Source organism: Endobacterium panacihumi (assembly GCF_050847465.1).
Lineage (GTDB): Bacteria > Pseudomonadota > Alphaproteobacteria > Rhizobiales > Rhizobiaceae > Neorhizobium > Neorhizobium panacihumi.
The window spans coordinates 1-110,002 of the sequence record NZ_JBOZRA010000006.1 but is presented as its reverse complement, the minus strand read 5'-3'; the positions used below and the strand labels follow the sequence as shown (position 1 = coordinate 110,002).

The window sequence follows — 110,002 nt, the reverse complement described above, 5'->3', positions numbered from 1 at the left end:
GAAGGCATTGGCGATGATGCGCTGGGCGGGTTTGACCGGCGAGGTATCGTCGGCATCGACCTCGATGGTGAGCGTCAGAAACTCCTCGTTCCAGCCGCGCAGCATGGCGAGCGCACGGTGGCCGGGGGCGGTGGCCCAGCGTTCGGTATGCTCGAAATAATCGGCAAATTTTGCGCCGGCCTCCTGCTTGCCATCAACGACGCGCGCCTTCAGCTGCGCACCGTCGCGCATGTGATTGCGAAGTTTTCCCAGAAGCTCGGCATTTTCCGAAATGGTTTCGGCAACGATATCGCGGGCACCTTCCAGCGCCACCTTCAGGTCAGTCACTTCGCCGGTGATATAGGCTTCGGCAAGCTTGGCAGGGTCGGCTGTACGGTCAGCCCAGATCGCTTCAGCCAATGGCCCGAGGCCCCGTTCGCGGGCGATTTCGGCGCGGGTGCGACGCTTGGGCTTGTAGGGAAGATAAAGATCTTCCAGCTCCGCCTTGGTGACGGCCTTGGCGAGTTTGACCGCCAGTTCGTCGGTCATCTTGCCTTGGGTGTTGATGCTGTCGACGATCGAGGTGCGGCGCGCTTCCAGTTCACGCAGGTAAACAAGGCGTTCGGCGAGGTTGCGCAGCTGCGTATCATCGAGGCCGCCGGTCACCTCCTTGCGGTAACGGGCGATGAAGGGCACCGTCGCACCTTCATCCAGAAGCCCGATTGCGGCGACGGCCTGATCCGGTCTTGCGCTGATTTCTGCGGCGATGGTGACGGCAAGGGAACGGATATCAGCGGCCATGGTGTTCTCGGTTTGGAATTCGGAGCGGCGACCATAGTCGAACTTTGTGGCATGACAACGCCGTGGTGGGGCAGCAAAAAGGGGGTCCACAGCTTTACCGCCCGTCTGCTCCGTTCCGGCACAAAGCGTTACCGTATCCTAACCATATTGGCAGCCATGCTAAATGACAGGTTCTCATATTGGGGCGCCTTCCTATACTTCCTCCCTGTCGCATGATGCGACATGACCAGTGGAGATGTTCATGCCAAAGAAGGTTGCCAGGATTCTTGCAGCCGACGACGCCGTCGGCACAGAGGAACTGGAGGCAGTTATCCATTACCTCAACAATAAGTTGCACTTAGCAAAAATCAACTGCGAACCCGTTCCCTTCCTGACCTATCGAAATCGACGGATTTTCGAAGCGACACTCAGGATAAGGACCGACCCGTTTGCGCCATAATGACGCCTCTCCGGCCGCCCCACGGCCGGGGATTCCCCAAGAATTCCAGGGGGGCGAAATCTGAGGGTAAGGTGGCAAGTTTGCCCCCGTGAGTTAACTGGCTCTTGACCTTTCCCGCCCCCCGAATTAACCGCCCCTTAGCTACATTTCTGGGCTAAAACTCTGACGAAAAGAAGAGGCGGAATATGAAAGTTCTCCTGATCGGTTCCGGTGGCCGCGAACATGCGCTGGCCTGGAAACTGGCCCAGTCGCCCCGCCTCACCCAACTTTTCGTTGCACCGGGCAATCCCGGCATGGCCGACAGCGCCACGCTGGTTGATATCGGCGTCGATGACCACGCCGCCATTCTCGACTTCTGCAAGTCGAAGGCGATCGATTTTGTCGTCGTCGGTCCGGAAGGCCCACTCGTGGCCGGCATCGCCGATTTCCTGCGCGCCGAAGGTTTTGTCGTTTTCGGCCCGTCCATGGCGGCTGCCCAGCTGGAAGGCTCCAAGGGTTTTACCAAGGATATCTGCGCCCGCTACGACATTCCGACCGGCGCCTACAAACGCTTCACCGATGGTGAGGCGGCCAAGGCCTATGTGATCGAACAGGGCGCGCCGATCGTGGTGAAGGCCGACGGACTTGCCGCCGGCAAGGGCGTGACCGTTGCCATGACCATCGAGGAAGCGCTGGCCGCCATCACCGACTGTTTTGACGGCGCATTCGGTGCCGCCGGCGCGGAAGTGGTTGTCGAGGCCTATCTCGACGGCGAGGAAGTGAGCTTCTTCTGCCTGTCCGACGGCAAGACAGCCCTGGCGCTGGCAACGGCGCAGGACCACAAGCGCGTCGGCGATGCCGATACCGGCCCGAACACGGGCGGCATGGGCGCATATTCCCCTGCTCCGGTGATGACGCCCGACATGGTGGAACGCACCATGAAGGAAATCATCGAGCCGACCATTCGCGGCATGGCGGAAAGCGGTTATCCGTTTACCGGCGTGTTTTTTGCCGGCCTGATGATTACTCAGAAGGGCCCGGAGCTGATCGAATACAATGTGCGCTTCGGCGACCCGGAAACCCAGGTCCTGCTGATGCGGCTGAAAAGCGATCTTCTCGATCTGCTTTACGCCGCCTCCACCGGCACGCTGGATCAGGTTTCCGCCGAATGGAGCGACGATGAGGCGCTGACCGTGGTGATGGCCTCCAAGGGTTATCCCGGTGCTTACGACAAAAACACGCCGATCGCGGCCCTGCCGCACACGGTCGATGGCGAAAAGGTCTTTCACGCCGGCACGGCGCTGAAGGACGGCCAGCTTGTCGCGACCGGCGGCCGCGTGCTGAACGTAACGGCGACGGGCGGCAGCGTGGCCGAGGCGCAGGCGCGCGCCTATGCGCTTGTGGAAGGCGTGGAGTGGGAAAACGGCTTCTGCCGCCGCGACATCGGCTGGCGGGCGGTGGCGCGCGAACAGGGCTGATCCTGCTGCAAGTCTTAACAGACTGTCCCATCTCGATATTCGTTCAAAATTTACCAAGTCTCGTGACCGGATGGCAAGGAAACCGGGTTTAAGCTTGCGGACAGCAAAATTGCGTCCGGCCGCGAATGCGCGGCAGCAAAGCGGAGACTTGTCATGCGTCATCTTGTTCTGACTGCGGCGATCCTTTCGATCGGCAGCCCGGCATTCGCGTCCTCCATCAGCAAACTGGTGGAGACCGGCCGCACGACCAGCATCGTCGAACATCTGTGCTCGGTCTGCGACCAAAGCGCGCCCGTGAAGCCGGTGGATGGTCCCGGCGTCTACCACGTGCCGTCGCTTGGCTCAGACATCCAGAAAACCGAAATCCGCAATATCGACGGCCAGGAGAAGCTGGTGCGCACGGAAGAATGGTGGGGTGGCTCGCCGGTCACCTTCATCACCAACGTGCCGGGCTGGATGACGACGCCGGAGCAGAAGGCAGACGCGACGCAACCGATGCGCAGCGGCCCGGTCAATACGGCGCGGATCATACCGCTGTCGGCGCCCGATGGCGTCGATGCCGACGCTACCACCGCCGCCGTTGGCGAGCAGCCCGGCGAGCGAGCCGGAGAGACCATCGCCCAACCGGACGATTTCAAGGGTTTTGAATTGCGCGGCGAATGATCCAGAAGACTAGAGTGGTTCGTATCCATTCAGAAAAGGCGTCACCGATGGTGGCGCCTCTTTCTTTTCCGGTTCAGTACGTCACCCATGAAATTACCAAGCGATCAAATCGAGTAAAAATCCAGATAAAAACCTATTACTCAAGATCATCTCCACAAAAATACTCGGCTCTCCGCATATCTTGATTGATTTTTTTGATTTTATTCCTGTCGCGACCCATCATTACGCGAGCAGGAATCGTAATTAAATATTTATTTAATTATCCCGTATAAATGCAGGGGTGTGCGATGCAGCATAATCCCGGCGCAGGATGCGCTTTTCTTACCGATACAGAAACGTGTCGAGGCTGCATCCGTTGTGGCCCGATCCTCGAGGGCTCCATGAAGAACCTGAAGATTTCCCATCAGCTCGTGCTGCTTGTCCTGACCCTGATGGTCGGATTTGCCGTCGGCACCTATTTCATTCTCCAGGCTTCAACCCAGGCCATCTATGCCGAGCGCTACGCCATGCTGCGCACGCAGGTGGAATCGGGCATCGGCATCATGAAGTCCTTCCAGGCCCGTGAGGCCAAGGGCGAGATGAGCCGCGAGGAAGCCCAGAAACAGGCTTTTGCCGCCATCGCCTCCATGACCTTCCAGCCGGACGGTTATCTCTACGCCTATGACTACGACATCACCATGCGCCTGCATCCGGACCCAAAACGTCTGGGCCAGAATTTCAAGGGCAAGCCTGATGTGACCGGTTTCATGTATCGCGACGAACTGGTGAAGATCGGCCGCAATGGCGGCGGCACCGCCGATTTCCTTGGCCCAAAACCCGGCCAACAGGGCGACGGTTTCCGCAAGAGCTCCTATGCACTGTCCTTCGAGCCGTGGCAGCTGGTTCTTGTAACCGGGGTTTACGTAGACGATCTGGAAGCGCAGATCCGTGGCGAGACCTACAAGGCGGTCGGCATCGGCGCCGTCATTCTCGTGCTCGGCTCGCTGCTGGCTTTCGTCGTCATCCGCAACATTTCCAGCCCGCTTGGTGATATCCGCTCGGCGCTGAACGCCGTTGCCGACGAAAATGTCGATCTTGCCATCCCGCATACGGGCATGAAGAACGAAGTGGGCCTTATGGCCCGCGCCACGCAGGCGCTGCAGCAAAAGGTGCGCGAGCGCCACGCCATGGAAGAACGCCAGCAGCGCCAACAGGAGGAACTTGACGGCGAACGCCAGCAAAACCTCGACAACCAGCGCTCGGAAGCGGAGCTTCAGGCCCGTGTCGTTTCCACCATCGGCACCTCGCTCGCGGCACTCGCTCAGGGTGACCTGACCGTTCGTTGCGGCGATCTCGGCTCGCGTTACGCCGACCTGCGCGACAATTTCAACGAGGCACTCACGCATCTCGAAGCTGCCATGGCCAAGGTCAATGCCAAGGGCGTCGATATCGGCGGCTCCAAGGAAGAAATCCGCCGCGCCTCCAACGAACTGTCGCAGCGCACCGAGCGGCAGGCGGCAAATCTCGAGGAAACCTCTGCGGCGCTGGACGAACTGGCCGTTGCCGTTCGCCAGACCGCATCGGGTGCCAAGGAAGCCTCGCAGCGTGTCACCTCGGTCAGCAGTGAAGCGACCCGCAGCGATGCAGTCGTGGCGCAGGCGATCGACGCGATGAGCGGCATCGAACAGTCTTCCGACGAGATCACCAAGATCATTTCCGTCATCGACGAAATCGCCTTCCAGACCAACCTTCTGGCGCTCAATGCCGGTGTCGAGGCAGCACGTGCCGGCGAAAGCGGCAAGGGTTTTGCCGTCGTCGCACAGGAAGTGCGCGAACTGGCACAACGCTCCGCCGCCGCCGCCAAGGAAATCAAGGACCAGATTTCCCGCTCCTCCGGCCAGGTGCAGAACGGCGTTCGCCTTGTGGGTGAAGCCGGCGAGGCGCTCAAGCGGATTTCCGATCAGGTGAAGGCGGCAAGCGACGAAGTCAGCAAGATCGCCCATTCGGCGGCCGAACAGGACACGACGCTGCGTTCGATCACCTCCTCGCTCAACCAGCTGGATGCAGCGACGCAGCGCAATGCCGCCATGGCCGAGGAAACGACGGCATCGGCGGAAACACTGGCGGCCGATACCGACGAGCTGCTGGGCCTGATCCGAGGCTTCAAGGTGGGCAATGCCGGCGCTGGTGCAGACCTACGCCACATGGCCGGCCAGATGCGCAGGGCGAGCTAAACCGCCTTATTACGAGCTACGCGGGGGACGCGGGGTGGGAAAGCCGTCAGTGCCGAAAGGTGCTGGCGGTTTTCTCGTTTCAGGTGCCGAGCGCTGCGCCCAGTTCCTCGATCTGGCGATCGGAATAGACCGCGATGCCGGCGCGCGCCATCAATGCGGCGGTGACGCCATTGCCGGCGAGCTTTTTGCCCGCAAACGAACCGTCGTAGATGAAGCCGGAACCACAGGATGGGCTGCCATCGATCAAAAGCACGTGGGCGCAGTCGTTGGCCTTGGCAAAGGCGACGGCCTTTTCAGCGCCGGCAATAAATTCGGCGGTGACATCGCCACCGGTGATTTCCATCACCCTTGCGCGACCGGCCAGCACATCCTCTCCGGTCAAACCGTTTTCGATTTCCGCCGGTGGCCGCGGCACCGGCATGCCGGCCGCCATTTCCGGGCAGATGGTCACCACCCTGCCCTCTTGTCTCCACTGCTCCAGAAGCGGATGCGCAAGCGGCTTTCCCTTGCCGTCATAACGAACGGCATGGCCGAGCAGGCAGGCACTGACTAGGATTTTGGAGCGAGTCATTTTGGGTCTTGGAGGTGGCGGCGGATATCCACCTTTTCGTGGAGAATGCGCACGACTTCAACGGAGCCATCTGCTTTGACGATATAGAATATCAAATGCGATCCTGACCGCCGACTGCGATAATCAGTACGAACACCGCCGAGTGGTCTTCCAGACAAGGGGTGCTCACCGATCCGTCTTATGGTCTGCAGGAGCGTTTGAAGGTAAATCTGCGCTTGCTGTTCCGACCATTTTTCGCGCGTATAGTCGCCAATTTCGACAAAGTCTCTTTCGGCACTAGGGCGGAGCCGGACATTAGCCACGGCGTTGCCAAGACGCGCGGACGGAAGCCATAAGCGCTTCGGGATCGAAAGGAACAGTCTCTCCGCTGTTTTCTCCCTCGATCAACAATTCGCGCAGCCGCTCGACCTGTGCCTGCTCTTCCTCAAGCATTCTGAGACCGGCTTCCACGACTTCATCAGCAGTGCCGAAGCGTCCGCTTTCCAGTTCGCGCGCGACAAAGCTTGCGGCATGTTCACTGACAGTCACTTGCACAGGCTTGTTCATGACGGCTCCGGGGCTTGGGTGCGGCGGTAGATTAACACGTGCCGGAGACGCTGTCAGGCGGGCATTCTGCACACCACCGTCATGCTCGGGCCTGTCCCGAGCATCTGCTGCGGCTCATTTTGCGGGCGTGGTCAGATCCTAGGAACAAGCCCTAGGATGACGTCGAGAGGGAGGCGCCTCGCGCCTCACCCACTAATTTTGGAGAAATCCGCAACCGTGCCGGTCGCCTCGCGGATGGCTTTCAGCAGAGCCAGGCGGTTGGCGCGGATGGCGTTGTCCTCGTCATTGACCAGAACATCCTCGAAGAATTTATCCACTGGCGCGCGCAGCTTGGAGAGCGCTTCCATGGCGGCGATAAAGTCTTCCCTGGCGACGGCTTCGGAAGCTTCCTTCGAAGCGCCGGTGATGGCCGCCCAGAGCGCCTTTTCGGCATCGAGCGTCAGCAGCGTTTCCGACACGCTTGTCGCAACCACGGTGCCCTTCTTTTCTTCGGCGGCGAGAAGCTGGGTGGCGCGCTTGGTGCCGGCCAGCAGGTTCTTGCCGTCTTCCGACGTCACGAACGCGGTTAGCGCCTCGGCGCGGCGGGCGACGAGCAGAAGATCGTCGGCTTCAGGCGTCAGCACGGCATCGATGATGTCGTGGCGGGCACCCATATCGCGCAGATACACTTTCAGGCGGTCGTGGAAGAAGGAGAGGAGATCGGCAGGTCGCTCCTTTACATTTCTCAGAAACTCACCACCATCATCAGGAACATCGGTAAACTTAAGATACTCGCCATATATTCTCGAGACCTCTTCACCACGCTTAGCATCTGTCCAATCGCCTTTTTCTGAATAAGCGATGTCAAAATACTTCTGAACAGGAAACCGCACCTCGCGAGCTCTGCTTTCGACATCCATCATGGTCAAGACCATAGGAATTCGAATTGCTTGGCTGAGCGGCAACCTTACCTTCCGCTCCAGAATGATGCGCACCACGCCCAGCGCCGCGCGGCGCAGCGCATAGGGATCCTTCGAGCCGGTCGGCTTTTCGTCGATGGCCCAGAAGCCGGTCAGCGTGTCCAGCTTGTCGGCCAGCGCCACCGTCAGGCCAACCTTGTCTTCCGGCAGACGGTCGGACGGGCCGTTCGGCTTCCAGTGGTCTTCGATCGCGGCGGCAACGGAGGCATCCTCGCCCTGCAGCAGCGCGTAACGGCGACCCATCAGACCCTGAAGTTCGGGGAATTCGCCGACGGCTTCGGTGCGCAGGTCGGCTTTTGCCAGAACCACGGCGCGATCCACCAGCGCGGCATCGGCACCGGTGATCGGCGCGAGCTGTTTCGCCAGTTCGCGGATACGGGCAACACGTTCGCCCTGCGTGCCCAGCTTGGCGTGGAAGGTGACGTTCAGCGCATCGAGTTTGGCCATGCGCTGGTCGAGCGGCTTTTTCAGATCGAGGCCGAACTTTTCGGCCGATGCCTTCAGCGTCTCGAGATCCGGCAGGTCGCCCTGGTCGCGCGTCCAGAAATGTTTGGCGTCGGACAGGCGCGCGCGCACGACCTTGCCATTGCCGTGCATGATTTCCTTGCCGCCATCCTTGGCGTCGATGTTGGAAATCAGGATGAAGCGGTTCGAAAGACCCTCTTCGGCACCTTGGCGACGCGTGACAAAGCACTTCTGGTTGGTCTTGATGGTCAGGCGGATGATTTCCGCCGGGATCTGGAGGTAATCCTCCTCAAACGTGCCCATCAGTACATGCGGCCACTCGACGAGACCCGACACTTCTTCCAGCAGGCCTTCGTCCTCGACAAGTTCAAGTCCGTTGGCGAAAGCGATGTCGCGGGCGTCGTGCAGGATCATGTCCTTGCGACGGTCGGCATCGAGCATGACGTGAGCCTTTTCCAGGCTCGAGACGTAATCGTCGAACCGGCGCACGGTGATGGCTTCCGGTGCGTGAAAACGGTGGCCGTAGGTGACGTTGCCGGCAACGATGCCGTCGATCTCGAACGGAATGACCTGGGTTTCGTCATGCTCGGGGCCAAAGAGGCAGACGATGGATTGCAGCGGGCGCACCCAGCGCAGGCTTTCAGACCCCTTGCCGTCGATGCCGCCATAGACCATGCCCTTGGGCATGGAAGCGTAACCGGAGCGCATCGATTTCGGCCACGGGAAGGTGCGGATGATGCCGGGCATCACGTCGGAAATGATCTCTTCCGCCGCACGGCCGGGTTTTGAAACGACAGCGACGTAAAAATCGCCCTTTTTCGGATCGGACACGATCTGTGCCTCGGACACATCCGACAGGCCTGCCTTGCGCAGAAAACCGGCGATCGCCTGTTCCGGTGCCTTGGTCGAAGGACCCTTGATCTCCTCGCGCTGATCGGCGGAACGGGCGGTGAGGCCACGGATATCCAGCGTCAGGCGACGCGGCGTCCAGTATTCGCGCGCACCTTCATAGGTGAGACCCGCATCCACCAGCGCGTCGGTGACGAGCTTTTTCAGATCGCCCGCCGCTTTACGCTGCATACGTGCGGGGATTTCTTCCGAGCGAAGTTCGAGCAGGAGATCGGGCATGGTGATGTCTTTGCGCTTAAGAATGGTTGTGGCGGACTTATCAAGCCGGGGAAGAAAAGTCACCACTTCGATTGGGAAAGAAGCCGCCCCGACACGCAATGTTCACGGCCGTGTCGGGCCACGCAAAAGACGGAGACGACCACCGGCCTCCCCGTCCGTAACCGGAAAGGATCAATCCTTGATGGAAACACCGAGAGAAGACAGGACATCCCAATATTCCGGGAAGGTTTTGCCCACGCAATCCGGATCGAGAATGGTGATGCCGCCGATCTTCAGGCCCGCCAGCGCAAAGCTCATGGCGATGCGGTGATCGGCAAAGGTGTCGATCGATGCCGGCAAGGTCTGACCGGCCAGCGACGGATCGGAGGCGACGATGAGATCGTCACCCTCTTCGGTGGCAAGCCCCTCACGGATATTATTGAGCCCGGTCGAGACGGCACGGATACGGTCGCATTCCTTGACGCGCAGGTTGGCGATGCCGACAAAACGCACCGGCGTTTCGTTGAAGGCGGCAAGTACCGCGATGGTGGGCACTGCATCCTGCATCTGCGAGCCGTCGATTTCGGCCGGCAGGTTCGGGAACTGGCGGATCACGTCGAAAGCCTTGGCGTCGGGCTGGGTGAATTCTTCATTTGCAACGCCGAGATCGATCTTTCCCTTTGTGAGCACTTCGGCGGCCCAGAGATAGGTGGCGGCGGACGCATCCGGCTCGACAACGAAATCGGTAGCGATGTAACCGGTCGGCTCGATCACCCACGAGGATGGCGTCGGCTGCGAAACCTTGGCACCAAAGGCACGCATGGCGGCAAGCGTCAGGTCGATATAACCGCGCGCGCCGATATCGGCACCGGCAAGCTCGATGGTGAAAGGTTCGGAACCGCAGGCGGCAGCCATCTGCAGGGCCGAGACATACTGGCTGGACAGGCCGGCATCGATGACGACCTTGTTGCTGGCAAACGTGCCGTTGGCATCGATGGTGACCGGCGGGCAGCCGGTGGGGGCGTCGATCGTGACGCCCAGCGATTTCAGCGCATCGACCAGCGGCTTGATGGGGCGCTTGCGCATATGTTCGTCGCCATCGACCACATACCGGCCATGGCCGAGCGCAAGGGCGGCAGTCAAAAAGCGGGTGGCGGTGCCGGCATTGCCGAGGAAGAGCGGGTCGGACGGTGCCTTCAGTTCGCCATTGCCGGTGACGACAAAAGTGGTTGCATCCGGTTCCTCCACCGTCACGCCCATGGCGCGCAGGGCGTCCGCCATATAGCGCGTGTCATCGCTTTTCAGCGCGCCGGTGAGCCGGCTGGTGCCCTTGGCGAGACCTGCCAGCAGCAGTGCGCGGTTGGTGATCGATTTTGATCCGGGCGGCACGGCACGGCCGGACAGCGGCGCCGGATGGGGGATGATGGTCAGCTTTTCCTTGGGCATTTTTATCAAGTCTCTCGCCGGTCTTCCGCCAATCCGGCGGCAGGGCTTTCAGGCCAACAAAATCATGTCGGCAGCGTCTTAAACCGTCGTTGTCGAAAGGGGAAGCACCGGGGACCACCGGGATGGAACTTGGCACCGGGAATGGCAGGCATCGGTGACGCCCGTGTCGATTATGCGGATACTCCCCCCGATCCTGAAGATATGTCCACGGCACTCAGCGCGTTATTGAACATTTATCTGCCGACACTGCTAGCGCCTGACATGATATTGAAAATCCGTATCCGATCAGATACAGAACAATGAACAGCTTTGAAAAATCGACGCAGTTCGATGATTGGCTGCGATCACTGAAGGACCGGACGGGAAAACTGCGGATCCTTGCCCGACTGACCGCTGCCGAACAGGGCAGTTTCGGCGATTGCGAACCGGTGGGCGGCGGTGTTTTTGAAATGCGCATCCATTCCGGGCCCGGCTACCGCATTTATGATACGGGCCGGGATCAGAGCATCTACCTGCTGCTGATCGGCGGCGACAAATCTACGCAGAAACGTGACATCCGGCGAGCAATAGAGCTTGCAGGAATACTCGGGAAAACCCGGCCATGAACGAGACAAACCCTTTCGATATTGCCGATTATCTCGACAGCCCGGACGAGATGCTGGAATATCTCGAACTGGCGATGGAGGATGAAAACCCGGACGTGTTCATCGCCGCGCTCGGCCATGTGGCCAAGGCGCGCGGCATGACGCAGGTAGCCGAGCTTTCCGGCCTTGGCCGCGAGAGCCTCTACAAGGCCCTGAAATCGGGATCGAAGCTGCGTTATGAGACCGTGCAGAAGGTCGTGCAGGCTCTCGGGTTTCGCCTGTCTCTGGAAAAGAACGACGCGGCCTGAATGGAAAAAGGCAGCCTTAAGCCGCCTTCTCGCCCAGGTTCGCACCACCGGCATCCGTCAGCAAAAACGCCTCGCCGCAAGCCTTCGCCAATGTACGAACGCGCAAAATATAGCTCTGGCGCTCGGTGACCGAAATCACGCCGCGTGCATCCAACAGGTTGAAGACGTGGGATGCCTTGATGCACTGGTCATAGGCCGGGAAGACGCATTTATGCAGCATCTGGTTGGCATTTTCGACCGGCGCGCCGGCGGAGAGCAGTGCCAGGCATTCCTTTTCTGCATCGATGAAATGGCGATGCAGCATTTCGGTATTGGCGAACTCGAAATTGTGACGGGAATATTCCTGCTCGGCCTGCAAAAAGACGTCGCCGTAGGAAATCTTCTCTTCGCCTTCGCGACCGTTGAAGTTGAGGTCGTAGACATTGTCGACGCCCTGCACATACATGGCGAGGCGCTCCAGACCATAGGTCAGTTCACCGGCGACGGGCGAGCATTCGATGCCGCAAACCTGCTGAAAATAGGTGAACTGCGAGACTTCCATGCCGTCGCACCAGCATTCCCAGCCGAGACCCCAGGCGCCGAGCGTCGGGCTTTCCCAGTCGTCCTCGACGAAGCGCACATCGTGCAGAAGCGGATCGAGGCCGATCGCCTTCAGGGAGCCGAGATAAAGCTCCTGCAGGTTGGACGGGTTCGGCTTCAGGATGACCTGATACTGGTAATAATGCTGCAACCGGTTGGGGTTTTCGCCATAACGGCCATCCGACGGGCGGCGCGACGGCTGCACATAAGCGGCCTTCCAGGGCTTGGGCCCAAGGGCGCGCAAAGTGGTGGCCGGGTGAAAGGTACCGGCGCCGACTTCCATGTCGTAAGGCTGCAGAACGGCGCAACCCTTATCGGCCCAATAGTTATGGAGCGTCAGGATGAGCGCCTGAAAGGAGCGCTTGGGGTCCATGTGTTCGGGCAGATCGGTCATGGGCATATCGGCATCGTTTGATTGAGGATGCGGACGAGTGCCACGCAAGGCGGCGGGGGTCAAGGTTTTATCAGGCGGGCGGTCAACGGAAGGGGTTCTGGATCGTCAGGGTGGTATCGATGATGAGGCCATCATCATCGCTCATTGGCTTCGTCACGATCAAACTTCCAGCCTTCGGGAAGCTTCCACTTCGTAGAGCGGATACGTTCAAGCGCTTGTTGGCGCTCCTCTTCGGAAATTCGAGGCTTAGTCCTTGCGGACACCAAGGATATTTCCACCTCATCGCCCTCCTTCAAATCGAGCGATTTGGCAACGTCGTCAGGGATCTGGACGGCAAGCGCATCATTCCATCGGGTTACGCGCATGGGAGTTCTCCAAACTGGATACCGCCATTTATATCACCGGCCGCCACACGGTGAAGGATCGCTGTTAAAACGCCGCCACACCGGGTATTCTGCAAACATTCCGGAGCCACCGCCATGACCATCAAGAACACCATCACCCTGTCGGACCGCTATATGCGTTATGCCGAACAGCAGGTCGAAGACGGGCAGTTTCCATCCGTGGAAAAGGTCGTCGAGGCCGGACTGGATGAGTTGATGCGGACGGAGAATGAGCTGGCGCAGGAGCAGCTTGATTCCGTCATGGCCATGGCCGATATCATCCGGGAGCGGCTGGATGGTCCCGATGACCAATGGATCTCGATGGACGAGGATAATCTTTTCGACCGCCTCAGAGCCCGGATTTCGGAAAAACGTCAGGCCAGATAATGACACCGTATCGGCTGGAATATCATGATGCAGCCGTTGCCGAACTTGATGAAGTTCACGCGTTCATCGCCGCTTATGCAGGTGATGCCGTGGCTGACCGAAAGATTTCCGAGATCGAAGCGACTGTTTACCGGCTGGCGGAGCAGTCGAAAATCAGCACGCCCCGCTATGACATGAGGCCCGGTTTGCGCACCCTCGTGGCGGCGGAAAAGGCGGTAATCTGCTTTCTCGTCAATGACGAGACGGCGACGGTGCGGATTGTATGTTTCTCCTACGCCGGCGCCGACTGGCATCCCGCATCAAGGACCGCAGCTGAACCCTATTCCTCTTCCTCGCGCTTGACCCGGTATTCCCCCGTCACCGGGTCCTTTTCCAGCGTGCCCATGGCGCCGGTCTGGCGTTCGCGCTCGGCCTTTTTCGAGCGCGCGGTCAGCTTTTCCGCGTCGCCGACGAATTTTTTGTAGATTATCCAGCCGCCCACCACGAGGATAGCCAGGAATATGATTTGCGCCATTGTCCCCTCAGACGTCCCTTATCATCAAAGCCCGTAACGGCTCCACATCGCCTTGTCTTCAAGCGTCGCCGCCAGCCCCGAGGCCGCACCTGCCACCATCTCAGCCGCACCTGATTGCGACACCACGCCCGGCACCTTTCGGCCGAACAGGTTGCGGCTGCCGCCGATCAGTTCCAGCTTGGCATCCGGGCCATAGCGGCGTTTCAGCGTTTCGCGCATCTCTCCGACGCCGTCAACAAGGCCGAGATCGACGCCGCGAAGGCCGGTCCAGAACAGGCCGGAGAATATCGTGTCTTCGTCTGCCAGACGTTCGCCGCGGCGCATCTTTACCATGTCGATAAAGACCTTGTGGATCTCCAGCTGCAGGGTTTTGAGATATTCGATATCGCCTTCCTTTTCCGGCTGGAAAGGATCGAGGATGACCTTGTTTTCACCGGCCGTATAAACGCGGCGCTCGACACCGATCTTCTTCAACATCTCGGGGAAGCCGAAACCACCCGACACGACGCCGATCGAACCGACGATCGAGGTCGGATCGACAAAAATTTCGTCACCCGCGAGCGCGATCATGTAACCGCCCGACGCTGCGACATCCTCCACGAACATCAGGACGCGCTTGTCCTTTTCTTCCGCCAGCGAGCGGATGCGCTGGAAGATCAGGCGCGACTGCACGGGCGAACCGCCCGGCGAATTGATGGAGATGGCGACAACCGGCGCATCCTTTTTTGCAAACGCCTTTTCCAGAAGCGGCGCCACGGTTGCGATGTTGAGCGCCGGCCGGAACTGGCTGCCACCTGCCATGATCGTGCCGTGCAGGCGCACGACAGGGATCGAAACGCCTTTCTTGCGCAGGCGCTTCGGCAGCAGGCGTGTCAGAAATCCGGCCATGTCTTTTCCTTCCAAATCGAACAGCTGTTCATGTAGGGATTTGAACGGCAAGCGCAATCACTGCGTTCCATAGGCATGTCAAATTACCGTCACACGTGCCCGACACGGGCCTGCCGGCTGATCCGCCGTTGGTAAGCGGTGCGGCCATTGTTGAGATCGTCGGCACGTTCAAGGAAGGCATGCCCGTCCTCGCCATGCAGGAAAAGCGGTGCGCGAAAGATGAGGCGCGCCTTCGATCCCTTGATGGCGGTGAGGAGAATGCGCGTTGCATCCGCATCCGGGCGCGGATGGACGAGCGTCATCTCGATGCCGCCAAAGCGTTTACCGCAGGCGGCGATGATTTCTGCAACCGATTCCGGCCGGGCGATCAGCGACAATTGTCCGCCGGGCATCATGATCGCGCCGGCGGTGCGGATCCACGCTTCGAACAGGCCGTCGGTCATGGCATGCGCCTCGGCCTTCAGTCTGTCAGGGGTGGTGCGGTCATCGGCATTGTTGAAGGGCGGGTTCATGATGACGTGGCGAAAACTGTCATCGGCCAGACCGGCGGCAACGCGCGCCCGGCCGGTCAGGGTCACGTCGGTTTCGATCACCGATACGCGGCCTGCCATGTGGGTATTTTCGGCAAGCGCCACACTGCGGCGGGCATAGTCCGCCATCAAAGGTGACCGTTCCACCAGCGTCACGTCAGCATTCGGCAAACGCGAGGCCACCGCCATGCCGGCCGCACCAGCACCGGCGCCGAGATCGGCGACCGTGATCGGTCCTTCTTCCGCAACCAGCGAGGCAAGCAGCATGGCATCCACGCCGGAGCGATGCCCCTCGCCCTTTGGCTGCAGCACATGGAAAGCGCCGCGGTGAAAGGCGTCAAGCGTTTCGGTCTTGGGCGCAGGTTTCTCGCTGCTCACTTCTTTTCGTCCCGCAATTCCGCTTCCAGCCCGGCATCTATGAGGAGACGGCGCGCCTCTTCGGCCAATTCCTCCGCCACCAGCAGGCGTTTGGGCAAAAGACCGAGCGAACCTTCCAGCACGCTCATCGACTGATCGGCGATCATGCAGGGAATTTCGGCGTCCCGCATCAGGCTCTCGGCGAAGGACAAGAGTACGACATCGTTGGTGCGGATCAGTTCTTTCATCACAATTCCCTCAAAATCACCGGTACGGAGCCTTTTGCCCCTTGCCGGTTCACCCCGCCCTTTCTATGGTCCCCGGCAAAATTTGAACAGGAGTACGCATTCTTGGGCGTCGTCATTCCGCTCGAAGAGAGCAAGAACAAACAGGCTTCGGTCAAGCCCCTCGTTGATCTGACCAAGGGCGACATGGAGCGTGTCAACCAGTTGATCCTGTCGAAGGCCGGCTCCGACGTACAGATGATCCCGGAGGTTGCCAACCACCTGATCTCGTCCGGTGGCAAGCGCTTGCGGCCGATGCTGACGCTCGCCTCCGCCGCCATGTTCGGCTACGAGGGCGAAGGCCATGTAAAGCTCGCCACCTCGGTCGAGTTCATGCACACGGCCACGCTTCTGCATGACGACGTGGTGGACGAAAGCGATCTGCGCCGCGGCAAATCCACCGCCCGCACCATCTGGGGCAACCAGGCAAGCGTTCTGGTCGGTGACTTCCTGCTCGGCCAGGCCTTCAAGATGATGGTCGAAGTCGGCTCCATGGAAGCGCTCGACGTGCTCGCCACCGCCGCCTCTGTCATTGCCGAGGGCGAGGTGCTGCAGCTTTCCGTCGCCAAGAACATGGAAACCACCGAGGACGACTATCTTTCGGTCATCCGCGCCAAGACGGCGGCCCTGTTTGCCGCTGCCGCCGAAGTGGGCCCGATCATTGCCGCCACCGACAAGGCGTCCCGCAGCGCGCTGCGTTCCTATGGCATGAACCTCGGCCTTGCCTTCCAGCTGGTCGATGATGCGCTCGATTACGGCGGCAAGGCTGCCGAACTCGGCAAGAATGTCGGCGACGATTTCCGCGAGGGCAAGATCACCCTTCCGGTGATCCTTTCCTATCGTCGCGGCACGACCGAGGAACGCGCCTTCTGGCGTCAGGCGATCGAAAACGGCGAGAGCACCGAGGAAAACCTCGAGAAAGCACTGGCCCTGATCACCAAATATAACGGCCTCAAGGACACGATTGCGCGAGCGAAGCACTATGGCACGATTGCCAGCGATGCGCTGGCCCCCCTGCCTGATTCCGCTTACAAATCAGCGCTTCTGGAAGTCATCGACTTCTGCATCGACCGGGTGAACTGATCCCTTTCGACGCATTGGACGGATAAGGCAGGTTCCGCGATATTCTTGCGGACCTGCTTCAAAAAAGCCATTCTATCGTGAATCATCGGTACATGTACCTTCGGCGGCCATTCTGTCGCCCTGCGCTTTTCATGAGAGGCACTTTTATGCGGCAGCAATTCGCCCTTCGTCTGCTTTCCGGCGCGGCTTTCGCCGCAGCCCTCATGCTGGGTAGTCAGGCGCTTGCCGCTGCCGGCACTGAAAAGCCGGCGACCGAAGAGGCCCAGGCGTTTGATGCCGGCAAGGTCAACACCTTTTCCGGCGCATTCCTGGCCGCACGCACGGCCGATGTGGACCACGATTATCCGAACGCCATCACGCTCTATCGCAAGGCGCTGGAACTGGAGCCGGCCAATACGGAAATCCGCGAGCGGCTGATGCTGTCGCTTCTGATGAGCGGCGATTTCGATGGCGCACTGCCGATTGCACAGGATTTGAAGGCCGATGAGGCGGTGGAGCGCATCACCACCATCGTGCGCGGGCTGGACGATATCCGCAAGGGTAAGTTCACCGAGGCCGAAAAGCTTCTCACCTATAAGGGATCCAACGATCTCGACCGCATCACCCATACGCTGCTGGCAGCCTGGGCACGCGTCGGCGCCGGCAAGGGCAAGGAAGCCCTGACGCTGGTGCGTGGCATGAAGGGTCCGGCCTGGTTCAAGGTGTTTACCGATTATCATCTCGGCGCCATGGCGCTGGTTTCCGGAGACATCAATACCGCCCGCTCCAGCCTGACGGCGGCGATCACCAACGATGATGGCGTCGCCACCACGCCCGACACGTTCATGCGCGCGATCATGGCCTTGGCGCGACTTGAAGCCAGCCAGGGCAACAAGCAGAAGGCGCTCGACACGATTGCCGTCGGCGACCGCCTGATTAGCAATTACGCGCCGCTCAAGGCCCTGCGCCAGAGCATCGAGGGCGGCGACAAGCCTGCCCAGCAGGTAACGACCGCCACCGAAGGTGCTGCTGCCGTGCTGTTTTCCGTCGGCGGCGCGCTGAACCGCCAGGGCGCGGAAGAAATGGTCTCGCTCTACCTGCACATGTCGCATGCGCTGGACCCGAAAAGCGCCGACACGCTGATCATGCTCGGCGGTATTGCCGAAAAGCTGGAACAGCCGAAACAGGCAATCGAACTCTATGGCAAGGTGCCGGCGGATTCGCCGATGCGCCGCATTTCCGAGCTGCAGCTTGGCCTCACCCTTGCCCAGACCGGCAAGGTGGACGAAGCCCGCGAGCATCTCAAGAACCTGATCGCTTCCGATCCGACCGATCTGCGCAGCTATCTCGCCTATGGCAGCGTTCTTTCCGACGCCAAGGATTTCAAGGCCATGGCGGAGAATTACGACAAGGCTGTCGAAGTCGTCGGCCCGATCGCACGCCCGGCAGACTGGACGATCTTTTTCCAGCAGGGCATTGCCTATGAGCGCCTGAAGCAGTGGGACAAGGCCGAACCCGCCTTCCGCAAATCGCTGGAGCTCAACCCGGAACAGCCACAGGTTCTGAACTATCTCGGTTATTCCTTCGTCGACATGAACCGCAATCTCGATGAGGGCATGACGATGATCCGCAAGGCCGTCGATGCACGGCCGGATGACGGTTATATCGTCGATTCGCTCGGCTGGGCCTATTATCGTCTCGGCCAGTTCGATGAGGCGGTGACGGAACTGGAGCGCGCCGTGCAGCTGCGCGCCGGCGATGCCGCCATCAACGACCATCTGGGCGACGCCTATTGGCGCGTGGGCCGCAAGCTGGAAGCCAATTACCAGTGGAAGCGCGCGCTGACCATGGAGCCGGAAGAAGCGGAAATTCCAAAAATCAAGGCGAAGATCGACAACGGCCTGCCGCCTGCCGAGCCGATCAAGCGCGCCGAAACCACGGTGACGGAACCGGCAAAAACCGAAACGCAGACCGCCATGGTGACGCCGCCAAATCCGGCACCGGCCACGCCTTCAACGGCCGAGACGCCGGCGGCCGATGCCGCGCCGAAGGCAAACAGCTATACGGTGAATGCGGGCGACACGCTGTGGAAGATCGCCAATGACGCATTGGGCGATGGCGACCGCGTGATGGAGCTGATCCGTGCCAACCCGGCACTGCGCCGCAACCCGAACCGGATCTTTCCGGGCATGGTTCTCGACCTGCCGGGTGAAGCACCGGCAGCCACGCCAGCCGCCACTCCCCCCGCCACTGGCAACTGACGCGGCAGGCGAGGCATGACCGTAATACCCACGGTGACGCAGGCGAGCGAACTGGCGCGTGCGAAAATCAATCTGGCGCTGCATGTCACCGGCCGGCGTGCCGATGGTTATCACCTGCTCGACAGTCTCGTGACCTTTTGCGATACCGGCGACCGGCTGGACATCTCCGCTGCCGCCGAGGACCGGTTTTCCATCTCAGGCCGGTTTGCCGCAGCCCTTGGTGACCCGTCCGACAACCTCGTGCTGAAGGCGCGTGACGGGTTGCGTCAGCGCCTCGCCGCTGCCGGTATCATCACCGGCCCCGTTGCCATTCATCTGGACAAGAACCTGCCCGTCGCGTCCGGTATCGGCGGCGGCTCTGCCGATGCCGCCGCCGCCCTGCACGGCCTGATGCGCGTCTGGAACGCCGATCTGGAGCCGCAGGAGGGACAGGCCCTGCTCCTCTCCCTCGGCGCCGATGTGCCGATGTGTTTTTCCGGCAGGCCGCTTGCGGCACGCGGCATCGGCGATCAGATAAGCGTGTTGCCGCAGATGCCGGCCATGGCGCTTGTCCTCGGTAATCCGTTGATCGGCGTCTCGACGCCCGCCATCTTCAAGGCACTGGAACGGCGCGACAACTCACCTGTGAGTGCGCTGCCCGCCGCCACCGACCTTGGGGACTGGATCGACTGTCTGGCCGCGTTGCGCAACGATATGGAACCGGCAGCAACGATGCTGGTGCCGGAGATCGCCACACTGCGCGCCATGCTCGATGCCGAGGGCGCGCTGCTGTCGCGTATGTCCGGTTCGGGCGCCACCTGTTTCGGTATTTTCGAGAATGGGGAAAAGGCCCAGACTGCCGCAGCGGCATTAAGCAGCGCGCGTCCCGACTGGTATTTTTGCGCGACATCCACCGTGCCGGGCGGGGTCGGATAAGGCCCGTCAGCGCGCGGCTATTTGCGCGCCGCCCAGGCCGGCACCATCTCGCTGATCAGCATGAACGTCTTCTGTCTCTGCACCAGCTGCTCCAGCGGCATGCCCGATTTGGCGATTGCCATCGCCTGTGATTTCGGCAGAACGAAACCATATTCCAGAGGCGGAACACGACGGCTCAACCGCTTGAAGAAGGATGGCAGATGATTGCGTGACGGCGAAAATTTCGCCGCCTGCCTGTTCATCGCCAGATGTTCGCCCAGCTCGTCGATCCAGCCCATCTGCGGGCGCGCACCCGGCTCCATCAGAAGCAGCCATTCGCCGCGCACGGAACGCAGGATGTCCTTGATATCCCAATGGTTATGGAAACGGCATCCGGCCGCGTCCGCCACCCGCGCGCTGCCATCGCGAGAGCCGTGATCGAGGATCACCACATCGCTCACAAGCCCCTCCACGGCGCCCGCCACAAGCACAGACAGGGTCTGCGCCAGTTCCGTTTCCTGATCGCGGCATTCCATGATGACAGTCAGCATTTGTGACAGTTAGCCCATAAAGGCACGAAACGCCACTCGCAGGATCTCGCATTTTTGTTCTTGCAATGTTCCGTTTTCTTCGATAGGAATTTTGTCATTGCAGCGGCGCATCGCCGCCTGCGGGAGATTCCGATGAACGAGCTGTCAGATTTGAGGCAGGGTGCGCTTGCACCTGGCCATACGGCAGATATTGCCAACGCACTGGTGAACGCTTCCGGTCTTCGGATCGAGATCGACCGCCGGCGCGGACGCGGCGCGGGCATCAACCCGAGCGGCCGTTTCGAGGAACAGCGCCGCGAGACGTTTGACGACGGCTGGCAGTCGCTGGAAGAACTGGAACCGTTCCGCACCGAAGTGCAGGTGGAAAAGCCGCGTACGGCAATCACCCGCAACGACAGCCCGGATATCGGCTTCGACCGTTCCATCAATCCCTATCGCGGCTGCGAGCATGGCTGCATCTATTGTTTTGCGCGCCCGACGCACAGCTATATGGGCCTCTCTGCCGGGCTCGATTTCGAGGCAAAACTGTTTGCCAAGCCGGATGCGCCGCGCCTGCTGGAACGCGAACTCAGCCGCCCGGATTACAAGGTGCGGCCGATCGCGATCGGCACCAATACCGATCCCTATCAGCCGATAGAGAAGGAATGGCGCATCATGCGGCAGATCCTCGAAGTGCTGCAGAAGGCCGGGCATCCGGTTCTGATCGTCACAAAAGGATCGTTGATCACGCGTGACATCGACATTCTCTCCGACATGGCGGCCAAGGGTCTGGCCAAGGTCGGCATTTCGGTGACGACGCTCGACCGCAAGCTGGCGCGCAGCATGGAGCCGCGCGCTGCTACGCCGTCGCGTCGTCTGGAAACCATCAAGGCGCTGACCGAAGCCGGCATCCCGACAGCGGTGATGATGTCGCCGGTCATCCCGGCGCTCAACGACCACGAGATCGAACGCGTGCTGGAGGCAGGCCATGCGAGCGGCGCGCGCGAGGCGAGTTATGTGCTTCTGCGCCTGCCGCTGGAGGTGAGCCCGCTGTTTCGCGACTGGCTCTTGCAAAACTATCCGGACCGCTACCGGCATGTGATGAACCTCGTGCGCTCGATGCGCGGCGGCAAGGATTACGACGCCGATTTCACCAAGCGCATGAAGGGCGCCGGCCCCTATGCCTGGCAGATCGGCCGCCGTTTCGAGATGGCGACCAAACGGCTCGGTATGGCACGGCGCGGCATGTCTCTGCGTGACGATCTGTTCGTGCGGCCTGATGGAGGCGGCGTGCAGCTGTCGCTGCTGTAAAGACGCATTTCAAGAATTTCGACACGGTCCACCGCCGCTTTCCGTGTCGAATTGCCCCGGCCCCGCTCTCCCCCTTGCGGGAAACGTTGCCGCCGTTATGCCGGGGCTTGCAGGAGATCGGGTCGGCGTGCGATTTTCGCCGCCATGAAAAAAAGCACGCCGCCCGATTCTCCCAAACTCTTTGATCCTCTGCCGCTGAAACCCGATTTCAGCATAGAGGAGGCCGCCCGCGCGGAAGGCCTGTGGCCGGTCGCCGGCACCGACGAGGCCGGACGCGGACCTTTGGCCGGACCGGTCGTTGCCGCTGCCGTCATTCTCGACCCTGAAAACATTCCGGCGGGACTGAACGACAGTAAAAAGCTCAGCCTGAAACAGCGTGAAAAACTGTTCGACGCGATCATCGCCACGGCGCAGGTGTCGATTGCCTCATCCGGCCCACAACGCATCGACGACATGAATATTTTGCGCGCCAGCCTGGATGCCATGCGCCGCGCCGTGGCGGGGCTGGAAACGCCCCCTGCCCTCGTTTTATCCGACGGTCGCGACGTCGTGCCCGGCATCACCTGCACCGGCCGCGCCGTCATCAAGGGCGATGCCCGCTCCGTCTCGATCGCCGCCGCCTCTATCGTCGCCAAGGTGACGCGTGACCGCATGATGGCGCGCGCCGGCGCTGTGTGGCCCGCCTATGGGTTTGAGGGGCATGCCGGCTATGGCACGGCGCAGCACCGTGGCGCCATCATCGAGCATGGCCCGTGTGTGTTGCACCGGATGAGTTTTCGGCCACTGAAGAAGGATGGAGTGGTGCTGGATTAGATTCACCCGGCTAGGCCCCTGGTTTACCAATCATCCGTGCGACGAGTTCAGGCTTCCACTCCACATACTCAACCAACATCCCGTCCGGATGTCGGATATAGTTGAACACGCCGGTCTCCACGGCAGTTGATGGCAGCACGACCACAGCGCCGGCCATGACCAAAGCGTCCGTTGTTTGCTGGAGATCATCCACGATCACCGGTCCGGCTGCCTTGCGCGCCAATGCAAGCGAATTCTCGTCGCCAGCGATGACCAGAAAATCGCCGATGGCGGCCTGTTCGACATCTGCCAGGTCCGAATGCGGTTTTGCGCCGTCTCCTGCAATTGACTGGAGCAATTTGGGGTCGTCTGACCAGAAGCGGAGGTCCGCCGGGCGGCCGACTAGTTTTTCAAGGAAAGGCAAGGCATCATCAAGCGAGCGAACAAATAGCCTCGCGTATGTTTTCAAAATCATAGAGGTCCCTTTCTGTTGAAGTCCCCAATATCAAGCTGCAGCGAACCATCCGCCAGTACGCACTTTAAGGTGCCCGGTGTGGAGACGGGGGCGAGCGCGCCTCATTCCGAGGAAAATCAGGGCGATAGCGACAATACGTTACGCGCCCGGCAAATGCTCTCGTTGTCTGCCGCCAAGTGGTCATTGCCTGTCCTCGAGGCGATTGAGGAGGGCACACTTCGCTTCAATGCGCTCCAGCGCAAGATCGACGGCATCAGCCATCGACTGCTGACCGTCACGCTGCGCAGATTGATCGCGGAAGGGCTTTTGCTGCGTCACGAATATGACGAATCCATTCTGCATGTGGAGTATAATCTGACCCCTGCGGGTCGTGATCTGCTGGAAACGGCACATCAGTTCTGCACATGGACGTCACTTCATCCGCCCAGATGAGGTGATAGTGCGGCACCCGATCCATCCATGGATAACAGGACTGCCAACAAGGCATCGGCCGATCCCAAAATCGGCCGGAAATCATGGCGTGGGCATCGCAGTACGGCTTTGAAACCGAGCAAAGACGACACGATCCCCACAAAGCACAAAAAAGCCGGGCGTCACCACCCGGCTTTTCAAATTTTTACTCTGATCGGATCGATCAGTTCAGACGCGTCTTCACCTGGGCGACGGCGTCCGAAAACAGCGCGTTGCGGGTGGCGGCGTCGGTCTTGGCGGCGATCACCTGTTCGGCGGCGGCGACTGCGAGGTCGACGGCAGCGGCGCGGACGGACCCGATCGCGTCGGCTTCGGCCTGGCGGATCTTCTGTTCCGAAAGCGCGTTGCGGCGGGCGACGAATTCTTCCGTCTTCTGCTTTGCTTCTGCGGTCAGGGCTGCTGCTTCGCGTTCGGCAGCGGCAACGATGCCGGCTGCTTCTTCTTCGGCTTCCTTACGCTTCTTCTGGTATTCAGCCAGCAGCGCCTGGGCTTCTTCGCGAAGACGCTTGGCTTCGTCGAGTTCTTCGCGGATGTTGTCGGCGCGCTTGTCGAGCGAGTGGCCCATCTTGCCCGGAACCTTGAGATAGGCAACGAGCGCGAGGAAAAGGATCAGGCCGACGAGAGCGTAAAATGTTGCATCAAAAGCCATGGATCACGCTCCCTGCTTGGCGGCAGCAACCGCGGTCTTGATGTCGGCATCCGTGGCCTTGGCGCCGATCAGCTGATCAACAATGGCGGAAGCGGTGTCCGACGCGATGTCGCCAACGTTGGCAAAAGCCTTTGCCTTGATCTCGCCAATGCTGGCTTCGGCGGCTGCGAGCTTTTCGGACAGTTCCGCTTCGATGGCGGCGCGGTCGCTCGCTGCCTTGGTCTTGGCGGCTTCGCGGGCAGCATCGGCAATGCCGGCGCCCTTGGCGCGCGCAGCGGCCAGCTCCTTTTCGTAGGTCTCGACGGCTGCGTCGGCTTCGGCCTGCAGACGGTTTGCCTCGGAAAGGTCGGCGGCGATGCGGTCATGGCGATCCGACAGGATGCCAGCCAGACGGGGGCCGAGAACCTTCTGGATCAGAAGGAAAAATACGCCGAAAGTGATGACGAGCCACAGAAGCTGCGAAGCAAAATGGGCGCTGTCAAAGGGCGGGAATACGCCGCTTGCATGAGCGTCATCATGAGCAACACCAGTTTCGGTATGCACTTCGCCCGCGGGAGCGGCGCCCGGTGCAGCCGGCGTCTGTGTGGCTTCCGGCGCGGTCTGCGCATGTGCCGGTGTCACGAACATCATCACCTCCAGGTGGAATTCGAATATCGAAGATGGCGGCCACCCTCAAAGGAGCCGCCGCCATCCGTATGCATCAATTCGCCGCGAATTAGACTGCGAAAAGCAGCAGGAGAGCGATGAGCAGCGAGAAGATGCCCAGAGCTTCCGTAACGGCGAAGCCGAATACCAGACGGCCGAACTGGCTGTCAGCGGCAGACGGGTTGCGCAGGGCGCCCGACAGGTAGCTGCCGAAGATGTTGCCGAGGCCGAGGGCCGTGCCGGCCATACCAAAGCAAGCGAGACCTGCGCCGATGAACTTTGCTGCTTCCGCTTCCATGATGATCTCCTTAGAATGGGTGTTGCGGCTGATGACTGACGCCTTCAGGACGCCAATGGGTAGTTATCCTTAGTGCCCGCCGGGGTGAACTGCGTCGTTGAGGTACATGCAAGTCAGTACCGCGAAGACATAGGCCTGGAGGAAGGCGACGAGGAATTCGAGACCGGTGATGGCAACGGTCATGATGAGGGGCAGGATTGCGCCGCCGATACCGATCGGGCCGAGAGCCGCGAGCGAAACGATGAAGCCTGCGAAAACCTTGAGCGTGATGTGACCTGCGAGCATGTTCGCGAAAAGACGAACGGAGAGCGAGATCGGACGCGACAGGAAGGAAATGATTTCGATGAGCACGACCAGCGGCAGAAGAATGCCCGGAATGCCCGACGGCACGAACACTTTCAGGAAGTGCAGGCCGTGCTTGTAGAAGCCGTAACCGACGACCGTGCCGATCACGAGAACGGCGAGCGCGAAGGTGACGATGATCTGGCTGGTGATCGTGTAGAAATACGGGAACAGGCCGAGCAGGTTCGCGGTCAGAACGAACATGAACAGCGAGAAGACCAGCGGGAAGAATTTCATGCCGTGGCTGCCCGCGCCTTCGCGCAGCATGTTGGCGATGAATTCATAGGACATTTCGGCAACCGACTGCGCACGGCCCGGGATCAGGCTCTTGGAGGCGGAAGCGAAATACAGAAAGCCGGTTGCGACCGCGACGGTGGCGACCATGAACAGCGATGCATTGGTGAACGACAGGTCGACGCCGCCGATCTCGATCGGAACGATCTTGGAGATCTGGAACTGATGGATCGGATCGTTTGCCACCGCTTACCCTCTTCCTTCGCCGCGCATATCGCGCTTTGTATTCTCTATTACAACGAAACGGCTTGGCACCGCGTCATTCAGTCTCAATTGGCATCATCCTTGCCGGAAAACGGTGACGGCGCCACCATTCCGACCGAACGAAGTACATTCAGCACACCTGCACAGAAACCAAGAAGGAGCAGGATAATCAGCCCCCACGGCTTCGACGCCGGCCAAACCAGCCCAAGGACGTAGCCCAGCATAGCGCCAACCGCGATCGCAGCTATGAATTCGGAGGATATTTTCAGTCCGAGGGCCATGCCTTTGCGGCTCGCCTCCGACTGCTCTTCCCTCACCACCCCTGCCGCGTCGTCCGCACGCTTTTCCGCAAGTTCCGCGGTCAAGCGCTTTCGGCGCTGCTCCAGACCTTCGTCCCGGTCATCCGTCATTCGCGTCATCCTCTCCCCATCACCATCCCGGCAAGCCGGTCCAGAGATGCCTGAGCCAAGGAAATCGCGCCTGAAGGCCCGTTTTGAAGTCGCCGCAACATAGTTTTGCACGCCCGCATAGTCAAGGCGTTGCAAGTGCTTCATCCAGTACAAATTAACCGATGGAAATCAGATGCTTAGATGTTTTCACAAGACTCGGCGCCAATCTGGCGGGAGAATCGGTGACACCTCAGCTCCAGCCGCCGCCATAGGTGCGGTAGAAGACATGCAGGCCGATGCGGCCTACCTTCTGCATGGAACGGGCCCAGCCCGGGCGCACATAAACGGCATGATAATGGGTGGCGGAACCGACTTCGGTCAGCCAGATCTTGCCGGCAGTCACGGCCATGGCAACCTCGCGCGCCATCTTCCAGTGTTCTTCCGAGCGGACGCGATCCTTGATGTTGTCGCAGGCAAAGGAGAACTGGCAGCGGTTGCGCCAATCCTCGTTCTGGTAAACCACGCCGCAGATCGTGTCGGGGTAGGCCGGGTTGCGGACGCGGTTGAGAATGACCTGCGCGACCGCCGCCTGCCCTTTCACCGATTCCCCACGCGCTTCGAAATAGATGCCGGAGGCGAGGCACTGCTGTTCCTTCGGCGTAAAAGCGGCCGCCGGAAGTGCCGTTGCCGCCCAGGCGTGATCCTTGGGGCCGATCTCGGGCACGAAACGACCGGCATTCGGTCCGGATTTCGAAGGATCGGTCAGGATGGCATCGAATGGCGACTGGCGGGAATAATCCGGCTTGGCCGGCGCATAGGCGGTGGCGAGAATATCCGGGTTGGTATTGGTGACCAGTTTGGCGATCATCGGGTCCATGCCGCCCTCGATCAGCTTGTCTTCCTTCTTGCGGAAATAGAAGGCCGCAAGCTCGACACTCTTTTCGCCCTTCTTCGGCTTCACGAAGGCAACCTTTTCCGTGCCTTTTTCCGGCTTGCTGAACAGATAGCTGGTGCGCTGCAGAACGGAGCCGGCGGTAAATGCCTTGGGCGGCAGCATGCGCTCCACCGCCATCACACGGCCCTTCTTGGCACCACGATTGACGCGCTCCTCGTCGGTCGTGCCGTCGCCGGGATTGTCCTTTTCCGTGTTCGGCTTGCCATTGCCGACAAAGGCGACCTTGCGGCCATCCGGCAGTTGCATGCCGGCGTCGCGGGCATTTGGAAACGCCAGTTCGGCATCATGGGTGGAGCCGGCGGGCGAATTGGTCATGACCATGCGCCACTGGGCGCCGTCACGCTCGAAGCCAGACAGAAGATCGGTGAGATCGCCATTCGACGGAACGGCTGGGAAGACGAGCCAGGCGGCGAGGCCGAAGACGGCGGGGGATGTCCACCCTTCCATACGGAACGAGGACTTGCGACGCAAAACGCTGATCGAACGCAAAACCGGGTACTCCACAAGGCAGGCCGCTGGCAAAACACAAAGCAGGCGAAGGCAAATCGATGCCCTGAAGATGAATCATTAACCTTGATGAGCGGTTAACGCCTCCGGGCTCAAGCCCTGCAAACCATGGCGTTTTAGCGTTTTCACACAAACGTCAGCGCGACGTGACCTTTTGGCCACGCCGCATAAGAGACAAAAATGTGAAGAAAAACCGTGCGGTTATCGGCTCGGAGATGTCCCGCCGGGGCCGTTACAGCCAGCCCTTCCAGCGGAAGAAGAAAAACGGGATGACGGCGGACAGAACCATGGCGAACAAAGCCAGAGGGTAACCGATCGTCCAGCTGAGTTCCGGCATGTGTTCGAAATTCATACCGTAGATGGAGGCGACCAGCGTCGGCGGCAGGAAAACGACGGAGGCGATCGAAAAGATCTTGATGATGGAATTCTGCTCGACGCTGATCAGGCCGAGCGAGGCATCAAGCAGGAAACCGATATTGCTGGACACGAAACCGGCATGTTCCGAGAGGGTGGCAATATCGTGCTCAACCGTCTTGCACAGGTCCTCGATTTCCGGGTGGTGATGGATCTGCGGCACGTTCAGCAGAAAGGTCAGCATGCGTGACAGCGAACCGAGACTGTCGCGCACCTTGCTGATCAGCCGGTGATGGGCGGCGATATCGGCAAGCTTGTTTTCGAGAAACTGCGGCGGCCGGCGCGTGGCGCGCGGGCGAAAAATTTCCTTCGAAAGCTCGTCGATATGCACGACAGCGGTCTCGAGGATTTCCGCCGTGCGGTCAGCAATGGTTTCCAGCAGGCGGGCGAGCAGCATCTTGCCCACCCATGGCGCCTCTGCGGGCTTGCGGCACAATTCGGCGGTGAACAGCTTGAACGATTTCGGATCGGCATAACGCACCGTCACCAGCTTGCCGGCCGTGAGGATGAAGGCGATGTCGGTGATCTCGGGCGTTTCCGAATCCGCTTTCCAGACCAGCGAGGCGGTCATGAACACCGCGTTCTTTTCGATATAAAGCCGGCTGGAGGGCTCGAAATCCTTCAGTTCGGCGCGCGTCGGGATCTCTATGCCGAGAAGCTGCTCGACATGCCGATCCTCCTCCGGGGTCGGGTCGAGCAGATCGAGCCAGACGATATCGTCGGCAAGTGCGGACGGATTTGCTTCAACGCCAAGCGCCGTGACCGAACCGTGAGAATGATAGGCATTGATCAAGACAGTTTCTCCACGGCGTCACCGGCATATACGATGGCAAAGAACGACGAAGACGGGCGACGGTTCCCGCCCTCTCCTTGACCGCCGTTATTCGAAGACGATTGCCGGAGCCTTGCGCTGGGGCCGACCCGAGACCTGCGCCCAGACGGCAGCGGCGATATCGCGGTAGATGACAGCCGACGGACCATCCGGCACGGCAGCGACAACCGGTGTGCCGGCATCGGAGCGCTCGCGGATTTCCATGGTCAGCGGCACTTCGCCAAGGAAGGGCACGCCGATGCGGGTCGCTTCGGCTTTTGCGCCGCCATGGCCAAAAATGTCGTAACGGTTGCCGGTATCGGGCGCGAGGAAATAGCTCATGTTCTCGACGATGCCGAGAAGCGGGATTTCCACCTTGCGGAACATGTTGACGGCCTTGCGGGCATCGATCAGCGCCAGGTCCTGCGGCGTCGAGACGATGACGGCACCGGCGAGCGGCACCTGCTGCGCCATGGTCAGCTGCACGTCACCGGTGCCTGGCGGCATGTCGACGACGAGAACATCGAGATCGCCCCATGCGACTTCGCGCAGCATCTGCAACAGCGCCGACTGCACCATCGGTCCACGCCAGATCATCGCGGTTTCCTCGTCGACGAGAAAACCCATCGACATGGCTTTCAGCCCGTAATTCTCCATCGGCTTGATGTATTTGCCATCGATCTGTTCGGGGCGTCCCGAAATTTTCAGAAGGCGCGGCACCGAGGGGCCATAGATATCGGCATCGAGCAGGCCGACACGCAGGCCGTTTGCCTGCAGGCCAAGCGCCAGATTGACGGCAGTGGTGGACTTGCCGACCCCGCCCTTGCCGGATGCGACCGCAATGATGGCGCCGACACCGGGTACGCCGGATTTTGCGGGCCGCGGCTGGCCGCCGGCTGGCGGGTGCGGGTGGCCGCCCGCAGGGGCCGATGGCTGCGGGCGCGGTGGCGGGGCGGAGCCGGCCTTGCGATCGGCGGTCAGCGTGGCCAGCACGCCCTTCACACCGGGAATGGCCTTGACGATCCGCTCGGCAGCGGCACGCAGCGGTTCCAGTTCATTGGCGCGTTCGGCTGGCACGCTGACGGAAAAATAGACCTTTGCATCGGAAATGAAGACATCCGAGACCATGCCGAGCGAAACAATATCGCCTTCGAGATCCGGGCCGCGCACCTTCGAAAGGGTTTCGAGAACCTGCTCTTTGGTGACTTCTGCCATGATCGACGACCTCTTCATCCATTCCAAAACGCAACGATGCGCTGCGCCGCTATACAGTGAGGCTTATAGGTCGTGATTGCCATGAAGCAAATAAAGGAGAACGGCCAAATAAACAGGGAGACAAAAAAGAACCGCCGCCGGTTACCGTGCAAGGCCATGAAAGGCGCACTGGCAACCGACGACGGTTCTTTTCTTCTGTCGCGCCTCTTGGTGCGCTTCCAGTCCCCTCTGGACCTGCAGACAATAATGCAGGGATCGTGCCAGTTTGTTCAATAGCAAAAATAACGTTGTAAATCAGAAAGTTAATTCCGGCACCGCGAAATATATTCCGCATTGCGAATATTGCACCGCGGGATGCGTCTGTTTTTTAAGCAGAATGATACCAATATTGCAGTGCAATAGGTGGTTATTTGATCAGTCCTACGCGTAGCGCTTTTGCCACAGCCTGCGTGCGATTGACGGTATCCAGTTTCTTGGTGGCGCGGTTGAGGTAATGATTGACCGTGTGTTCGGAGAGGCCGAGGATTCCGGCTATCTCGCTGCTGGTCTTGCCGGCGGCTGTCCAGTTGAGGCAATCGAGTTCGCGGTCACTCAGTTGTTCAGTCACCTTGACATCGAGACTGCGGATATCGGACAGGCGCTCGAACACGTGGATGGAGACATACATCAGCTCCATCATCTGCTGTTTCGAAAAGGCCGGGCCGTCCCCGATGATCGAGACGACGCCGCGATTTCCAGAAATGTCATGCACCGGAAAATACCCGCCCCGCACCAGATTGAAGCGGTCGAACATGCTTTTGGCGACAGCATTGCCGCTGCCCTTGATGACCTGATCGAGGTCATAGGCGAACGGTGCCGATGTGCGCCGCAGTTTGCGCAGCAGCGTGCTGTTGGCCAGCATCTTCGCCTGATCGAACGCGGTTAAAAGTTCGGCAGGCCAATTGGTGATGATGGTATTGCCGGCCAGTTCAGTGGCTGTGGCGGAAGGCAGGTTCATCACCATGAATGCCCGCTGTCGATAGGTCTCCGTCAGCCGCTTCATGAAGCGGAAGACATCAAACTGTGTTTTCAGCGCAGGAATTTCGGCAATATCGACACCCCCGGCTGCGGCTGCGCCTAGATTTTCCATATCGACTTGTCTCATTTTTCGTCTTTTCGCCTTCGCATGGCCAGATAAAAACTCCGGCCAGACCCCAAGCGCCCCCATTCGACTTTCGGTCAGCTCGTCACGAAACGATAATCACTCTCTTCGCAATACGAGCGACAATGATGATACATGATTAGATTTGCAAACATTACTTACAGTTTCTCCGTAAAATTACGGGGAATTTACTGCGCATGCCCGTGCCTCGGCCCCAGTCCCGCGCCAACATCGCGCGCGATCGCTTCCGCCGCCTTGAGAAGCGGGACCGACCAGGCGTCCAGAATGCCGTCGCCCACACGGTAAGCCGGCGCGGTGACGGAGAGACCGGCAAGAATGTCCTGTTCAGGCACGTGGATCGAGGCAGCCACACAGCGGATGCCCTGTTGATGCTCCTCCAGATCATAGGCAAAACCGCGCTCTCTTATCCTGCCGAGATCGACAAGCAGAGACGTGAGACTGGCGTGGGTGGTGTCGGTGAAGCGTTCGAACGAGACGCCTTCAAGACGCCCCCGTACCTGTTCATCCGCAAGCATGGCAAGCGCCGCCTTGCCGACGCCGGTGCAATAGGCCGGCGAGGCATTGCCGATCAGCGAATGCATGCGCACCGCCTGTCGCGCCTCGACCTTGTCGAGATAGATCACATCGGCACCGCGCAACAGCGCCAGATGCACGGTTTCACCGGTGGCGTCATGCAGCACCTGCAGATGCGGTGCCGCCAGCTGCCGGAATTCGTTGCGCGACCAGGCCCGCGCGGCAAACCGAAGCAGGCGCAGGCCCGGCACATAGGCACCGTCATGATCGAGCTCGATCAGCCCCTCTTCCACCAGATGCCGCAACTGGCGGTGCAGCGTGCCGCGTGGCTGTGCGGAAGCGTTGAGAATATCGGTGAAGCGCAAGGGCTCAGGCGCATCCGCCACCATCTCGACAAGCGACATCGCCTTGCCGAGCGTGCCTGTATCGCGTGCCGAAGCTGCATTTTCGTGAGTTTGCCCCGCCATGTCGTGCCGCTTTGTCGCCCCTTGCCGCCTTGACAATTTTCCCTGCATAGCGAAGTTATTCCAAATAATCAAACACTGTTCCATATATCGGAACAATCATATCGATGTGCTCTGTGGAGGAGACAGTGCCGGCAGTGTCCGCCCATCACCCCGATCTTGCCGGCCGCGGCGTGCTGATCACCGGCGGAGGCACCGGCATCGGTGCGGCACTGACTTCGGCCTTTGCCGCGCAGGGTTCTCGCGTGGCCTTCATCGACATTGCCGTGGCGGAAAGCCGGGCGCTGGCGGAGAAACTGTCGGCGACGTCGCAGCATCCGGTGAATTTCATTGAGGCCGATCTGTCTGACGTGGCAGCGGCGCAGACTGCGGTGAACGAGGCGGCAAACCTGCTCGGGCGGCTGGATGTGCTGATCAACAATGCCGCGCGCGACGACCGGCAGGATCTGGATACGGTCAGCGATGCCGACTGGGATGACAGCCTGGCGGTGAACCTGAAGCCGGTCTTCTTCGTGTCTCAGGCGGCAGTGCCTTATCTGCGCCAGCAGGGCGGCGGCGCGATCGTCAACTTTTCGTCGATCGCCTTCATGCTCAACATGGGTGAACTGCCCGCCTATGCGACCGCCAAGGCCGGCATTCTGGGTCTGACCAAAAGCCTTGCCGGAAAGCTGGGGCCTGACAATATCCGCGTCAACGCCATCCTGCCCGGCATGATCGTGACGGAAAGACAGAAGCGGCTGTGGCTGACGGACCAGTCGATTGCCGCAATGATCGAGCGGCAGTGCCTGAAGCGCATGCTGGTGGCCGACGATCTGGCGGGACCAACCCTGTTTCTGGCGTCATCGGCATCGGCTGCCATGACCGCCCAGTGGATTATTGTTGACGGAGGAATTTTGTGACGACATCTCCCGCTTATGCCGCAGTGGACTGGGGCACCAGCAGTTTTCGCCTGTGGCTGATCGATGCCGAGGGCAATATACTTGGCGAACGCCGCAGCGGCGAAGGCATGACCACGGCTGCAAAAACCGGCTTTTCCGATATCCTGGAAGGCCATCTCGACGCTCTTGTCGCGCCCGAAAATCTGCCGGTGATCATCTGCGGCATGGCCGGTGCGCGGCAGGGCTGGGTGGAAGCAGGATATGTCGATGTGCCGGCCGCCCTGCCGGACGTGCTGACGGCGGCGGCCATCGTGCCCGATCAGAAGCGCGATATCCGCATCCTTCCCGGCATCGCCCAGCGCGGTGGCGCACCGGATGTGATGCGCGGCGAGGAAACCCAGTTGCTGGGTGCCCGCGATGAAAGCGTGACCAGTGAGCAGCTTTTCTGCATGCCCGGCACGCATTCGAAATGGGTGCGGTTGAGTGGCGAGACCGTCACCGGCTTTGCCAGTTTCATGACCGGCGAACTTTTTGACGTGATCTCGAAAAACTCGATCCTGAGCCACGCGGTGAAGGATGCCGGAGATTTCGACGGCAGCCACCCGGTGTTTCTGGCGGCGATCAAAACGGCATTCGACCACCCGGCGCGCGCCACCAATCTGGTCTTTACCGTGCGTTCCGGCCAGTTGCTGGACGGGCTGGATGCGACCGGTGCAGCGGCCCGCCTCTCCGGCACACTGATCGGCGCGGAAATCGCCGGCGGCATGGCGGATGGCTGGCAGCGCAAGACGCTCGACGCACCGATCCGGCTGATCGCTTCCGGCCGCCTGCTAAACCTTTACGAGGCAGCCTTCGATGCGCTGAACCTTCCCTACAACACGATCGATGCCGACGAGGCGGTGCGCCGCGGCCTTTCACAGGCGGCGAGAACCGTTTTTGGCGGCAACAGTTAAGGACATGACCATGACCCGTATTCCCTTCCCGCACATGCAGCGCCCGCTGGTGGCAATCCTGCGCGGCCTGAAACCGACCGAAGCGGTGGCCGTTGTCGGCACGCTGATCGAGACCGGTTTTACCGCCATCGAAATCCCGCTCAATTCCCCTGATCCGTTCCGCTCCATCGAGATGGCAGCGAAAATTGCACCGGCAGATGTGCTGATCGGCGCCGGAACCGTGCTGACAGTAGAGCAGGTGAATTCGCTTGAAGCGGCGGGTGGCAGGCTGATGGTGAGCCCGAATGTGGAGCCGGCCGTGATCGAAACCGCAGCCGCCAAGGGCATGGTGACCCTGCCCGGCGTCTTCACCGCGACGGAAGCGCTGGCCGCAGCCCGCGCCGGTGCCACGGGGCTGAAATTTTTCCCCGCAAGCGTTCTCGGTCCGTCCGGCATCAACGCCATCCGCGCGGTGCTGCCGCCGGAACTGGTGATCGCGGCCGTGGGCGGCGTATCCGACGCCAATTTCGGCGAATATGTCGATGCCGGCATTCTGGCCTTCGGCCTCGGTTCCAGCCTCTACAAGCCGGGCATGACGGCGGAAGAGGTGGGCGAACGCGCCCGCCTGACCATCACCGCCTACGATGCGGCCATCGCGGCGAAAAAGGGAGGCTGAGGCATGACGGCGCAAAACATCCCTTTCAAGGGTTCGGTGCTTTCCTCCGCCACCAGCGAGCTTGGCGAAGGGCCGACCTTCGATCCTCATACGGGAAAAGCCTGGTGGTTCAACATCGTCGGCCAGGAACTGCATGAGCTGGACACGGCCAGCGGCGAGACCCGCGTTCACCTCCTGCCCTTCATGGGCAGCGTTCTCGCCCGTATCGATGCCGGACGACAGTTGATCGCCTCCGACAAGGGCCTGTTCATTCGCGATACGGTGAGCGGCGAGTTTGCGCATTATGTGGATCTGGAGGCCGACAAACCGGGCAACCGTTCCAATGACGGCCGCGTCCATCAATCCGGCGCGTTGTGGATCGGCACGATGGGCCGCAAGGCGGAAGACGGCGCAGGCGCGATCTACCATGTCGCCAGGGGCAAGGTGACAAAGCTGTTCGACAGGATCAGCATCACCAATGCCATCTGCTTTTCGCCGGATGGCGCGACCGGTTATTTCGTCGATACGAAGGTCAACCGGCTGATGCAGGTGGCACTCGATGCCGCAACCGGCCTGCCGACCGGCGAGCCTTCCGTGCTGATAGACAACAATGGCAAGCCCGGCGGCATGGATGGCGCGGTCTGCGATGCCGAAGGAAAGATCTGGAATGCGCGGTGGGGTTCGGGCGTTGTGGACAGCTATGCGCCGGATGGCACCCTGCTTGCCCGCTACGAGGTGCCGGTCAAACAGCCGAGCTGCCCGGCCTTTTTCGGTCAGAATGCCGACCGTCTGCTGACCACATCCGCATGGCAGGGCATGGACGAAAATGCGCGCAGGACAGACCTGAAGGCAGGCAATCTCGTCGACCTCGGCATCAGCGTCAAAGGCCGTTTCGAGCCGGATTATCTACTTTAGAGACCTCTACTTAAAGTAGATACGATCGAAGGTACCGAACTTGCGGAGTGATGAATTGTTCCGCAATTTTTCGCCTATTTTTTAGTCATTAAAATCGGAACCAATCCTGCTCTCCGGCCATTCTCCTGTCGATCCGGCAAGGCGATTTCATCAGATGCGCCTCGCCACCCAAGAGAGAAAGGCAGGTTTGATATGAGCAAGATCCTAAGCACGATGGCAGCCGCAGCCCTGATGGCATCCACCGCGATTGCTCCGGCATTCGCCCAGACCACGGCACCGGCACCGGCAGCTCCCGCCGAACAGTCGGCACCGGCCGACACGATGGCAAAGCCGGCAATGCCTTCCGGCACTTCGGCTGATGCGGGTGCCGCTTCCGGCACCTATCTGACTGAACAGGCTGCCACCCAGGTCGCCGCCAGCGATTACATGGGCAAGTCAATTTATAACGCCGAAGACAAGAGCATCGGCGATGTGAACGACCTGATCCTGGAAGAAAACGGCGGTGTTGTCGCAGCCGTGGTTGGTGTCGGCGGCTTCCTCGGCATCGGCGAAAAGAATGTCGCCATTCCGATGGACAAGCTGACGGTGACGCGTGAGGAAAACAGCGTACGCCTGACCACGACCGAAACAGCCGAAGCGCTTCAATCGGCCCCGAAATTCATGACGCTGGCCGAACAGCAGAGCGCAGCACAGTCGGGCACGGATGCGACGACCACGTCGTCGACGACGGCTCCGGCAACCCCGGCGGCTCCGGGCGCAGCTCCGGCCGATGACGCCACTACCCCGGCAACGCCCGCCAAGCCGTAATGGCTTGATCGGCTGGACCGAGGGACCCGTCATAGGTCCAATTCAAAGGGCGTTGCTTCGGCATCGCCCTTTTTTCGGCTTCCCACTCCATCCATGTTCGAGCGTGGCGATTTGAAAACGTGGGCACCCTGTCTCCGTCATTCCTGTGCTCGTCACAGGAATCCAGCCGACGCGCGTCTGCGCGGCGAGGGACTCCTTTCAGCCCAAGGACTTGGGCTGGCTGGATCCCGGCTCAAGGCCGGGATGACGCTGGAGAGGTTTTCCTGCATCCACCCTGACAGCGGACGACGCATGGCGACACGAGCCACGCCCCTCACAGCAACGAGCACATCCGCAACGCATCGTAGATTGCTGCATGAATATTGCGGCTCGACACAGCGTCACCGATACGGATCAGGTCGAACCCCGCCTCCGGCACGGTCTGAGGTAATGGTGCGCGCCGTTCGATCAGCGCCGGATAATCGACCGCGCCGAGATTGCGCGACAGCGGTTTCAGCGCCCGGTAAAGTTCGTCATTGGCCATGGTGCCGTGTTCGGCGACCACCTGCGCCACGCGCCGCTCCACCCGAACAGCGGGCGCAAAATCCGACGACAGCACCGCCACCAGCACATTGCCGTCGCGCCGCACCGCATGAAGCCGGGTGTTGATCGTCACCCGCACGTTCTTTTCTGCAAAGATACGAGCATAAGGCACATGGTTCATGCCGCCCATTTCCGGCGCAAAAAACCGTTCGGGCGACACCACTTCCAGCTCCGAACCGGCACGAGCAATCACTTCCGCAGCACTCATGCCCTGATGGCCGCCATTGTCATCGAACAGAAGCACGGTTTCGGCCGGTTTGACGGCACCGGCGAGAATGTCCCAGCTGGAGGTCAAAAGCTCTTCGCCCGCCTCGATCTCCGGGAACTGCGCCATGCCGCCGGTTGCGACAATGATAAGATCGGCCCCGAGCGCCAACACATCCTCGGCCTCGGCATAGGTATCGTAAGCGATGGTCACGCCCAGCCGCTCCAATTCGGCAAGCCGCCAGTCGATGATGCCGACCATTTCGCGACGGCGCGGGTTGCGGGTCAACAGATTGACCTGACCACCCGCCTCTCCCGTCGCCTCCAGCACGGTGACGGCATGGCCACGTTCGGCGAGAACGCGGGCCGCCTCCAGCCCGGCCGGACCGGCGCCGATGACCACGGCCTTTCGCTGCTTCGCCGCCTTGTCGATCCGGTGCGGCATGATTGCCTCGCGACCGGTGGCGGCATTGTGGATACAGAGCGCCTCGCCACCCTCATAAATCCGATCGAGACAGTAGGTGGCGCCGACACAGGGGCGGATGCGGCTTTCCTCTCCCGCCATCACCTTGGCGACGATATGCGGATCGGCGATATGGGCGCGGGTCATGCCGACCATGTCGAGTTTTCCCTCGGCAATGGCATGGCGGGCGGTGGCGACATCGGCGATGCGGGCGGCGTGAAAGACGGGGAATTTTGTGGCGGCCCGCACCTCGCCGGCAAAATCCAGATGCGGCGAGGCCGGCATGCCCTGAATGGGAATGACCTCGTTCAGCGCCGCATCGTGTTCCAAATGTCCACGGATGAGATTGAGGAAATCGATCTTTCCCGTGTCCACAAGACATCGGGCGATTGCCAAACCTTCTTCCTTGGAAAGACCCTTGTCCCAGTCCTCATCGGCCACCATGCGGATGCCGACGATGAAATCCGGGCCGACCACCTTGCGCACCGCATCGATGATCAGGTGCGTAAAGCGCAGCCGGTTTTCCAATGAGCCGCCATATTCGTCCTCCCGCCTGTTGGTGGCCGGAGACCAGAAATGGTCGGTGAGGTGGCCATAGGCTTCCAGTTCGATGCCATCGAGACCCGCTGCCTGCATGCGTTGTGCCGCATCGGCATAGTCGGAGACGATACGGGCAATATCCCAGTCTTCGATCTCCTTCGGGAAGGATCGATGCGCCGGTTCGCGGATAGGTGACGGGGCGAGCACCGGCAGCCAGTCGCCCTTGTTCCAGTTGGTGCGGCGGCCGAGGTGGGTGAGTTGGATCATCACGGCGGTGCCGAACTCATGACAGTCGTCGGCGAGTTTCTTCATCCACGGCACGATCTCGTCGCGATAGGCATGCAGATTGCCGAAGGCGGGCGGGCTGTCGCGCGAGACGATGGCGGAACCGGCGGTCATGGTGAGCGCGATGCCGCCCTTGGCCTTTTCGCGGTGATAAAGCCGATACCGATCGGTCGGCATGCCGCCTTCGGAATAGGCCGGCTCATGGGCGGTGGACATGACCCGGTTCCGGAGGGTCAGATGTTTCAGCTGAAAGGGTTGAAGCAGCGGATCGTTGGACACGAATTTGGACAAGGCCATGCCATTCTCCCCTCACCGTCACGGATCAAGGGATAATCACGGACAGGCGTGGATATGGCGAGCGTCACCAGCGGCGCGCACTGTTCTCACAGCGTCAGATTGTGATGGAAGGGCAAAACGTTGATCATCGCTGGACGATTGCACGCCGATTGTTATCCGTCAGATGATCGATACCGGCAGTTATCGGCCGTCGATCAGTTCACGCTGAATGCGAAGCAACAACCTCTCCACATCCTCTGCATAGTCAACAGCACTGCGGTTCGCGGGAACATCGACCGGGAAAACTTCCGCCAAATCGCCGTCAGCCCTGACCGCATCTATCCAATCCTGCATGACCTCGACATAGGATTCCAGTGCCGTCACCGGATTGGGAGAACAATCCGCCCCAGGAAATTCCGGCGGCATTCCTGTCCAGAGATAGGCGTGCGGCAAACCGGCATATGTTGCATTGGCAACCGCGCTTGTATCCACTTTCTGATCGTTCCATTTGGGATAAGGCCATTTCTGACCCACCACGATCCAATGATACTCCGGGATTTGATTATAGGGTTCGATGCGAAAGAGGAAAACGCCGCAGAGACCTCCAACGGTCAGGCCATGCCAGCATCCACGATGCGTTTTCATCCATCTAAGGGAGTTCGTGTAATCGTAAGCAATAGGCAGAAGACGACCTTCCTCGGAGCCATCCTCAAGAAGACTGCTCCATTCGCCAATCTCGCGAACGCTCTCGAACCCTATTTCAGACGGCTTAGTCATTCGGTGGCTTCACTGAAATTTTGGGCGCACCGAAGGAAAACATTATTGGACATTGCCCCCATATGATTGCCCTTGGACCGTATCAGGCGGTGATGCGTTCGATGCGGGCGAATTCGCGGTAATGCGCTTCGAGATATCTGAGCGTCGCCATGCTGTCGGCCGGTTTGCCGTAATAATAACCCTGCCCCATGCCGCAGCCGAGGCCTTTCAGTTTTTCCGCCTCGGTCAGTTCCTCGATGCCTTCCGCCACAACCTGCAGATCCAACCCATCACACATGGCGACGATCGCCTTGATGATGTGTTCGGAGGCGCGATCGGTGGTGATGCGCGACACGAAGGCGCGATCGATCTTGACCTTGTCGAAGGTGAAATCGCGAAGGCGGCCGAGGCTGGACTGGCCGGTGCCGAAATCGTCGAGCGAGATGCGCACGCCGGCCTGTCTAAGCTCGGTGATGATGCGATGTGCGGTATCGGCCGAGGTCATCACCGCCGTCTCGGTGATTTCCAGTTCGACGCGGTTGGGATCGAGACCGACGCGGGCAAGGGTCTGCAGCATGGTCTGCGCCGTGCCGGGGTCCATCAGCTGCGCCGAGGACAGATTGAAGGAGAGAAACAGTTCGCGCGGCCATGACAGGGCCGCTTCCGCCGCCTTGCGCAGCAGCGTTTCCGACAGCGCATCGATGAAACCGCGCTCTTCTGCGAGCGGCACGAAGGCGGCCGGAGAGACGAAACCGAGATCGGGATCGATCCAGCGGGCGAGCGCCTCGAAACCGAGGACAGCACCATCGCGCAGGCGTACGATCGGCTGGAAATGGACATCCACCGCATCGGCGATGATGGCATTGCGCAGCGCCTGTTCCAGCTGCGTTGCGCGCTTCATCTCCTGGGCGATTTCCTGGGAATAGACAGTGATCTGGCCACGGCCGCGACGTTTGGAGCGGTAAAGCGCGGTTTCGGCGCTTTTCAAAAGGTCCTCGAACTCCTCGCCGGCAAAGGGATAAACGGCAAAACCGAAGGAGGAGGACAGGCGCACATTGCGGTCGCCGAGATCGTAAGGGGCTGACAGCACATCCTTGATCATCTGGCCGATGCGCTCGGCACCATTCTTTTCGAACACAAGCGGGAAAACGAAAGCGAATTCGTCGCCGTCATGGCGGGTGACGGTGGCGCCATCGGGAATACAGGCTTTCAGGCGATGGCCGACCTGACAGAGGATCTCGTCGCCCGCCTCGGCACCGAACAGATCGTTGATCGGTTTGAAACCGTCAAGATTGGCAATGCAGATGGCAAAGGGGGCGGGATCGTCGGCACGTTCAGCCGCCAGCATGCGCACCTTGTCGCGCAGCCGGTAGCGGTTACCAAGCCCCGTCAGCGGATCGCTATAGGCCATGGCCTGCAGTTCATTCTGGCTGACCTGAGGCAACTGGGCGCCTGCCAATTTCATTTCATGATCCCGTATCACCTTTAGGCAGACACGAGGATGAAACGAAAAGATTAAGAAAACTTCAGCGTGCGATTGCACACGTGATCAAAGAGACAGGATCTTCGACTTTTCCTGGTCGCAACCCAGACCGAACGCCCTGAAAACGGTTTCGACGGCATCGCTGCTGACCGGCTTGATGATGACGGCATCCATGCCGGCCTGCTGGCACTGTTCACGATCGTTTTCGAATGCCGGTTGCAATACGCCGATAATGGCGGTGTCACCGGTTTCGCCTTCCAGCTCACGGATGCGGCGGGTGGCGTCCAGACCGTTCAGTTTCGGCAGCGTGATATCCATCAATACAGCGCGTGGACGCTGTTCCTGCCAGATACGCACCGCCTCCTCGCCATCGACGGCAATCGCGTAACGATGGCCAAGCCCTTCGAGGATCTGCGAAAAGACGATCTGGTTGACGGCATTGTCCTCGGCCACCAGAACATCGATCTGCGGTTTGTCGGAAATCTGCCAGTCACCGGCTTCCGGCAGCGGCTCTTGCTGCAGTTCGATGTCGCGCGCCGCCTGTTTTTCGCCGAGATGGCGCTCGATGGCACCGATCATGTCGCCGCGGATCTGGAAAGGTTCGAGCGCCAGAACGTCGATATCATACCGGCCGGCGGTCTCGATGCAGCGGATGTCCATGGCGCTGTCGACCAGCACGAGATCGATGCCGACCTTGGCCTCGGCGGCGATATCAAGAAAGATGTCCAGCTCCGCCGGGTTCGCCACCTGCGAACAATCGACACCCGCCTCGAGCAGGCTCGCCAGCGCGAAAGCGGCCAGTTCGTCATTGCCGGTCGCGACCAGGATCTTGGCATTGTCGGGGAGGTGCACAACGGCCGGCGGCGAACGACGGCCGCTGGCATAGGATGAAATCACACCCGCTTCGGAGAAATCGAGGCTGGGTGCGGCTTCTGTCGGCGGCGGCGAAAACTCCGCTTCGGCCAGCGCCGAAATATCCTGAATGACAGCCACGACAAAATACCGGCCCGGCTTGCCTATGCGGTAACGGCTGGTGACGATCGATGCCTCGCGGCCATCGGCGCGGATCATCTGTTCCGGCGTGACGATGGCTATGCCGGTTTCCATCACCTGGCGGGCGGTATCGTCCAGCCGTTCAACGAGATCGGATTTGTGCAGATCCGACAGGCGGCGGCCGAGAATGGCGGCGGCCGGCAGGCCGTAAAGATCGCAGGCCGCCTTGTTGACGGCGACGAACTGGAAATTGCGGTCCTTGACAAGAATCGGCACCGGCAGATTGTCGAGAATATCCTCGGTGACCTGCACGCGTTCCATATCGGCGCGCCACTGGTCCTCGCGTTTCTTGGTTTCCGAAACGTCGCGGATGATGCAGACGCCATAACCGGAAGACAGGCGGCGTTTGGTATAGGAAATCCAGCGTTCCGGCCCGAAGCGTTCCAGCGTTTCGGATCGCTCCTTCCACAGCGCGGCGATCTGCTCGGCGACCCAGTCGTCGCGGCGCAGTGGCGACCGGTGCGGCCTTGCCAGCCCGTCGCGGCCGGAAAGCCTGCCGGCGTCGTGGATCAGGCCGAAAAAATCGCGCATGCGGCTGCGCGGTGCCGGCATGATGGAGGGGAAAAAATTGCGCAGTTGCGGGCTGGCGAAAACGATCAGGTCGTCGCGGTCATACACCAGGAACGCCCCCGAAATGGCTTCGGAAACGACATCCAACATGGCGGATTGAATGTTTGCGTCCTCGGACGTCAAATCATTCATCAAACGACTCCTGCACCCCACATGGCGACCCGGCGAAAACCGGACCGCGGAACCTGTCGATCGTCTCACACCTTGTCTTGACGCCCGGCAATCACGATCTTAGACGATCGGTGATCGGCGTTTCCGGCTTGGCACCCGATGGCTCAACAGGCCATGGGGAAGAGATCGGCAGGTTTGATTACCCGCCGCAGATGTAGCGCTTTTGTCTTAAAGTCGAATTAATCGTCGCAATCAGGCCAGCGCGGTCTGCTTGCCCCTATGCAGCCACCAGCGAATCCGGGAAAATGGCGCCATGCCAGTCAAACTTCTTTCAGAAACGCTGATCAACCAGATCGCCGCCGGCGAGGTGATCGAACGTCCCGCCAGTGCCGCCAAGGAGCTGATCGAAAACGCCATCGACGCCGGCGCCACCCGCATCGAGATCGCCACCGCCGGTGGCGGCAAGAGCCTGATGCGCATCACCGACAACGGGTCCGGCATGAATGCGGCCGATCTGGAACTGGCCGTGCGCCGTCACTGCACCTCCAAGATCGACGTTCATCTCGACGATATCCGCACGCTCGGTTTTCGCGGCGAGGCGCTGCCGTCGATCGGTTCGGTGGCACGGCTGACGATTACCAGCCGCCAGCAGGGGGCGTCGGAAGGGTATGAGGTCAGCGTTGTCGGCGGCAAGACATCCGCCGTCAAACCGGCAGCGGCCAATGCCGGCACGGTGGTCGAGGTGCGCGACATCTTTTTCGCCACCCCTGCCCGCCTGAAGTTTCTCAAAACCGAAAAGGCCGAGGCCGGCGCGATCACCGAAGTGGTCAAACGCATGGCGATTGCCTTCCCCAAGGTGCGGTTTGTACTCTCCGGTCCCGACCGCTCAACGCTGGAACTGCCGGCCACCGGGGACGATCATCTGGCCCGCATGGCGCAGATTTTGGGCGCAGAGTTCAAGGACAATGCGATCGAGATCGATGCGGCGCGCGAAGATGTGACGCTGACCGGTTTTGCCGGCGTGCCGACCTTCAACCGCGGCAATTCCGGCCACCAATACATGTTCGTCAACGGCCGCCCGGTGCAGGACAAGCTGCTTTTATCCGCCATCCGTGGCGCCTATGCCGAAACCATTCCGTCCGGGCGTTATCCGATCGCGGTGCTCTCCATCGGGCTCGACCCGGCGCTGGTGGATGTCAATGTGCATCCGGCCAAGTCCGACGTGCGCTTTCGCGATCCGGGCCTTGTGCGCGGGCTGATCGTCGGGGCGATAAGGCAGGCCTTGGCAAGGGAAGGTGACCGGGCGGCAACGACAGGGGCAAGCGGATTGCTCAGAGCATTCCGGCCGGAAACGCCGGGTGGCTATCAGCCGCAAGGTTTTACGGGGCAAACGGACGGCGGTTCCGCCGGCCATGGTGGCTCCGCTATGGGCACCTCTGGCATGAGTGGCTCCGGCAGTGGTTTCGGCGGCGGCTGGTCAGCCTCGCGGCATGCCTCCGCGCCCAGTCAGCCCTGGAATGCTGCCACCTCGCCGTCACGGCCGTTCCAGCAGACAGGGTTTGCCGAAAGGCAGACCGGTTTCGAGACGATGACCATGCCGAGCGCGCGGGCCGAACGGTTTGATGCGGCCGTAGTGGCGGATGAACCGGTGCGGCATCGCCTTGGTGCGGCGCGGGCGCAGTTGCATGAAAATTATATCGTCGCACAGACGGAAAATGGCCTCGTCATCGTCGACCAGCACGCGGCACATGAACGGCTGGTCTTCGAGGCAATGCGCAAGGCGCTGGATGCCGACCGCCTGCCCTCGCAGGTTCTGTTGATTCCCGAGATCATCGACCTGCAGGAGGAGGATTGCGACCGGCTGATGGTGCATGCCGATGCGCTCGACCGGCTGGGGCTTGCCATTGAGCGATTCGGCCCCGGTGCGATCGCCGTGCGCGAAACGCCGGCCATGCTGGGCGAGGTCGATGCCTCCGACCTGATCCGCGACCTTGCCGACGAGGTGGCGGAATGGAACACGGCGGGTGGGCTGAAGGGCCGGCTGGAACATGTGGCGGCGACCATGGCCTGCCATGGCTCGGTGCGCTCGGGCAGAAGGCTGAAGCCGGAGGAGATGAATGCGCTGTTGCGGGAAATGGAAGCGACACCGGGATCGGGCCAGTGCAACCATGGCCGCCCGACCTATATTGAACTGAAGCTGACGGATATCGAAAGGTTGTTCGGGCGCAGTTGAACTGGCTTGAAAGCGAAGGTCAGCGCGTGCCGGCTTCACCATCCCGCGGATTCATGCCTGCGCTTTCGACAATTTGCAGCAGGCGTCGATGCAGTTCGATGTCGCTGTCATATTCCCGAATGATCAGCTCGCTTCCTATTTCGAAGAGGTAGATCGGCTCCATCGCGGAATTGTCGATGATGACGGCTTCATCGGCAAGTTTCAGTGCCACCGGCAAATTTTGCAGGGAATTTTCATATCTCCTGACAACATCGGTATCTGGAATGTGGTGGCCGCCTGTCCTCACCCGGAAGTGCACTCGATCAAGATTGCGTTGCCAGGTATCAAGGATCACATAAATCAGGCCCACAGCAAAACCGGCTTGCCGGGCACGCCGCATGACACGAAGCGAATGCTGGCTGCTCAATGTCGTTTCGAATGCAAAATCGCGCCTTGCCGTAATATGCCGATTGACCTGTTCGATAGCCATACGGCCAGCCTTGACCCGATAGCTGGAAGTATCGAGGGTCGCCACGTCATGGGATCTGAGATTTAAGGCGATCTGGTCGGCATTGATGAACACACCAGGAACATCATTTTGCATCTTGTCGTAGATGGCGGATTTACCCGACCCGTTTGGCCCCGCGAAGATGGTGCATTGGGGCTTTCGCATGGCGCACTAGATTTTCCGTTTGGCGCGAACATTGCCCGATTGCAGATCATGACCGGAATTTTTGTTGTCGTCAGTGCCACGCATAACCTGCTCAGCATGGCCATGTTGTCGCTTGTCATCAGCCCAGGACGGATCCAAGCCGATCTGCCGACCTTTTTCGACAGCGTCTCGTCCGATTTCCCTGATCGCGTCCCTGTTCTTTCGGAATTGATCGAGCAACATGTGAGCCTCCGGCAATGAACTGCCATTGATCAACTTGGGTATCCCTCGTCATCTATACCAGTCCAGCTTGTTTACGGCGAGGTTCGATGCTGCGAAAAAATGGTCCATTTCCACGACCTGCGACGATGGCATCAACACTCCCCTTCCCATCCCCTCACCTTCGCGGTAATCACCACACATGATTTTCGGATCAAAGATTTTCGGCAGGAGACCCAGGATGAACCGTTTTGAAGGCGCGAGCTTCCGCGAGGCAAAACTTCGCTATCTCGACGGCGACTACCAGATCGTCACCTCCGGTTCCTTCGTGATCTGCGCCATGACCGGCGCCAATATCCCGCTCGACGAGTTGCGTTACTGGAGCGTGGCGCGGCAGGAACCCTATGCCGATTGCGCGGCCTCGCTGGAAGCCGACAAACGTGCCGGCATTCTGCCCAACCAGAAACGCGCCTGATCTTCTGATCTTTCTTATTTCGCCTTCAGCAGACGCTGGCGGCAATTGGCAATCGCCGCATCGATGATGTGATCCGGCGCATGTGGATCGTCGAACACCATGTCGATCTCCACCACCGTGGTCTTTTCCGCCAGTTCCTGCGCCTTGCCGGGATGACCGGCCAGCCGCACCGCATCCTTGGAGGTGGTGACCGGCAGCAGATCCTGTTTCGCCGCATCTTTCAGAAGATCGTCGATCTCGTCCTCGGTAAAATAATGATGATCCGGGAAGGCGCGACGCTCGACGATGGCGGCACCGAGGCTTGTCAGTGTGCGGTAGAATTTTTCCGGATCGGCAATGCCGACATAGGCGAACACATGCCGGTTGACCAATGACGGATCGGGACGCGGCACCACCGAGGCGACGTGGATCTGCTTGCCGGCGCGTGCCGCCTGCCGGACCAGCGCATCGGCGGCCGGCCCATTGCCGACCTTGAGGATGGCGGACAGTTGATGCATCTGTTCGGAGATCGGCGCACGCACCGGGCCTCCGGGCACGAGATGGCCGTTGCCGATGCCGCGATTGCTGTCGATGACGACAAGCGCGAAATCCAGCTCCAGCCGCGCACTCTGGAAACCGTCATCCATGATGATCAGGTCGGCGCCTTCCGAGACCAGCCTTTTCGCGCCATCCACACGGCGGCGGGAAATCACCGTCATCGCCTCGCGGGCCAGAAGCAGTGCCTCGTCGCCGACCGCATCGGCGCGGTGATGATGCGGATCAACGACCGTCACCACATCGAGCGAGCCGCCATATCCACGGCTGAGGAAACCGGGTTTCAGGCCACGGGCGATGGCCGCGCGGGCAATGGCGATGGCGGTCGGGGTCTTTCCGGCGCCGCCAACAGTGAAATTGCCGATGCAGATGACCGGAATGGGAACGTGGCCGCGTTTCGCCTTGCGCATGCGGCTACCGGCAATGCGGCCGTAAAGGAAGGAAATCGGGGACAGCCCCCAGGCGCGCCAGTCGGCCTTTGTCCACCAGAAGGGCGGCGCTTCGGAAACCATTTTCGTCTCTGCTCTTGTCTATCTGCGGCTAAAAACGGCAGAACAGCCGAAAAGGCAAGGTATTACGGCAAAAGACCTTCAATCAGGGTAATATCCGCAAGCACAAGATCGGCGAGCGGCGACAAGGTTTCCGCCGTGCCGGTGCCGGTCAGCACCGCGATCTTGAGGCCCGCGCCTGCAGAAATGCCGACATGCATATCATGTTTGTTGTCGCCGACCATGGCGACCTCACTCGGCTGCACGCCGACCGAACGGGCGAAGGCAAGCAGCATGCCCGGCTCGGGCTTGACGCCGTGGCCCGTGTCATAACCGGTGACAAAATCGAGATGCCTTGCGAAATCGAAACGCTCGGCCGTGGCGCGAATGGCGGCCTCGTTGTCGCTCGAGGCGACGCCGAGCTTCAAACCTCGTGCCTTCAGCCGACCGAAATAACCGGCAAGATCGGCGGCCGGCACGGAATAATCGGCGGCGCGCAGGAAAAGCGCGTCGAGTTTTTGCGTCAGGTCTTCCGCATCGAGCGGCGAGCCGGCGGCAACGAGGCCACGGGCGATATCGGCGGCGCTGCCGGCCGCAAACAGGCTGTCGGCGCGGGTGTGGCCGGACACATCATCCATGCCACCGACATCAAGCAGGCGGGCTTCGAGTGCGGCATTGCCATTGGCAGCGATGCGGGCCGCCTCGCGGTTGACCGGCCCCCAGCTCTCATCATAACGCAGAAGCGTGCCGTCCTTGTCGAACAGGATGGCCTTGATCGCTGAAAAATCGGGATCGACCATTATTGGGCTGCGGTTTTGGGATGCAGCGCCGCGGAAACCGCCAGCGGGTTGATATAGGGCTCCAGCGCCTTGACGGTGGCCGACAGCGCCCCGCGCATGTCCTGAATAGCTTCCTGGCCGGCATCAATCATGTTGCGGCGGGCAATATCGTTGGTCAAAAGGTAATGCACGGCCTTGGCCAGCATTTCGGTATCGCGGATCATGCGCGCACCACCCTTGCGGATGAGCTGCTGATAGGTTTCCCGGAAATTCTGGACATTGCTGCCGGAGAGAACCGCGCAGCCCAGCATGGCTGACTCGATCGGGTTCTGGCCGCCTTCGGCCGTCAATGAGCGGCCGACGAAGGAGACTTCTGTGAGGCGCAGATACATGCCCATCTCGCCGATGCTGTCGCCGAGAAAAATATCGGTATCCGGCGTGACGACGTCATTGCGCGAGCGGCGGGCGACCTTCAGCCCCTGCTCGACAAGCATGGCTTCAATCTCATCGCCACGCTCGGGATGGCGCGGCACGATGATGGTCAGCTGGTTGTTGCGCGGCTTGAGCGCCCGGTGAACGGTGGCGGCGGCCGTTTCCTCGCCGGCGAAGGTGCAGATGGCGGCCCAGGTCTTGCGATTGCCGATCTGCGCCAGATAGGCATCAACGACAGCCGGATCGGCCGGCGGCGGATCGGTATCGCCCTTCAGATTGCCGGAAACCGTGACCGGCCAGGCGCCGAGATCGCGGAACCGTTCCGCATCGACATCCGAACGGGCAACAACAAGCGCCATCTTGCCGAACAGCTGCTCGGCAATGCCGCCAAAGCCCTTCCAGCGATCGAAGGAGCGATCGGAAATGCGGGCATTGACGCGGATCTGCGGGATGTGACGACGATTGAGTTCGGCGATCGTGGTCGGCCAGATTTCGGATTCAGCGGTAATGGCCACATCCGGACGCCAGTAATTGACGAAACGCTTGACGGCGAACTTGACGTCGAGCGGCACATATTGATGGATGACCTCGTTGCCGAGGCGGTTTTCAACGAGCGCTGCTGATGTAACGGTGCCGGTGGTGAGCAGAACATGGATGCCGCGCCGGCCGAATTCGCGGATCAGCGGAATGACGGCGAGCGTTTCGCCCACACTTGCGGCATGAACCCACACAAGCGGGCCGAACGGACGCGGCTGGCTGGCATAACCGAAACGTTCCAGACGGCGCTGGCGGTCTTCCTTGCCCTTGACAGTGCGGTAGGCGAGATAACCGCCGGTAAATGGATATGCAAGAATACCAACAACGCGGTATCCGGTCAAAGCAACGCGCGCCAAGCCTTTGCTCATCGCATCATCCCCTGATCCTTCACCATCGATGTCAATAGCCCTACCCCTAGCATATATTGCTTATAGCGTCCGCGTTCTGCTTCACAAATACGTCAAAAAAAGGGGTAGCTGCCGTATGCGAACCGATAACCACAAGGCCCGGTTCCCGCGACAACGGCAACCTTTAGAGACCCGTTGCCTTCGGATCGAGCAGGCGGTGCATATGCACGATGAAATAACGCATATGCGCATTATCGACGGTCTGCTGCGCCTTGGACTTCCAGGCCGTGAGGGCAGAGGCATAATCCGGGAAGATGCCGACGATATCGAGTTCCGACAGATCGCGGAACTGCACGTCGGTCAGGTCGGACAGTTCACCTCCGAAAACGAGGTGCAGAAGCTGTTTCTTTTCGGTGGTTCCGGTCATGTCAATCTCTCAAGGACGTGTGGGGCAACAGGCCTGCCTTATTTGGCTGTCATTGAGGGATTCCCCCCCAAAGGTCAACCCGAATGGGCTTGACGCAGCAGGCTTTTGATAACTGATTCGCCGCCGGCAAAGAGCGTTGCATGCTTCACGGTTTCGCGATTGTAAACGAGACGCGCACCATCGGTTTCCACAAGGCTGCCACCTGCCCGAGAAAGGATCAGGTCGGCTGCGGCCAGATCCCAGTCATGCGAGTTGCGCGCCACCAGCGTTCCATCAATGCGGCCATCCGCGACCATGGCCAGCCGGTAGGCCAGCGACGGAACATGTTTTACACGGCTCAGGAGCTTGCGGTATTCCGGCTCGAACTTGTTGACCATCTCGGCGGAGGCGGCAATGTTCAGGACATCATCCGGGCGGTGATCGGCGACCGATATGACCTCGCCATTTTTCAGTGCCGGACCATCGATGACGGCAAAAAATTCTTCAGCCAGCGCCGGGGCGAACAATACGCCCGCCACCGGAGAGCCGCGATGCACCACCGCGACGCTGACACACCAGTTGGTGGCGCCGTTGATGAAACCGCGCGTGCCATCGATGGGATCGACCACGAAGACGGTCTCGGCGGCAAGGCGTGCCGGATCATCGTCGTTTTCCTCCGACAGCCAACCGTAGTCGGGCCGGGCTGTCCTCAATAGGCTCAGCAGGCGATCATTGGCGGCAAAATCTGCGGCGCTGACGGGCGACTGGCCCTCGTTCTTCCACCAGACTTCCGGCGACTGGCCGAAGAAACCGAGCGCGACCTCTCCCGCCTGCCTTGCGGCATCACGGATGAGATCGAGGTCCTTTTGCCAGCGGTCGCTTTCCATCATCTCAGCGTCCAGCCAGCGTCATGCCCTCGATGGCGATGGTCGGCGAAGCGGTACCGAACTTGCGGTCGATATCGTTTGCCGGCGTCAGCCGCATGAACATGTCTTTGAGATTGGAGGCGATGGTGACTTCCGAGACGGCGAAGGTCAGCTCGCCATTCTCGATCCAGAAACCGGTGGCGCCGCGCGAATATTCGCCGGTGATCATGTTGACACCCTGGCCGATCAGTTCGGTGACGTAAAAACCGTTGCCGATCTGGCGGATGAGGTCTTGCGGCGCAATATCGCCCGGCTCCAGCGCCAGATTGGTGGAGGCAGGCGACACCGATGTTCCGCCGCGCACGCCACGGCCATTGGTGGGCAGGCCCAGTTCGCGACCGGTGGAGGTGGAGAGGAACCAGTGTTTCAGCACACCATCCTCGATCATCACCATACGCTCGCCCTTCACCCCTTCGCCATCGAAGGGACGCGAGGAGCCGCCGCGCACGATCAGCGGATCGTCGGTGATGTTGAGGCCGGATTTCAGAACTTGGCTGCCCATCTTGTCGCGCAAAAAGCTGGTCTTGCGGGCAACCGAGGCACCGTTGATCGCGCCGGCAATGGTGCCGACGAAACCGCGGGCGATGCGCGGATCGAAGACGACGGTGACGTTGCTGCCGGTATCGACCTGGCGCGGATTGATGCGCTTGACCACCCGCTCACCGGCACGGCGGCCGATCAGCGCGGCATCGTCGAGATCGGCGTAATAGAGGCGGCTGTCGAAATCGTAGTCACGCTCCATCTTCGTGCCTTCGCCGGCAATGACGCTGACGGAATGGCCGAAACGGCTGCCCATATAGGAGCCGGAAAAGCCGTGCGAGGTGACGAGGACAAGCCCGCCCGCACCGGCGGATGCACCCGCACCCGAAGAATTGGTGACGCCCGGCACCTCAAGCGCTGCCTGTTCGGCGGCAAGGGCGGCATCACGCAGCTGGTCGGTCGATACTTCGGTCGGATCGTAGAGCTCAAGATCCGGATAGGAATGCGCCAGATTGGCTTCATCGGCCAGGCAGGCAAACGGATCTTCCGGAGAGACCTTGGCCATGGACACGGCGCGATCGGCCAAAACCTTGATATCGAAACCGGGATTGGCCGAAACGCTCGCCACCTTGTTGCCGACAAAAACACGCAGCGCGAAATCATCGCTTTCGGACGATTCTGTCCCTTCCACCTTACCCAGACGGACACTGACGGAGCGCGAACGCGAACGGACAATCACGGCATCGGCCTTGTCCGCACCCGCCTTGATGGCGAGGTCGATCAGTTCGGAGGCGCGGGAGAGAAGAGTTTCGGAATCGATTTCAGCGGACATGTGCAGGCCTTTCGTTCCGAATCCATTTATTGTGCACTACATGACGCATCAAGGGCGTACCAGCGATTCTTGGACTTCGCCTGATTCACTCCTGCATGATGAGCTTGTCCAATGGCAGCGCCCGAGACGCTTTTTACCGAAACCCTCCTTCTGCTCGGCGGCGCCGTGCTGGCGGCTCCACTTTTCCGCAAGCTGGGTCTCGGCACCGTTCTCGGTTATCTGGCGGCAGGCGTCGTCATCGGTCCGATCCTGCACACCATCACCGATGCCGGCGAGGTTCTGCATGTGTCGGAACTGGGCGTGGTGTTCCTGCTGTTCATCATCGGGCTGGAACTGAAGCCGTCGCGCCTGTGGCAGATGCGCGGCGACGTCTTTGTGCTCGGCACGGCGCAGGTGGTCATCACCGGGCTTGTTCTGTCCGCGCTTGCCTATCTCACCGGCATGGCCGGCTGGCGCGGCGGGCTGATCGCCGGTTTCGGACTGGCGCTGTCTTCCACCGCCTTCGCGCTGCAGATCCTGGCTGACAATAGCGACAGCAATACCCGTTATGGCCAGCGCGCCTTCTCCATTCTTCTGTTTCAGGATCTGGCCATCGTGCCGCTTCTGGCGCTGGTCACCATTTTGGGTTCCGGTCCGGGCGAAGACACAACGCCTCTTGCGCAGGATTTCGCCGTGGCAATCGGCGCGATCGGCGCCGTCATTCTGGCCGGCCGATACCTGCTGACCCCGATGTTCCAGATCATTGCCCGCACGGGCGCCCGCGAGGTGATGATCGCGGCCGCCCTCCTCGTCGTGCTCGGATCGGCGGCGGCCATGCAGGCGGTCGGCCTATCCATGGCGATGGGTGCGTTTCTGGCCGGCGTCATGCTGTCGGAATCCTCCTACCGGCACGAGCTGGAAGCGGATGTGGAGCCGTTTCGTGGTCTGCTGCTGGCGCTGTTCTTCATGGCTGTCGGCCTGTCGCTCGACCTGTCGGCGATTGCCGACAATCTGATGATCATCCTGCCGGCCGTGCCGTTGTTCATGCTGGTGAAGGCGGCGGTTCTCTACAGCATTTCGCGGCTGTGGGGCTCCTCCCATGCGGATGCCGTGCGCATCGCCTTCCTGCTGCCACAGGGCGGCGAGTTCGGTTTCGTGCTGTTTACCACCGCCACCGCCGCCGGCCTTCTGTCGCAAAGCGCCACCTCGCTTCTGATCGCCAGCGTGACGATTTCGATGGCGCTGACGCCGCTTGGCTCGCTGCTGGCAAAAAGGCTGATCGGCAAGGAGGAGGGACAGCGTGAGGAACTGGAAGAGGATTTTGAAGGTGCCGGCGCCGATGTGCTGATCATCGGCTTTTCACGTTTCGGCCAGATCGCCTCGCAGATCCTGCTGGCCGGCGGCCGATCGGTGACCGTCATCGACGACAGTCCGGACCGCATCCGTCAGGCGGCGCTGTTCGGTTTCCGCATCTATTTCGGCGACGGCACGCGCCGCGACGTGCTGCAATCGGCCGGCATCGAAAAGGCAAAGATCGTTGCCGTCCTGACCCAAAAACGCGAAACCACCGACCGCATCGTCGATCTGATCGCCAAGGAATTCCCCAATACCCGCCTGTTCGTGCGCTCCTATGACCGCATTCACACGATCGAGCTGCGCGGCAAGGGCGTAGAATACGAGCTGCGCGAAACGCTGGAATCCGGCCTGTTGTTCGGCCGCCGCACGCTGGAAGCGCTGGGCATGCCGGAAGCGGATGCAGAGGCGATCGGCGACGATATCCGCAAACGCGACGAACAGCGCTTGCAGCTACAGGCCGTCGAAGGCATCGCGGCCGGACGCGACATGCTGCACAACCAGCCGGTCAAACCGGAGCCGCTGATGAAGCCGAAACGTGGCAGCGTGGGGGAAGAGGTATCCGCGGATGAGGCGAAGAAGGTGGCGATCGGGAAGTGGTGAGAGATCAGCGGCGGGGTGGGATCGAGGACGTTGCCGGAATTCTGTCGCTATCGGTCAAACCAACACCGAAATAAGAAGCAGCCTCGTTGAGTATCTGCACCACGGTTTCCATTGCCGCACCGAGTTCGGCCTGATCTGCCTTTGCCGGAAGACGACCGGCATCTTTCGGGTAGCGATACGTCGTGGCGTAAATCGTCAGGAACAGAACGCTCGAAAAACGCTGCTTGAACGGATTGGCATCGGGTAGAAGACCTTGCAGCACATCCAGCCGGTGCGCGTCTTTCCGATCAGCGCGAATCCCTTCAGAAGTCAGGAGGGCGATGAGGATTTTCTCGGCCGCCTGTTGGGTGTGATAGGCATCATTGCGGTTTCCGATTGCCGAAAGCGCGCGGGCGGCTTCGATATCCTCATGGGCCAATCTCAACGCGTTTGCGATGTGAAGATCAGCGGACATCGAGAACGATACCGTCATCAGCGATATGACTTGCAGCCGAGTTCGCGACACCCAGGTCCGCACGGAAATCGGACAGCCGCGTACAGGACACATCAGCGTGGACACCAGACCCCTGCTGAACACGCCAGCCAAGCATGGGCGAGAACAGGCGTTCCGGCGCATCGTCGGGAACAATGACCTTCAGGTCCCAGTCGCTTTGGGCCGTCGCCTCGCCGCGCGCCTGGCTGCCGTAAAGGACGACATCGACCGGGTCATATTCCTTCCGGATGCGCGCAAGCAATATCGCCAGTTCCGGATAACGATCCGGCGCCGCAACAGGCCTTTTCAATATGTCTGCAACAATACTCATCGCAGCTCCAGATTATACGCGTTCGCCGCCAATATAGCCTGTCCAAGGCATGCATTCCAGAACGTTTGCGGGGTCAGCCCCTACCCGCTCGCCGCCACCTTCCAAAGCGCATCCACCGAGCGCTTCAGCTCGTCCTTGATCTCCAGCGATTCATCCAGAATCTCGTCCACCTTGTGGAAATCGAGAATGCCGAAACGGTGGACGCGGGGGCGCAGAAAGATGTGGGGCGGATGCAGCTTCAGTTTCAGTGCGATACAGCCCTGCATCATCAGCTGGCTGGAGCCGAACAGGCTGTCGATGCGGTTGGGCATATGCGTGCCATCACCTTCCGGACCGCCGACGACATCGACGCCGATGACGATATCGGCGAGATCAAGGAGGTGATCATAAGGGATGGGGTTCAGAATACCGCCATCGACCATGATGCGGCCATTGACGCGCACCGGCATGAACAGGGCGGGAATGGCGGCGGAGGCCGCAATCGCCGGCAGCAGTTCGCCCTCTTCGAGAATGACTTCCTTCTGGCCGTAATAATCCGTCGCCGTGACCTTTAGCGGGATATGCAGCGCATCGAAATTTTCAGGGACTGCGGCGGGCAGAAAAGCACCGAGGATCGGCTCGAGATTGAAGTGACCGAGGCGAAAACCACCGATCCGGTCGCGCATGCTGGCGGGACCGAGACTCCAGAGGCGATTGGCGATGAGGCGGCGGTTGCCGACGGTTGCGCGCGTGTAATCGCGGATTTCGCGGCCGCGCATGCCCGCGGCCATGGCAGCGCCCATGATGGCGCCGATCGAGGACCCGGCAATCGCTACCGGGCGGATACCAAGTTCATCCAGCGCCTCGATGATCTGGATATGCGAGATGCCGCGCGCACCGCCACCGCCGAAGGCGATTGCCACCCTCGGCTCTCCCCCTCTTCGGCCACCCGCCTGAAATGCGTCGGCATGCGGGATGGAGAGGCGGGTGTTCATCGACGAAAGATCCTCAGGCCGGCTGGTAACGGAAGAAGTCTATCCGCGTATCGCCAAACGAACGGCTTTCGAGCGGCTTGAAACAGGCGTCGACCGTGACCTTTACATCGGCACGCTCTTCCAGGATTGCAAGCGCGCCGGGCGCGATCCAGCCGCCTTCATGGGCGGATAGAAGGGCTGCCTCGCCCAGGCCCTTGCCATAGGGCGGATCGGCGAAAACGAACTGGAAGGGCTCGATATTGTTGGCCGTGCCGAGTTTTGTCGCATCGCGCCGCAGGATGCGGGCGCGGCCATGCAGGCCGAGGCTCTCGATATTTTCCCAGAGCAGGCCACGACCTTCGACGCCGTTCTCGACAAACAGCGCTGCACGGCATCCGCGCGACAGGGCTTCAAGCCCCACCGCGCCGGTGCCGGCAAACAGGTCGAGAACACGGCATTGATCGACGGCCTCGGGATAGACGTGGCCGATGATGTTGAACAGGCTTTCGCGCGTCCGGTCGATGGTCGGCCGGATATCGTTCGATTTCGGAGCGGCCAATGCGCGGCCGCGGAATTCACCACCTACGATCCGCACCTGGCCTTACCCTCTCGGCGTGCGCGGTTTGCCGCCGCCCGGACGACCACCGGAGCGCGGTGCGCCACCCGGCTTTCCGCCACTGGGCTTGCCACCAAAGGATTTTCCACCACCGGGTTTGCCACGGCCACCGGACGGCTTTCCGCCGAAACCGGGCTTGCCGCCGCCAAAGCCACCGGGCTTGCCTCCGCGGGGACGATCACCCTGCGGGCGATCACCATAGGAGCGATCACCGGCCGGACGTTCCGAACGGCCCTCGCCACCAAAGGCGCGTGCCGGACGATCGCCACGATCCGGGCGATCACCACGGGGGCGGTCGCTGAACGGGCGGTCACCACGAGGGCGGTCGCCCTCTTCACGGGGTTTGCGGTCGAAACGCGGCTTGTCGCCGAAACTGCGTTCACCACGCGGTTTGTCGCCATAAGGACGATCACCGCGCGGGCGGTCACCCTCTTCACGCGGCTTACGGTCGAAACGCGGCTTGTCACCAAGGGAGCGTTCGCCGCCGCGAGCCGGGCGGTCGCCATATGGACGGTCACCACGGGGGCGATCTCCGGCAGGGCGCTCACCGCGCGGACGATCGCCGTCTTCACGCGGCTTGCGGTCAAAGCGGGGCTTGTCGCCGAAGGAACGTTCGCCGCGGGGCTTGTCGCCAAAACCACGGTCACCCCGTTCCGCGCGATCACCGCGTGGTCGGTCACCAAAACCGCCGCGGCGGTCGCCGCGTTCCGGTTCCGGCGGGCTGTCGGCGCGGATCCAGTCGCTGTCGCCTTCGACGCGGTTCACCACCACGCGACGGTCATTTTCCGGTCCCGGTTTCTTGAACAGCTGTTCGGCTTCAGCGCGGGCAGAGGTCTTGCGGCCCTTGTCATCGGTGGTCGGGCGGGCGCCGGGCGCCATCCAGACATTGGCGGTGCGGCTGGTGCCGAGTGCCGGGCGCTTCTTCGGACGCTCGTCGCCTTCACCATCACGGCCGCGATCGGCAAAGCCGCCCCGGGCCGGACCCTTGGCGCCAAAACCCTTCGGGCCACGATCACCACCGGCCTTGGGGCCACGCGGCTTGTCGCCAAAACGGTCACCCGAGCGGCTATCGTCGGGGCGGGTATCGAGACGGCCGAGCGCCTGTTCGCGACGGTCGCCCTGCTTGTCACGGCCCCAGTCGCCACGATCGGAACGTTCGCCACGCTCCGGGCGCTCGCCACGTGCGGGCTTGGCGGCGGGTGCTGCCTCTTCCGCATCGGCGGCATTGCCGTAGATCGGCGCGTCGAAATTGGCCTTGGAATCGGCGATCAGGCGCGGGCCGAGCTGGTCGCGCAGCATGCGGCCCTTGACCTCGATAACGCGGCCTTCTTCCAGATCTCCCAGCTGGAAAGGGCCGTAGGAAATGCGGATCAGGCGGTTGACGTCGAGACCCAGCGCGCCGAGCACGTTCTTGATTTCGCGGTTCTTGCCTTCGCGCAGACCCATGGTGATCCACACGTTGCGGCCCTGTGTGCGGTCCAGCGTCGCATCGATCGAGCCATACAGCACGCCATCGACGGCGATGCCGTCCTTCAGCGTATCAAGCTTGGCCTGATCGACTTCGCCATGGGCGCGCACGCGGTAACGGCGCAGCCAGCCGGTGGTCGGCAGTTCGAGAACACGCGACAGGCCACCGTCATTGGTCAGCAGCAACAGGCCTTCTGTGTTGATATCCAGACGACCGATCGAAAGAACGCGCGGCAAATCCTCCGGCAGGTTTTCGAAAACCGTCGGGCGGCCTTCCGGATCGGAATTGGTGGTCACGAGGCCAGCCGGCTTGTGGTAAAGCCACAGGCGGGTGCGCTCGATGCCGCGGATTGGCACGCCGTCCACCTCGATCTTGTCTTCCAGCGTGACGTTGACGACCGGGGTTTCCAGCAGCTTGCCGTTCAGCGTGACGCGGCCTTCCATGATCATGCGCTCGATATCGCGGCGCGAAGCCACGCCAACGCGCGCGAGAATCTTGGAAATGCGTTCGGGCTTGCCCTCGGCTTCCACCGTGGCCGGTGCCGCCGGCAGCTTGCGGGGGGCTTTTTTCACCGGTGTTTCCTTGGCCGCGACCGGCTTCGGGTTGGACCGGGGCTTGATTTCGCGCTCGAAGGGTTTTGGCCCGCCGCGCTTCGGCTTGTCTTTAAAGCTCATTTGTTGTTTGCCTGAAGCGTGATGTATCTCCGGCTTGTGACCGGACAGATCATGTTGAGTTTAGTTCGCATCCTGCCCGTTGTTTTGTGCTTCGGGCGACGCAGGTTGAACCCGTCCTACCAGTTCGTGCGGATCGGGTTAAGAGGAAATCGCCCAATGACCGGGACAAATCGTTTCATGGACGCGGCTTTGACAGAGGCAAAAGCCGCCGCAGAGCGCGGCGAAGTGCCGATCGGCGCCGTTGTGGTTCTGGACGGGCGTATCGTTTCACGCGGCGGAAACCGCACCCGCGAACTGAATGACGTCACCGCACATGCGGAAATCGTCGCCATTCGCATGGCCTGCGAGGAGCTCGGCCAGGAGCGGCTGACCGGCGCCGACCTCTATGTGACGCTGGAACCCTGCACCATGTGCGCGGCCGCCATTTCCTTCGCCCGTATCCGCCGGCTGTATTTTGGCGCGCTTGACCCGAAGGGTGGCGCGGTGGAAAGCGGCGTGCAGTTTTACGCGGCCCCGACCTGCCACCATGCGCCGGATGTTTATGCGGGCTTGAGCGAAACCGCATCGGCCGAAATTCTGACGGAGTTTTTTAAGGCAAGGCGGGATTGAGCGGACACGGAAGGGCCGGACGCCAACCCACCGGACAGAGCTGAGGCATGGCCTCAAGCCCACATATGCGCTAATGTGGGTATGTGGTAGTTAACGGGACAATCGCATGAGCCGCCTGACCATCGACATAACAGATCAGCAGCACCAGAGCCTTAAGGCGCTCGCGGCTCTGCAAGGCAAGACGATCAAGCAATACGCGCTTGAACGGCTTTTCCCTGGCGACACCGATGCTGATCAGGCGTGGCATGAACTGAAAAACCTGCTTGGCGACCGGGTCGAAGCCGGGTTGTCCGGCAAGGTGTCGGAGAAAAGCATCGACCAGATTGTTGATGAAGAACTGGCCGAGGATGGCCGCTCTTGAACTACGTCCTGACCGACGACGCGGAAGCTGACTTGCGCGGTATCGTCCGCCACACCCGCAAGGAATGGGGCGCAAAGCAGGTGCGTAACTATGTGTCGAAGCTGAAAACGGGCATTGCCTGCGTCGCGGCCGGACAGGGTGCATTCAAGGAGCTGGACGCGCTCTATCCTAAGCTGCGCATGGCCCGCTGCGAACATCACTACGTGTTTTGCCTGCCGCGCGAGAACGCGCCCGCGCTGATCGTCGCTATCCTCCACGAGCGCATGGACCTGATGGTGCGACTGGTCGGCAGGCTTAACGATTAAGCTGAGAGCCTGCTCGCGACAACTCCTTGAATCTGCACGCAGTAGGCTCTCAAGCCTTTCTGCCGCCATTCGCGGCCCGTCCTGAGCATGACGACGGAGGTATTCTCCACCCTTACCCACGACGGCAAAATGGCCGGAAATCCCGGCCATCATCGTTTTACTGGAACGGCTTCCACCAGGCGGAATTCTGCTTGCCGTTGGCCTGCGCTTCCTTCTTGCGGCGGCGCTCCTTGACGCGTTCCGGTTCGCCGAGATCGTCCATGTTGTCGGCCTGACGGTATTCGGCCGGCGGATCGGTGAGGAACTTGCGTTGGCCGGAACCGACCGTGTTGCCGGCCTTGGCTTCGGCCTTGGCCTGGCGGAAAGCTTCCCATTTCTGACTTTCGGTCATCTGACCGCCCTGCCCCCGGCCGACGGCCAGCGGCGAAACGTAACGCGGATTGTTCTCGTTCGCATCCGCTTCTTCGCGCAGGCGCTTGCGGGTTTCCTCCGGCGATTCCGTCCAGTTCGGATTGTTTTCGCGGTTCGCCATCGATTGCTGCGGCGCCGGCAGATCGCCTGGCCCCCTGCCGGCCACAACCAGACCCGGACGCGGATTGTAGCGCACGTCCTTCTTTTGCTCGCCGCCACCGATCGAAACGGCACTGCCGAGGTCGTCGGCAAGCTGTTCGGCAGCACTCTTGCTGGTTCCGTAGGTCGGGCTCTGGCATCCCGAAAGGCCTGCAAGCACCGCGACGATGGCCGTTACACCAAGGCCGGAACGAAACACCTGTGACGTCTTCATCAAAACCCTTCCAGCCGCGCCCGTCCTCGACGCAAAACTCTACCGTTGTTGGCCTGACGGAAAAATCCGGCCAATTTCAGGCAGGATTAACGGATGATGCGCAGATGCGCAATCATCCGTTATCTTTCAACATCAACCAAGCCGACCGAGCTTGGCCAGTTCATGCAACGCCTCGGCATCACGTGCCGATACATCGGGATAGGTGGCATCCGAGCCGACATCGGTCGTCACACGCCACGAGCGGGCGCATTTTACGCCTTCCGCCAGCTTTGGCTCAACCGCAACGCCCGCCACCTCGGCCAGACGGAATGCATTTTCCGGCCCCTCACCTGCCGTGATCGTGATGGCCGAGGTGATGCAGGTTTCCTCGAATTCGAGACCCTCCAGCGCCTTCAACAATTCGGCATCGGCAACGTAAACGACCGGCGCCGCTTCCAGCGACGAGCCGATACGCTTGTCCTTGCGCTCGATTTCGAGAGCGCCGGTGACAACCGAACGCACCTTGCGGATCTTGGCCCACTTTTCGGCAACGGTCTCGTTTTTCCATTCGGCCGGGATCGTCGGGAACTGTTCGAGGTGAACGGACACCGCATCCGGCTTCAACGACAGCCATGCCTCTTCCGTCGTGAACGGCAGCATCGGCGCAAGCCACGTCACCGTGCATTCGAAGATTTTTCGGATGACGGCGAGTGCTGCGCGGCGACGCAGAGACGACGGCGCGTCGCAATACAGCGCGTCCTTGCGGATGTCGAAATAGAAGGCCGACAGTTCGATATTGCAGAAATCGATCAGCGCGCGGGCGATCTTCTTGAACTCGAACGTGTCATACCCTTCGCGCACAACCTTATCCAGCTCGGACAGGCGGTGCAGCATCAGCTTTTCGAGTTCCGGCAGTTCGGCATAGGCGATCTCTTCGCCTTCGTCGTGCGCCAGCGTGCCGAGCATCCAGCGGATGGTGTTGCGCAGCTTGCGATAGGCATCGACATTGGTCTGGATGATCGTCTTGCCGACGCGCAGGTCTTCGGAATAGTCCGACGTCATGACCCACAAACGCAGGATGTCGGCGCCCGCATCCTTCATCACGTCCTGCGGGGCCACGACATTGCCGACCGATTTCGACATCTTCTGGCCCTTTTCATCCATGGTGAAACCATGGGTGACGACCGTGTCGTAAGGCGCACGGCCACGTGTGGCAGCCGATTCCAGCAGCGAGGAATGGAACCAGCCGCGATGCTGGTCAGACCCTTCGAGATAGACGTCGGCCGGCCATTTCAGGTCCGGGCGGTCTTCCAGCGTGAACGTGTGCGTGGAGCCACTGTCGAACCAGACATCGAGGATGTCCATCACCTGTGTCCACTTGGCATGATCGTGACCATTGCCGAGGAAACGATCCTTGGCACCGGCGGCAAACCATGCGTCGGCACCTTCGGCATCGAAGGCTTCGAGGATGCGGGTATTGACGGCCTCGTCCTGCAGGACATTGCCGTCTTCATCGGCAAACACGCAGATCGGAACACCCCATGCGCGCTGACGCGACAGAACCCAGTCCGGGCGCTGCTCGATCATGGCGCGCAGACGGTTCTGGCCGCTCGGCGGCACGAAACGAGTGTCGTCGATCGCCTTCAGCGCGCGGGTGCGCAGCGTCGTGCCGTCTTTCAGGTCCTTGTCCATATAGACGAACCATTGCGGCGTGTTGCGGAATATGATCGGCTTTTTGGAACGCCAGGAATGCGGATACTGGTGTTTCAGGCGACCACGGGCAAACAGCGCGTTGCGTTCGATCAGCGCCTTGATGACGCGATCATTGGCATCGCCCTTCTTGCCGTTGTCATCCATGACGCGGCCACCCTCGAAACCGGGGGCGTCGGCAGTGTAGGTGCCGCTGTCGTCAACCGGGAACGGGATGCGGGTGTCGATGCCCATGGCTTCGATCGCCTTGGCGGACGACATCCAGGCGTCAAAGTCTTCGCGACCGTGCGACGGCGCAGTGTGGACGAAACCGGTACCGGCATCGTCGGTGACGTGATCGCCAGCGAGAAGCGGGACGGCGAAATCGTAGCCACCGCCAAGGCCCTTGAGGGGATGAGCGAGCGTCAGGGCAGCCATCTCTTCGGCCGAAACACCGCGCAGTTTCTTGAAGGAGAGCTTTGCCTTCGTGGCGGACTCTTCCGCAAGCGCATCGGCAAAGATCAGCTTTTCACCCGGCTGCGGACCAAACTCGTTGACGGCTTCCGTCACTTCGTAAAGGCCGTAAGCGACCTTCGGCGAATAGGCAACAGCGCGGTTGCCTGGGATCGTCCACGGCGTGGTGGTCCAGATGACGACGTGCGCGCCCTCGAGTTCGTTGCGATCATTGACCACAGGCATTTTGCCGCCAGTGTCAGATAGCCACTCAGCCTTTGCAGCACCGGCAACGGTAACAACCGGGAACTTCACCCAGATCGTGTCGCTCTCGTAGTCATGATATTCGACCTCGGCCTCCGCCAACGCCGTGCGCTCGACCACCGACCACATGATCGGCTTGGAACCACGATACAGCTGGCCGCTCATGGCGATTTTCAGCAGTTCGCCGGCGATGCGGCTTTCGGCGTGAAAATTCATCGTCAGATACGGGTTGTCGAAATCACCGACGATGCCGAGGCGCTTGAACTCTTCCGCCTGGATCTTGATCCACTTTTCAGCGTAAGCGCGGCATTCCTTGCGGAATTCTATCATCGCGTCCGGCTGCTTCAGGTCCGGCTTGGCCTTGCCCTTGGCGCGGTAGTTTTCTTCCTCGATCTTCCACTCGATCGGCAGACCGTGGCAATCCCAGCCCGGAACGTAGTTCGAGTCATATCCACGCATCTGGAAGGAGCGAGTGATGACGTCCTTGAGGATCTTGTTGAGCGCGTGGCCGATATGGATGTTGCCGTTGGCATAGGGAGGGCCATCGTGCAGCACGAATTTTTCGCGGCCAGCGGCGGAAGCGCGCAGCTTCTTGTAAAGGTCCATCTCGCGCCAGCGGGCAACGGTTTCCGGCTCCTTCTGCGGCAGGCCGGCGCGCATCGGGAATTCGGTCTCGGGCAGATAGAGGGTTTTGGAGTAGTCGAGCTTTTCGGTGCTATCGGTCATCTGGACAATCGTCTCTCGGCGCCGGCGGAAGGGCGCAATGCGGATTGAAAATTCGGTGGCGGAGGCGCGTTTCGAACAAGCGCCAAAATCCCGGACCTTCCCGCAGCTTCATCAAGCAGCGCGGAAAGCCGGGCCGATAATTCGTATGATCATCGCGGCGATGATCTGGGCCGACCGGAAATCTGTCATGGTCGCGGTTCTTACGGCGTTTTGGCCCGGAAAGGAAGGGGGAATTGGGACAGACAAGACGAGATGATTGCCTCGCGACAGCAGCCGCGTATAATCTTGAAATTGATCGCACCAAAACAATGTCTGGGTCATGGTTATGAAAAGAACGTTTTTCGTCCGGGCCATCTGGGACGATGAAGCGAAAGTCTTCTATTCCGAAAGCGATATTGACGGGCTGCATATCGAGGCACCGACAGTTGACGCTTTCGAAGAAGTCATGTTCGACGCAGCAGCCGATCTGATCGTCGCCAACCACATGTCCGCCGCCGATCTTGCTGACACGCCGATCAGGGACCTTATTCCCGCAATCCTCTGGGAAAGACCCGTCATTGTTCCGGCTGCCGCCTGATGGTCGACGGTTTTTACAAAACCGTCCGCGGCATCATTTAGGAATTAGGCTATGAATACCTGACCAACGCAAAAGGCTCGCACGAGAAATGGCGGTCTCGTGAAACAGGAAAAATCATACTGCTTCCGCGCCATCTTTTAAGCCGTCACACAGCCAACACCATTCTGAAAGATGCCGGCTCAGACAAGCGCCTTTGAGAGGCAAGCTCGCCCTCAACCCTTCGGGTTTTCCGCCATCACTGCCCGCAACGCATCATTGATGCGATCCTGCCAGCCGGGGCCGTCTTCCTGAAAATACTCGATCACCGCGCTGTCGAGTTTCAATGTCACCTGCTCTTTCACAGCCGGTGGCGCGCGCTTTTCAACGGCGGGTGCAGCGACCTTTTTGACCGGCGCGAACAGGGCTTCGGCTGCATCCTTGGGGTTGGTCGGGCGGCGCGGGGTGGTAGCCATAAGGTTATTCTCCGTTTTCCGCAGTCTGTGCGAAAGCGATATCCCTGTCCACCGGACCCAGCGGCTGCACGCCAGCCAGCAGCGCCCTCGCCTCTTCCTCGTCGCGCTTGATCTGCGCGATCAGCGGCTCCAGTCCGTCGAATTTCGCCTCGTCGCGCAGGAAGCCGAAAAAGGACACGGCGCAGACTTCGCCATAAAGATCGCCGGAAAAATCGAAGAGATAGGTTTCGAGAAGCGCGACGCCATTGTCCGTCACCGTCGGGCGGCGACCATAGCTAGCAACACCATCATAAAGTTCGCCATTGGGGCGGCGGAAACGCACGGCGTAAATGCCGTTGCGCAGTTCCGCCTCGCCCGGCAGCGACATGTTGGCGGTCGGAAAGCCGATCTGGCGGCCAAGCTTCTGGCCGTCGATGACTTCAGCCTCGACCGTGTAACGATAACCGAGCAGGCCGGCGGCGCCGACCATATCCCCTTCAGCTATCAGTTCACGGATGCGGCTGGAGGATACGACCTCGGCGTTTTCATCGCGGAATGCGTCGACCAGCGAGACGGAAAAACCGTGGCGTTCGCCCGATGCCATCAGGAAGGCCGGACCACCCTCGCGCCCCTTGCCGAAATGGAAATCGAAACCGGTGACGACGGCGCTCGCGCCCAGCCAGTCGATCAAAATGGTCTGGATGAATTCTTCCGCCGAACGGGCGGCAAATTCCTTGTCGAACGGATATTCGATGACGGCGGAAAAACCCATGGCTTCGAGAATACGAGCCTTCAGCGGTGCGGCCGTTAGACGGCAGACCGGCTGGTCCGGTTTGAACACGGTGCGCGGATGCGGCTCGAACGTCAGAACGAGAGCAGGCACGCCGTTCTTTTCAGCAAGCTCCAGCGCCCGCTCGAGCACGCTGCGATGACCGCGATGCACACCATCAAAATTGCCGATGGCAATGACGCCGCCCTTCAGGTTTTCGGGCAGCGGGTCTTTTTTCTCATTGCGATGGAAAACGGTCATTCCGCAAACATTCCGTTCAGGCCAGCCGTGGCATCCAGAATTTTGGCGTGGCATTTTGAGCGGTGAGCCAGGCCTTCAGGATCGCTTCGTCCGTCTGGCCGCCCACCGTGTATTCGGCAGCATGGATGCCGCCGCTGATATAGAGCAGGTCGAGTTCTTGTGAAAGCGCGCCGCGCACATCGGTCGGCATGCCGTCGCCGATGGCAAGGATTTTCGAGCGCTCGACTGGCCCTCGCACCTCTTCAGCCTGCGCAATCGCCGCTTCGTAGATCGGGTGATGCGGCTTTCCGGCAATCTGGCTCTTGCCACCAAGCTGTTCGTAATAGGCGGCAACGGCGCCGGCACAGGGGATCATCTTGTGGCCGCGCTCGACGATCAGGTCCGGGTTGGCGCAGATGAACGGCAGGTCGCGGGCAACCCATGCCTTCAGCATGTCGGTATAATCTTCCGGCACTTCCTTTTCGTCGTCGAAAAAGCCGGTGCAGACGATGCTTTCCGCCTCTTCCGCCGAGGTGACGGTGACACCGAGATCATCAAGCAGGTTCATGTCGCGCTCGGGGCCGAGCAGAAACACCTTTTTCGGGCCTTCGGCGATCAGTTTGCGGGTGACATCGCCGGATGTGACGATGCGGTCATAGGTCTCGTCGGCAACGTTCAGCGCCCGCATCTGCGTGATGACATCGGCGGAACGGCGCGGCGAATTGGTGATCAGGACGACGGTGGAGCCGGCCTTGCTGGCCGCGGCCAATGCTTCGCAGGACTGCGGAAAGGCTTCGACGCCGTTGTGCACGACACCCCAGACATCGGAGAGAACGACGTCGTAGGCGCCCGTCACGTCGCTCAGGTTCTGGATACGCTGTGTCATGCCTGCCTGTCCGTTCTTTTTAGAAAAATCAGGCGTTCATCTCGCAAAGCACAATGACGATGGCAAGGGCATTTGCTGTTCACCGGCGATATTTCACCCGAGCGTCACATGCAGGGCGCGGATCACGCAAGGCCCGACAGCCGCAGCGCAAGGCCGGCGATAGCGCAGAAACAGAGAACCGGCACAAGACCGAGTTTGAAACGAAACAGCAGCAGCGCGGACACAAAAAAGAGCGCGACGGCTGCGGGATCGATGCTGGAGAGGACCGGCATGGACGCGGTGAAGCCAAGCGAGGGAACGATCGGCAGCTTGATCACTTCCGTGAAGAGGACGTGCAGGCCAAACCACAAAGCCAGATTGAGGATGACGCCAACCACGGCAGCGGTAATCGCCGAGAGCGCCGCCGACATTACGGCATTGCCGCGCAGCCGCTCAATGAACGGCGCACCGGCGAAGATAAAAATGAAGCTTGGCACGAAGGTGGCCCATGCCACCAGCACCGCGCCCAAGGCGCCGCCAGCAATGACACCGAGCCCGGATGCCTCGCGAAAGCCGACGAGGAAACCGACGAAGGAGAGAACGAGAACCAGCGGACCCGGTGTGGTTTCGGCCAGCGCCAGACCATCCACCATCTCGCCGGGGCGCAGCCAGCCGTAATCCTCCACCGCCACCTGCGCCACATAAGCGAGCACAGCATAGGCCCCGCCAAAGGTGACCAGCGCCATGCGCGAAAAGAACGAAAACATCGCAGCGAGGCTTTCGGGCGCATGGAGCGCCCAGAGCAAAAACAGCGGTGCCTGCCAGACGGCGATCCATAAAAGCAACGAAGCGATCGCGCGCAACGGACGGCTCTTCTTTGGCAGGTCGGTCGTTTGGGCGAGCGGCAGGTTGGGAGTGTCGCCCATTTTCGCGGCAATAAAACCGGCAAGGCCGGCACCCAGCACGACCAGCGGAAACGGCAGGCCGAAAAAAAACAAAGCGACAAAAGCCAGAGCGGCAATGACGCGCAAAAATCCAGTCTTCAGTGTTTTGCGGCCAAGCCGGATCACCGCCTCGACGACGATCACCAGCACCGCAGCCTTCAGGCCGAAAAACAGGCCATCCAGCCATGTCGTTTCCTGCCACAGCGCGTAGGCCGCCGAGAGGCCGATCATCACGAACAGGCCCGGCAGGATGAACAGCAGGCCGGCAATGATGCCGCCTCTTATGCCACCGACCAGCCAGCCGATATAGGTGGCAAGCTGCTGCGCCTCCGGCCCCGGCAAAAGCATGCAGTAATTCAGCGCATGCAGAAAACGCTCTTCAGAGATCCAGCGTTTTTCTTCCACCAGACTGCGATGCATCATGCCGATCTGCCCGGCGGGACCGCCGAAACTCAAGACACCGATGCGGGCGAACACGCCGGTCAGCTCTGAAAGAGTGGGTCGCGTGCCATCCTGCCTGTCCGCACCGTCAATTGCCGTCATGTGTTCCTCTTGCCCTGCGACATTATGGCCGCAAGGCGTTCCCTAAAAACGTCATGTAAAGGCCATATGACGAAGCTTACGGGTTGTGACCCTGCCACGGCTACACTTCCTAGCCTCTGTTCAGACACAAGCGTTACGGTCATATAACCAGTATTGTTAGCTTCAAAACACATTCGGATAAGAACAAATATGCGCATATCTGCAAAAGCAGCATTGAGTTTCTCACTTTTCCTCGCGCTCGGGGCAGCACAAGCACATGCGCAATCCGGCTTCTGCACGGAGAAAGTTCGCGACCTCAAGCTTGACCCGGCGATTGTGGGCGAAGGTTTTACCGTTGATCCCATGGACGACGGCTCTGCGCAGATCATATGCGCCGACTGCGCGGATACGCGCACGATAGCGATTTTTCTGGGCGCGAACGACGACCGGGAACAAGGCTTGCGAGACGGCACCATAACCGCCGCCACCCTGACCGAGAAATGCCTGAAAACCGGCCCGAATTGCAGCGCAAAGACGTTTGTCGAAGGACCATCCGTCGGTTACACGCTCGAAAACAAGTTTGGCGAAAAGGTCCAGCGCCGTTACGCCCTGTATAACGGCGGCAAGGTGTTGACCGTGCGAGGCACTGCTCCTCTGGCCGACCGGGAAAAGATTTCGGCCAACACCGAGGCTGTTTTCCGCTCGCTTCTGCCGCAACTGCATTGCGGCGCATAAGCAGCAGGGCGTGGCGTTAAATTCTCGCCACACAACGCCGTTAACGTTGTTTCGCATGCCCCTTGTGCCCTGTAGCGAAATTTTACGGGGCTTCCTTGACTCAGGGTTGGACCGGTCTTATCTCGGTTGCGCTGGCACTCACATATGGAGAGTGCTAACACCCATCACGCGGGCCTCACCGGCCCGTCCATGTCATTTGATCGAGGGATTAGACAATGGCAAGCACAACTTTCCGCCCCCTGCACGATCGCGTTGTCGTCAAGCGCGTTGAGTCCGAAGAAAAGACCAAGGGTGGCATCATCATCCCTGACACCGCCAAGGAAAAGCCGGCTGAAGGCGAAATCATCGCTGTTGGCCCGGGCGCTCGCGACGACAAGGGCACGCTCAACGCTCTCGACGTCAAGGTTGGCGACCGCGTTCTGTTCGGCAAGTGGTCGGGCACCGAAGTCAAGCTCGATGGCGTCGACCTTCTGATCATGAAGGAATCCGACATCATGGGCATCATCGGCTGATTTTAGCCGATCTTCTCCATCCGACAATCAGAAATCACCATTGAGCTGAAGCTCTAGGAGTTCTCAAAATGGCAGCTAAAGAAGTAAAGTTCGGCCGCTCTGCGCGCGAAAAGATGCTGCGCGGCGTCGACATCCTCGCTGACGCAGTGCAGGTCACCCTCGGCCCGAAGGGTCGTAACGTCGTTATCGACAAGTCCTTCGGCGCTCCGCGCATCACCAAGGACGGTGTATCGGTCGCCAAGGAAATCGAACTGGAAGACAAGTTCGAAAACATGGGCGCCCAGATGGTCCGCGAAGTTGCTTCGAAGACCAACGACATCGCCGGCGACGGCACCACGACGGCAACCGTTCTGGCCCGCGCGATCGTTCGCGAAGGCGCCAAGGCTGTTGCTGCCGGCATGAACCCGATGGACCTGAAGCGCGGTATCGACCTCGCCGTTCTGGAAGTCGTCAAGGACCTGCAGGCCAAGGCAAAGAAGATCTCCACCTCGGCTGAAGTTGCCCAGGTCGGCACGATCTCCGCAAACGGCGACACGCAGGTCGGTAACGACATTGCTGAAGCCATGCAGAAGGTTGGCAACGAAGGTGTTATCACCGTCGAAGAAGCCAAGACCGCTGAAACCGAACTCGAAGTCGTCGAAGGCATGCAGTTCGACCGCGGCTACCTGTCGCCTTACTTCGTGACCAACCCGGAAAAGATGATCGCGGACCTCGAAGACGCCTTCATCCTCCTGCACGAAAAGAAGCTCTCGAACCTCCAGGCCATGCTGCCGGTTCTCGAAGCTGTCGTTCAGACCGGCAAGCCGCTCGTCATCATCGCTGAAGACGTTGAAGGCGAAGCTCTTGCGACCCTCGTCGTCAACAAGCTGCGTGGCGGCCTGAAGATTGCTGCCGTCAAGGCTCCGGGCTTCGGCGATCGCCGCAAGGCCATGCTGGAAGACATCGCCATCCTCACGGGCGGCACCGTCATCTCCGAAGACCTCGGCATCAAGCTCGAAAACGTCACCCTCGACATGCTCGGCCGTTCCAAGAAGGTTTCGATCTCCAAGGAAAACACGACGATCGTCGACGGCGCCGGCCAGAAGGCTGACATTGAAGGCCGCGTAGCCCAGATCAAGGCGCAGATCGAAGAAACCACTTCGGACTACGACCGCGAAAAGCTGCAGGAACGTCTTGCCAAGCTCGCTGGCGGCGTTGCCGTCATCCGCGTTGGCGGCTCGACCGAAATCGAAGTCAAGGAACGCAAGGACCGCATCGATGACGCTCTGAACGCAACGCGCGCTGCTGTTCAGGAAGGCATCGTACCGGGCGGCGGCGTTGCCCTGCTGCGTTCGGCTTCCAAGATCACCGTCAAGGGTGCAAACGACGACCAGGAAGCTGGTGTCAACATCGTTCGCCGCGCTCTGCAGTCTCTGGTTCGCCAGATCTCTGAAAACGCTGGTGACGAAGCCTCCATCGTTGTCGGCAAGATCCTCGAGAAGAACGAAGACAACTACGGCTACAACGCCCAGACGTCTGAATATGGCGACATGATCGCCATGGGCATCGTCGACCCGGTCAAGGTTGTTCGCACGGCTCTGCAGAACGCAGCTTCGGTTGCTTCGCTGCTGATCACCACCGAAGCCATGATCGCCGAACTTCCGAAGAAGGAAGCAGCTGGCGGCGGCATGCCTGGCGGCATGGGCGGCATGGGCGGTATGGACATGATGTAAGACCGAAAGGTCTTATGTCTGAGCCAAACGGTTCAGTTACGGAAAGGGCGGTCGCAAGGCCGCCCTTTTTCGTGTTGTCCGGCGACAAGCACCACCATTCCACGTTCTGAACATTGTCCGGCAAAAACAACGCATTAGTTATGCAGTGGGGAAAAGATGACGGGACTTGTTCATGGCCAGCACCGCGACTGCGGATTCATCGGAGAACACGGCGCGCGGACCATTCTGGGTTTCGGTCGCTTCCGTGGCAGCAGCCGTCCTCGGCGTGCATGCCGGACAGATTATCCCGCTCTCCCCGCCCCTGCCGGAAAACACGTGGGAAATGTTTGGCCAGATCGTCTTCAGCTGGCAGAGCTTTTTCTGGTTCCTGTCTACATTTGCGGTCATCATCGGTTTTGAGTGGCTGGCGGCGGGACCAACACATGAAACGCCGGCGCAGTATTTTCGCTGGCATTCTAAGCGGCTTCGTGCTGGCGACAAGATTCCGGCAGGTGCCATCATCATTGCCGCTGCATTGACCTTTCCGATCTGGGCCGCCTTGGGCTTGTCTGCGACAGTTTCACTCCTGCTCGGCTTCCTGCTGATTTTCACCAAATCGCTCCTGCTGAATACCGGCATTGCCGGACGTGTCAGCCTTGTTGTGCTGTGGTTCGCCACAGGCTGGATCGGCTCCGACTATTTCAGTGAAGCCCGAGATGCCTCGCTCCCCTGCAAGCCGACTGCACAAATCAAGCTGACGTCGGGAGGAATGCTAACCTGCGATACGGTTGACGCCTTTCAGCATTACGGCATCCTGCTGTTCCATGCCCCGAACAAATCCACCTATCTTCCCGTCTCGGACGTTGATGAGACATCATTCGTGGAAGCCACGCAGGAGCGGGCAATATTGCTGTTCCCTCTTCGTTAGACCTGACCAGGATTAGCTACCGGTTCCTGAACACCGTACACGGCACCGCTTCCGCCCTGATCGCCGCGCACAGCCTGTTTGCCTCTTCGCGTGTCTCGCGGCCGATCCTTGCGGCATAACGCGGGCGATAACCAAAGTTGCCGCCACGCTGGCGCACGATCAGCGCACGCTCGGCATTGAGCGGTGCCGGCAGTTGCAGGATGGCGCGGGTGAACAGGCGATCGACGACGGCCAGGCGATAATGCCCGGCAAGCTGCACGCCCCAGGGCGCCCAATCGGCAGAACCGGCAAAGACCGGTTCGTTCATCCGCCTTGTATCGGCCAGAACCGTGCAGGCTTTTTGGAACGGCAGGGTGTCGTCCAGTTCCGGCGCTGCCGTTTCAGGCGGCTTGTCCCGCCACATCTCGATCGTGGCGCCGGTGATAGCAAAAACGTAATCGCGGGTTTCGATGGGCAGCCGGTCGTTCGACAGGAAGCGCGCAAGGCCGTTTTCGCCGGCATTATAGGCGGCAGCGGCATAACCGAAATTGCCGAAACGGGTTTTCATCTCGCCAAGATATCTGGCCGATGCATCGAGCGCCTCGATCACGTCAAAACTGTTGGCGAGACCACGCATGCGCGCCGTGCCCGGCATGAACTGGGCGATCCCCTCCGCCCCTTTGGGGCTGACGGCTTCCGGCCGGAACAGGCTTTCCCGCCAGATGAGGCGGGCGAAAAAGGCCGGCGGAACGGCATGCTTTTCGGCAAAATGTTCGATTGTGCGGCAGAGATCGGTGTTGAATGTGTCGCGACGAATGCAGAGCGGATCAGCGCCGCCGGATCGTTCGTAAAGACACGGCTGATTGCCGACTTCCTCTTCGGCTATGGCATCGAGAGACACGCAGACGCTGCCTGCGACCAGCAAAAGAGCGCCGGCCCGGAACAGGGATCGCCGCGGAATGCCCATTGATGCAGCCTCAGGGATTGATCGGTAGCGCGGCGTAATCCTAACAAGCTTTATCTTTCATGCAACGACCGTCGGCAGGCCACCGTGCCAGCCTTTGCCTTTGTCGATACCGCCCATGGCCAACCGCCTCTTCTCGCCTATCTAACGTCAAGAACGGTGTCCCCTCGCACACTGCGCCGCCCTCTTTGCCATCAGGATACCCGCATGAGCTTTTTTGAAAGCCTGCTCATCCTTCTGCTTGTCGCCGTCGTGCTTCTGCAGTTTTCGCGCAGGCTCGGCGTGCCCTACCCTTCCATGCTTGCCATGGCGGGGGCGGCGGTCGCGCTGGTGCCGGGCATGCCTTACATTTCGCTCGATCCGCATGTGGCGCTGGCGCTGTTCATCGCCCCCGCCCTGCTCGATGCCGCCTTCGATTTTCCGGTCGGTACGGCAAAACGTTTCTGGCTGCCGCTTCTGGTGTTTGCGATCGGCGGCGTCATTCTCACCGCTGCAAGCGTCGCATGGATCGGCTGGGCTTTTGCCGGCCTGCCCTTTGCCGCAGCCCTCGTGCTTGGCGCCATCGTGGCGCCGCCGGATGCGGCCGCAGCCACCGCCGTGCTCTCCTCCATGGCCATTCCGCGCGATACCGACACCATCCTGCGCGGCGAAAGCCTGTTCAACGATGCCGCAGCGCTTCTGATCTTCGATGCAGCGCTCGCCATCCAGTCGGCCGGCGGGGTGGATACCGACGTGGCGGTGCATCTGGGTCTTGCCGTGCCGGGCGGCATTCTGCTCGGCCTCGCCGCGGCATGGTTCGTGCGGCGCCTGACCCGTTTCGTGGCCGGCACGCTGGGCGGCATCGTGCTGCAATTCGTGCAGACCTTTCTGCTCTGGATCGTCGCCGAGCGGCTGGAGCTGTCTGCGGTGCTTGCCATCGTCACCTTCGCCATGGCGCTGGCCCGCACCACCGAGGCGCGCGCTTCAGCGCGCATGCGGGTACAATCCTACGCGGTGTGGACCGCCGTCGTCTTCGTACTCAACGTCATGGCCTTCCTGCTGATGGGCATGCAGGTGCGCGACATCGTCCGGCAGATGGAAGCCGGGCATCTGGGGCAGGCCATCGTTTTTGCCGGCGTCGTCATCGCCGTCGTGGTCATCGTGCGGCTCGTCATCTGCGTCGGCTTCAACCGCATCCACGCCTGGTTCGTGGTGCGGCGCGGCGAGCCGGAGCCGGCCACGGTGACGCAATCGCTGCTGGCCGGCTGGTGCGGCATGCGCGGTCTCGTCACGCTGGCCACGGCCTTCGCTTTGCCCACCGATTTTCCGCAACGGGACATCGTGGTGCTGACCGCCTTTGCGGTGGTGCTGGCGACCCTGGTCGTGCAAGGCCTGACGCTGACGCCGCTCATCCGTTGGCTGGGGCTGGACCGGCGGGATGCCGGCCACGGCGAACTGATGCAATTGCGCGGAAAGATCGCCCAGGCGGGGCTTTCGCGGCTGGCAGACATTTCAGGCCCGGAAGCGGAATTGCTGCGCAACAAGTTTTCGATCGAGCGCACCGCGGTGACGGATGAAGACGCGGAAAAATCGCTCGACACCTATCGGAAGCTGGCCTTGAAGGCGATTGCCGCCCAGCGCGAAAAACTGGAATATCTGCGCTCGAAACAACTGATCAATGTCGAGGAATACAATTTTCTTCTGGAAGAGATCGACTGGCGGGAGCTTTCCGTGCTGCCCGCTGATGCCAGGCGGATCGAGGAAAGCTGACCATAAAAAACCGCCCGACCCCTTTGGGAATCGGACGGCCATAGATCTGCCGCTTCAGCGCGGATCAATAATAGCCGCGGCCGTTATGGCTCTTGCGATAGATGTTTTTCGAGGCGCGGTTCTGCATGCGCTCAACCTGACGGCGTTCGCGCGGCGAAACATAACCGTCGCGGGCGGCATGGCGCTTGGCGCGATCGATGCGATGCTGCTGGCGCTGCAGCTGGCGATATTCGCGCGGCGTCAGATCGCCACGACGGGCGCTGCGGTGGATGCGATAATCCTGACGCGATTCACGCGCCTCGCTGCGATAGGTCTGGGCCTGCGCCATCGGCGCGGCGGCAAAGGTGATGGTCAGCAGGGCGAGAGCGCTGATGATGATCTTTTTCATGGGTATCCTCCTGATCGGCGCGATGTCTTCGCTTGGGACATTCTGTTTTCGATAAAAACCAAAGTGGCGCTTCAACCCTGAACCCCGGATGAAGGTTCCGTTCAGGAAGCACATTTTCATGACATTGCACCGTTCATCAATTGACGACAATCCGTCAACTTTCGTTCATCTATCGGACACGAAGAAGATGGCGCACATATGGCTCACCGAAACAAACGCCGCCTGACGGCCGCGATCTGGAGAAACCGAAATGTCCGCCAACACGCAGACCGGCAACGTCATCATTCTGGTTGCCCGTATTCTTTTGTCCTACATCTTCATCACCGCCGGTTTCGGCAAGCTGGTCGATCCTTCCGGCACTGCCGGCATGATCACCGGTGCCGGCCTGCCCGCCGCAACAGCCCTTGCCTATCTCGCCGGCCTGTTTGAATTCGTCACCGGCCTTGCCGTTCTCGTCGGCTTCCAGACCCGTATCGTCGGCTGGGCGCTGGCGCTGTTCTGCGTGTTTACAGGCGTCATGTTCCACTCCGGCACAGTTGCCGTTCCCGGCTGGCCGGATGCCGCACTTGGCTGGATCAATGCGCTCAACGGCATCATGCTGCAGAAGAATTTTACGCTGGCAGGCGCCTATATCCTGCTCGCCACATTCGGCCCGGGTCTGTACTCGATTGATGCCCGCCGTGGTTCTGTCGCAATCGCAGGGTAATATCCCCCCATTCCCTGCCCGAACAGATGAGCCCGCCGGATCGCATCCGGCGGGCATTTGTTTGTTTTCAGGCGCTTCGCCGCCGCGCAAGCCAAACCGTGGCGCCGCCGCATTGCGGGTCCTGCGCCGTGTGGGCGACCAGATCGAAGCGGTTCTTTCCAAGCAACTCGGCATATTCGCGGGCCGGCAGCGAGGCGTGATAGAGCGGTTCGCCGCCGAATTCGCCCATCGCCACGCCTTCGAAATGGCCGGACGTGAACATCAGTGCCGCGCCCGGCGCGGTCATGACCGCAAAACGTCGGAACATTTCCCGTTGGTCATCCGGGTTGAGGTGAAAGAAGCTGTGCCAGGCGATGATCCCGTCGAATTTTGTCGGGATGTAAAACTTGCGCATGTCCTCGTTATACCAGGCGACGCCCGGAAACCGTTCCCGCGCCAGCCCGATCAGCGTCTGGGATGTATCGACGCCGGTGAGGCGGTAACCGTCGCGGATCAGGCTGCCGGCAATCGGTTCGGCACTGCCACAACCGAGATCGAGCACATGGCCGCGCGCAGGAACGAGCGCCCTGAAACGATCCAGCCACGGTTTTTCAAACAGGGTGCGGCCGCGCAACTGGTCGAAACCCAGCGCATGCCGCTCGTAGAGATCGATGATATTGGCGTCTTCGCCCGACATTACACAGACACCATCAGAGAACGGAGCGAACCGCGTCCACGATCGTTTTCACCCGCGCATCCGTCTCGTGCTCGGCCTTGCGGGCGCGAACGAGGCAGGCTTCCGACTTCAGGATCACGCCATCCGACAGGATTTTCAGATGGTTGGCCTTCAGCGTCGAACCGGTGGAGGTGATATCGACGATGATATCCGCCTGCCCCGCTGCCGGTGCGCCTTCGGTGGCCCCTAAGCTTTCGACGATCCGGTACAGCTGAATGCCGTGCTGGGCGGAAAAATGCTGCTGCGTCAGCCGCCAGTATTTGGTGGCGATCTGAAGCCTGCGGCCATGACGGGCGCGAAAATCGGCGGCAACGTCACCCAGATCGGCCATGGTGTCGACATCCAGCCAGATTTCCGGCACGGCGACCACGACATCCGCATGGCCGAAACCGAGGCGGGCAGCGATTTCCATCTTGGCGTCGGCATCGATCAGACCTTCGCGGATCAAATCTTCGCCAGTGACGCCGAAATCCACCGTACCAGCCCCGATCTCGCGGGCAATCTCGGAGGCGGACAGGAAGGCGATCTCGATATCATCGTGACCTTCGATCCTGCCACGATAGGAGCGTTCATTGCCGACGGCGACGATGGGCAGGCCGGCGCGCTCAAAGATGGCGGAAGCATCTTCCTTCATGCGGCCCTTGGAGGGCAGAGCAATGGTAATGATGGACATCAGCGCGCCCTCGCCTGTTCGATCCGGTCGAGCCAGAGCGAGAAGCCCACAGCCGGAATGTCTTCATTGGCGCCCAGCAGCGTCATCAGCCGATCGAAACGGCCGCCACCGGCAAGCACCGCATTATCGCGGCTGACCTCGAAGACGAGGCCGGTATAATAATCGAGCGGACGCCCGAAGGCGGCGCGATAGGTGACCTTGTCGAGATCCATGCCCAGATCTTCCATCGCGGCCGTGCGTGCCTCGAAGGTAACGAGAGCCGCGCCCAGTGCCAGACCCGCCGCATCGGCAAAACCGGCAAGGGCGGACGGCGCCTGCGACAGCGGCATTTCCAGCGACAGGAATTCGGTAAGAAGCGCCAGCGCCGAGCTATCCAACCGCGTCTCCGTCAACGCCTGCTTTTCCTTCAGGCGCGCGGCAATCTCTCCGGGCGAACGGCTGGCATTGGTGGAGTAGCCGGTATCCTGCATCGTCTGGTCGATATGGGCGATCAGTGCCGCATCGTCCTTGGCCAACAAGGCGGAAAGCTCGGGCGACAGGCCGGAGGGTGCTTGCGGGCTTGCCAGTGTCATCAGCAACTGGCGCAGATGTGCATTGTTGCCAAACGACTGGATCAGCCGCTTCTGCCAACCGCCGGGAAGGCCGAGCGCCTTGACCACCGCCTCGAATACCGCCTGATCGCCGAGCGTCACATCCAGCTTGCGACCCGGAATGAGGGCTTCGAGGATCTGCACCGCATCGTTGACGGCGCGGGCATCGGCCGAAGCGATATTGGCTTCGCCGAGGTCTTCGATACCAGCCTGATAAAACTCGTTATCGCCCTCGCGGCGCTGGCGAAACACCTCGCCGAGGTAACCGTAACGGCGCGGCGTGCCGGTGGCACTTTCGATATGGCGCAGGCAGACGGGAATGGTGAATTCAGGGCGCAGGCAGAGGCTCTCGCCGGTTTCGCTTTCGGTGAGGAAAATGCGGCGACGCAAGTCTTCGCCCGCCATGTCGAGAAACGGTGCTGCCGGCTGGATGACGGGCGTATCGATGCGCGCCGTGCCACGGGCGGCAAATTCATCGAGCAGACGTCCGGAAAATTCCGGCATGTTGATCAGAGGCATGGGCATACCTCGCCGGGCTTGGCGTAGCCCGTCATCCGGCTGCCGCCACCTTCTCCCCGTTCAGACGGGGAGAAGGGATATGCCGTACCCTCTCGCCCAGCCATTGATGCCGAGCGGGGTGCGTCCCCTCTCCCCGCCTGCGGGGAGAGGTGGAGCGCAGATTCTGCGCTCTGGGTGAGGGGCAGGCCGCACACATCAATCAAATCAAACATCCTTCGACCGCCTGCGATCTTCCGCCTGTGCGGCGAGAATGTCCTTCACCTTGGCCACCAGTTCGGCCTCGGCAACGGTTTCCTGCGCCACGCGGGCTTCACGCCAAGACGCATTGTCCTCGATCTCGCCGGAAAGACGCTTGCCCTCGATCAGGTCCTTGATCTGCACAACGCTTTCCGCACGCTCGTCGCCGCCCTGAATGATGGCGATCGGGCAGCCACGACGGTCGGCATATTTCAGCTGGTTTCCGAATTTCTTCCAGTTGCCCTGATACATTTCGGCGCGAATGCCTTCGGCGCGCAAAGCCTGCGTAAAACGCTGGTAACGGCCCATGCTCTCGACATCGCCATCCATGACGGTGACGAGAACGGGAGCGACAACGTCATCCTGCCCCAGCTTGCCCAGATTTTTCAGCGCCGTCATAAGACGCGAGACGCCGATGGAAAAGCCTGTGGCCGGAACCGGCTGGCCCATGAAACGCGACACCAGACCATCATAACGGCCACCGCCGCCAACGGATCCGAAAACGACCTTTTCGCCCTTTTCATTGGTGACGTCGAAGGTGAGTTCGGCTTCGAAGACAGGGCCGGTGTAATATTCGAGGCCGCGCACGACGGAGGGATCGATCTTGATGCGCTCCGGGCCGTAGCCTGCGCCGGTCGCCAGCGCGCCGATGGTGTTCAATTCTTCGACGCCTTCGCCACCGTTGGCGGTGCCGGCCACGAGTTCGGCGAGCTGAGCAGCACTTTCGGCGTAATCCTTGATGCCGACGAAGAACAGGACCTTTTCGATCTGCTCTTCATTCAGCCCAGCGCCCTTGGTGAAGTCGCCGGATTCATCCTTGCGGCCTTCGCCGAGCAGAAGCTTCACGCCTTCCGGGCCGAACTTGTCGAGCTTGTCGATGGCCCGCAGCACGTTGAGGCGCTGGCCAGCCTTGTCGTCACCGCCAAGACCGATGGCTTCCATGACGCCATCCAGAACCTTGCGGTTGTTGACACGGATCACATAGTCACCACGCTTGATGCCGAGCGCTTCCATCGTGTCGGCCATCATCATGCACATTTCGGCATCGGCCTGCACGCCCGGTGCGCCAACCGTATCGGCATCGAACTGCATGAACTGGCGGAAACGGCCCGGACCCGGCTTTTCGTTACGGAACACATAACCGGCGCGATAGGTGCGGAAAGGCAGCTGGATCTCGTTGAAGTTTTCCGCGACATGGCGGGCAAGCGGCGCGGTCAGGTCGTAACGCAGCGACATCCACTGGTCGTCATCGTCCTGCAGCGAAAACACACCTTCGTTGGGGCGATCGCTGTCGGGCAGGAATTTGCCGAGCGCATCGGTATATTCGAACAGCGGCGTTTCGACCGGATCGAAACCATAACGCTCGTATACTTCGCGGATCTTGGCCGTCATCTCGTTGGTGGCATGGATATCGGCAGCCGAGCGGTCGACAAAACCGCGCGGCAGGCGGGCCTTGAGTTTCTGGGGCTTCTTCTGTTTGTCGCTCATGATCGGATATCCATTGCTTCGCAGCCTTTGGGAAAGGCCGAATTCTTGTGCGGTTTCTTAGAGGAACACGCCTTGTGCGGCAAGGGCGGCCGCTGGCGAAGAGTGGCGCGCGATGGTATAGAATGGCGACCTTGAAGGGATCATCGCCATGAACAAGCGTGTCACGATCGAAATGCCGGACGAGATGCATCGACTGATCCTACGGTTTGCCGAGGAAGCGGGCACGGATCCCAATGCCTACATGATCGATCTGCTGGAGGAAAAGCTGGAAGACGCTTATTTTCTGAAGCGTGCAGAAGAGGTGATGGCCGCGCGTGAACGCGGTGAAAGCCGGACCTATACGCTTGAAGAAGTGAAAAGCGAACTTGGCCTGGACGATTGAAATCGACGACAAGGCTCGCAAGCAGCTGCGCAAAATAGGAAAGCAGAATGCCGAGCGCATTATTTCCTATCTCGATACGCGTGTCGCACCTCTTGCCAATCCCCGTACTGTCGGCCGCGCCCTTGAAGGGCAGCAATTCAACCATCTCTGGCGATACAAGGTTGGCGACTATCGGATCATCTGCGACATACAGGACAAAAAGCTTGTCGTACTGGTCGTTGAAGTCGGCCATCGCCGGGAAATTTATCGCTAATTCATGCTCCTCGAAACCATTCAATATGCGGCCACCCTCCCCGTCACGCCCAAACCATTCCGACCGTTCATCCTCTACTCCGTCAATCTGTGGTCGCGCGCCGGACGTTGCGCGAAAGATTGGGCGGCACATGAGGCGCAGTGCCAGACTTTTGTGCGCGACACCGTCTCCGGTATGAGAGAGCGCCGCACCGTCGTCGTGCTGGGCTCCGGCCTGTTGCGTGATGTGCCGATGGCGTTTCTTGCGAAAACCTTCGATACGGTCGTGCTGGTCGATCTCGTGCATCTGGCCAGCGTGCGGATGTGGCTGAGCGCCAGACGCATTCGCAATGTGCGTCTGATTTCCCGGGATCTTTCCGGTTTTGACGATGTGCTGGCGGGGCGGGAAACGGAGCCGCTCGCTTTCCTGCGGCAGGTGCCTTGGCTCGATCTGGTCATCTCCGCCAACATCCTGTCGCAGATCGGTGTCGGCGCGACGCGCAGGCTGGAGGCGGACAAAAGCGGCGACACGACCGAGGTCGTGCAAAAACTGATTGCTGCGCATCTGAACGGTCTTGCCGGGCTGCCCTGCAAAGTGGCCCTGCTGACCGATACCCGTTACCGCGTGAGCGGCCGAACCGGCCATGTGCGGGAAGACAGCGACCTCCTCCACGGCATCACGCCACCACCGGCTGCAGCACAATGGTCCTGGCCGGTGGCCCCTCTCGGCGAAGAAAGCCGGGACTATCAGGTCGTGCATGATGTGATCGCCACCGCGGTATTCGGCCGCAGGACTGATTGAGCGCAATTTCACCGCCCACGCGTGGATTGCATTGCCACAATCATCGACTAGCCTCACGACATGTCACGCTTTTCCGCGCCCCTGATGGTCCTTGCCTGTCTGCTCTACGCCGCCACTCCGATGTGGGCGAAGTCGGCTGTCTTGCAACAGGCCTGGCCGGTCGTCGCGGAAAATGCGGTGCATCTTCACGCGCGCCTCGTGTCCACGCCGCCGCCTATCCTTGTGAGCGTTTCGCCTGCGAACGGGCATGCGAAAAACTGCAATGCGTTCCTGAAAAGCTGCCCGGACGCCTGCGAGGATTGCATGGCGGCATTCTGCGCCAGCTGTTTCATGCTGCAACCGGACGCAAGGCGTCACGGCTTCCGGCGACCAGACGTCTCTCACCGTATTCCGCTGTTCAGCCAGATTCTGACGCCGCATGGTCCGGCGGTCGCCGAACCACCTCCCCGATCCCGTTTCCCGGTTATGTCTGCAATCTGAAAATCTGAAAAACCAAGGAAACGACCATGCTTAAAAACGCTATCGGGATCTGCCTGGCCATCGTGCTCATGAGCGCAGGCCCGCTTGCCGCCGACGAACATGATGACCATGCCCATCCAGCCCCCAGCCACGCCAGTGCAGGATGCACCGATGGCATCGACGCCGAAATGCCACTGGGCGATGCCGCAAAAACGCCCTCCTCGCTGGCCTTTGCCGAAGCCAACAACACCATGCACAAGGACATGGCCATCAAGTTCACCGGCAATGCCGACGTGGATTTCGTACGCGGCATGATCCCGCATCACGAAGGCGCGATCGCCATGGCCAAGGTGCAACTGGAACACGGCAAGGACCCGGAAATCCGCAAGCTCGCGGAAGCGGTCATCGCGGCGCAAACAGCCGAGATCGCCGACATGAAGGAATGGCTGAAGGCGCACGCCAGGTAAAACTGCAATATCGTCGGGGCGGAGTTTTCGGATTTCGCCCCGATCTCGGCAAAAATCTTTCTGCCTTGCCGGACATCCTTGCCCTCGGCATAGTCCGGCTGGAGGATTTTTGTCATGACCATGCGCCCGATTACCGCGATCGGCTTCGATGCCGATGACACGCTGTGGCAGAACGAGCAGTTCTTTCGATTGACCGAAAGCCATTTTACCGGCCTGCTCAAGGAGTTTGCCGAGCATGAGGTCGTTTCGGAAAAGCTGCTGGAAGCGGAAAAGCGCAATCTCGATTTCTACGGTTACGGCATCAAGGGTTTCATGCTGTCGATGATCGAGACCGCGATCGAGGTGACCGACGGCAAGGTCGAGGCGCGCACCATCGGCGAAATCCTCGATGTCGGCCGCGAGATGCTGCGGCATCCGGTGGAAACACTGCCCCATGTGCGCGAGACGCTGGAAGCACTGTCCGGCAATTACATGCTCGTCCTGATCACCAAGGGCGACCTGTTCGATCAGGAACGCAAGCTGGCGCAATCCGGGCTCGGCGATTTTTTCGATGCGGTGGAAATCGTTTCAGACAAGACCGCCACCACCTATCGCCGCGTGTTTTCACGCGTGGCGGATGGGCCGGAACGGGCGATGATGATCGGCAACTCGCTGAAATCCGACATCGTGCCGGCCATTGCCGCCGGCGCCTACGGCGTGTTCGTGCCGCACGAACTGACCTGGGTTCTGGAACAGGTGGAGCCGCCCACCGACGCGCCGCGTTTCCGCCAGATCGCCCATCTCGGAGAACTGCCGAAAATTCTCGATCAGATCATGGGCGCTTGAAAGCGGCTCTCAGCCGGTCGATTTCAGGTTGGCAGAAGCAACCGTCGAGGTGGTCGTTGACCATGCCCATGGCCTGCATGAAGGCATAAACGGTGGTCGGGCCGACAAAGGTCCAGCCGCGCTTTTTCAGGTCTTTCGACAGACGCGTGGAAACCGGTGTGGTTGGATTGGCGCGCAGCGTTTCGAGGTCCATGACATCCGGGCGCTCGTGCGCCTGCGGCTCATAACTCCAGAAAAATTTTGCCAGCGAGCCGAATTCTTCCCGCAGGGCGACCGCGCGGCGGGCATTGTTGATGGTGGAGACGATCTTGCCGCGATGGCGGATGATGCCGGCGTCGGCGAGGCAGCGGGCGACATCGTCTTCGCCGAACGTGGCGACCTTGTCGAAATCGAAACCGGCAAAGGCTGCGCGAAAATTTTCGCGCTTGCGCAGAATGGTCAGCCAGGACAATCCGGACTGAAAGCCTTCCAGGCAGATCTTTTCAAACAGGCGAACATCGTCGGTGACGGGACGCCCCCATTCCTCGTCATGGTAACGGCGGTAATCCTCCAGACCGCCATGCCAGGCGCAGCGGAATTTTCCGTCGTCACCTTCGATAATGCCTGCCATGCCGGATCTTCCTACTGTTAACGCGCTGTCCTCACCATTCATAACACGTCAACCACGTCTTCCAACCACCCGGTAACCCTGCTGAAAGCTTTACACAAAGCGAAGTCTTCAACCGACGCCAAATTTACCATTCGCTTGTGAATTCGACCCAAGGTTTCGCCAGGATCAAAACCGGACGCGGATGCCAAACCCCGCAATCGGGCAAGTAAACGTGTTGGAGCCGATGACGATGAAGAACAGCCTGCTTTCCGCAAAAATTCTCGGGTTTCTGGCCCTCGGCGTAACGACGGCTTTGACCGCCGCGCCGGCACGCGCGCAGGATCGTTATCGCGAGCGTCCCCCCGTTATGGTCAGCCCTGACCTGACGGCACCATGGCTGATGCAGCTTGGCGAGGCACCGCGTCAGGCAGCGCCGCGTTACCGCACCGCCGCTCCGCAGCCGCAATATGGCCAGCCGCGCTCTTACCAGCCGCGTCGCAATGCCCAGAACCGCCAGGACCTGTTCCCGCCCGCCCCGTCGCGTGCCGCCCGCCCGGCCCGCCAGTCGCAGGGTGCCCAGCAGGTGGCCATGCGGCGTGCGGACCTGCCGGTCATCCAGGGCAGGCTCGAGCCGCAATTCCTGCCGCAGACCGTTTCCTATCAAACGCAATATCCAGCCGGCACCATCGTCATCGATACCAACAACCGCTTTCTCTATCTCGTCGAAGGCAACGGACAGGCAATGCGCTACGGCGTCGGCGTCGGCAAGCCGGGTTTTGAATGGGCGGGCGAACACAAGGTCACCCGCAAGGCGGAATGGCCGACATGGGTGCCGCCGCAGGAAATGATTTCGCGAGAGGCAGCCAAGGGCCATTACCTGCCGGCACGCATGGAAGGCGGACCGGAAAACCCGCTCGGCGCACGCGCCATGTATCTCGGCTCGACGCTCTACCGCATCCACGGCACCAATGCGCCCTGGACGATCGGCAGCGCCGTGTCCTCCGGCTGCATCCGCATGCGCAACGAAGACGTCACCGATCTTTATGAGCGCGTGAAGGTCGGCACCCGCGTGATCGTCATCTGACCGGCGGATCTGCCTGCCTCATCTGACTGGGCTTATGGTATGCGGTATTTTGCCCGGGCCATTGTGACAAGATAGACACGATGCCCTGCGCATAATGCTGTCCGGTTGCTCACATTTGCCATGCCTCATCTTGCCGTACCCAGCACGCCGGGACATCTTGTCCCGGCTTTTTGTATTGAAGGGGGTCTCGATGAAGTCGAGTAAAATGGTGTTCGCCATCGCCGCGATGGGTTTGAGCATGTCACTGGCGCTGCCGGCCACGCAGGCATCGGCACAGTCGCGCCAGCCGCAGACGACGGCAAGCGATGTCGCGCCGTCGGTGCGCAACAAGCCGGTTCCGGAAAAATTCAAGCGTCGCATGGTCCGCTTCGCCACCAATGAAGCGCCGGGCACCATCATCGTCGATACCAACAACAAGTTCCTTTACCTCGTCGAAGGCGGCAACCGCGCCACCCGTTACGGTATCGGTGTCGGCCGCGAAGGTTTTGGCTGGTCGGGCGAAGTGAAGATCGGCCGCAAGGCGGAATGGCCGACATGGACGCCGCCGGCCGAAATGCGCGCCCGCGAAGCCCGTCGCGGCATCAAGCTGCCGGTGGTCATGAAGGGCGGCCCGGAAAACCCGCTCGGCGCACGCGCCATGTATCTCTACAAGGGCGGCCGCGACACCATTTTCCGCATTCACGGCACCAACCAGCCCTGGTCGATCGGCCTCAACCTGTCATCCGGCTGCATTCGCCTGATGAATAAGGATGTCGAGCATCTTTATGCGCGCGCTGCCGTCGGCGCCAAGGTCGTCGTCATCGGCCCGGGCTCGAAGCCGGGCGACGTGGCCTTCAAGGATCGTGGCGTCGATATTTTCCGAACCATTTTTGGTGGTTAATTCCTGCAATCCGGCAGGGGCAAGTCCCTGCCGGATTGTACAGTTTCGTGCGGACGGCATGAAAACGCCGCGGAACTGTCGCAAATCCATGCAGAATCCGACATTTCTGTCGTATTGAGAACAGAATTTGCCGTATTATCTGGATAAGTGAACAGCTGTGCAAAGCGCCGCTTGACGCAGATTTTCCTGCGATCACAATCAATAGAATGCACAGGAAGAGGCAGTGATTCTCTTTTACCAAAAGAGAATATACTCTCGATTGTGACAGTTAAAGCATGTATTAGCATTGAATCATATAGGAGATTCGCAGAAATTGGGCTTTATCGACCGCGTTACCACCAATGTCCGTCTGATGTTGCAGCGACCGCCGCGGCAGCAATATGCGGCGCTGTGCTATCGCGTCCGCAAAAAGCAGGCGGGTCAACTGGAAATGCTAGTGATGACCAGTCGTGATACCGGCCGCTGGGTGATCCCCAAGGGCTGGCCGATGGAAGGCAAGAAGGCGCATGCGGTTGCCGAACGCGAGGCTTACGAGGAAGCCGGCGTGAAGGGCAAGGTCGCCAAGGAGCCGCTCGGTTATTTCCACTATCGCAAAACATTGTCGAACGGCATGAAAGTGCCGGTGCGCGTGCAGGTGCATGCGCTCGAAGTCGAAGAAATGCTGAAGGCTTTCCCTGAAAAGGGCAGCCGCAAGCTGGAATGGGTCAGCTGCGAAGAAGCGGCCAAACGTGTGAACGAACCGGAACTGAAGGAATTGCTCCTGCGGTTCGGTGGACGGGCGCAGGACGTCGCACCGGAGGGCGTGCAGGCAACCATGGCCGGCTAAGCCGATCCACCGCCCCAGTCCTTTCCGAAAAAGGCGCGCGGCACACTATATCCACAAATCCGTTCTAGAGCGTGCGCCGACCTTGGGCCGACACCCAAAGGGCGCAAGACCCGGCCATTGGCCCGGTCCAACGCGTGATTATCAGGACATCAGGGATGACCGTCAAAAAGCCGCGTCTGGCCAAGCCGACGCTGGACAAGGATCTTGCAAAGATATCCCGCCTCGAGGAAGCAACCCGCTATCTCGGGCGTGGCATTGCGATTCACGGTACGGCACTGATCTTTCTGATCCTGATGGCGGTAATGGCCGGCAGTTTTGTCACCGGCCGGGCCGATGTCGTGCTGATCGTTTGTGCCGCCGCGATTGCCGGTTATATGGCGATGAACATCGGCGCCAATGACGTTACCAACAATATCGGTGCCGCGGTCGGCGCCCGCGCCATGACCATGGGGTTCGGGCTTGCACTGGCCGCCGTGTTCGAGATCGCCGGCGCTGTCATCGGTGGCGGCCATGTGGCAGAAACGATCGCCAACGGCATCATGCGCGAAGGCGTTATCACCGGACCGGAGGTGATGATCTGGGCGATGATGGCCGCCCTCCTGTCGGCAGCGATCTTCATCAACCTCTCCACCTGGCTGGGTTGGCCGATTTCCACCACCCACTCGATCGTCGGCAGCGTGATGGGATCGGGCATGGCCGCAGCCGGGCTTTCGGCCGTGGACTGGGGAACGGTCGGCCGCATTACCGCAAGCTGGATGGTCTCGCCGCTGCTGGGCGCCATCTTCGCCGCCGGTTTTCTCTATCTCATCAAGGAAACCATCATCTACCGCAGCGACAAGATCGCCGGCGCCAAACTCTGGGTGCCGGTGCTGATCGGCATCATGACCGGCGCGTTTTCCGGTTATCTGGCGGTGGTCGGCCTTGGCCAGCTGATCGATGTTTCGGCGTTGACCGCAACGATCATAGCCCTTGTCAGCGGTGTCGTTTCCTGGCGGTTGCTGGCGCCGGTCATCGCCAGACAGGCGGAAGGACTGGAAAACCGCAACCAGTCGCTGCGCAGGCTTTTCCGCATTCCGCTGGTTTTCGCAGCCGCGCTGATGTCGTTCGCGCACGGCGCAAACGATGTATCGAACGCCATCGGTCCGTTGGCGGCCATCGTTTCGGCATCGCAGCACGGGGTGATCGGCCATATCGAGGTGCCGATGTGGGCGCTGGTGATCGGCGGTCTCGGCATTTCGCTCGGCCTGCTTCTATACGGTCCAAAACTGGTCAAGCTCGTCGGTTCCGAAATCACCAAGCTCAATCCGATGCGTGCCTATTGCGTATCGCTCTCGACGGCTCTGACGGTGATCACCGCATCCTGGGTGGGTCTGCCGGTATCCTCCACCCATATTGCCGTGGGCGCCGTGTTCGGCGTCGGTTTCTTTCGCGAATGGTATACCCGCCATTCCCGCCGGCGTTATGAATATGTGCGCGTTCGCGCCGGTGACGAGCTTGATACGGTGGAGCCGTTCGAGCGCAACGATTACGAATTCCGCCACCGATATCTGGTGCGCCGTTCGCATTTCCTCAGCATCATTGCCGCATGGATGATCACTCTTCCTTGCGCAGCCGGCCTTTCCGCCGTTATGAGCCTGATCATGTTCGCGATCTTCCTCTGATCGCCAAAACGGGATTTTGAAATCATGCGCGCCAATTTCCGGATGCAGCGGCTTTTTGTTGAAAGCGACATCGCCTCAGGCACGGCGATCGAGGCGACATCGGAACAGTTCAACTATCTCGTCAACGTTCTGCGCATGGCGGCGGATGCCGACGTGCTGATCTTCAATGGACGCGACGGCGAATGGCGGGCCCGCCTGACCTTTCCCAGCCGCAAGAAACTGCTGCTCGAACCCGTCGAACAGACACGCCCGCAGCCCAAACCCTCCGACCTCCACTATCTGTTCGCGCCCTTGAAGACAGGACGGCTGGATTATCTGGTGCAGAAGGCCGTGGAAATGGGCGCAGGCCTGCTGCAGCCTGTCATGACCCAGCATGTGCAGGGCAAGATCACCAACATGGACCGACTGGCGGCCAACGTGATCGAGGCCGCCGAACAGTGCGGCATATTGTCGATCCCTGAAGTAATGCCCCCTAAAAAACTCGGCGACATTCTGGAAAGCTGGCCGGCGGATCGGCGCATCATCTTCTGCGACGAAGGCGATGAGGGGCAGAACCCGCTGCCGATCCTGTCATCCATCACGGAAACCAAACTGGCGCTGCTGGTCGGCCCGGAAGGCGGGTTTTCCGAGGAGGAGCGGCAGGTTTTGCGCGCCCTTCCCTTCGTCACCGCCATTCCGCTCGGCCCCCGAATCCTGAGGGCAGATACGGCGGCCGTGGCGGCGCTGACAGTGATACAGGCAAGCATCGGCGACTGGCAGTAAAGACACAGCGGCAGATTTGACACACAATTGCCTGATTTTCTGAAGGCTCGTTGAAACAAATTCACTTGCACCGCACATGAAAGCGGTTCAAGCAGCCGGACGTTCGTCAAGAAAAACGGCACTCCAAAAGGTACTTTATATGGCACGTGACACCACCGATCATACGCCCCTCACTTCGGTGTCCGAACTGTCGGCCTATCTGGCCGGTGGCGCCAAGCCCAAGGACAAGTTTCGCCTGGGCACGGAGCATGAAAAATTCGGCTTCTTCACCAGCAATCTCGAGCCCGTTCCCTACGAGGGCGAGGCCAGCATTTCCGCGCTTCTCAAAGGCATGCAGGAAAAGCTCGGCTGGGAACCGATCATCGATGCCGGCAAGATTATCGGCCTTGGCGAAAAGGACGGCATGGGCGCGATTTCGATCGAGCCGGGCGGCCAGTTCGAGCTTTCCGGCGCGCCGCTGAAGACGCTGCATGAAACGCAGGCCGAGACCGAACATCATCTGGCGGTGCTGAAGGACGTGGCAGACCCGATGGGCATCCGTTTCCTCGGCATCGGCGGCAGCCCGAAATGGTCCCTTGCCGAGACCCCGCGCATGCCGAAATCTCGCTATGACATCATGACCCGCTACATGCCGAAGGTCGGCACACGCGGTCTCGACATGATGTACCGCACCTGCACGATCCAGGTGAACCTCGACTTCTCTTCCGAAACCGACATGGCGCGAAAACTGTCGCTGTCGATGAAGCTGCAGCCGCTGGCGACGGCGCTGTTTGCCGCCTCGCCGTTTACCGAAAACCGCCCGAACGGCTTTCTTTCGTGGCGCGGCAACATCTGGGGCGATACCGACAATGCGCGCTCCGGCCTTTTGCGCGCCGCCTTCGAGCCGGGTTTCGGTTTCGACAGTTACGTGGAATGGGCGCTCGACGTGCCGATGTATTTCATCGTCCGTGACGGTCGTTACCGCGACTGTACCGAGATCACCTTCCGTCAGTTCATGGATGGTGCGCTGAAGGGCAAGATCGAGGACTGGGAACCGACGCTGGGCGACTGGACCAACCATCTCTCCACCCTCTTCCCCGACGTGCGCCTGAAGCGTTACCTTGAGATGCGCGGCGCCGATGGCGGCCCGCTGTCGCATATTGCGGCGCTGCCTGCCTTCTGGGTTGGCCTGCTCTACGACGACGCGGCCTTGGCCGCCGCCGAGGCCATGACCGCAAGCTGGACCTTCGAAGAGGTGCAGTCGATGCGTGATGCGGTGCCGACAGTCGGCCTTTCGGCCGAGCTGCGCGGCATGCCGCTCTTTGATGTCGCCCGCGATATTCTCGACATCTCTTCGGCAGGCCTGAAAGCCCGCGATTTCCGCAATGCGGAGGGCTTGGACGAGAGTATCTATCTGGCACTGCTTGATGGAATATTGAAGAACAAGGCAACGCTCGCTCAGGAACTGCTGACGCTTTACAACGGCAGCTGGCTGAACAGCATCGACCCTGTGTTCGAACACTACCAGTACTAAATCTTGCAATAGCTTTTGCGCGATTTCGGAACGAAGCTTCGCGCAAAGTCTTTCCCGACATAATATTTCGCAACGCTTCGAAGATCCTTTCGATTTTCGACCTGCCGATGCGGGAGATCAAAGCCGTGCCTGGCCTCGTTCGAGATAATCGTCGAGACCGCGCGCGGTTTGTTTCCGGGAGGGTTTTTGCAGATGCTGCCGCTGTTCGAGATGATGCTGAAAGCGCAGAACGGTGCCGTGATCGAGGCGCTGGCAAAACAGTTCGGGCTGGCGCAGAGCCAGGCGCAACAGGCGATCGAGGCGTTGATGCCAGCCTTCTCATCCGGCCTCAAACGCACAACCGCCAACCCCTACGATCTCGGCCCACTGATGGCGGCGATGTTTTCGGGCGCTTACGGCAAATATTTCGAGGATATCGGCAAGGCCTTTACCGAACAGGGCAAGGCCGATGGCAATATCGTGCTGGAACGCCTGTTCGGTTCCAAGGAGGCGTCTCGTGCTATCGCCGCCCAAGCCGAGCAGTTGACGGGCATCGGTCAGGACACCTTCAAGCGGATGATGCCGGCCATGGCGGATACGCTGATGGGCGGGCTGTTCAAGCAGGCGACCGGTCAACTGGGCGATACCCACATCTATCCAATGGCGGCGATCAGTCAGCACTGGATGAAGCTGATGGGGTTCGGCACAGCGGCATCAAAAACCGCAACCGACGGCAATGACGCCTTGCCGTCGTCCTTCGACAACCCCTATGCCAAGGCGATGCGCGCCATGTGGGGGCTGGAAAAACCCGAAAAACCGCAACCTTCGGCGTTCGATCCCTTTGCCGACAACGGTTTTGCCAAAAGCTTTCAGGAGATGATGACGGGCGGTTTCGGCAAGACCAGGGAGGTGTCGTCCATGCCGCAAAATCCTCTCGTGGACGCGCTGAACAGCATGTTCGACAGCGGGCTGCACGTGCAGAAAAGCTACCAGAAAAACATGGAAGCCATTTTCGACCGCTATCTCGGGCCGTTGGAAAAGCGATAGAGCGGTTCATTGTTAAATGGAACCAGTTCTAGGCACGAAAAAGCCCGGCACGGGGCGGACCGGGCCGGGCAAGAGGCAGGGCTATTGGCATGACCCTGCGGGGAAAACTCTGGGTTATCTTTCCAGCGACAGCATGTAGGCGCGGCGGCCGCGCTGCCTTGCTGCGGAAAGAAGACGATAAGGATCATCCAGCACGCCGGATTGGGTGAGCGCCCGCTCGACATCGTGGCGTGTCAGGCCGAGGTCGTCCAGCTGCTGGTCATCAAGGTCCAGCAAGGGATTAAGCGCCACGCGATTTTTCAAGGCGCGCCACAGGCCGGCAAAACGCACGTTCAGACGGCCAAAAAACGTGGTGCCGCGGGTTACGCCAACCAGTCCGAGTTCTGTCATCCGTTCATTCGTGCGCATGGCCTTATCCTCTCTTCAGGCACGGGAAAGACCGCTCCGACCCTTTAAATGGGCCAGCCGGCGGTCAGGGAACTTCGCTCTTTCGAAGCGTTGTTGCTCTGGAATTGCGTTTCGTTATGCGAGATGACTATTGATCAGTCCAACGAATGTTTCTAATGGTAACCATCAACCAACCTGATGGATAGCCGCCATGGCCGCACCCCTCGATATCGACCAGTTGCACACCTTCGTCGCCATCGTCGACACCGGCAGCTTCACCAAGGCGGCGGACCGGGTGTTCAAGACCCAATCGGCAGTGTCCATGCAGATGCGCCGACTGGAAGAACGCGTCGGCAAACAACTGTTCATGAAGGACGGGCGCGGCAACAAGCTGACCGCCGAGGGCGACAAGCTTTTGAATTACGCGCGGCGCATCATCCGGCTCAACAACGAGGCCATGGCCGCCTTCGACGACAATAGGCTGGAAGGCATGCTGCGCATCGGCACGCCGGACGATTATGCTGACCGCTACATGCCGGAAATCATCGGCCGGTTTGCCAAGACGCATCCGAATGTCGAGCTTTACATCGTCTGCGAACCCTCGCCGAGCCTTGCCGAAAAGATGGCGCGCGGCGAACTGGATATCGCGCTCGTCACCCACAATCCGCGCCTGCGCGTGTCCGACGTGGTGCGCACCGAGCCGCTCTGCTGGGTGGGGTCCGCCAATCATCCGCTGAAGGACGATGCGCCGGTGCCGCTGGCCGTCGGGCGACGTGACTGCCTGTGGCGGCAGCTGGCCTGTTCGGCGCTCGATGCCGATGGCCGCGATTACCAGGTCCTTTTCACGAGCTGGTCTGCGACCGTGGTTGCCGCCGCCGTGCTCACCGGCATGGCCGTGTCGGTGCTGCCGGAATCGGCGCTGCGTCCGGGGATGAAGGTGCTCAGCGCCGCCGACGGCTTTCCGCCGCTGCCACCGGTGCAGATCGGCCTGATGAAACGCCCCGGCCTGTCGCCTTCGCTGCTCAACGCCATCACCGACCACATCACTGCCTGCCTCGACAACATTTCGCCGGCATCGGTTTCCGACGATGTCGACGGCGACATGAAGACCGTGACACGGCTGGTGCGGCCACGCATGGCGCAGGTGATGCCGGGGTGGTGAGGTGGTCGTTGACTCGGCCTCGCATCGGGTGCAGCGTGAACCTGTAAACGCCGAGGATTATTGGCCGTGGCAACGAAAAAAATGCAGATCGAACTGGATTTGCCGGAAGAACTGATCGAGGTTCTCGACCGCATCGCTGCGGCCGCAAAGAAGGACCGCGCAACGGTGATGCGCTGGGCGCTCGAATATTACGTCGAGCAGGAAGGCGAAATCATTCTCGATGAGGCAGCCGGAATAGCGGATCTGGATGCAGGCCACTACGTCGATTTCGATGAATTCCTCGAGGAAACCAGCGCCATCATCGACGCGGCAGAAGCCAGACGGGCGAAGCGAGCGGGCTGAACATGGCAAAGCGGCATGTCAGACTGTCGCATCATGCTCGGCGTTTTATCGAAAACTATCTTGCCGACCTTGGCGAGCGTAACCCGGCAGCTGCTCGAAAAATCGTACAGCGTTTCAAAGCTCTTCGCCAAAAGATAGCGGATTTCCCAAACATGGCTCAACGCGGTGCATTTACGGACACGCGTCGCGTGGTCATGCGCCCTTTCATTTTAACCATCCGTCTGAATGACGACGTTATAGAAATTGTCGCCGCTCGACACGAGCGTCAGGCGGAGCCGGATCATTTGAAGGATATTGAGCTGGACACCTGACTTTTAAAATCAGCATGACCATTGCCGCCCACCTCTCCATCCGATAACTTTCGCCGCACCCCAAAACAAACGGCAATCGGAAAACCCTATCATGCTGACATTGCGCCAGATGCGCTATTTCGATGCGCTGGCCACCACCCGCCATTTCGGCAAGGCGGCGGCCATGGTCAATGTCAGTCAGCCGGCTCTGTCTGCGCAGATCATGGAGATGGAGGACCACCTTGGAACGCTGCTGGTGGAACGCCACCGCTCTGGTGTGCTTCTGACCCCGAAAGGCGACGTGGTGTTGCAGCGGGTGCGGCGCATTCTCGAAGACGTGGCGGGACTGGAAGAGTTTTCGCGCGATGGCAACGGCGTGCTGCAGGGACTGACACGTATCGGCATCATTCCGACCGTCGCGCCTTATCTCGTGCCGACGCTGGTGCCATACCTGCGCAAGATTCATCCCGATGTGGAGATCGAGTTGCGAGAGGCCGTGACCGACCGGCTGATCGCCGATCTCTCCGAAGGGCGCATCGACGCGGTCATCGCCGCATTGCCGATTGATGGCGACGGGCTGGAGAACCAGTCGCTGTTTGCCGACCGTTTTTTCATGGCCATGGCCAATAATGACAGCGATGTGCTGACCTCTCCCCTGACGGAAACGCAGGTGGATGCCGAACGGCTGCTGCTTTTGGAAGAAGGCCATTGCCTGCGTGATCAGGCGCTGGCCGTCTGCGGCACAGCGGGCAAACGCAGCCTTGTCAATTTCGGTGCGACCTCGATGACGACCTTGTTGCAGATGGTGTCGCACGACATGGGCATGACGCTGATCCCGGAAATGGCGATCGCCACCGAGGCAGCGCGCAACGACCTGCGCATCGTGCCCTTCGCAGAACCGGTACCATCGCGGCAGATCGGCTTGATCTGGCGGAGATCGAGTGGACGGGGGAAAGATATGCAGGCGCTGGCGGAGGCGATTGTGGCGTGCGGACCAGTGCAAAGGTGATTTTTCGGGAAAGAGGGTGAGGCAGTTTCCCTTCTCCCCATCATGATGGGGAGAAGGTGCCGGCAGGCGGATGAGGGGCAAATTTCAAGCTCAGCGTTCGCGACTGCCCCTCATCCCCTCGCTATCGCTCCGGACCTTCTCCCCGCTTGCGGGGAGAAGAGGCAAGCCGTACCGTCCCTGCCCCATCCCGGCTTGGCGCCTTAATGCCCTGCGCCTAAACTCCGCGTTCCCGCAAAGCCTGCCGAGTCTCTCATGACCGATGCCACCACCGGCTCCATCCACTGGAAACGCAACCTGTTCGTCTGCCTTGCCGGTTCGTTCACCACCATCGTGGCGATGACGCTGCTGCTTCCCTTCCTGCCGCTTTATGTCGAGGAACTGGGACTCTCAGACCATGCGCAGATCGTACAATGGTCCGGTATCGCTTATGGCGCCACCTTCTTTGCGGCCGCGATCGTCGCGCCGCTCTGGGGCCGGCTCGGCGACATTTATGGGCGAAAACTGATGCTGGTGCGTGCCGCGATCGGCATGACCATAGCCATCTCGCTGATGGGCATGGCCACCACCGTGTGGCAACTGGTAGCGTTGCGGCTGGTGGTCGGGCTGGCCGGCGGTTATGCCTCCGGCTCCATGGTGCTGGTGGCAGCGCAGACACCAAAAGATCGCTCCGCCTGGGCGCTCGGCACATTGTCGGCCGGCATCATGGCCGGCAATCTGGTCGGGCCGCTGATCGGCGGGGTTCTGCCGCAGCTGATCGGCATCAGGGCAACATTCCTCTGGGCCGGTGCCGCGATCTTTTTCGCTTTTCTCGCAACGCTGTTTCTGATCCGCGAGGAAAGATCGCCGGCGCGCAGGCAGGCGGCGAAACGCGGCGGCGGAGGCCTGTCTTCGCTGCCGGACAAGGGACCGGTTCTGGCCATGCTGTTTACCGGCATGCTGCTGATGTTCGCCAACATGTCGATCGAGCCGATCATCACCGTTTACGTGGCACAGCTGGTAGCCGATCCGGCGCATGTGACGATCACCGCCGGTATCGTCATGTCGGCGGCGGCCCTTGGCAGCGTGCTTTCGGCTTCAAGGCTCGGAAAACTGGCGGACCGCATCGGCTACTGGCGTGTCATCACCGGCACGCTGGCGGTCGCGGCCGTGTTGCTTATCCCGCAGGCCTTTGTCACCGACAGCTGGCAGTTGATCCTGCTGCGGTTCCTGATGGGATTGGCTTTGGGCGGCCTTCTGCCCTGCATCACCGCAGTGATCCGCCACAATGTGCCCGACAGCGCCACCGGCGCCATTCTCGGCCTGTCTATCTCGGCGCAATATGTGGGCCAGGTGGCGGGGCCGGTCTCGGGCGGTTTTGTCGGCGGGCATATCGGCATGCCTGCGGTATTTATCGGCACCGCCGTTCTTCTGGCCGGCGGTGCCCTGTTCTGCCATCTGGTACGGCCGGTGGAGGAGCGTCAGCCCCTCCCCTGACCTCACATCGTCACGCTGCGAGATCGAGCACGATACGGCCGTCGATCTTGCCCTCTTCCATGCGGTGGAAGATGGCGTTGATGTTTTCGAGCTTGTCCCAGGAGAAGGTCGCGGCGACCTTGCCTTCACCGGCAAACACCAGCGATTCCTCCAGATCCTGACGGGTGCCGACGATGGAGCCGCGCACGGTGATACGCTTCAGCACCGTATCGAAGACCGGCAGGGAGATGTAACCCGGCGGCAGGCCGACCAGCGACATCGTGCCCTTGGAGCGCAGGAAACCATAGGCCTGTTCCATGGCCTTGGGCGACACCGCCGTGACAAGCGCACCATGAGTGCCGCCGGTCGCCTTCTGCACCTGTTCGATCGCATCGGCATCGCGACCGTTGACCGTCACGTCCGCACCGAGCTTTTTCGCCAGATCGAGCTTTTCGTCAAAGATGTCGGCAGCAACGACATGCATGCCCATGGCCTTGGCATATTGCACGGCCATGTGGCCCAGCCCGCCGATACCGGAAATCACCACCCACTCGCCGGGGCGCACTTCGGTTTCCTTCAGCCCCTTGTAGACCGTCACACCGGCACACAGAACGGGTGCTGCGGCACCGAATTCGAGATTGTCCGGCAGGCGGCCACAGAAATCCGGATCGGCAAGGCCATATTGCGCAAACGTGCCGTTGACGGAATAACCGGTGTTCTGCTGGCTGCCGCACAGCGTTTCCCAGCCGGTGCGGCAGGGCGAGCAGCATCCGCAGGCGGTATGCAGCCATGGCACGCCGACACGGTCGCCTTCCTTGATGCGGGAGACCCCGGCGCCGAGCTTTGCAACGTAACCGACGCCCTCATGGCCGGGAATGAAGGGGGGATTGGGCTTGACCGGCCAGTCGCCGTTGGCGGCGTGGAGATCGGTATGGCAGACACCCGTCGCTTCATATTTGATCAGCACCTGACCCGGACCGGGATCCGGAATAGCCACCTCCTCGATGACCAAAGGCTTGCCGAATTCCCGCACGACGGCGGCTTTCATAAAGGATGCCATTCCCATTCTCCTCACATGTCATGACATAGGCGGGGCGCATGCCCACCGCGATCGCAATGAACGTGTCGAGGAGAAAAATCGCGTTGACTTATGTCAACGGCGGCGAAATGGCCGCCGCCGTCCGTGTCGCAAGGCTGCGACAGTTTTATCCGGCAAGATTCGTCTTGAAAAATTCGGTCGTGCGGCTCCATGCCAGATCGGCCGCCGCCTTGTCGTAACGGGCGGACGATGTATCGTTGTTGAAGGCGTGGTTGACACCTTCATAGACGAAGATCTCGAAGGTCTTGCCGTTCTTTTCCAGTGCTTCCCGATAGGCGGGGATGCCGGCATTGATACGCTCGTCGAGGCCGCCATAATGCAGCATCAGCGGCGCCTTGATTTTTGGCACGTCGGCGGCCGGCGCCTGCTGGCCGTAATAGGCGACACCGGCATTCAGCTCCGGCGAGTTCACCGCCATGCGGTTGACCAGACCGCCACCCCAGCAGAAGCCGACGGCGCCGACCTTGCCGTTCGCGCCTTCGTGGCCGGTTAGCCAGACACGCGCCGCTTCGCCATCGGCAGCCGTCTTTGCCGGGTCGAGCGTCGAAAACATTTCGCGCGCCTTGTCCTCATCCGGCGGGGTGCCGCCGACCGGCGACAGGAAATCGACGGCGAGCGCATTGAACCCTTCGAGGGCGGCGCGGCGGGCGACATCGCGGATATGCTCGTTGAGGCCACGGTTCTCATGGATGACGATGATCGACCCGAGTGGGCCGCTGGCCGATTTCGGCCGCGCCCAATAGGCTTTCATCTCACCCGTTGTTCCGGGAAAGACCACGCTCTTGGTGGTGAGCCGGTCATCATCGACGGCGATGACGGCGGCATTTGCGCCATTGGCGGCGAGCATGGGAGCGATGGCGGCAGCCGCCGCACCGGAACCGGCCAGAACAGTCAGCCGCTCCATGAATTTTCTGCGGTCGAGATGGAGGTGGGTGTATTCGTCATAGGCGTTGATCATCGCCTGCGTGACTTCTGGCTTCCTGTCCATGATCCCTGCTCCTCTCGTGAAACGATGAAGCGAAGTTAGAGCAGGCATTCCGCCATGACGACGGAGTGGCCCGGCGCCGGACCTACACGAATGCGTGAGGTAGAGTGCCGGCTTCAGAATAATGAAGAGATGGCGAACCAGACGGCCAGCACTACGCTCCAGCCATGATTTCCTCAGCAATCACAGAGGACGTGCCGAAGACCGATCATCTATTTTGCGAAAATCCTTGCTCTGCCATGCATGCTTTGAACGTGCTGCTCGATGCTGCAAGGCCCAACATCCACAAACGACCAGCAGCAACTTGCGTCTCCGCAGAACGACCGTTGCAGATCGCTTTCGCCCGCTCAAATCTGGCGTCTTTCGAGCTTGTGGACGTTTCAGACCATTCCGAGCTTGAGCTTGTATTACACGCCGCGAGCAGCGGCAGCGCCAAGAAGGCCACCACATTTGCTGCCACTCCCATAACGCGACCCTCCCTCAACCATCAATGAGCGGGGAGGATGCGCTGCAATTTAGGATTATTCAATATGAGGCCGTGTCCTCCCCACACTTCACCGAATGCGTGAGGCACCGGCGCAGGCATCAATACACTCAGGAGGTCGCGAGCCAGATGGCCAGCCAGCCCCACATCAGCACGGTGACGAAGAAACCCAGCATGAACAGCGGGCGACGCAAAAGCAGCCGGTTGCTGGTGACATGCACATAGGAATGCGCATACCGCGACAGCACAAAGATCCAGGCCAGCACGATGGTGATGATATTGTCCGCATTGCAGATGAAGATCGCCACGGTGCCGGCGTGAAACAGCATGGGCAGTTCGAACTGGTTCTTCAGATTGTTGTGGACCAGCAGGCTTTCCGGCGGCTCGGAGAGGTTTTCCTTGAACTGGCGGGCGTCATAACCGCCTTCGCGAACGGCAGCGCCGCGGCGCAATGACAACATATAATAGAGAATGAAAACGAGGAACGCGTGGGCGATCATCGGCCAGAACATGGCAGTGGTATCGGTCATCATGGGCTTGAGCCTCCAGCTTTCGTCCGTTCTGACACGAAAACGGGCCGGACAACATGCCCGGCCCGTCTGAAATCGGTGGAGAGTTTTTCTCGGATCAGGAGCTGACGCCCGGATAGTTCGGGCTTTCGCGGGTGATGGTCACGCCATGCGGATGGCTTTCGCGAAGACCGGCGCCGGAAATGCGCACGAACGTGGCCTTTTCCTGAAAGTCCTTGATGTCCTTGCCGCCGACATAACCCATGGCAGCCTTCAGACCACCGGCCAGCTGGTGCAGCACAGCCGAGACGGGCCCCTTGTAAGGAACCTGGCCTTCGATGCCTTCCGGAACGAGCTTCAGGGTGTCACGCACTTCCGCCTGGAAATAACGGTCTGCCGAGCCGCGCGCCATGGCGCCGACGGAACCCATGCCGCGATAGGCTTTGAACGAACGGCCCTGGTAGAGATAGACTTCGCCCGGGCTTTCATCGGTGCCGGCCAGAAGCGAACCGATCATGACGGCGGATGCGCCGGCGGCGATGGCCTTGGCGACATCGCCGGAAAACTTCAGGCCGCCATCAGCGATGACCGGAATGTCGTGCTTGTTGCCTTCCTCGACGGCGGCCATGACGGCTGCCAGCTGCGGCACGCCGACGCCGGCAACGATACGGGTGGTGCAGATCGAACCCGGACCGATACCGACCTTGATGCAATCCGCACCGGCATCGATCAGTGCCTTGGTGCCTTCGGACGTTGCGACATTGCCGGCAATGATGCGAACGGCGTTCGACATCTTCTTGACGTGGGCAACGGCATCGAGAACCTTCTGGGAATGACCATGGGCGGTATCGACGACGATGACATCGACGCCGGCATCGATCAGGCGTTCGGCGCGCTCGACACCGTCATCACCGGTGGAGATGGCGGCGGCAACGCGCAGGCGGCCCTGCGCATCCTTGGCGGCATTGGGGTTGAGCTGCGACTTTTCGATATCCTTGACGGTGATGAGACCGACGCAACGGCCTTCATTATCGACCACCAGCAGCTTTTCGATGCGGTTGGTGTGCAAGAGACGCTTGGCTTCGGCCTGATCGACACCGTCCTTGACGGTGATCAGGTTGTCGCGCGTCATCAGTTCGAAGATCTTCTGGGACGGATCAGAGGCGAAACGGACGTCGCGGTTGGTGAGGATGCCGACCAGACGACCCGGACGACCGCCGTTTTCAACGACCGGAATGCCGGAAATGCCATGCGCCTTCATCAGCGCGTGGGCGTCGGCCAGCGTGGCATCGGGGCCGATCGTGACCGGATTGACGACCATGCCGCTTTCGAATTTCTTGACCTGACGGACTTCTTCGGCCTGTTCGACCGGGGTCAGGTTGCGGTGGATGACGCCCATGCCGCCCGACTGCGCCATGGCAATGGCCAGACGGCTTTCGGTGACCGTGTCCATGGCCGAAGACAGGATCGGCAGCGACAGATCGATATCCTTGGCGATGCGGGTGGCGATATTGGTCTGGCCCGGCATGACTTCCGAGTGCCCCGGCTGCAGGAGCACATCGTCGAAGGTAAGCGCTTCCGCGCCGGTTGCCGAGATTACGATGCGTGCCATTGCCAGTTCCTTCAGTTGGATAGGCAGAATCCTCCGGAAAAGGGAAAATCCCTGCTCCGGCTTCTTCTGCATGAAATACATGGAAGTTGGCGAGGGCTGGTAACACGTTCATGACAGATTGGGAACAGAAAAATCCCGGAGGGGAGACCCACCGGGATTGCATAGCTCGTGTCAGAGCTCTCCTTGGTCATCCTCGGCCTTGAGCCGAGGATCCATGCCGCCACAAGCGCCGTGCGTGCGTGTGGGTCCTCGGGTCATCCCCGGGTTAAACCCGAGGACGAGGATGACGGCAGAGAGGTGAGCGCTATCAAATCTCGAACTGGTAGCTCTTCGGGACGAAGCGATAACCGTCCTCGAATTTTTCGGCATAACCGACCGCCGGGAACGGCATGTGATAGCCGAGGAAGGCCACCTTGTCGGTTGCGATCATGTCAAAGACCTTGCGGCGGCTTTCCGCCGCCTTGGCCTTGTCCATGTCGAACCGCACCTGCCAGTCGGGCTTCTGCAACGAGAGCACATAGTGGTTGGCAGTATCGGCCGTCAGGACAAGCCGCTTGCCGGCGGATTCGACATTGAAGACCATGTGGCCCGGCGAATGGCCGAAAGCGGCCATGCTGGTGATGCCGGTGACGACATCGGCGCCGTCACCGATAAACGTGGTCTTTTCAGCGAGCGGTTTGACATTGGCGAGTACGCCCTTGTGGCCACCTTCCGCCGGTGTGCCGACGCGGGCGGTATCGGTCCAGAAATCGTATTCGACCTGACCGGCGATATAACGGGCATTCGGGAAAGCCGGCTCGCCCTTTTCCATCAGGCCACCGATATGGTCACCATGCATGTGGGTCAGCACGACGACCGTCACATCCTCGCGCTTGTAACCGGCGGCGGCCAGACCTTCGATCAGGCGGCCATTGCCCTTGGCGCGGCCACCTTCACCGAAACCGGTATCGAAGAGCACGAGCTCGCTGCCGGTGTTGATGGCAACCGGCGCGTAGCTGTTGACGAACTGGTCCGTGGGCAGAAAGTTCTTTTCCAGAAGTGCCGCCACCGCATCCGGCGCTTGATCGGTACCAAAGGTTTCGTTCGGCTTCGGCAGAGCACCAAAACCGTCACGGATGGCGAGAACTTCGAAATCGCCGAGCTTGAAGCGGTTCACTTCCGGCGGCATGGCATGATCCATGGGTAGTCCCTTGTTGGCATCGGCCCCTGCCTGCGCCGTCTGCGCAAAAGCCTGACCCGACAAAATGGCCGGTGCGGCCAGCACACCGAGACCGGCGGTTCCAAGCATCGTCCTGCGACCGATCGTAAAGCGCGTCATGGTGTTCTCCATCATTATGTCTATCGGCCGAGCGAAGGCAGGACCGTCCCGTGACAAAAGATAGAAGCACGGTGTGACGAGCAAGCGGGCGTCACGCAGACGTGATGCAAACTGACAAAAGTTAGCCGGACATGATTGGCATGTCATCAAATGAGGAATACAGACTTTCCAGCCTTAGTCGCAGGCCCCAGCATCATTTCCGTGAAGCGTCCCCGATGAACCGCGCAGTGCCTCTCATTCTCGCCGTCGCTCTTTTCATGGAGCAGATGGATTCCACCGTCATCGCCACCGCCCTGCCGACGATCGCGGCGGACCTGAATGTCGGGCCGATCACACTGAAACTGGCGCTAACTTCCTACATGGTGGCGCTCGCCGTGTTCATTCCGATCAGCGGCTGGATGGCCGACAAGTTCGGCGCGAAAAAGGTGTTTCGCTCGGCCATTCTCGTCTTCATGATCGGCTCGATCTTCTGCGCCATCTCCGGCAACCTGATCGAATTCGTGATGGCGCGTTTTCTGCAGGGCATGGGCGGCGCAATGATGACGCCGGTCGGGCGCCTCGTTCTGCTCAGAACCACCAAGCGCAGCGATCTCGTCTCCGCCATGGCGCTTCTGACCATTCCGGCACTGGTCGGGCCGCTCACCGGCCCGCCGATCGGCGGTTTCATCACCACCTATTTTTCCTGGCACTGGATTTTCATCATCAACATTCCGGTCGGCATTCTGGGCCTGATCATGACCGGCATCTACCTGCCCGAGATCGAAAAACGGGAATCGCCACGCATCGATTTTCTCGGTTTTCTGCTGACCGCCTTTGCGGCCGCAGGCGTGGTCTTTGGCCTCTCCGTCATCGGTCTACCAGCGCTGCCGCCCGCCGTTGGCATATCGGCGACGCTGATCGGCATTGCCTGTGCCATCGCCTACGTCTTTCACGCCCGCCGACACCCGTTCCCGATCCTCAACCTGCGGATTTTCGAAAACGCCGCGTTTCGCGCAGCGACGATCGGCGGCACGATTTTTCGCATCTCCACCGGCGCCATCCCCTTCCTTATGCCGCTGATGCTGCAGCTCGCTTTCGGGCTCAACCCGTTCCAGTCGGGCCTGATCACCTTTGCCGGTGCGGGCGGCGCCTTGACGGTCAAGTTCATCGCCAAACGGGTCTATCGCGCCATCGGCTTCAAGACGACGCTGATCTGCGCCGGCGTGGTGGGGGCCGTCACCACCGTCGTCAACGGCTTCTTCACGCCGCAGACGCCGCATGCGGCGATCATCCTCTTCCTGTTCATCTCCGGGCTGGCGCGCTCGTTCTTCTTCACCGGCGCCAATGCGCTGAGCTATTCGGAAATCGAGGATTCGCAGGCCAGCCAGGCCACCTCGATGTCATCCGTCCTGCAGCAGGTGAGCCTTGCGCTCGGCGTCGCCTTTGCGGCATCGATTCTGGAAGCAGCCTCGGCGATCTCAGGCACGCATCTGCAACTGGCGGATTTCCATCTCGCCTTCTACGCGGTGTCGGTGATGTCGCTGCTGGCGATCATCCCGCTTCTGCCGCTCGACAAATATGCAGGCGCGGTGGCGTCCGGTCATGGGGTGGGGTTGCGGGCGAAACCGGCGCCGGGGGAGTGAAGGCTGCGGCTTGTTCCCTTCTCCCCGTCAGAACGGGGAGAAGGTGCCGGCAGGCGGATGAGGGGCAAAAGCCCCAAACTATGCGCCTGCAACTGCAACAGCCCCTCATCCCCTCGCTGTCGCTCCGGACCTTCTCCCCGCACGCGGGGAGAAGGGGCTTGCCGCGCCGCCTCAATACCAAATTCGATAACACACCCTTACGAGTGCAAACCCACAAACATCACCTGTCGTGATCTTCGGCCCAGCCTTCGCGCTCGTCCACATATTCGGCGGTCTCTTCACGCGGATCGGGCACATCCGCCTGACGCCCCTTGAACCCCTTGGCGAGCAGGAACATTTCCACCGATTCCTGACGCGAAGCACCCGGCTTCACATGGATGACCTGTTTGAAATGCTTCTTCAGCATGTCCAATAGATCCTTTTCCGTGCCCCCCTGAAAAGTCTTGGCCAGAAAATGGCCGCCGGGGCCCAGAACCTCGATGGCGAAATAGGCCGCAACCTCGCACAGATGCATGGTGCGCAGGTGGTCCGTCCTGTGGTGGCCGGTGGTCGGGGCTGCCATGTCGGAAACGACGAGATCCGGCGTACCGCCGATCGCCTCGATCAGCTGGCGCGGCGCATCGTCATCCAAAAAATCCAGCTGCAGGATCTTTACACCCGGCAGAGGCGCCATTTCCAAAAAGTCGATGGCGGCAACGCGGATATCCTCATCGGTCGAATTGGTGACCTTGGCGGCGATCTGCGACCAGCTGCCGGGTGCAGCACCCAAATCGATGATGCGGCGCGCGCCTTTGAGGATCTGGTGCTTTTCATCGATTTCCAGAAGCTTGAAAGCCGCGCGGGCGCGATACCCTTCCAGCTTGGCGCGCTGCACGTAAGGATCGTTGATATGGCGTTCCAGCCAGCGGCGCGAAGACGCCTTCAGCTTGCCACTCTTGACTTTTTGGCCGAGCTTGCGGCCGATGGGCGGTTTCGTCATCGCCTTGCTCCTGAAGAATGCGGTGCCTGCTGTCCGTGACGGGCGGGCTTTGTGCCGGTATCGCCGTCCCGACCACCCTCACGTCCCCCGTCCCTGGCCCCGTCCTTGCGAACGCGGTGCCGGCGCCAGACGCCGTCATCGGCCATCATTTCGGTGAGAATGCCTTCGCGCAGGCCGCGATCGGCCACCCGCATGCGGGTGCTCGGCCAGCGGCGACGGATGGCTTCGAGAATGGCACAGCCGGCCAGAACCAGATCGGCGCGATCCGGCCCGATGCAGGGATTGGCGGCGCGGCCGGCAAAATCCCAGGAGAGCAGCTTGTGCTGCATGGCATCGACTTCGCTGTTCGACAGCCAGACGCCATCAACCCTGCGGCGGTCATAACGCGGCAGGTCGAGATGCACGCCGGCGAGCGTCGTGACGGTGCCCGACGTGCCGATCAGATAGAAGTCTTCAGGTCCCGCACCGACATAATTCATGTCGATCGGCGGGCACTGGAATTTTTGCAGCATGCCCTCGACTTCGGTGACCATGGCCGAAAACACGTCCGGCGTGACATCGCGGCCGCCATGGCGCTCCGACAGGGTCACGACGCCGACCGGCAGCGAGGTCCAGTCGGTGATATGACTGGCCAGACGGCTGGAGCGCTGGTCACCGATCCGGATGACGGCGATTTCCGACGAACCGCCGCCGATATCGAAGAGCACGACCGAACGCGCCTCGCGCCCGACCAGCGACGAGCAGCCGGATACGGCCAGCCGCGCTTCGGTTTCGCGATCGATGATTTCCAGTTCCAGACCCGTCTCCGCGGTGACGCGTGACAAAAACAGTTCGCCGTTTTCGGCGGCACGGCAAGCCTCTGTCGCGATCAGACGCATGCGCTTGATCGGCCGGTTGGCGAGCTTCGAGGCGCAGACGCGCAAGGCGTCGACGGCGCGATCCATGGCATCCTGCGACAGCCGGCCGGTAGCGCCGAGCCCCTCCCCCAGACGCACGATGCGCGAAAACGCATCAACGACGCGAAAATGGCCGGGACGCGTCGGCTGGGCGATCAGGAGACGGCAATTGTTGGTGCCGAGATCGAGCGCCGCGTAGAGATCCTCGTGCTGGCCGATATTTTCACGCACGCGATCATGGGGGCCGGTCTTTTCGTGACCTCTTTCATGTCTGGGCGAACGCGGCTCAAAGGCCGGATGCTGGCCATGACGCAGCTTTGCTTCATGCGCCATATCGGGCAGGCCAGACACGGCTTCGCGAGCATCACCCTTGCGCTGGGAATGCTGCTTGTCGGTCTGCTTGCCGGCCGGCGCCAATGGGCGGACCTGCGGGTTGCGGACATTGCGGTTCTTGTTGCGGTTTCTGTTTCGGGAACGATTACGGTTCTTGCCCGCACCCTGTCCTTGCCCCTGACCGGAACCGTGATCACCGCTGCCCTGACCGTCGCCGACCGCTCCGCCGGCATGACTTGCACCCTCATGCCCGCCACCACGCGCGGCATGATCGCCGCCATGGTTCTGACCACGCGAAGAAGTATCGCCCTGCTCGTTTTTGGAAGACTGGTTACCATGCGCAGCTTGAGAGGCCGCACCACCACGCGAGCGACGACGCTTGCGCTTGCGCACAGGCATGCCATCGTCATTCGTTTCAGGGCGTCTGGCTTCGCCGGTCATGCCGGCTTCGCCACCACGCGCAGGTAGGGCCGCGGAACGGGGTTTGCCGTTCTGCTTTGCCTTGCGGCGCCTGCGGTTCTTGCCGCTGCGCCCTGCCGTCGACGCCCCGCCATCTGGCGGCGCATTGCCGCTGTCGGGGTCCATCACTGATCTTTTCCGTCTCGCCGCGCAAGAACCCCGTGAAATGGGACTGCCGCAGGCATCTGGTGTTTCGTTGACATTAGGATAACAGCGACGGGCACTTTCGCCAACGCCTTTTTGCCGGCACGGGGCGATGGCTTAAGCATGGCATGCGGCAATCATCCACAGGGATGAAAAATCGGATGAAAGTTTTTTGAAAACGGTATTTGCAATCTGAAAAACTTTGGTTATAAGCGCCGCACACCGATGAACCGGCGACACGCTGGCATCCCTGCTGGGGAATAGTTCAACGGTAGAACGACGGACTCTGACTCCGTTAATCTTGGTTCGAATCCAGGTTCCCCAGCCAATCTCTCCCCGACATTGTTTCACAGGGAAAATTGCCGATTTTGGCTTTGCCATAGACATCTCTGTGCGCACGGCACTGCCATGCGCGGCGTTTTCTCATGTTGCTTCTGCTCCATGCAGCATCATGCAAACGACACATGACCACCGGTCACGACAGTCTTGCCTCGGAAAAATGGATTTCCTCCGTGCCGTCAGCCGCTGACATCATGACCAGTTCCCCGGCCAGTACCTCGCCCTCAGGGGTGAACAGGAAGGCTCTGTCATCCTTGATATCCTTGCCGATATCGACAGCCACAGACATGCGTAAGGCACCCGCCAGACGCGCCAGTTTTCCCGCGACGTCCTGACGTTCAAATAGATAGATATTAAGTTTGGTCGCGAATTCCCGGCTTTTGAGCGGCCAGACCTCCGCCACCGTATGGCGATCGAGAAAATCGACGAACGAAACGGACGTGTCTTCGCCGTTAAAAACACTTGGCTGCCGCGCATCAAAAACCTCGGCAAAGGCAGCCTGGAGCCGCTCGATACCCGGCTGGCCGTCGATGAAAACATCCGGCATCGGCCCGTCGTAGACCAGGTTTATTTGCTGCATTTGCGCCAGAGCTCCATGACGGTGTCGATTGCATTCTGATCCATGATACCCTTGTTTTTCATAGCCTCGGCGAATTTTCGGGCGTTTTCCGGCGTATTGCCGTTCAGCTGCTGGATCAACTGGTGCTGCGGGCGCGACAGATCAACGATACCGGGGCCGCTGACCGGGTGCAGCGAGCCGTTATGCATGCCGTAGCTGCGACCACCGACTGTCCAGGTCTCACCCGTTTTTGGCACCTTGCCCGCGATGATATCGTCGAGATCACGGCCGATCGCCTGCCTGTGGTCCGGATCGATCATCGAGTTGCGCTCCTTGGTCGGATCGCCGCCTTTGGTCTTGCATGGATCATGCCGGCGCACCGGCTTTTTCAACTGCGCACAATTGCCGCTGCAATTGTTGCGCTGCTGCGAGGAACTGCCTTGCTGATCCGCTTTCTGCTGCGCCTGCTGGGGTTTTGCCGGCGGCTGGGCAGGCGGTTTTGCCGGGGGTGTACGCACCGGCGGGCGCCGGGCACCGCCCTTCAGCATTTGCAGGATGAGCTTCAGCAGACCTCCCATCAGACGCCCTCACCCCAGAACCCCTGCCATTCGTCACCCGCGGCAGCGTCGAACGCCGCCAGCAGATCGTCGATCGCATGGTCGGGATGTTTTGGCGTATTGCCGAAGAAACTTTCGGCCTCCGGCCCATCGCAGCCGCCATCGGTGATCGACATCAGATAGGCCCATTTCATATGCGCCCGTTCGGATGCCAGCCCGAGCCGCGTGCCGGACGCCTCATAGGACAGGACCCGCTCCATCATCTCGCGCTCGGTGTACTCAGCCGTTGCCGGGTGCACATCGCGCAGATAGGCCACCACCTTGCGGCGCGAGGCCTGCATACGGGCATCCTCGATCAAGGCGATCATCTCGGGCGACAGATGCAGCATGCCCCTTGCCGCAAACACCTCGGCGGACGGACGCCGCCCGCGCTTGACGCCACCACCCCAGATATCATCGGGTGCAAAAAATATCTGCTCGGCAGGGCCGAACAGGCGAAGCGCCTGCGTCTCATCGAGCACCGGAAAAACCTGCATCATCACATCCGGATCGGCATGGCGAAAGATCACCGTTTCGCGCTGGGCACCGCGCACATCCGGTGTGTCGCCGACCTCATCCGGGCCACCCGCGGCAACAATCTCCACCCGACTGCCGTCGAACACATCGGAACCCGGGCCGCGCGGAATGGTAATGCGATTGAGACCGCGCAGATGGCGGAACAGCGTTTCTGCGGTCAAAACCTCGTCGCCGACCCAGAAGACGATGGCCGAGCGACCATCGGCGATATCGAGCACGGATTGCAGGCGGGCGATGATGGTGTCCGGTCGGGCGCCCTGCGCCTCCATCAGCATGCCGCCAGCGGACGCATCCCCGGCATTGAGGCTCGCCAGCATGCGTTCCGACAAACGAGAGGCTTGCGCGGCCAAGGCTTCCTCGGAAAGATCCGGCTTTTCGCCCTCCTCCGATTGCGCCAGGATTTCGACCGGCGGCCGCTGAGCGGATTGCGAAAAATCGACGAACCAGGGGCCACCGGCCACCACCGCGTAATCACCGCCGGCATGGCGATAAAGCGGGCGATGCGCGATATCGGCGCGATAGAGCAAGGCGGAAAGATTGTCGAACCGCGCACCATCCATCACGGCAAAAATCCGTCGGCCCGGATCGTGTGCGATCTCGCCGAGCCGCGCAAGAAGCGCCGCGCCGGCCTGCGACAGCGGACTGGTTTCGCGCGCGAGATCGGCCATCCTATCCTCTTACCGTCGGCATGGATTGCGCGGCCATGCTGGCCTGGCACGGCGTGCCGCCACTTGCCGCACTGCCGGCGCCACCGCCGCCCGCCCCCTTGCCTTCGTCGTCACCAATGAACACATCACCGGATCCGGTTTGCGCGTTGCCGCCGCAATCGATGGCATCGCCGATACGCCCGGCCGGTTTGCCGTTGATGAACACGGTGGCGGACCCTGCCGCGAGCGCCCGCCCATGCGGCCCGGCATGACCCGCCACGCAGGCATGCGGCATGTAACTATCGCCGACACGCATCAAAGGGCGGTCGTTGACGTAAACGTCAGGACTGCCGCCGGTGGCCGGTGATGGCGGGAAGTGGCAGGCGTGCGCTGAGCCGATATCGGCGCGTCGGTGTGCTGGGGGCATCTAGGACGCGGACTCATTAGCTGACGCAATCCATATCCTCGTCGCGGCAAGCTTGAGGGCGGCGAGATAGTTGTCGGCACGCCGGTCGTATCTCGTTGCAAGGCCACGCATCTGCTTGATACGGTT

115 protein-coding genes, 1 tRNA gene and 2 pseudogenes (1 of these 118 cut by a window edge) are annotated in these 110,002 nt (G+C 60.7%); 53 read left to right on the top strand and 65 right to left on the bottom strand.

Annotated elements, in window-relative coordinates:
• On the bottom strand, positions 1-780 hold the start of the coding sequence (locus tag ACRQ1B_RS22295) for a Tex family protein (protein ID WP_432296294.1). 1,521 nt of this gene lie to the left of the window's left edge; only the first 780 of its 2,301 coding nucleotides appear in the window; its start codon is at positions 778-780; the stop codon falls past the left edge of the window.
• A 241-nt stretch (positions 781-1,021) separates the two neighbouring features.
• Here ACRQ1B_RS22295 and ACRQ1B_RS22290 point away from each other — a divergent pair, with 241 nt between their 5' ends.
• The 4 genes from ACRQ1B_RS22290 (at position 1,022) to ACRQ1B_RS22275 (ending at position 5,552) form a co-directional block, all read left to right on the top strand.
• Entirely contained in the window at positions 1,022-1,219 is a 198-nt protein-coding gene (locus ACRQ1B_RS22290; RefSeq protein ID WP_432296293.1) for a hypothetical protein, read from the top strand.
• Between the two features lie 185 nt (positions 1,220-1,404).
• Positions 1,405-2,676 (top strand): phosphoribosylamine--glycine ligase, encoded by a 1,272-nt coding sequence (gene purD, locus ACRQ1B_RS22285; protein WP_432296292.1) that lies wholly within the window; start codon positions 1,405-1,407, stop codon positions 2,674-2,676.
• A gap of 153 nt (positions 2,677-2,829) precedes the next feature.
• A complete protein-coding gene (locus tag ACRQ1B_RS22280) occupies positions 2,830-3,339 on the top strand; it encodes a plant virulence effector HPE1-like domain-containing protein (RefSeq protein ID WP_432296291.1) in 510 nt (169 codons plus the stop codon).
• 380 nt (positions 3,340-3,719) lie between these two features.
• The gene (locus tag ACRQ1B_RS22275; RefSeq protein WP_432296290.1) at positions 3,720-5,552 is read left to right on the top strand and encodes a methyl-accepting chemotaxis protein; all 1,833 of its coding nucleotides are present in this window, start codon (positions 3,720-3,722) and stop codon (positions 5,550-5,552) included.
• A 79-nt stretch (positions 5,553-5,631) separates the two neighbouring features.
• On the opposite strand, the gene ACRQ1B_RS22270 is transcribed toward ACRQ1B_RS22275, so the two are convergent.
• From ACRQ1B_RS22270 to ACRQ1B_RS22250, 5 genes are all read right to left on the bottom strand, one after another.
• Positions 5,632-6,123, bottom strand: coding sequence for a 2-thiouracil desulfurase family protein (locus ACRQ1B_RS22270; protein WP_432296289.1), 492 nt, complete (start codon positions 6,121-6,123; stop codon positions 5,632-5,634).
• A complete protein-coding gene (locus ACRQ1B_RS22265) occupies positions 6,120-6,425 on the bottom strand; it encodes a type II toxin-antitoxin system RelE/ParE family toxin (protein WP_432296288.1) in 306 nt (101 codons plus the stop codon). Before ACRQ1B_RS22265 ends, ACRQ1B_RS22270 begins: the two co-directional genes overlap by 4 nt.
• Positions 6,418-6,669, bottom strand: a complete 252-nt coding sequence (locus ACRQ1B_RS22260; RefSeq protein WP_432296287.1) for a type II toxin-antitoxin system ParD family antitoxin — start codon at positions 6,667-6,669, stop codon at positions 6,418-6,420. Before ACRQ1B_RS22260 ends, ACRQ1B_RS22265 begins: the two co-directional genes overlap by 8 nt.
• A gap of 185 nt (positions 6,670-6,854) precedes the next feature.
• Entirely contained in the window at positions 6,855-9,221 is a 2,367-nt protein-coding gene (gene glyS, locus ACRQ1B_RS22255; protein ID WP_432296286.1) for a glycine--tRNA ligase subunit beta, read from the bottom strand.
• A gap of 171 nt (positions 9,222-9,392) precedes the next feature.
• Positions 9,393-10,646 carry a 3-phosphoshikimate 1-carboxyvinyltransferase gene (locus ACRQ1B_RS22250; RefSeq protein ID WP_432296285.1) on the bottom strand — a complete coding sequence of 418 codons (1,254 nt, stop codon included), beginning with the start codon at positions 10,644-10,646 and terminating at the stop codon, positions 9,393-9,395.
• Between the two features lie 299 nt (positions 10,647-10,945).
• Here ACRQ1B_RS22250 and ACRQ1B_RS22245 point away from each other — a divergent pair, with 299 nt between their 5' ends.
• Positions 10,946-11,251, top strand: a complete 306-nt coding sequence (locus ACRQ1B_RS22245) for a type II toxin-antitoxin system RelE/ParE family toxin (RefSeq protein WP_432296283.1) — start codon at positions 10,946-10,948, stop codon at positions 11,249-11,251.
• Positions 11,248-11,538 carry an addiction module antidote protein gene (locus tag ACRQ1B_RS22240; protein WP_432296281.1) on the top strand — a complete coding sequence of 97 codons (291 nt, stop codon included), beginning with the start codon at positions 11,248-11,250 and terminating at the stop codon, positions 11,536-11,538. The genes ACRQ1B_RS22245 and ACRQ1B_RS22240 overlap by 4 nt, the downstream gene beginning before the upstream one ends.
• 16 nt (positions 11,539-11,554) lie before the next feature.
• Here ACRQ1B_RS22240 and ACRQ1B_RS22235 read toward each other — a convergent pair whose 3' ends face one another.
• Both ACRQ1B_RS22235 and ACRQ1B_RS22230 read right to left on the bottom strand, forming a co-directional pair.
• A complete protein-coding gene (locus tag ACRQ1B_RS22235) occupies positions 11,555-12,511 on the bottom strand; it encodes a glycine--tRNA ligase subunit alpha (RefSeq protein WP_432296279.1) in 957 nt (318 codons plus the stop codon).
• Positions 12,512-12,645: 134 nt separating this feature from the next.
• Positions 12,646-12,876: an AbrB/MazE/SpoVT family DNA-binding domain-containing protein gene (locus ACRQ1B_RS22230; RefSeq protein WP_432296277.1), complete on the bottom strand. Its 231-nt coding sequence runs from the start codon at positions 12,874-12,876 to the stop codon at positions 12,646-12,648.
• 114 nt (positions 12,877-12,990) lie between these two features.
• Between ACRQ1B_RS22230 and ACRQ1B_RS22225 the strand changes: the two genes are divergently transcribed.
• Both ACRQ1B_RS22225 and ACRQ1B_RS22220 read left to right on the top strand, forming a co-directional pair.
• A complete protein-coding gene (locus ACRQ1B_RS22225) occupies positions 12,991-13,281 on the top strand; it encodes a hypothetical protein (protein WP_432296275.1) in 291 nt (96 codons plus the stop codon).
• Positions 13,281-13,490: pseudogene (locus ACRQ1B_RS22220) on the top strand (type II toxin-antitoxin system RelE/ParE family toxin); the annotation flags it as partial. The gene ACRQ1B_RS22225 and the pseudogene ACRQ1B_RS22220, both read left to right, overlap by 1 nt.
• A 110-nt stretch (positions 13,491-13,600) precedes the next feature.
• On the opposite strand, the gene ACRQ1B_RS22215 reads toward ACRQ1B_RS22220, so the two are convergent.
• The 4 genes from ACRQ1B_RS22215 to ACRQ1B_RS22200 form a co-directional block, all read right to left on the bottom strand.
• The gene (locus ACRQ1B_RS22215) at positions 13,601-13,795 is read right to left on the bottom strand and encodes a hypothetical protein (protein ID WP_432296273.1); all 195 of its coding nucleotides are present in this window, start codon (positions 13,793-13,795) and stop codon (positions 13,601-13,603) included.
• 24 nt (positions 13,796-13,819) lie between these two features.
• Entirely contained in the window at positions 13,820-14,683 is an 864-nt protein-coding gene (locus ACRQ1B_RS22210; protein WP_432296271.1) for a S49 family peptidase, read from the bottom strand.
• Between the two features lie 89 nt (positions 14,684-14,772).
• Positions 14,773-15,591: a tRNA1(Val) (adenine(37)-N6)-methyltransferase gene (locus tag ACRQ1B_RS22205; protein ID WP_432296269.1), complete on the bottom strand. Its 819-nt coding sequence runs from the start codon at positions 15,589-15,591 to the stop codon at positions 14,773-14,775.
• Positions 15,588-15,818 (bottom strand): putative signal transducing protein, encoded by a 231-nt coding sequence (locus ACRQ1B_RS22200; RefSeq protein ID WP_432296268.1) that lies wholly within the window; start codon positions 15,816-15,818, stop codon positions 15,588-15,590. Before ACRQ1B_RS22200 ends, ACRQ1B_RS22205 begins: the two co-directional genes overlap by 4 nt.
• A 102-nt stretch (positions 15,819-15,920) precedes the next feature.
• Between ACRQ1B_RS22200 and ACRQ1B_RS22195 the strand changes: the two genes are divergently transcribed.
• The 3 genes and pseudogenes from ACRQ1B_RS22195 (at position 15,921) to ACRQ1B_RS22185 (ending at position 20,092) form a co-directional block, all read left to right on the top strand.
• Positions 15,921-16,937, top strand: coding sequence for a polyprenyl synthetase family protein (locus tag ACRQ1B_RS22195; RefSeq protein WP_306834592.1), 1,017 nt, complete (start codon positions 15,921-15,923; stop codon positions 16,935-16,937).
• Positions 16,938-17,083: 146 nt separating this feature from the next.
• Positions 17,084-18,928, top strand: a pseudogene (locus tag ACRQ1B_RS22190) (tetratricopeptide repeat protein); the annotation flags it as partial.
• Positions 18,929-19,192: 264 nt separating this feature from the next.
• Complete coding sequence (locus ACRQ1B_RS22185) at positions 19,193-20,092, top strand: 4-(cytidine 5'-diphospho)-2-C-methyl-D-erythritol kinase (RefSeq protein ID WP_432296265.1); 900 nt, start codon at positions 19,193-19,195, stop codon at positions 20,090-20,092.
• Between the two features lie 17 nt (positions 20,093-20,109).
• Here the strand turns inward: ACRQ1B_RS22185 and ACRQ1B_RS22180 are convergent, their stop codons facing one another.
• A complete protein-coding gene (locus tag ACRQ1B_RS22180) occupies positions 20,110-20,622 on the bottom strand; it encodes a glycosyltransferase family protein (RefSeq protein WP_432296263.1) in 513 nt (170 codons plus the stop codon).
• A gap of 132 nt (positions 20,623-20,754) precedes the next feature.
• Between ACRQ1B_RS22180 and ACRQ1B_RS22175 the strand changes: the two genes are divergently transcribed.
• Positions 20,755-21,912: a PA0069 family radical SAM protein gene (locus ACRQ1B_RS22175; protein WP_432296262.1), complete on the top strand. Its 1,158-nt coding sequence runs from the start codon at positions 20,755-20,757 to the stop codon at positions 21,910-21,912.
• Positions 21,913-22,056: 144 nt separating this feature from the next.
• Positions 22,057-22,725: a ribonuclease HII gene (gene rnhB, locus ACRQ1B_RS22170; RefSeq protein WP_432296261.1), complete on the top strand. Its 669-nt coding sequence runs from the start codon at positions 22,057-22,059 to the stop codon at positions 22,723-22,725.
• 10 nt (positions 22,726-22,735) lie between these two features.
• Here rnhB and ACRQ1B_RS22165 read toward each other — a convergent pair whose 3' ends face one another.
• Entirely contained in the window at positions 22,736-23,179 is a 444-nt protein-coding gene (locus tag ACRQ1B_RS22165; RefSeq protein WP_432296260.1) for a hypothetical protein, read from the bottom strand.
• Positions 23,180-23,332: 153 nt separating this feature from the next.
• Between ACRQ1B_RS22165 and ACRQ1B_RS22160 the strand changes: the two genes are divergently transcribed.
• The gene (locus ACRQ1B_RS22160) at positions 23,333-23,611 is read left to right on the top strand and encodes a winged helix-turn-helix transcriptional regulator (RefSeq protein WP_432296259.1); all 279 of its coding nucleotides are present in this window, start codon (positions 23,333-23,335) and stop codon (positions 23,609-23,611) included.
• 202 nt (positions 23,612-23,813) lie between these two features.
• On the opposite strand, the gene ACRQ1B_RS22155 is transcribed toward ACRQ1B_RS22160, so the two are convergent.
• The 10 genes from ACRQ1B_RS22155 to ACRQ1B_RS22110 all read right to left on the bottom strand — a co-directional run bounded on the left by ACRQ1B_RS22155 (position 23,814) and on the right by ACRQ1B_RS22110 (position 32,515).
• Positions 23,814-24,299: a F0F1 ATP synthase subunit B gene (locus tag ACRQ1B_RS22155; protein ID WP_432296258.1), complete on the bottom strand. Its 486-nt coding sequence runs from the start codon at positions 24,297-24,299 to the stop codon at positions 23,814-23,816.
• A gap of 3 nt (positions 24,300-24,302) precedes the next feature.
• The gene (locus ACRQ1B_RS22150) at positions 24,303-24,926 is read right to left on the bottom strand and encodes a F0F1 ATP synthase subunit B (RefSeq protein ID WP_432296551.1); all 624 of its coding nucleotides are present in this window, start codon (positions 24,924-24,926) and stop codon (positions 24,303-24,305) included.
• 88 nt (positions 24,927-25,014) lie between these two features.
• Positions 25,015-25,242 (bottom strand): F0F1 ATP synthase subunit C, encoded by a 228-nt coding sequence (locus tag ACRQ1B_RS22145; RefSeq protein ID WP_028750571.1) that lies wholly within the window; start codon positions 25,240-25,242, stop codon positions 25,015-25,017.
• Between the two features lie 69 nt (positions 25,243-25,311).
• Positions 25,312-26,064, bottom strand: coding sequence for a F0F1 ATP synthase subunit A (locus tag ACRQ1B_RS22140; RefSeq protein WP_432296257.1), 753 nt, complete (start codon positions 26,062-26,064; stop codon positions 25,312-25,314).
• An 83-nt stretch (positions 26,065-26,147) separates the two neighbouring features.
• Positions 26,148-26,492: an AtpZ/AtpI family protein gene (locus ACRQ1B_RS22135; RefSeq protein WP_432296256.1), complete on the bottom strand. Its 345-nt coding sequence runs from the start codon at positions 26,490-26,492 to the stop codon at positions 26,148-26,150.
• A 229-nt stretch (positions 26,493-26,721) separates the two neighbouring features.
• Positions 26,722-27,897, bottom strand: a complete 1,176-nt coding sequence (locus ACRQ1B_RS22130) for a cell wall hydrolase (RefSeq protein WP_432296550.1) — start codon at positions 27,895-27,897, stop codon at positions 26,722-26,724.
• Between the two features lie 268 nt (positions 27,898-28,165).
• On the bottom strand, positions 28,166-29,140 hold the full coding sequence (locus tag ACRQ1B_RS22125; RefSeq protein WP_432296255.1) for a magnesium transporter CorA family protein: 975 nt from the start codon (positions 29,138-29,140) through the stop codon (positions 28,166-28,168).
• An 87-nt stretch (positions 29,141-29,227) separates the two neighbouring features.
• Positions 29,228-30,373: an Mrp/NBP35 family ATP-binding protein gene (locus ACRQ1B_RS22120; protein ID WP_432296254.1), complete on the bottom strand. Its 1,146-nt coding sequence runs from the start codon at positions 30,371-30,373 to the stop codon at positions 29,228-29,230.
• 406 nt (positions 30,374-30,779) lie between these two features.
• The gene (locus ACRQ1B_RS22115) at positions 30,780-31,517 is read right to left on the bottom strand and encodes a helix-turn-helix transcriptional regulator (protein WP_432296253.1); all 738 of its coding nucleotides are present in this window, start codon (positions 31,515-31,517) and stop codon (positions 30,780-30,782) included.
• A 185-nt stretch (positions 31,518-31,702) separates the two neighbouring features.
• Entirely contained in the window at positions 31,703-32,515 is an 813-nt protein-coding gene (locus tag ACRQ1B_RS22110) for an IclR family transcriptional regulator (RefSeq protein ID WP_432296252.1), read from the bottom strand.
• Positions 32,516-32,640: 125 nt separating this feature from the next.
• Here ACRQ1B_RS22110 and ACRQ1B_RS22105 point away from each other — a divergent pair, with 125 nt between their 5' ends.
• From ACRQ1B_RS22105 to ACRQ1B_RS22085, 5 genes are all read left to right on the top strand, one after another.
• Positions 32,641-33,411: an SDR family NAD(P)-dependent oxidoreductase gene (locus tag ACRQ1B_RS22105; protein ID WP_432296251.1), complete on the top strand. Its 771-nt coding sequence runs from the start codon at positions 32,641-32,643 to the stop codon at positions 33,409-33,411.
• Positions 33,408-34,343 carry a 2-dehydro-3-deoxygalactonokinase gene (locus ACRQ1B_RS22100; protein WP_432296250.1) on the top strand — a complete coding sequence of 312 codons (936 nt, stop codon included), beginning with the start codon at positions 33,408-33,410 and terminating at the stop codon, positions 34,341-34,343. Before ACRQ1B_RS22105 ends, ACRQ1B_RS22100 begins: the two co-directional genes overlap by 4 nt.
• Before the next feature lie 10 nt (positions 34,344-34,353).
• The gene (locus ACRQ1B_RS22095; protein WP_432296249.1) at positions 34,354-34,998 is read left to right on the top strand and encodes a 2-dehydro-3-deoxy-6-phosphogalactonate aldolase; all 645 of its coding nucleotides are present in this window, start codon (positions 34,354-34,356) and stop codon (positions 34,996-34,998) included.
• Between the two features lie 3 nt (positions 34,999-35,001).
• Complete coding sequence (locus tag ACRQ1B_RS22090) at positions 35,002-35,892, top strand: SMP-30/gluconolactonase/LRE family protein (protein ID WP_432296248.1); 891 nt, start codon at positions 35,002-35,004, stop codon at positions 35,890-35,892.
• Between the two features lie 192 nt (positions 35,893-36,084).
• Entirely contained in the window at positions 36,085-36,699 is a 615-nt protein-coding gene (locus tag ACRQ1B_RS22085; RefSeq protein WP_432296247.1) for a PRC-barrel domain-containing protein, read from the top strand.
• 313 nt (positions 36,700-37,012) lie between these two features.
• Here the strand turns inward: ACRQ1B_RS22085 and ACRQ1B_RS22080 are convergent, their stop codons facing one another.
• The 4 genes from ACRQ1B_RS22080 to ACRQ1B_RS22065 all read right to left on the bottom strand — a co-directional run bounded on the left by ACRQ1B_RS22080 (position 37,013) and on the right by ACRQ1B_RS22065 (position 43,043).
• Positions 37,013-39,070, bottom strand: a complete 2,058-nt coding sequence (locus tag ACRQ1B_RS22080; protein ID WP_432296246.1) for an oxidoreductase — start codon at positions 39,068-39,070, stop codon at positions 37,013-37,015.
• 180 nt (positions 39,071-39,250) lie between these two features.
• On the bottom strand, positions 39,251-39,826 hold the full coding sequence (locus tag ACRQ1B_RS22075; protein WP_432296245.1) for a hypothetical protein: 576 nt from the start codon (positions 39,824-39,826) through the stop codon (positions 39,251-39,253).
• Positions 39,827-39,908: 82 nt separating this feature from the next.
• Positions 39,909-41,270, bottom strand: coding sequence for a putative bifunctional diguanylate cyclase/phosphodiesterase (locus ACRQ1B_RS22070; RefSeq protein ID WP_432296244.1), 1,362 nt, complete (start codon positions 41,268-41,270; stop codon positions 39,909-39,911).
• 84 nt (positions 41,271-41,354) lie between these two features.
• On the bottom strand, positions 41,355-43,043 hold the full coding sequence (locus ACRQ1B_RS22065; protein ID WP_432296242.1) for a response regulator: 1,689 nt from the start codon (positions 43,041-43,043) through the stop codon (positions 41,355-41,357).
• Between the two features lie 292 nt (positions 43,044-43,335).
• Here ACRQ1B_RS22065 and mutL point away from each other — a divergent pair, with 292 nt between their 5' ends.
• A complete protein-coding gene (gene mutL, locus ACRQ1B_RS22060; protein WP_432296241.1) occupies positions 43,336-45,255 on the top strand; it encodes a DNA mismatch repair endonuclease MutL in 1,920 nt (639 codons plus the stop codon).
• Between the two features lie 19 nt (positions 45,256-45,274).
• On the opposite strand, the gene ACRQ1B_RS22055 is transcribed toward mutL, so the two are convergent.
• Complete coding sequence (locus ACRQ1B_RS22055) at positions 45,275-45,907, bottom strand: ATPase (protein ID WP_432296239.1); 633 nt, start codon at positions 45,905-45,907, stop codon at positions 45,275-45,277.
• On the opposite strand from ACRQ1B_RS22055, the gene ACRQ1B_RS22050 reads away from it, so the two are divergent.
• Together ACRQ1B_RS22050 and ACRQ1B_RS22045 are read left to right on the top strand one after the other, a co-directional pair.
• Positions 45,893-46,147 (top strand): hypothetical protein, encoded by a 255-nt coding sequence (locus ACRQ1B_RS22050; protein WP_432296237.1) that lies wholly within the window; start codon positions 45,893-45,895, stop codon positions 46,145-46,147. The two genes, ACRQ1B_RS22055 and ACRQ1B_RS22050, sit on opposite strands and share 15 nt — an antisense overlap.
• A gap of 199 nt (positions 46,148-46,346) precedes the next feature.
• Positions 46,347-46,580, top strand: coding sequence for a DUF2093 domain-containing protein (locus ACRQ1B_RS22045; RefSeq protein ID WP_432296236.1), 234 nt, complete (start codon positions 46,347-46,349; stop codon positions 46,578-46,580).
• A gap of 14 nt (positions 46,581-46,594) precedes the next feature.
• Here ACRQ1B_RS22045 and lpxK read toward each other — a convergent pair whose 3' ends face one another.
• From lpxK to ACRQ1B_RS22015, 6 genes are all read right to left on the bottom strand, one after another.
• On the bottom strand, positions 46,595-47,626 hold the full coding sequence (lpxK, locus tag ACRQ1B_RS22040) for a tetraacyldisaccharide 4'-kinase (protein ID WP_432296234.1): 1,032 nt from the start codon (positions 47,624-47,626) through the stop codon (positions 46,595-46,597).
• 62 nt (positions 47,627-47,688) lie between these two features.
• Positions 47,689-48,402, bottom strand: a complete 714-nt coding sequence (locus tag ACRQ1B_RS22035) for an HAD family hydrolase (protein WP_432296233.1) — start codon at positions 48,400-48,402, stop codon at positions 47,689-47,691.
• Positions 48,402-49,718 (bottom strand): lipid IV(A) 3-deoxy-D-manno-octulosonic acid transferase, encoded by a 1,317-nt coding sequence (gene waaA / locus ACRQ1B_RS22030; RefSeq protein ID WP_432296231.1) that lies wholly within the window; start codon positions 49,716-49,718, stop codon positions 48,402-48,404. The genes ACRQ1B_RS22035 and waaA overlap by 1 nt, the downstream gene beginning before the upstream one ends.
• A gap of 163 nt (positions 49,719-49,881) precedes the next feature.
• A complete protein-coding gene (locus ACRQ1B_RS22025; RefSeq protein ID WP_432296229.1) occupies positions 49,882-50,124 on the bottom strand; it encodes a DUF4170 domain-containing protein in 243 nt (80 codons plus the stop codon).
• 74 nt (positions 50,125-50,198) lie between these two features.
• Positions 50,199-50,993, bottom strand: a complete 795-nt coding sequence (locus ACRQ1B_RS22020; protein WP_432296227.1) for a 3'(2'),5'-bisphosphate nucleotidase CysQ — start codon at positions 50,991-50,993, stop codon at positions 50,199-50,201.
• Between the two features lies 1 nt (position 50,994).
• Entirely contained in the window at positions 50,995-52,341 is a 1,347-nt protein-coding gene (locus ACRQ1B_RS22015; RefSeq protein WP_432296226.1) for a TldD/PmbA family protein, read from the bottom strand.
• 111 nt (positions 52,342-52,452) lie between these two features.
• Between ACRQ1B_RS22015 and ACRQ1B_RS22010 the strand changes: the two genes are divergently transcribed.
• On the top strand, positions 52,453-54,276 hold the full coding sequence (locus ACRQ1B_RS22010; protein WP_432296224.1) for a monovalent cation:proton antiporter-2 (CPA2) family protein: 1,824 nt from the start codon (positions 52,453-52,455) through the stop codon (positions 54,274-54,276).
• Positions 54,277-54,280: 4 nt separating this feature from the next.
• Here ACRQ1B_RS22010 and ACRQ1B_RS22005 read toward each other — a convergent pair whose 3' ends face one another.
• From ACRQ1B_RS22005 to ACRQ1B_RS21985, 5 genes are all read right to left on the bottom strand, one after another.
• Positions 54,281-54,730: a HEPN domain-containing protein gene (locus ACRQ1B_RS22005; protein ID WP_432296222.1), complete on the bottom strand. Its 450-nt coding sequence runs from the start codon at positions 54,728-54,730 to the stop codon at positions 54,281-54,283.
• Positions 54,720-55,079: a nucleotidyltransferase domain-containing protein gene (locus ACRQ1B_RS22000; RefSeq protein ID WP_432296221.1), complete on the bottom strand. Its 360-nt coding sequence runs from the start codon at positions 55,077-55,079 to the stop codon at positions 54,720-54,722. The genes ACRQ1B_RS22005 and ACRQ1B_RS22000 overlap by 11 nt, the downstream gene beginning before the upstream one ends.
• 80 nt (positions 55,080-55,159) lie before the next feature.
• The gene (locus ACRQ1B_RS21995) at positions 55,160-56,053 is read right to left on the bottom strand and encodes a patatin-like phospholipase family protein (RefSeq protein ID WP_432296219.1); all 894 of its coding nucleotides are present in this window, start codon (positions 56,051-56,053) and stop codon (positions 55,160-55,162) included.
• Positions 56,054-56,066: 13 nt separating this feature from the next.
• A complete protein-coding gene (gene rsmD / locus ACRQ1B_RS21990; RefSeq protein ID WP_432296217.1) occupies positions 56,067-56,627 on the bottom strand; it encodes a 16S rRNA (guanine(966)-N(2))-methyltransferase RsmD in 561 nt (186 codons plus the stop codon).
• Between the two features lie 6 nt (positions 56,628-56,633).
• On the bottom strand, positions 56,634-58,790 hold the full coding sequence (locus ACRQ1B_RS21985) for a pseudouridine synthase (protein ID WP_432296215.1): 2,157 nt from the start codon (positions 58,788-58,790) through the stop codon (positions 56,634-56,636).
• Between the two features lie 156 nt (positions 58,791-58,946).
• Here ACRQ1B_RS21985 and ACRQ1B_RS21980 point away from each other — a divergent pair, with 156 nt between their 5' ends.
• From ACRQ1B_RS21980 to ACRQ1B_RS21970, 3 genes are all read left to right on the top strand, one after another.
• Complete coding sequence (locus tag ACRQ1B_RS21980) at positions 58,947-59,399, top strand: nucleoside deaminase (protein WP_432296213.1); 453 nt, start codon at positions 58,947-58,949, stop codon at positions 59,397-59,399.
• Between the two features lie 106 nt (positions 59,400-59,505).
• Positions 59,506-59,760, top strand: a complete 255-nt coding sequence (locus tag ACRQ1B_RS21975) for an antitoxin (protein ID WP_432296211.1) — start codon at positions 59,506-59,508, stop codon at positions 59,758-59,760.
• Entirely contained in the window at positions 59,757-60,065 is a 309-nt protein-coding gene (locus ACRQ1B_RS21970) for a type II toxin-antitoxin system RelE/ParE family toxin (RefSeq protein WP_432296209.1), read from the top strand. Before ACRQ1B_RS21975 ends, ACRQ1B_RS21970 begins: the two co-directional genes overlap by 4 nt.
• A gap of 157 nt (positions 60,066-60,222) precedes the next feature.
• Here ACRQ1B_RS21970 and ACRQ1B_RS21965 read toward each other — a convergent pair whose 3' ends face one another.
• Both ACRQ1B_RS21965 and ileS read right to left on the bottom strand, forming a co-directional pair.
• A complete protein-coding gene (locus tag ACRQ1B_RS21965; RefSeq protein ID WP_432296207.1) occupies positions 60,223-60,849 on the bottom strand; it encodes a hypothetical protein in 627 nt (208 codons plus the stop codon).
• Positions 60,850-60,981: 132 nt separating this feature from the next.
• Complete coding sequence (gene ileS / locus ACRQ1B_RS21960) at positions 60,982-63,960, bottom strand: isoleucine--tRNA ligase (protein ID WP_432296206.1); 2,979 nt, start codon at positions 63,958-63,960, stop codon at positions 60,982-60,984.
• A 37-nt stretch (positions 63,961-63,997) separates the two neighbouring features.
• Here ileS and ACRQ1B_RS21955 point away from each other — a divergent pair, with 37 nt between their 5' ends.
• Both ACRQ1B_RS21955 and ACRQ1B_RS21950 read left to right on the top strand, forming a co-directional pair.
• Positions 63,998-64,216: a hypothetical protein gene (locus ACRQ1B_RS21955; protein ID WP_432296205.1), complete on the top strand. Its 219-nt coding sequence runs from the start codon at positions 63,998-64,000 to the stop codon at positions 64,214-64,216.
• Positions 64,217-64,285: 69 nt separating this feature from the next.
• Positions 64,286-64,537 (top strand): DUF1902 domain-containing protein, encoded by a 252-nt coding sequence (locus ACRQ1B_RS21950; protein ID WP_432296204.1) that lies wholly within the window; start codon positions 64,286-64,288, stop codon positions 64,535-64,537.
• 212 nt (positions 64,538-64,749) lie between these two features.
• Here ACRQ1B_RS21950 and ACRQ1B_RS21940 read toward each other — a convergent pair whose 3' ends face one another.
• The 4 genes from ACRQ1B_RS21940 to chrA all read right to left on the bottom strand — a co-directional run bounded on the left by ACRQ1B_RS21940 (position 64,750) and on the right by chrA (position 68,329).
• A complete protein-coding gene (locus tag ACRQ1B_RS21940; RefSeq protein ID WP_432296203.1) occupies positions 64,750-64,989 on the bottom strand; it encodes a BrnA antitoxin family protein in 240 nt (79 codons plus the stop codon).
• 4 nt (positions 64,990-64,993) lie between these two features.
• The gene (locus ACRQ1B_RS21935) at positions 64,994-65,998 is read right to left on the bottom strand and encodes a bifunctional riboflavin kinase/FAD synthetase (RefSeq protein WP_432296201.1); all 1,005 of its coding nucleotides are present in this window, start codon (positions 65,996-65,998) and stop codon (positions 64,994-64,996) included.
• Between the two features lie 16 nt (positions 65,999-66,014).
• Complete coding sequence (locus ACRQ1B_RS21930; RefSeq protein WP_432296200.1) at positions 66,015-66,863, bottom strand: TIGR01459 family HAD-type hydrolase; 849 nt, start codon at positions 66,861-66,863, stop codon at positions 66,015-66,017.
• Positions 66,864-66,985: 122 nt separating this feature from the next.
• Positions 66,986-68,329: a chromate efflux transporter gene (chrA, locus tag ACRQ1B_RS21925; protein WP_432296199.1), complete on the bottom strand. Its 1,344-nt coding sequence runs from the start codon at positions 68,327-68,329 to the stop codon at positions 66,986-66,988.
• A gap of 189 nt (positions 68,330-68,518) precedes the next feature.
• Here chrA and ACRQ1B_RS21920 point away from each other — a divergent pair, with 189 nt between their 5' ends.
• The 4 genes from ACRQ1B_RS21920 to ACRQ1B_RS21905 all read left to right on the top strand — a co-directional run bounded on the left by ACRQ1B_RS21920 (position 68,519) and on the right by ACRQ1B_RS21905 (position 72,174).
• Positions 68,519-69,043, top strand: coding sequence for a hypothetical protein (locus tag ACRQ1B_RS21920; RefSeq protein WP_432296198.1), 525 nt, complete (start codon positions 68,519-68,521; stop codon positions 69,041-69,043).
• A gap of 215 nt (positions 69,044-69,258) precedes the next feature.
• Complete coding sequence (gene groES / locus ACRQ1B_RS21915; RefSeq protein ID WP_112732659.1) at positions 69,259-69,555, top strand: co-chaperone GroES; 297 nt, start codon at positions 69,259-69,261, stop codon at positions 69,553-69,555.
• Between the two features lie 68 nt (positions 69,556-69,623).
• Complete coding sequence (gene groL, locus ACRQ1B_RS21910; protein WP_432296197.1) at positions 69,624-71,267, top strand: chaperonin GroEL; 1,644 nt, start codon at positions 69,624-69,626, stop codon at positions 71,265-71,267.
• Positions 71,268-71,589: 322 nt separating this feature from the next.
• Positions 71,590-72,174 carry a hypothetical protein gene (locus ACRQ1B_RS21905; protein WP_432296196.1) on the top strand — a complete coding sequence of 195 codons (585 nt, stop codon included), beginning with the start codon at positions 71,590-71,592 and terminating at the stop codon, positions 72,172-72,174.
• A 16-nt stretch (positions 72,175-72,190) separates the two neighbouring features.
• Here the strand turns inward: ACRQ1B_RS21905 and ACRQ1B_RS21900 are convergent, their stop codons facing one another.
• Positions 72,191-73,120: a transglycosylase SLT domain-containing protein gene (locus tag ACRQ1B_RS21900; RefSeq protein WP_432296195.1), complete on the bottom strand. Its 930-nt coding sequence runs from the start codon at positions 73,118-73,120 to the stop codon at positions 72,191-72,193.
• A 204-nt stretch (positions 73,121-73,324) separates the two neighbouring features.
• On the opposite strand from ACRQ1B_RS21900, the gene ACRQ1B_RS21895 reads away from it, so the two are divergent.
• A complete protein-coding gene (locus tag ACRQ1B_RS21895) occupies positions 73,325-74,866 on the top strand; it encodes a cation:proton antiporter (RefSeq protein ID WP_432296194.1) in 1,542 nt (513 codons plus the stop codon).
• Positions 74,867-74,930: 64 nt separating this feature from the next.
• Here the strand turns inward: ACRQ1B_RS21895 and ACRQ1B_RS21890 are convergent, their stop codons facing one another.
• On the bottom strand, positions 74,931-75,254 hold the full coding sequence (locus ACRQ1B_RS21890) for a hypothetical protein (protein WP_432296193.1): 324 nt from the start codon (positions 75,252-75,254) through the stop codon (positions 74,931-74,933).
• A 250-nt stretch (positions 75,255-75,504) separates the two neighbouring features.
• On the opposite strand from ACRQ1B_RS21890, the gene ACRQ1B_RS21885 reads away from it, so the two are divergent.
• Entirely contained in the window at positions 75,505-75,960 is a 456-nt protein-coding gene (locus tag ACRQ1B_RS21885; protein WP_432296192.1) for a DoxX family protein, read from the top strand.
• A 67-nt stretch (positions 75,961-76,027) separates the two neighbouring features.
• On the opposite strand, the gene ACRQ1B_RS21880 is transcribed toward ACRQ1B_RS21885, so the two are convergent.
• From ACRQ1B_RS21880 to hisS, 4 genes are all read right to left on the bottom strand, one after another.
• Positions 76,028-76,636: a class I SAM-dependent methyltransferase gene (locus ACRQ1B_RS21880; RefSeq protein WP_432296191.1), complete on the bottom strand. Its 609-nt coding sequence runs from the start codon at positions 76,634-76,636 to the stop codon at positions 76,028-76,030.
• A gap of 13 nt (positions 76,637-76,649) precedes the next feature.
• The gene (gene hisG, locus ACRQ1B_RS21875; protein ID WP_432296549.1) at positions 76,650-77,342 is read right to left on the bottom strand and encodes an ATP phosphoribosyltransferase; all 693 of its coding nucleotides are present in this window, start codon (positions 77,340-77,342) and stop codon (positions 76,650-76,652) included.
• A 5-nt stretch (positions 77,343-77,347) separates the two neighbouring features.
• A complete protein-coding gene (locus ACRQ1B_RS21870; RefSeq protein ID WP_432296190.1) occupies positions 77,348-78,457 on the bottom strand; it encodes an ATP phosphoribosyltransferase regulatory subunit in 1,110 nt (369 codons plus the stop codon).
• A gap of 204 nt (positions 78,458-78,661) precedes the next feature.
• A complete protein-coding gene (gene hisS, locus ACRQ1B_RS21865; RefSeq protein ID WP_432296189.1) occupies positions 78,662-80,182 on the bottom strand; it encodes a histidine--tRNA ligase in 1,521 nt (506 codons plus the stop codon).
• 148 nt (positions 80,183-80,330) lie between these two features.
• On the opposite strand from hisS, the gene ACRQ1B_RS21860 reads away from it, so the two are divergent.
• The 5 genes from ACRQ1B_RS21860 (at position 80,331) to ACRQ1B_RS21840 (ending at position 83,348) form a co-directional block, all read left to right on the top strand.
• Complete coding sequence (locus ACRQ1B_RS21860; RefSeq protein ID WP_432296188.1) at positions 80,331-80,564, top strand: DUF6290 family protein; 234 nt, start codon at positions 80,331-80,333, stop codon at positions 80,562-80,564.
• On the top strand, positions 80,548-80,817 hold the full coding sequence (locus ACRQ1B_RS21855; RefSeq protein ID WP_432296187.1) for a type II toxin-antitoxin system RelE family toxin: 270 nt from the start codon (positions 80,548-80,550) through the stop codon (positions 80,815-80,817). Before ACRQ1B_RS21860 ends, ACRQ1B_RS21855 begins: the two co-directional genes overlap by 17 nt.
• Before the next feature lie 3 nt (positions 80,818-80,820).
• A complete protein-coding gene (locus tag ACRQ1B_RS21850; protein WP_432296186.1) occupies positions 80,821-81,597 on the top strand; it encodes a hypothetical protein in 777 nt (258 codons plus the stop codon).
• Positions 81,598-82,103: 506 nt separating this feature from the next.
• Positions 82,104-82,523: a CopM family metallochaperone gene (gene copM, locus ACRQ1B_RS21845; RefSeq protein ID WP_432296185.1), complete on the top strand. Its 420-nt coding sequence runs from the start codon at positions 82,104-82,106 to the stop codon at positions 82,521-82,523.
• Positions 82,524-82,637: 114 nt separating this feature from the next.
• A complete protein-coding gene (locus ACRQ1B_RS21840; protein WP_432296184.1) occupies positions 82,638-83,348 on the top strand; it encodes an HAD family hydrolase in 711 nt (236 codons plus the stop codon).
• On the opposite strand, the gene ACRQ1B_RS21835 is transcribed toward ACRQ1B_RS21840, so the two are convergent.
• The gene (locus ACRQ1B_RS21835) at positions 83,335-83,958 is read right to left on the bottom strand and encodes a DNA-3-methyladenine glycosylase I (protein ID WP_432296183.1); all 624 of its coding nucleotides are present in this window, start codon (positions 83,956-83,958) and stop codon (positions 83,335-83,337) included. The two genes, ACRQ1B_RS21840 and ACRQ1B_RS21835, sit on opposite strands and share 14 nt — an antisense overlap.
• A 223-nt stretch (positions 83,959-84,181) precedes the next feature.
• Between ACRQ1B_RS21835 and ACRQ1B_RS21830 the strand changes: the two genes are divergently transcribed.
• From ACRQ1B_RS21830 to ACRQ1B_RS21800, 7 genes are all read left to right on the top strand, one after another.
• Positions 84,182-85,021 carry a L,D-transpeptidase gene (locus ACRQ1B_RS21830; protein ID WP_489753112.1) on the top strand — a complete coding sequence of 280 codons (840 nt, stop codon included), beginning with the start codon at positions 84,182-84,184 and terminating at the stop codon, positions 85,019-85,021.
• A gap of 190 nt (positions 85,022-85,211) precedes the next feature.
• Positions 85,212-85,901 (top strand): L,D-transpeptidase, encoded by a 690-nt coding sequence (locus ACRQ1B_RS21825; protein WP_432296181.1) that lies wholly within the window; start codon positions 85,212-85,214, stop codon positions 85,899-85,901.
• A gap of 313 nt (positions 85,902-86,214) precedes the next feature.
• Positions 86,215-86,727 carry an NUDIX hydrolase gene (locus ACRQ1B_RS21820; RefSeq protein WP_432296180.1) on the top strand — a complete coding sequence of 171 codons (513 nt, stop codon included), beginning with the start codon at positions 86,215-86,217 and terminating at the stop codon, positions 86,725-86,727.
• Between the two features lie 155 nt (positions 86,728-86,882).
• A complete protein-coding gene (locus ACRQ1B_RS21815) occupies positions 86,883-88,388 on the top strand; it encodes an inorganic phosphate transporter (protein WP_432296179.1) in 1,506 nt (501 codons plus the stop codon).
• A gap of 24 nt (positions 88,389-88,412) precedes the next feature.
• Entirely contained in the window at positions 88,413-89,150 is a 738-nt protein-coding gene (locus ACRQ1B_RS21810; protein WP_432296178.1) for a 16S rRNA (uracil(1498)-N(3))-methyltransferase, read from the top strand.
• 139 nt (positions 89,151-89,289) lie between these two features.
• Positions 89,290-90,663 carry a glutamate--cysteine ligase gene (locus ACRQ1B_RS21805; RefSeq protein ID WP_432296177.1) on the top strand — a complete coding sequence of 458 codons (1,374 nt, stop codon included), beginning with the start codon at positions 89,290-89,292 and terminating at the stop codon, positions 90,661-90,663.
• Positions 90,664-90,855: 192 nt separating this feature from the next.
• On the top strand, positions 90,856-91,689 hold the full coding sequence (locus ACRQ1B_RS21800; RefSeq protein WP_432296176.1) for a DUF937 domain-containing protein: 834 nt from the start codon (positions 90,856-90,858) through the stop codon (positions 91,687-91,689).
• A gap of 114 nt (positions 91,690-91,803) precedes the next feature.
• Here the strand turns inward: ACRQ1B_RS21800 and ACRQ1B_RS21795 are convergent, their stop codons facing one another.
• Complete coding sequence (locus ACRQ1B_RS21795; protein WP_432296174.1) at positions 91,804-92,097, bottom strand: YjiS-like domain-containing protein; 294 nt, start codon at positions 92,095-92,097, stop codon at positions 91,804-91,806.
• A 190-nt stretch (positions 92,098-92,287) separates the two neighbouring features.
• On the opposite strand from ACRQ1B_RS21795, the gene ACRQ1B_RS21790 reads away from it, so the two are divergent.
• From ACRQ1B_RS21790 to ACRQ1B_RS21770, 5 genes are all read left to right on the top strand, one after another.
• The gene (locus tag ACRQ1B_RS21790) at positions 92,288-93,238 is read left to right on the top strand and encodes a LysR substrate-binding domain-containing protein (protein WP_432296173.1); all 951 of its coding nucleotides are present in this window, start codon (positions 92,288-92,290) and stop codon (positions 93,236-93,238) included.
• Positions 93,239-93,304: 66 nt separating this feature from the next.
• Positions 93,305-93,580 (top strand): CopG family ribbon-helix-helix protein, encoded by a 276-nt coding sequence (locus ACRQ1B_RS21785; protein ID WP_432296172.1) that lies wholly within the window; start codon positions 93,305-93,307, stop codon positions 93,578-93,580.
• A 2-nt stretch (positions 93,581-93,582) separates the two neighbouring features.
• On the top strand, positions 93,583-93,891 hold the full coding sequence (locus ACRQ1B_RS21780) for a type II toxin-antitoxin system RelE/ParE family toxin (protein ID WP_432296171.1): 309 nt from the start codon (positions 93,583-93,585) through the stop codon (positions 93,889-93,891).
• Positions 93,892-93,982: 91 nt separating this feature from the next.
• A complete protein-coding gene (locus tag ACRQ1B_RS21775; RefSeq protein WP_432296170.1) occupies positions 93,983-94,879 on the top strand; it encodes a hydrogen peroxide-inducible genes activator in 897 nt (298 codons plus the stop codon).
• 252 nt (positions 94,880-95,131) lie between these two features.
• The gene (locus tag ACRQ1B_RS21770) at positions 95,132-96,352 is read left to right on the top strand and encodes an MFS transporter (protein ID WP_432296169.1); all 1,221 of its coding nucleotides are present in this window, start codon (positions 95,132-95,134) and stop codon (positions 96,350-96,352) included.
• A gap of 10 nt (positions 96,353-96,362) precedes the next feature.
• On the opposite strand, the gene adhP is transcribed toward ACRQ1B_RS21770, so the two are convergent.
• The 5 genes from adhP to ACRQ1B_RS21745 form a co-directional block, all read right to left on the bottom strand.
• The gene (gene adhP / locus ACRQ1B_RS21765; protein ID WP_432296168.1) at positions 96,363-97,391 is read right to left on the bottom strand and encodes an alcohol dehydrogenase AdhP; all 1,029 of its coding nucleotides are present in this window, start codon (positions 97,389-97,391) and stop codon (positions 96,363-96,365) included.
• Between the two features lie 145 nt (positions 97,392-97,536).
• Positions 97,537-98,418: a dienelactone hydrolase family protein gene (locus tag ACRQ1B_RS21760; protein ID WP_432296167.1), complete on the bottom strand. Its 882-nt coding sequence runs from the start codon at positions 98,416-98,418 to the stop codon at positions 97,537-97,539.
• A 591-nt stretch (positions 98,419-99,009) separates the two neighbouring features.
• Positions 99,010-99,429 carry an MAPEG family protein gene (locus tag ACRQ1B_RS21755; RefSeq protein WP_432296548.1) on the bottom strand — a complete coding sequence of 140 codons (420 nt, stop codon included), beginning with the start codon at positions 99,427-99,429 and terminating at the stop codon, positions 99,010-99,012.
• A gap of 97 nt (positions 99,430-99,526) precedes the next feature.
• A complete protein-coding gene (gene guaB / locus ACRQ1B_RS21750; RefSeq protein WP_432296166.1) occupies positions 99,527-101,020 on the bottom strand; it encodes an IMP dehydrogenase in 1,494 nt (497 codons plus the stop codon).
• A gap of 307 nt (positions 101,021-101,327) precedes the next feature.
• Complete coding sequence (locus tag ACRQ1B_RS21745; RefSeq protein ID WP_432296165.1) at positions 101,328-102,338, bottom strand: MBL fold metallo-hydrolase; 1,011 nt, start codon at positions 102,336-102,338, stop codon at positions 101,328-101,330.
• A 215-nt stretch (positions 102,339-102,553) separates the two neighbouring features.
• On the opposite strand from ACRQ1B_RS21745, the gene ACRQ1B_RS21740 reads away from it, so the two are divergent.
• Positions 102,554-103,960: a DHA2 family efflux MFS transporter permease subunit gene (locus ACRQ1B_RS21740; RefSeq protein ID WP_432296164.1), complete on the top strand. Its 1,407-nt coding sequence runs from the start codon at positions 102,554-102,556 to the stop codon at positions 103,958-103,960.
• Between the two features lie 220 nt (positions 103,961-104,180).
• Here ACRQ1B_RS21740 and ACRQ1B_RS21735 read toward each other — a convergent pair whose 3' ends face one another.
• Both ACRQ1B_RS21735 and ACRQ1B_RS21730 read right to left on the bottom strand, forming a co-directional pair.
• Positions 104,181-104,939 carry an RlmE family RNA methyltransferase gene (locus ACRQ1B_RS21735; protein ID WP_432296163.1) on the bottom strand — a complete coding sequence of 253 codons (759 nt, stop codon included), beginning with the start codon at positions 104,937-104,939 and terminating at the stop codon, positions 104,181-104,183.
• Positions 104,936-106,567, bottom strand: coding sequence for a Ppx/GppA phosphatase family protein (locus tag ACRQ1B_RS21730; RefSeq protein WP_432296547.1), 1,632 nt, complete (start codon positions 106,565-106,567; stop codon positions 104,936-104,938). Before ACRQ1B_RS21730 ends, ACRQ1B_RS21735 begins: the two co-directional genes overlap by 4 nt.
• Before the next feature lie 458 nt (positions 106,568-107,025).
• On the opposite strand from ACRQ1B_RS21730, the gene ACRQ1B_RS21725 reads away from it, so the two are divergent.
• Positions 107,026-107,099 (top strand) — tRNA-Gln (locus ACRQ1B_RS21725).
• Positions 107,100-107,246: 147 nt separating this feature from the next.
• Here the strand turns inward: ACRQ1B_RS21725 and ACRQ1B_RS21720 are convergent.
• From ACRQ1B_RS21720 to ACRQ1B_RS21705, 4 genes are read right to left on the bottom strand one after another with little or no spacing between them, the layout of a single operon-like run.
• Positions 107,247-107,690: a hypothetical protein gene (locus ACRQ1B_RS21720; protein ID WP_432296162.1), complete on the bottom strand. Its 444-nt coding sequence runs from the start codon at positions 107,688-107,690 to the stop codon at positions 107,247-107,249.
• On the bottom strand, positions 107,678-108,247 hold the full coding sequence (locus ACRQ1B_RS21715; RefSeq protein ID WP_432296161.1) for a hypothetical protein: 570 nt from the start codon (positions 108,245-108,247) through the stop codon (positions 107,678-107,680). Before ACRQ1B_RS21715 ends, ACRQ1B_RS21720 begins: the two co-directional genes overlap by 13 nt.
• Entirely contained in the window at positions 108,247-109,470 is a 1,224-nt protein-coding gene (locus tag ACRQ1B_RS21710) for a hypothetical protein (RefSeq protein WP_432296160.1), read from the bottom strand. Before ACRQ1B_RS21710 ends, ACRQ1B_RS21715 begins: the two co-directional genes overlap by 1 nt.
• Before the next feature lies 1 nt (position 109,471).
• The gene (locus ACRQ1B_RS21705; protein ID WP_432296159.1) at positions 109,472-109,876 is read right to left on the bottom strand and encodes a PAAR domain-containing protein; all 405 of its coding nucleotides are present in this window, start codon (positions 109,874-109,876) and stop codon (positions 109,472-109,474) included.
• Between the last annotated feature and the right edge of the window lie 126 nt (positions 109,877-110,002).

Excerpts from the sequence above, each read along its gene's own strand:
- ACRQ1B_RS22290 (WP_432296293.1), top strand. The coding sequence starts at position 1,022 with ATGCCAAAGAAGGTTGCCAGGATTCTTGCAGCCGACGACGCCGTCGGC.
- purD (WP_432296292.1), top strand. The coding sequence starts at position 1,405 with ATGAAAGTTCTCCTGATCGGTTCCGGTGGCCGCGAACATGCGCTGGCC.
- ACRQ1B_RS22280 (WP_432296291.1), top strand. The coding sequence starts at position 2,830 with ATGCGTCATCTTGTTCTGACTGCGGCGATCCTTTCGATCGGCAGCCCG.
- ACRQ1B_RS22275 (WP_432296290.1), top strand. The coding sequence starts at position 3,720 with ATGAAGAACCTGAAGATTTCCCATCAGCTCGTGCTGCTTGTCCTGACC.
- ACRQ1B_RS22270 (WP_432296289.1), bottom strand. The coding sequence starts at position 6,123 with ATGACTCGCTCCAAAATCCTAGTCAGTGCCTGCCTGCTCGGCCATGCC.
- ACRQ1B_RS22260 (WP_432296287.1), bottom strand. The coding sequence starts at position 6,669 with ATGAACAAGCCTGTGCAAGTGACTGTCAGTGAACATGCCGCAAGCTTT.
- glyS (WP_432296286.1), bottom strand. The coding sequence starts at position 9,221 with ATGCCCGATCTCCTGCTCGAACTTCGCTCGGAAGAAATCCCCGCACGT.
- ACRQ1B_RS22250 (WP_432296285.1), bottom strand. The coding sequence starts at position 10,646 with ATGCCCAAGGAAAAGCTGACCATCATCCCCCATCCGGCGCCGCTGTCC.
- ACRQ1B_RS22245 (WP_432296283.1), top strand. The coding sequence starts at position 10,946 with ATGAACAGCTTTGAAAAATCGACGCAGTTCGATGATTGGCTGCGATCA.
- ACRQ1B_RS22240 (WP_432296281.1), top strand. The coding sequence starts at position 11,248 with ATGAACGAGACAAACCCTTTCGATATTGCCGATTATCTCGACAGCCCG.
- ACRQ1B_RS22235 (WP_432296279.1), bottom strand. The coding sequence starts at position 12,511 with ATGACCGATCTGCCCGAACACATGGACCCCAAGCGCTCCTTTCAGGCG.
- ACRQ1B_RS22230 (WP_432296277.1), bottom strand. The coding sequence starts at position 12,876 with ATGCGCGTAACCCGATGGAATGATGCGCTTGCCGTCCAGATCCCTGAC.
- ACRQ1B_RS22225 (WP_432296275.1), top strand. The coding sequence starts at position 12,991 with ATGACCATCAAGAACACCATCACCCTGTCGGACCGCTATATGCGTTAT.
- ACRQ1B_RS22215 (WP_432296273.1), bottom strand. The coding sequence starts at position 13,795 with ATGGCGCAAATCATATTCCTGGCTATCCTCGTGGTGGGCGGCTGGATA.
- ACRQ1B_RS22210 (WP_432296271.1), bottom strand. The coding sequence starts at position 14,683 with ATGGCCGGATTTCTGACACGCCTGCTGCCGAAGCGCCTGCGCAAGAAA.
- ACRQ1B_RS22200 (WP_432296268.1), bottom strand. The coding sequence starts at position 15,818 with ATGAAAGAACTGATCCGCACCAACGATGTCGTACTCTTGTCCTTCGCC.
- ACRQ1B_RS22185 (WP_432296265.1), top strand. The coding sequence starts at position 19,193 with ATGACCGTAATACCCACGGTGACGCAGGCGAGCGAACTGGCGCGTGCG.
- ACRQ1B_RS22180 (WP_432296263.1), bottom strand. The coding sequence starts at position 20,622 with ATGCTGACTGTCATCATGGAATGCCGCGATCAGGAAACGGAACTGGCG.
- ACRQ1B_RS22175 (WP_432296262.1), top strand. The coding sequence starts at position 20,755 with ATGAACGAGCTGTCAGATTTGAGGCAGGGTGCGCTTGCACCTGGCCAT.
- rnhB (WP_432296261.1), top strand. The coding sequence starts at position 22,057 with ATGAAAAAAAGCACGCCGCCCGATTCTCCCAAACTCTTTGATCCTCTG.
- ACRQ1B_RS22165 (WP_432296260.1), bottom strand. The coding sequence starts at position 23,179 with ATGATTTTGAAAACATACGCGAGGCTATTTGTTCGCTCGCTTGATGAT.
- ACRQ1B_RS22160 (WP_432296259.1), top strand. The coding sequence starts at position 23,333 with ATGCTCTCGTTGTCTGCCGCCAAGTGGTCATTGCCTGTCCTCGAGGCG.
- ACRQ1B_RS22155 (WP_432296258.1), bottom strand. The coding sequence starts at position 24,299 with ATGGCTTTTGATGCAACATTTTACGCTCTCGTCGGCCTGATCCTTTTC.
- ACRQ1B_RS22150 (WP_432296551.1), bottom strand. The coding sequence starts at position 24,926 with ATGTTCGTGACACCGGCACATGCGCAGACCGCGCCGGAAGCCACACAG.
- ACRQ1B_RS22145 (WP_028750571.1), bottom strand. The coding sequence starts at position 25,242 with ATGGAAGCGGAAGCAGCAAAGTTCATCGGCGCAGGTCTCGCTTGCTTT.
- ACRQ1B_RS22135 (WP_432296256.1), bottom strand. The coding sequence starts at position 26,492 with ATGACGGATGACCGGGACGAAGGTCTGGAGCAGCGCCGAAAGCGCTTG.
- ACRQ1B_RS22120 (WP_432296254.1), bottom strand. The coding sequence starts at position 30,373 with ATGGCAGAAGTCACCAAAGAGCAGGTTCTCGAAACCCTTTCGAAGGTG.
- ACRQ1B_RS22115 (WP_432296253.1), bottom strand. The coding sequence starts at position 31,517 with ATGAGACAAGTCGATATGGAAAATCTAGGCGCAGCCGCAGCCGGGGGT.
- ACRQ1B_RS22110 (WP_432296252.1), bottom strand. The coding sequence starts at position 32,515 with ATGGCGGGGCAAACTCACGAAAATGCAGCTTCGGCACGCGATACAGGC.
- ACRQ1B_RS22095 (WP_432296249.1), top strand. The coding sequence starts at position 34,354 with ATGACCCGTATTCCCTTCCCGCACATGCAGCGCCCGCTGGTGGCAATC.
- ACRQ1B_RS22090 (WP_432296248.1), top strand. The coding sequence starts at position 35,002 with ATGACGGCGCAAAACATCCCTTTCAAGGGTTCGGTGCTTTCCTCCGCC.
- ACRQ1B_RS22085 (WP_432296247.1), top strand. The coding sequence starts at position 36,085 with ATGAGCAAGATCCTAAGCACGATGGCAGCCGCAGCCCTGATGGCATCC.
- ACRQ1B_RS22080 (WP_432296246.1), bottom strand. The coding sequence starts at position 39,070 with ATGGCCTTGTCCAAATTCGTGTCCAACGATCCGCTGCTTCAACCCTTT.
- ACRQ1B_RS22075 (WP_432296245.1), bottom strand. The coding sequence starts at position 39,826 with ATGACTAAGCCGTCTGAAATAGGGTTCGAGAGCGTTCGCGAGATTGGC.
- ACRQ1B_RS22070 (WP_432296244.1), bottom strand. The coding sequence starts at position 41,270 with ATGAAATTGGCAGGCGCCCAGTTGCCTCAGGTCAGCCAGAATGAACTG.
- ACRQ1B_RS22065 (WP_432296242.1), bottom strand. The coding sequence starts at position 43,043 with ATGAATGATTTGACGTCCGAGGACGCAAACATTCAATCCGCCATGTTG.
- mutL (WP_432296241.1), top strand. The coding sequence starts at position 43,336 with ATGCCAGTCAAACTTCTTTCAGAAACGCTGATCAACCAGATCGCCGCC.
- ACRQ1B_RS22055 (WP_432296239.1), bottom strand. The coding sequence starts at position 45,907 with ATGCGAAAGCCCCAATGCACCATCTTCGCGGGGCCAAACGGGTCGGGT.
- ACRQ1B_RS22045 (WP_432296236.1), top strand. The coding sequence starts at position 46,347 with ATGAACCGTTTTGAAGGCGCGAGCTTCCGCGAGGCAAAACTTCGCTAT.
- lpxK (WP_432296234.1), bottom strand. The coding sequence starts at position 47,626 with ATGGTTTCCGAAGCGCCGCCCTTCTGGTGGACAAAGGCCGACTGGCGC.
- ACRQ1B_RS22035 (WP_432296233.1), bottom strand. The coding sequence starts at position 48,402 with ATGGTCGATCCCGATTTTTCAGCGATCAAGGCCATCCTGTTCGACAAG.
- waaA (WP_432296231.1), bottom strand. The coding sequence starts at position 49,718 with ATGAGCAAAGGCTTGGCGCGCGTTGCTTTGACCGGATACCGCGTTGTT.
- ACRQ1B_RS22025 (WP_432296229.1), bottom strand. The coding sequence starts at position 50,124 with ATGACCGGAACCACCGAAAAGAAACAGCTTCTGCACCTCGTTTTCGGA.
- ACRQ1B_RS22020 (WP_432296227.1), bottom strand. The coding sequence starts at position 50,993 with ATGATGGAAAGCGACCGCTGGCAAAAGGACCTCGATCTCATCCGTGAT.
- ACRQ1B_RS22015 (WP_432296226.1), bottom strand. The coding sequence starts at position 52,341 with ATGTCCGCTGAAATCGATTCCGAAACTCTTCTCTCCCGCGCCTCCGAA.
- ACRQ1B_RS22010 (WP_432296224.1), top strand. The coding sequence starts at position 52,453 with ATGGCAGCGCCCGAGACGCTTTTTACCGAAACCCTCCTTCTGCTCGGC.
- ACRQ1B_RS22005 (WP_432296222.1), bottom strand. The coding sequence starts at position 54,730 with ATGTCCGCTGATCTTCACATCGCAAACGCGTTGAGATTGGCCCATGAG.
- ACRQ1B_RS22000 (WP_432296221.1), bottom strand. The coding sequence starts at position 55,079 with ATGAGTATTGTTGCAGACATATTGAAAAGGCCTGTTGCGGCGCCGGAT.
- ACRQ1B_RS21995 (WP_432296219.1), bottom strand. The coding sequence starts at position 56,053 with ATGAACACCCGCCTCTCCATCCCGCATGCCGACGCATTTCAGGCGGGT.
- ACRQ1B_RS21985 (WP_432296215.1), bottom strand. The coding sequence starts at position 58,790 with ATGAGCTTTAAAGACAAGCCGAAGCGCGGCGGGCCAAAACCCTTCGAG.
- ACRQ1B_RS21980 (WP_432296213.1), top strand. The coding sequence starts at position 58,947 with ATGACCGGGACAAATCGTTTCATGGACGCGGCTTTGACAGAGGCAAAA.
- ACRQ1B_RS21975 (WP_432296211.1), top strand. The coding sequence starts at position 59,506 with ATGAGCCGCCTGACCATCGACATAACAGATCAGCAGCACCAGAGCCTT.
- ACRQ1B_RS21965 (WP_432296207.1), bottom strand. The coding sequence starts at position 60,849 with ATGAAGACGTCACAGGTGTTTCGTTCCGGCCTTGGTGTAACGGCCATC.
- ileS (WP_432296206.1), bottom strand. The coding sequence starts at position 63,960 with ATGACCGATAGCACCGAAAAGCTCGACTACTCCAAAACCCTCTATCTG.
- ACRQ1B_RS21955 (WP_432296205.1), top strand. The coding sequence starts at position 63,998 with ATGCGGATTGAAAATTCGGTGGCGGAGGCGCGTTTCGAACAAGCGCCA.
- ACRQ1B_RS21950 (WP_432296204.1), top strand. The coding sequence starts at position 64,286 with ATGAAAAGAACGTTTTTCGTCCGGGCCATCTGGGACGATGAAGCGAAA.
- ACRQ1B_RS21940 (WP_432296203.1), bottom strand. The coding sequence starts at position 64,989 with ATGGCTACCACCCCGCGCCGCCCGACCAACCCCAAGGATGCAGCCGAA.
- ACRQ1B_RS21935 (WP_432296201.1), bottom strand. The coding sequence starts at position 65,998 with ATGACCGTTTTCCATCGCAATGAGAAAAAAGACCCGCTGCCCGAAAAC.
- ACRQ1B_RS21930 (WP_432296200.1), bottom strand. The coding sequence starts at position 66,863 with ATGACACAGCGTATCCAGAACCTGAGCGACGTGACGGGCGCCTACGAC.
- chrA (WP_432296199.1), bottom strand. The coding sequence starts at position 68,329 with ATGACGGCAATTGACGGTGCGGACAGGCAGGATGGCACGCGACCCACT.
- ACRQ1B_RS21920 (WP_432296198.1), top strand. The coding sequence starts at position 68,519 with ATGCGCATATCTGCAAAAGCAGCATTGAGTTTCTCACTTTTCCTCGCG.
- groES (WP_112732659.1), top strand. The coding sequence starts at position 69,259 with ATGGCAAGCACAACTTTCCGCCCCCTGCACGATCGCGTTGTCGTCAAG.
- groL (WP_432296197.1), top strand. The coding sequence starts at position 69,624 with ATGGCAGCTAAAGAAGTAAAGTTCGGCCGCTCTGCGCGCGAAAAGATG.
- ACRQ1B_RS21905 (WP_432296196.1), top strand. The coding sequence starts at position 71,590 with ATGTTTGGCCAGATCGTCTTCAGCTGGCAGAGCTTTTTCTGGTTCCTG.
- ACRQ1B_RS21900 (WP_432296195.1), bottom strand. The coding sequence starts at position 73,120 with ATGGGCATTCCGCGGCGATCCCTGTTCCGGGCCGGCGCTCTTTTGCTG.
- ACRQ1B_RS21895 (WP_432296194.1), top strand. The coding sequence starts at position 73,325 with ATGAGCTTTTTTGAAAGCCTGCTCATCCTTCTGCTTGTCGCCGTCGTG.
- ACRQ1B_RS21890 (WP_432296193.1), bottom strand. The coding sequence starts at position 75,254 with ATGAAAAAGATCATCATCAGCGCTCTCGCCCTGCTGACCATCACCTTT.
- ACRQ1B_RS21885 (WP_432296192.1), top strand. The coding sequence starts at position 75,505 with ATGTCCGCCAACACGCAGACCGGCAACGTCATCATTCTGGTTGCCCGT.
- ACRQ1B_RS21880 (WP_432296191.1), bottom strand. The coding sequence starts at position 76,636 with ATGTCGGGCGAAGACGCCAATATCATCGATCTCTACGAGCGGCATGCG.
- ACRQ1B_RS21870 (WP_432296190.1), bottom strand. The coding sequence starts at position 78,457 with ATGCCTCTGATCAACATGCCGGAATTTTCCGGACGTCTGCTCGATGAA.
- hisS (WP_432296189.1), bottom strand. The coding sequence starts at position 80,182 with ATGAGCGACAAACAGAAGAAGCCCCAGAAACTCAAGGCCCGCCTGCCG.
- ACRQ1B_RS21860 (WP_432296188.1), top strand. The coding sequence starts at position 80,331 with ATGAACAAGCGTGTCACGATCGAAATGCCGGACGAGATGCATCGACTG.
- ACRQ1B_RS21850 (WP_432296186.1), top strand. The coding sequence starts at position 80,821 with ATGCTCCTCGAAACCATTCAATATGCGGCCACCCTCCCCGTCACGCCC.
- copM (WP_432296185.1), top strand. The coding sequence starts at position 82,104 with ATGCTTAAAAACGCTATCGGGATCTGCCTGGCCATCGTGCTCATGAGC.
- ACRQ1B_RS21840 (WP_432296184.1), top strand. The coding sequence starts at position 82,638 with ATGACCATGCGCCCGATTACCGCGATCGGCTTCGATGCCGATGACACG.
- ACRQ1B_RS21835 (WP_432296183.1), bottom strand. The coding sequence starts at position 83,958 with ATGGCAGGCATTATCGAAGGTGACGACGGAAAATTCCGCTGCGCCTGG.
- ACRQ1B_RS21830 (WP_489753112.1), top strand. The coding sequence starts at position 84,182 with ATGACGATGAAGAACAGCCTGCTTTCCGCAAAAATTCTCGGGTTTCTG.
- ACRQ1B_RS21825 (WP_432296181.1), top strand. The coding sequence starts at position 85,212 with ATGAAGTCGAGTAAAATGGTGTTCGCCATCGCCGCGATGGGTTTGAGC.
- ACRQ1B_RS21815 (WP_432296179.1), top strand. The coding sequence starts at position 86,883 with ATGACCGTCAAAAAGCCGCGTCTGGCCAAGCCGACGCTGGACAAGGAT.
- ACRQ1B_RS21810 (WP_432296178.1), top strand. The coding sequence starts at position 88,413 with ATGCGCGCCAATTTCCGGATGCAGCGGCTTTTTGTTGAAAGCGACATC.
- ACRQ1B_RS21805 (WP_432296177.1), top strand. The coding sequence starts at position 89,290 with ATGGCACGTGACACCACCGATCATACGCCCCTCACTTCGGTGTCCGAA.
- ACRQ1B_RS21800 (WP_432296176.1), top strand. The coding sequence starts at position 90,856 with ATGCTGCCGCTGTTCGAGATGATGCTGAAAGCGCAGAACGGTGCCGTG.
- ACRQ1B_RS21795 (WP_432296174.1), bottom strand. The coding sequence starts at position 92,097 with ATGCGCACGAATGAACGGATGACAGAACTCGGACTGGTTGGCGTAACC.
- ACRQ1B_RS21790 (WP_432296173.1), top strand. The coding sequence starts at position 92,288 with ATGGCCGCACCCCTCGATATCGACCAGTTGCACACCTTCGTCGCCATC.
- ACRQ1B_RS21780 (WP_432296171.1), top strand. The coding sequence starts at position 93,583 with ATGGCAAAGCGGCATGTCAGACTGTCGCATCATGCTCGGCGTTTTATC.
- ACRQ1B_RS21775 (WP_432296170.1), top strand. The coding sequence starts at position 93,983 with ATGCTGACATTGCGCCAGATGCGCTATTTCGATGCGCTGGCCACCACC.
- ACRQ1B_RS21770 (WP_432296169.1), top strand. The coding sequence starts at position 95,132 with ATGACCGATGCCACCACCGGCTCCATCCACTGGAAACGCAACCTGTTC.
- adhP (WP_432296168.1), bottom strand. The coding sequence starts at position 97,391 with ATGGCATCCTTTATGAAAGCCGCCGTCGTGCGGGAATTCGGCAAGCCT.
- ACRQ1B_RS21760 (WP_432296167.1), bottom strand. The coding sequence starts at position 98,418 with ATGGACAGGAAGCCAGAAGTCACGCAGGCGATGATCAACGCCTATGAC.
- ACRQ1B_RS21755 (WP_432296548.1), bottom strand. The coding sequence starts at position 99,429 with ATGACCGATACCACTGCCATGTTCTGGCCGATGATCGCCCACGCGTTC.
- guaB (WP_432296166.1), bottom strand. The coding sequence starts at position 101,020 with ATGGCACGCATCGTAATCTCGGCAACCGGCGCGGAAGCGCTTACCTTC.
- ACRQ1B_RS21745 (WP_432296165.1), bottom strand. The coding sequence starts at position 102,338 with ATGACGCGCTTTACGATCGGTCGCAGGACGATGCTTGGAACCGCCGGT.
- ACRQ1B_RS21740 (WP_432296164.1), top strand. The coding sequence starts at position 102,554 with ATGAACCGCGCAGTGCCTCTCATTCTCGCCGTCGCTCTTTTCATGGAG.
- ACRQ1B_RS21735 (WP_432296163.1), bottom strand. The coding sequence starts at position 104,939 with ATGACGAAACCGCCCATCGGCCGCAAGCTCGGCCAAAAAGTCAAGAGT.
- ACRQ1B_RS21730 (WP_432296547.1), bottom strand. The coding sequence starts at position 106,567 with ATGCCTGTGCGCAAGCGCAAGCGTCGTCGCTCGCGTGGTGGTGCGGCC.
- ACRQ1B_RS21720 (WP_432296162.1), bottom strand. The coding sequence starts at position 107,690 with ATGCAGCAAATAAACCTGGTCTACGACGGGCCGATGCCGGATGTTTTC.
- ACRQ1B_RS21715 (WP_432296161.1), bottom strand. The coding sequence starts at position 108,247 with ATGGGAGGTCTGCTGAAGCTCATCCTGCAAATGCTGAAGGGCGGTGCC.
- ACRQ1B_RS21710 (WP_432296160.1), bottom strand. The coding sequence starts at position 109,470 with ATGGCCGATCTCGCGCGCGAAACCAGTCCGCTGTCGCAGGCCGGCGCG.
- ACRQ1B_RS21705 (WP_432296159.1), bottom strand. The coding sequence starts at position 109,876 with ATGCCCCCAGCACACCGACGCGCCGATATCGGCTCAGCGCACGCCTGC.